General features: G+C 40.5%; 106 protein-coding genes, 1 tRNA gene and 2 pseudogenes. 40 read left to right on the top strand and 69 right to left on the bottom strand.

Annotated elements, in window-relative coordinates:
- Positions 1 to 38: 38 nt before the first annotated feature.
- The 5 genes from OO007_RS16820 to rpoE form a co-directional block, all read right to left on the bottom strand.
- Positions 39 to 1,457, bottom strand: coding sequence for a Do family serine endopeptidase (locus tag OO007_RS16820; RefSeq protein ID WP_325809663.1), 1,419 nt, complete (start codon positions 1,455 to 1,457; stop codon positions 39 to 41).
- Between the two features lie 144 nt (positions 1,458 to 1,601).
- On the bottom strand, positions 1,602 to 2,048 hold the full coding sequence (locus OO007_RS16815) for a SoxR reducing system RseC family protein (protein ID WP_325809662.1): 447 nt from the start codon (positions 2,046 to 2,048) through the stop codon (positions 1,602 to 1,604).
- A 16-nt stretch (positions 2,049 to 2,064) separates the two neighbouring features.
- Positions 2,065 to 3,072: a MucB/RseB C-terminal domain-containing protein gene (locus tag OO007_RS16810; RefSeq protein WP_325809661.1), complete on the bottom strand. Its 1,008-nt coding sequence runs from the start codon at positions 3,070 to 3,072 to the stop codon at positions 2,065 to 2,067.
- Positions 3,073 to 3,110: 38 nt separating this feature from the next.
- A complete protein-coding gene (locus OO007_RS16805) occupies positions 3,111 to 3,803 on the bottom strand; it encodes a sigma-E factor negative regulatory protein (RefSeq protein ID WP_325809660.1) in 693 nt (230 codons plus the stop codon).
- A gap of 128 nt (positions 3,804 to 3,931) precedes the next feature.
- On the bottom strand, positions 3,932 to 4,513 hold the full coding sequence (rpoE, locus tag OO007_RS16800) for an RNA polymerase sigma factor RpoE (protein ID WP_131906507.1): 582 nt from the start codon (positions 4,511 to 4,513) through the stop codon (positions 3,932 to 3,934).
- Between the two features lie 267 nt (positions 4,514 to 4,780).
- On the opposite strand from rpoE, the gene nadB reads away from it, so the two are divergent.
- Positions 4,781 to 6,397, top strand: coding sequence for an L-aspartate oxidase (gene nadB, locus OO007_RS16795; protein ID WP_325809659.1), 1,617 nt, complete (start codon positions 4,781 to 4,783; stop codon positions 6,395 to 6,397).
- Between the two features lie 127 nt (positions 6,398 to 6,524).
- Here the strand turns inward: nadB and rpoS are convergent, their stop codons facing one another.
- Positions 6,525 to 7,559, bottom strand: coding sequence for an RNA polymerase sigma factor RpoS (rpoS, locus tag OO007_RS16790; protein ID WP_325809658.1), 1,035 nt, complete (start codon positions 7,557 to 7,559; stop codon positions 6,525 to 6,527).
- 435 nt (positions 7,560 to 7,994) lie between these two features.
- Between rpoS and OO007_RS16785 the strand changes: the two genes are divergently transcribed.
- On the top strand, positions 7,995 to 8,834 hold the full coding sequence (locus tag OO007_RS16785; RefSeq protein WP_325809657.1) for a peptidoglycan DD-metalloendopeptidase family protein: 840 nt from the start codon (positions 7,995 to 7,997) through the stop codon (positions 8,832 to 8,834).
- 471 nt (positions 8,835 to 9,305) lie between these two features.
- Here OO007_RS16785 and OO007_RS16780 read toward each other — a convergent pair whose 3' ends face one another.
- The 5 genes from OO007_RS16780 to OO007_RS16760 form a co-directional block, all read right to left on the bottom strand.
- On the bottom strand, positions 9,306 to 9,986 hold the full coding sequence (locus OO007_RS16780; protein WP_131906511.1) for a response regulator: 681 nt from the start codon (positions 9,984 to 9,986) through the stop codon (positions 9,306 to 9,308).
- A gap of 119 nt (positions 9,987 to 10,105) precedes the next feature.
- Complete coding sequence (locus OO007_RS16775; RefSeq protein ID WP_325809656.1) at positions 10,106 to 11,833, bottom strand: histidine kinase; 1,728 nt, start codon at positions 11,831 to 11,833, stop codon at positions 10,106 to 10,108.
- Positions 11,834 to 11,844: 11 nt separating this feature from the next.
- Positions 11,845 to 12,156, bottom strand: coding sequence for a HesB/IscA family protein (locus OO007_RS16770; protein WP_131906513.1), 312 nt, complete (start codon positions 12,154 to 12,156; stop codon positions 11,845 to 11,847).
- Positions 12,157 to 12,267: 111 nt separating this feature from the next.
- Complete coding sequence (locus tag OO007_RS16765; protein WP_325809655.1) at positions 12,268 to 13,851, bottom strand: cobyrinate a,c-diamide synthase; 1,584 nt, start codon at positions 13,849 to 13,851, stop codon at positions 12,268 to 12,270.
- A gap of 173 nt (positions 13,852 to 14,024) precedes the next feature.
- The gene (locus OO007_RS16760; protein WP_325809654.1) at positions 14,025 to 14,375 is read right to left on the bottom strand and encodes a HopJ type III effector protein; all 351 of its coding nucleotides are present in this window, start codon (positions 14,373 to 14,375) and stop codon (positions 14,025 to 14,027) included.
- A 105-nt stretch (positions 14,376 to 14,480) separates the two neighbouring features.
- On the opposite strand from OO007_RS16760, the gene OO007_RS16755 reads away from it, so the two are divergent.
- Positions 14,481 to 14,921: a hypothetical protein gene (locus OO007_RS16755; RefSeq protein WP_325809653.1), complete on the top strand. Its 441-nt coding sequence runs from the start codon at positions 14,481 to 14,483 to the stop codon at positions 14,919 to 14,921.
- A gap of 80 nt (positions 14,922 to 15,001) precedes the next feature.
- Here OO007_RS16755 and OO007_RS16750 read toward each other — a convergent pair whose 3' ends face one another.
- Positions 15,002 to 16,198 carry a flavin monoamine oxidase family protein gene (locus OO007_RS16750; protein ID WP_325809652.1) on the bottom strand — a complete coding sequence of 399 codons (1,197 nt, stop codon included), beginning with the start codon at positions 16,196 to 16,198 and terminating at the stop codon, positions 15,002 to 15,004.
- A gap of 150 nt (positions 16,199 to 16,348) precedes the next feature.
- Between OO007_RS16750 and OO007_RS16745 the strand changes: the two genes are divergently transcribed.
- Positions 16,349 to 17,020: a cupin domain-containing protein gene (locus OO007_RS16745; protein ID WP_325809651.1), complete on the top strand. Its 672-nt coding sequence runs from the start codon at positions 16,349 to 16,351 to the stop codon at positions 17,018 to 17,020.
- Positions 17,021 to 17,111: 91 nt separating this feature from the next.
- On the opposite strand, the gene OO007_RS16740 is transcribed toward OO007_RS16745, so the two are convergent.
- From OO007_RS16740 to OO007_RS16720, 5 genes are all read right to left on the bottom strand, one after another.
- On the bottom strand, positions 17,112 to 19,469 hold the full coding sequence (locus OO007_RS16740; RefSeq protein ID WP_325809650.1) for a nitric oxide reductase activation protein NorD: 2,358 nt from the start codon (positions 19,467 to 19,469) through the stop codon (positions 17,112 to 17,114).
- Positions 19,470 to 19,518: 49 nt separating this feature from the next.
- Positions 19,519 to 20,340 carry a CbbQ/NirQ/NorQ/GpvN family protein gene (locus OO007_RS16735; protein ID WP_131906520.1) on the bottom strand — a complete coding sequence of 274 codons (822 nt, stop codon included), beginning with the start codon at positions 20,338 to 20,340 and terminating at the stop codon, positions 19,519 to 19,521.
- A 103-nt stretch (positions 20,341 to 20,443) separates the two neighbouring features.
- Positions 20,444 to 20,755 carry a hypothetical protein gene (locus OO007_RS16730; RefSeq protein ID WP_131906521.1) on the bottom strand — a complete coding sequence of 104 codons (312 nt, stop codon included), beginning with the start codon at positions 20,753 to 20,755 and terminating at the stop codon, positions 20,444 to 20,446.
- 173 nt (positions 20,756 to 20,928) lie between these two features.
- Positions 20,929 to 21,288 (bottom strand): ribulose bisphosphate carboxylase small subunit, encoded by a 360-nt coding sequence (locus OO007_RS16725; protein ID WP_131906522.1) that lies wholly within the window; start codon positions 21,286 to 21,288, stop codon positions 20,929 to 20,931.
- Positions 21,289 to 21,434: 146 nt separating this feature from the next.
- Positions 21,435 to 22,853: a form I ribulose bisphosphate carboxylase large subunit gene (locus OO007_RS16720; protein ID WP_131906523.1), complete on the bottom strand. Its 1,419-nt coding sequence runs from the start codon at positions 22,851 to 22,853 to the stop codon at positions 21,435 to 21,437.
- A 299-nt stretch (positions 22,854 to 23,152) separates the two neighbouring features.
- Between OO007_RS16720 and OO007_RS16715 the strand changes: the two genes are divergently transcribed.
- A complete protein-coding gene (locus tag OO007_RS16715; protein ID WP_243651615.1) occupies positions 23,153 to 24,064 on the top strand; it encodes a LysR family transcriptional regulator in 912 nt (303 codons plus the stop codon).
- A gap of 231 nt (positions 24,065 to 24,295) precedes the next feature.
- Here OO007_RS16715 and OO007_RS16710 read toward each other — a convergent pair whose 3' ends face one another.
- Positions 24,296 to 24,901 (bottom strand): TetR/AcrR family transcriptional regulator, encoded by a 606-nt coding sequence (locus OO007_RS16710; RefSeq protein WP_325809649.1) that lies wholly within the window; start codon positions 24,899 to 24,901, stop codon positions 24,296 to 24,298.
- Between the two features lie 188 nt (positions 24,902 to 25,089).
- Here OO007_RS16710 and OO007_RS16705 point away from each other — a divergent pair, with 188 nt between their 5' ends.
- The 4 genes from OO007_RS16705 (at position 25,090) to OO007_RS16690 (ending at position 29,552) form a co-directional block, all read left to right on the top strand.
- A complete protein-coding gene (locus tag OO007_RS16705) occupies positions 25,090 to 25,659 on the top strand; it encodes a carboxymuconolactone decarboxylase family protein (RefSeq protein ID WP_325809648.1) in 570 nt (189 codons plus the stop codon).
- Between the two features lie 402 nt (positions 25,660 to 26,061).
- A complete protein-coding gene (locus OO007_RS16700; protein WP_325809647.1) occupies positions 26,062 to 27,474 on the top strand; it encodes a ferredoxin reductase family protein in 1,413 nt (470 codons plus the stop codon).
- Between the two features lie 37 nt (positions 27,475 to 27,511).
- Positions 27,512 to 27,727 (top strand): 4Fe-4S dicluster domain-containing protein, encoded by a 216-nt coding sequence (locus OO007_RS16695; protein WP_131906527.1) that lies wholly within the window; start codon positions 27,512 to 27,514, stop codon positions 27,725 to 27,727.
- A gap of 4 nt (positions 27,728 to 27,731) precedes the next feature.
- The gene (locus OO007_RS16690; RefSeq protein WP_325809646.1) at positions 27,732 to 29,552 is read left to right on the top strand and encodes an FAD-binding protein; all 1,821 of its coding nucleotides are present in this window, start codon (positions 27,732 to 27,734) and stop codon (positions 29,550 to 29,552) included.
- Between the two features lie 160 nt (positions 29,553 to 29,712).
- Here OO007_RS16690 and OO007_RS16685 read toward each other — a convergent pair whose 3' ends face one another.
- Complete coding sequence (locus OO007_RS16685) at positions 29,713 to 30,330, bottom strand: TetR/AcrR family transcriptional regulator (protein ID WP_325809645.1); 618 nt, start codon at positions 30,328 to 30,330, stop codon at positions 29,713 to 29,715.
- Between the two features lie 115 nt (positions 30,331 to 30,445).
- On the opposite strand from OO007_RS16685, the gene OO007_RS16680 reads away from it, so the two are divergent.
- Both OO007_RS16680 and OO007_RS16675 read left to right on the top strand, forming a co-directional pair.
- A complete protein-coding gene (locus OO007_RS16680) occupies positions 30,446 to 30,922 on the top strand; it encodes a YybH family protein (RefSeq protein WP_325809644.1) in 477 nt (158 codons plus the stop codon).
- 88 nt (positions 30,923 to 31,010) lie between these two features.
- On the top strand, positions 31,011 to 31,391 hold the full coding sequence (locus OO007_RS16675; RefSeq protein WP_325809643.1) for a hypothetical protein: 381 nt from the start codon (positions 31,011 to 31,013) through the stop codon (positions 31,389 to 31,391).
- A 70-nt stretch (positions 31,392 to 31,461) separates the two neighbouring features.
- Here OO007_RS16675 and OO007_RS16670 read toward each other — a convergent pair whose 3' ends face one another.
- From OO007_RS16670 to OO007_RS16630, 9 genes are all read right to left on the bottom strand, one after another.
- Positions 31,462 to 32,409: an AEC family transporter gene (locus OO007_RS16670; protein WP_131906531.1), complete on the bottom strand. Its 948-nt coding sequence runs from the start codon at positions 32,407 to 32,409 to the stop codon at positions 31,462 to 31,464.
- A gap of 63 nt (positions 32,410 to 32,472) precedes the next feature.
- Positions 32,473 to 35,529, bottom strand: a complete 3,057-nt coding sequence (locus tag OO007_RS16665) for an SMC family ATPase (protein ID WP_325809642.1) — start codon at positions 35,527 to 35,529, stop codon at positions 32,473 to 32,475.
- A 15-nt stretch (positions 35,530 to 35,544) separates the two neighbouring features.
- The gene (locus tag OO007_RS16660; protein WP_325809641.1) at positions 35,545 to 36,732 is read right to left on the bottom strand and encodes an exonuclease SbcCD subunit D; all 1,188 of its coding nucleotides are present in this window, start codon (positions 36,730 to 36,732) and stop codon (positions 35,545 to 35,547) included.
- Between the two features lie 6 nt (positions 36,733 to 36,738).
- Entirely contained in the window at positions 36,739 to 39,090 is a 2,352-nt protein-coding gene (locus OO007_RS16655) for an AAA family ATPase (protein ID WP_325809640.1), read from the bottom strand.
- Positions 39,087 to 39,779 (bottom strand): ABC-three component system middle component 1, encoded by a 693-nt coding sequence (locus OO007_RS16650; RefSeq protein ID WP_325809639.1) that lies wholly within the window; start codon positions 39,777 to 39,779, stop codon positions 39,087 to 39,089. The genes OO007_RS16655 and OO007_RS16650 overlap by 4 nt, the downstream gene beginning before the upstream one ends.
- Positions 39,772 to 41,262 carry an ABC-three component system protein gene (locus tag OO007_RS16645; protein ID WP_325809638.1) on the bottom strand — a complete coding sequence of 497 codons (1,491 nt, stop codon included), beginning with the start codon at positions 41,260 to 41,262 and terminating at the stop codon, positions 39,772 to 39,774. The genes OO007_RS16650 and OO007_RS16645 overlap by 8 nt, the downstream gene beginning before the upstream one ends.
- A gap of 156 nt (positions 41,263 to 41,418) precedes the next feature.
- The gene (locus OO007_RS16640) at positions 41,419 to 41,706 is read right to left on the bottom strand and encodes a type II toxin-antitoxin system RelE/ParE family toxin (RefSeq protein WP_325809637.1); all 288 of its coding nucleotides are present in this window, start codon (positions 41,704 to 41,706) and stop codon (positions 41,419 to 41,421) included.
- Positions 41,697 to 41,966: a CopG family ribbon-helix-helix protein gene (locus OO007_RS16635; RefSeq protein ID WP_325809636.1), complete on the bottom strand. Its 270-nt coding sequence runs from the start codon at positions 41,964 to 41,966 to the stop codon at positions 41,697 to 41,699. Before OO007_RS16635 ends, OO007_RS16640 begins: the two co-directional genes overlap by 10 nt.
- 185 nt (positions 41,967 to 42,151) lie before the next feature.
- A complete protein-coding gene (locus OO007_RS16630; protein ID WP_325809635.1) occupies positions 42,152 to 42,358 on the bottom strand; it encodes a hypothetical protein in 207 nt (68 codons plus the stop codon).
- 252 nt (positions 42,359 to 42,610) lie between these two features.
- Between OO007_RS16630 and OO007_RS16625 the strand changes: the two genes are divergently transcribed.
- The 9 genes from OO007_RS16625 to OO007_RS16585 all read left to right on the top strand — a co-directional run bounded on the left by OO007_RS16625 (position 42,611) and on the right by OO007_RS16585 (position 49,837).
- The gene (locus OO007_RS16625; protein WP_325809634.1) at positions 42,611 to 43,465 is read left to right on the top strand and encodes a hypothetical protein; all 855 of its coding nucleotides are present in this window, start codon (positions 42,611 to 42,613) and stop codon (positions 43,463 to 43,465) included.
- Between the two features lie 152 nt (positions 43,466 to 43,617).
- Positions 43,618 to 44,214: a hypothetical protein gene (locus tag OO007_RS16620; RefSeq protein WP_325809633.1), complete on the top strand. Its 597-nt coding sequence runs from the start codon at positions 43,618 to 43,620 to the stop codon at positions 44,212 to 44,214.
- A 116-nt stretch (positions 44,215 to 44,330) separates the two neighbouring features.
- On the top strand, positions 44,331 to 44,642 hold the full coding sequence (locus tag OO007_RS16615; RefSeq protein WP_325809632.1) for a hypothetical protein: 312 nt from the start codon (positions 44,331 to 44,333) through the stop codon (positions 44,640 to 44,642).
- 97 nt (positions 44,643 to 44,739) lie between these two features.
- Positions 44,740 to 45,837 carry a DUF4116 domain-containing protein gene (locus OO007_RS16610; protein WP_325809631.1) on the top strand — a complete coding sequence of 366 codons (1,098 nt, stop codon included), beginning with the start codon at positions 44,740 to 44,742 and terminating at the stop codon, positions 45,835 to 45,837.
- A gap of 344 nt (positions 45,838 to 46,181) precedes the next feature.
- Positions 46,182 to 47,033, top strand: a complete 852-nt coding sequence (locus tag OO007_RS16605; protein ID WP_325809630.1) for a fumarylacetoacetate hydrolase family protein — start codon at positions 46,182 to 46,184, stop codon at positions 47,031 to 47,033.
- Between the two features lie 566 nt (positions 47,034 to 47,599).
- The gene (locus OO007_RS16600) at positions 47,600 to 48,160 is read left to right on the top strand and encodes a DJ-1/PfpI family protein (protein ID WP_325809629.1); all 561 of its coding nucleotides are present in this window, start codon (positions 47,600 to 47,602) and stop codon (positions 48,158 to 48,160) included.
- Between the two features lie 60 nt (positions 48,161 to 48,220).
- Complete coding sequence (locus OO007_RS16595; protein WP_325809628.1) at positions 48,221 to 48,541, top strand: ribbon-helix-helix domain-containing protein; 321 nt, start codon at positions 48,221 to 48,223, stop codon at positions 48,539 to 48,541.
- A gap of 323 nt (positions 48,542 to 48,864) precedes the next feature.
- Complete coding sequence (locus tag OO007_RS16590; protein WP_325809627.1) at positions 48,865 to 49,149, top strand: hypothetical protein; 285 nt, start codon at positions 48,865 to 48,867, stop codon at positions 49,147 to 49,149.
- A gap of 286 nt (positions 49,150 to 49,435) precedes the next feature.
- Positions 49,436 to 49,837: a hypothetical protein gene (locus OO007_RS16585; RefSeq protein WP_325809626.1), complete on the top strand. Its 402-nt coding sequence runs from the start codon at positions 49,436 to 49,438 to the stop codon at positions 49,835 to 49,837.
- Between the two features lie 96 nt (positions 49,838 to 49,933).
- Here OO007_RS16585 and OO007_RS16580 read toward each other — a convergent pair whose 3' ends face one another.
- From OO007_RS16580 to OO007_RS16570, 3 genes are all read right to left on the bottom strand, one after another.
- Positions 49,934 to 50,998, bottom strand: coding sequence for a hypothetical protein (locus OO007_RS16580; protein ID WP_325809625.1), 1,065 nt, complete (start codon positions 50,996 to 50,998; stop codon positions 49,934 to 49,936).
- 160 nt (positions 50,999 to 51,158) lie between these two features.
- Entirely contained in the window at positions 51,159 to 52,484 is a 1,326-nt protein-coding gene (locus OO007_RS16575) for a type II toxin-antitoxin system HipA family toxin (RefSeq protein WP_325809624.1), read from the bottom strand.
- Entirely contained in the window at positions 52,478 to 52,840 is a 363-nt protein-coding gene (locus tag OO007_RS16570) for a helix-turn-helix domain-containing protein (RefSeq protein WP_325809623.1), read from the bottom strand. The genes OO007_RS16575 and OO007_RS16570 overlap by 7 nt, the downstream gene beginning before the upstream one ends.
- A 505-nt stretch (positions 52,841 to 53,345) precedes the next feature.
- On the opposite strand from OO007_RS16570, the gene OO007_RS16565 reads away from it, so the two are divergent.
- The 4 genes from OO007_RS16565 to OO007_RS16550 all read left to right on the top strand — a co-directional run bounded on the left by OO007_RS16565 (position 53,346) and on the right by OO007_RS16550 (position 55,930).
- The gene (locus OO007_RS16565; protein ID WP_325809622.1) at positions 53,346 to 53,888 is read left to right on the top strand and encodes a DsrE family protein; all 543 of its coding nucleotides are present in this window, start codon (positions 53,346 to 53,348) and stop codon (positions 53,886 to 53,888) included.
- 93 nt (positions 53,889 to 53,981) lie between these two features.
- Complete coding sequence (locus OO007_RS16560) at positions 53,982 to 54,644, top strand: VOC family protein (protein ID WP_325809621.1); 663 nt, start codon at positions 53,982 to 53,984, stop codon at positions 54,642 to 54,644.
- 44 nt (positions 54,645 to 54,688) lie between these two features.
- Positions 54,689 to 55,156, top strand: a complete 468-nt coding sequence (locus OO007_RS16555; protein WP_325809620.1) for an anthrone oxygenase family protein — start codon at positions 54,689 to 54,691, stop codon at positions 55,154 to 55,156.
- A gap of 249 nt (positions 55,157 to 55,405) precedes the next feature.
- Complete coding sequence (locus tag OO007_RS16550; RefSeq protein WP_325809619.1) at positions 55,406 to 55,930, top strand: hypothetical protein; 525 nt, start codon at positions 55,406 to 55,408, stop codon at positions 55,928 to 55,930.
- Between the two features lie 123 nt (positions 55,931 to 56,053).
- Here OO007_RS16550 and OO007_RS16545 read toward each other — a convergent pair whose 3' ends face one another.
- A complete protein-coding gene (locus OO007_RS16545) occupies positions 56,054 to 56,419 on the bottom strand; it encodes a hypothetical protein (protein ID WP_325809618.1) in 366 nt (121 codons plus the stop codon).
- A gap of 154 nt (positions 56,420 to 56,573) precedes the next feature.
- Here OO007_RS16545 and OO007_RS16540 point away from each other — a divergent pair, with 154 nt between their 5' ends.
- The gene (locus OO007_RS16540; RefSeq protein ID WP_325809617.1) at positions 56,574 to 58,559 is read left to right on the top strand and encodes a cyclic nucleotide-binding and patatin-like phospholipase domain-containing protein; all 1,986 of its coding nucleotides are present in this window, start codon (positions 56,574 to 56,576) and stop codon (positions 58,557 to 58,559) included.
- Positions 58,560 to 58,685: 126 nt separating this feature from the next.
- Positions 58,686 to 59,627, top strand: a complete 942-nt coding sequence (locus OO007_RS16535; protein ID WP_325809616.1) for a glutaminase — start codon at positions 58,686 to 58,688, stop codon at positions 59,625 to 59,627.
- Positions 59,628 to 59,655: 28 nt separating this feature from the next.
- On the opposite strand, the gene OO007_RS16530 is transcribed toward OO007_RS16535, so the two are convergent.
- The 10 genes from OO007_RS16530 to OO007_RS16485 all read right to left on the bottom strand — a co-directional run bounded on the left by OO007_RS16530 (position 59,656) and on the right by OO007_RS16485 (position 69,112).
- Complete coding sequence (locus OO007_RS16530; RefSeq protein WP_131906563.1) at positions 59,656 to 60,282, bottom strand: trimeric intracellular cation channel family protein; 627 nt, start codon at positions 60,280 to 60,282, stop codon at positions 59,656 to 59,658.
- Positions 60,283 to 60,310: 28 nt separating this feature from the next.
- Complete coding sequence (locus OO007_RS16525) at positions 60,311 to 61,267, bottom strand: S49 family peptidase (RefSeq protein ID WP_325809615.1); 957 nt, start codon at positions 61,265 to 61,267, stop codon at positions 60,311 to 60,313.
- 494 nt (positions 61,268 to 61,761) lie between these two features.
- The gene (gene ychF, locus OO007_RS16520) at positions 61,762 to 62,853 is read right to left on the bottom strand and encodes a redox-regulated ATPase YchF (protein WP_131906565.1); all 1,092 of its coding nucleotides are present in this window, start codon (positions 62,851 to 62,853) and stop codon (positions 61,762 to 61,764) included.
- A gap of 84 nt (positions 62,854 to 62,937) precedes the next feature.
- Complete coding sequence (gene pth, locus OO007_RS16515) at positions 62,938 to 63,516, bottom strand: aminoacyl-tRNA hydrolase (protein WP_325809614.1); 579 nt, start codon at positions 63,514 to 63,516, stop codon at positions 62,938 to 62,940.
- Positions 63,517 to 63,537: 21 nt separating this feature from the next.
- On the bottom strand, positions 63,538 to 64,200 hold the full coding sequence (locus OO007_RS16510; RefSeq protein WP_131906567.1) for a 50S ribosomal protein L25/general stress protein Ctc: 663 nt from the start codon (positions 64,198 to 64,200) through the stop codon (positions 63,538 to 63,540).
- A gap of 164 nt (positions 64,201 to 64,364) precedes the next feature.
- On the bottom strand, positions 64,365 to 65,336 hold the full coding sequence (locus tag OO007_RS16505; RefSeq protein WP_243651619.1) for a ribose-phosphate pyrophosphokinase: 972 nt from the start codon (positions 65,334 to 65,336) through the stop codon (positions 64,365 to 64,367).
- 86 nt (positions 65,337 to 65,422) lie between these two features.
- Positions 65,423 to 65,497, bottom strand: a tRNA-Gln gene (locus tag OO007_RS16500).
- 26 nt (positions 65,498 to 65,523) lie between these two features.
- A complete protein-coding gene (gene ispE, locus OO007_RS16495) occupies positions 65,524 to 66,417 on the bottom strand; it encodes a 4-(cytidine 5'-diphospho)-2-C-methyl-D-erythritol kinase (RefSeq protein WP_325809613.1) in 894 nt (297 codons plus the stop codon).
- Between the two features lie 9 nt (positions 66,418 to 66,426).
- On the bottom strand, positions 66,427 to 67,083 hold the full coding sequence (lolB, locus tag OO007_RS16490; RefSeq protein ID WP_325809612.1) for a lipoprotein insertase outer membrane protein LolB: 657 nt from the start codon (positions 67,081 to 67,083) through the stop codon (positions 66,427 to 66,429).
- Between the two features lie 85 nt (positions 67,084 to 67,168).
- Positions 67,169 to 69,112, bottom strand: a complete 1,944-nt coding sequence (locus tag OO007_RS16485) for a tetratricopeptide repeat protein (protein WP_325809611.1) — start codon at positions 69,110 to 69,112, stop codon at positions 67,169 to 67,171.
- A gap of 406 nt (positions 69,113 to 69,518) precedes the next feature.
- On the opposite strand from OO007_RS16485, the gene hemA reads away from it, so the two are divergent.
- The 3 genes from hemA to prmC all read left to right on the top strand — a co-directional run bounded on the left by hemA (position 69,519) and on the right by prmC (position 72,819).
- Positions 69,519 to 70,826, top strand: coding sequence for a glutamyl-tRNA reductase (gene hemA / locus OO007_RS16480; RefSeq protein WP_325809610.1), 1,308 nt, complete (start codon positions 69,519 to 69,521; stop codon positions 70,824 to 70,826).
- On the top strand, positions 70,823 to 71,908 hold the full coding sequence (prfA, locus tag OO007_RS16475; protein ID WP_131906572.1) for a peptide chain release factor 1: 1,086 nt from the start codon (positions 70,823 to 70,825) through the stop codon (positions 71,906 to 71,908). Before hemA ends, prfA begins: the two co-directional genes overlap by 4 nt.
- Before the next feature lie 62 nt (positions 71,909 to 71,970).
- Positions 71,971 to 72,819 carry a peptide chain release factor N(5)-glutamine methyltransferase gene (gene prmC, locus OO007_RS16470; protein ID WP_325809609.1) on the top strand — a complete coding sequence of 283 codons (849 nt, stop codon included), beginning with the start codon at positions 71,971 to 71,973 and terminating at the stop codon, positions 72,817 to 72,819.
- Positions 72,820 to 72,896: 77 nt separating this feature from the next.
- Here the strand turns inward: prmC and OO007_RS16465 are convergent, their stop codons facing one another.
- The 11 genes and pseudogenes from OO007_RS16465 to ccoS form a co-directional block, all read right to left on the bottom strand.
- Positions 72,897 to 73,370, bottom strand: a complete 474-nt coding sequence (locus OO007_RS16465; protein ID WP_325809787.1) for a type IV pilin protein — start codon at positions 73,368 to 73,370, stop codon at positions 72,897 to 72,899.
- A 16-nt stretch (positions 73,371 to 73,386) separates the two neighbouring features.
- The gene (locus tag OO007_RS16460; RefSeq protein WP_325809608.1) at positions 73,387 to 76,857 is read right to left on the bottom strand and encodes a pilus assembly protein; all 3,471 of its coding nucleotides are present in this window, start codon (positions 76,855 to 76,857) and stop codon (positions 73,387 to 73,389) included.
- A gap of 59 nt (positions 76,858 to 76,916) precedes the next feature.
- Positions 76,917 to 77,429, bottom strand: a complete 513-nt coding sequence (locus OO007_RS16455) for a pilus assembly PilX family protein (RefSeq protein WP_325809607.1) — start codon at positions 77,427 to 77,429, stop codon at positions 76,917 to 76,919.
- Between the two features lies 1 nt (position 77,430).
- On the bottom strand, positions 77,431 to 78,078 hold the full coding sequence (locus OO007_RS16450) for a PilW family protein (RefSeq protein WP_325809606.1): 648 nt from the start codon (positions 78,076 to 78,078) through the stop codon (positions 77,431 to 77,433).
- Positions 78,079 to 78,180: 102 nt separating this feature from the next.
- Positions 78,181 to 78,261, bottom strand: a pseudogene (locus OO007_RS20285) (prepilin-type N-terminal cleavage/methylation domain-containing protein); the annotation flags it as partial.
- Positions 78,258 to 78,857: a type IV pilus modification protein PilV gene (gene pilV, locus OO007_RS16445; RefSeq protein ID WP_325809605.1), complete on the bottom strand. Its 600-nt coding sequence runs from the start codon at positions 78,855 to 78,857 to the stop codon at positions 78,258 to 78,260. The pseudogene OO007_RS20285 and the gene pilV, both read right to left, overlap by 4 nt.
- A 417-nt stretch (positions 78,858 to 79,274) precedes the next feature.
- Positions 79,275 to 79,988 carry a M48 family metallopeptidase gene (locus OO007_RS16440; RefSeq protein ID WP_325809604.1) on the bottom strand — a complete coding sequence of 238 codons (714 nt, stop codon included), beginning with the start codon at positions 79,986 to 79,988 and terminating at the stop codon, positions 79,275 to 79,277.
- Positions 79,978 to 81,042 (bottom strand): AI-2E family transporter, encoded by a 1,065-nt coding sequence (locus tag OO007_RS16435; RefSeq protein WP_131906579.1) that lies wholly within the window; start codon positions 81,040 to 81,042, stop codon positions 79,978 to 79,980. The genes OO007_RS16440 and OO007_RS16435 overlap by 11 nt, the downstream gene beginning before the upstream one ends.
- A gap of 54 nt (positions 81,043 to 81,096) precedes the next feature.
- Complete coding sequence (locus OO007_RS16430) at positions 81,097 to 81,498, bottom strand: hypothetical protein (protein WP_207907089.1); 402 nt, start codon at positions 81,496 to 81,498, stop codon at positions 81,097 to 81,099.
- Positions 81,499 to 81,629: 131 nt separating this feature from the next.
- Positions 81,630 to 82,529, bottom strand: coding sequence for a LysR family transcriptional regulator (locus tag OO007_RS16425; RefSeq protein WP_131906580.1), 900 nt, complete (start codon positions 82,527 to 82,529; stop codon positions 81,630 to 81,632).
- A 282-nt stretch (positions 82,530 to 82,811) separates the two neighbouring features.
- Positions 82,812 to 83,015 (bottom strand): cbb3-type cytochrome oxidase assembly protein CcoS, encoded by a 204-nt coding sequence (gene ccoS / locus OO007_RS16420; protein ID WP_325809786.1) that lies wholly within the window; start codon positions 83,013 to 83,015, stop codon positions 82,812 to 82,814.
- 403 nt (positions 83,016 to 83,418) lie between these two features.
- Here ccoS and acs point away from each other — a divergent pair, with 403 nt between their 5' ends.
- On the top strand, positions 83,419 to 85,362 hold the full coding sequence (gene acs / locus OO007_RS16415; protein ID WP_131906582.1) for an acetate--CoA ligase: 1,944 nt from the start codon (positions 83,419 to 83,421) through the stop codon (positions 85,360 to 85,362).
- A 219-nt stretch (positions 85,363 to 85,581) separates the two neighbouring features.
- On the opposite strand, the gene OO007_RS16410 is transcribed toward acs, so the two are convergent.
- The 7 genes and pseudogenes from OO007_RS16410 to OO007_RS16380 all read right to left on the bottom strand — a co-directional run bounded on the left by OO007_RS16410 (position 85,582) and on the right by OO007_RS16380 (position 92,436).
- Entirely contained in the window at positions 85,582 to 86,751 is a 1,170-nt protein-coding gene (locus tag OO007_RS16410) for a hypothetical protein (protein WP_325809603.1), read from the bottom strand.
- Positions 86,752 to 86,816: 65 nt separating this feature from the next.
- Positions 86,817 to 87,281, bottom strand: a pseudogene (locus OO007_RS16405) (methyltransferase family protein); the annotation flags it as partial.
- Positions 87,282 to 87,322: 41 nt separating this feature from the next.
- A complete protein-coding gene (locus OO007_RS16400; protein ID WP_325809602.1) occupies positions 87,323 to 87,697 on the bottom strand; it encodes a TfoX/Sxy family protein in 375 nt (124 codons plus the stop codon).
- A 32-nt stretch (positions 87,698 to 87,729) separates the two neighbouring features.
- Positions 87,730 to 88,509, bottom strand: a complete 780-nt coding sequence (locus OO007_RS16395; RefSeq protein ID WP_325809601.1) for an outer membrane lipoprotein-sorting protein — start codon at positions 88,507 to 88,509, stop codon at positions 87,730 to 87,732.
- A gap of 187 nt (positions 88,510 to 88,696) precedes the next feature.
- The gene (locus OO007_RS16390) at positions 88,697 to 91,069 is read right to left on the bottom strand and encodes an efflux RND transporter permease subunit (RefSeq protein WP_325809600.1); all 2,373 of its coding nucleotides are present in this window, start codon (positions 91,067 to 91,069) and stop codon (positions 88,697 to 88,699) included.
- 10 nt (positions 91,070 to 91,079) lie between these two features.
- Positions 91,080 to 91,784, bottom strand: a complete 705-nt coding sequence (locus OO007_RS16385) for a TetR/AcrR family transcriptional regulator (protein WP_325809599.1) — start codon at positions 91,782 to 91,784, stop codon at positions 91,080 to 91,082.
- A 121-nt stretch (positions 91,785 to 91,905) separates the two neighbouring features.
- Positions 91,906 to 92,436 (bottom strand): hypothetical protein, encoded by a 531-nt coding sequence (locus OO007_RS16380; protein ID WP_325809598.1) that lies wholly within the window; start codon positions 92,434 to 92,436, stop codon positions 91,906 to 91,908.
- A gap of 182 nt (positions 92,437 to 92,618) precedes the next feature.
- On the opposite strand from OO007_RS16380, the gene metG reads away from it, so the two are divergent.
- Entirely contained in the window at positions 92,619 to 94,754 is a 2,136-nt protein-coding gene (gene metG, locus OO007_RS16375) for a methionine--tRNA ligase (protein WP_325809597.1), read from the top strand.
- Between the two features lie 128 nt (positions 94,755 to 94,882).
- Here the strand turns inward: metG and OO007_RS16370 are convergent, their stop codons facing one another.
- Both OO007_RS16370 and OO007_RS16365 read right to left on the bottom strand, forming a co-directional pair.
- Positions 94,883 to 95,434: a hemerythrin domain-containing protein gene (locus OO007_RS16370; RefSeq protein ID WP_325809596.1), complete on the bottom strand. Its 552-nt coding sequence runs from the start codon at positions 95,432 to 95,434 to the stop codon at positions 94,883 to 94,885.
- A gap of 125 nt (positions 95,435 to 95,559) precedes the next feature.
- Complete coding sequence (locus OO007_RS16365; protein WP_325809595.1) at positions 95,560 to 96,540, bottom strand: DUF3179 domain-containing protein; 981 nt, start codon at positions 96,538 to 96,540, stop codon at positions 95,560 to 95,562.
- 318 nt (positions 96,541 to 96,858) lie between these two features.
- On the opposite strand from OO007_RS16365, the gene OO007_RS16360 reads away from it, so the two are divergent.
- The 6 genes from OO007_RS16360 to OO007_RS16335 all read left to right on the top strand — a co-directional run bounded on the left by OO007_RS16360 (position 96,859) and on the right by OO007_RS16335 (position 104,848).
- Complete coding sequence (locus tag OO007_RS16360) at positions 96,859 to 98,112, top strand: sarcosine oxidase subunit beta family protein (RefSeq protein WP_131906592.1); 1,254 nt, start codon at positions 96,859 to 96,861, stop codon at positions 98,110 to 98,112.
- Positions 98,112 to 98,450 (top strand): sarcosine oxidase subunit delta, encoded by a 339-nt coding sequence (locus OO007_RS16355; RefSeq protein ID WP_325809594.1) that lies wholly within the window; start codon positions 98,112 to 98,114, stop codon positions 98,448 to 98,450. Before OO007_RS16360 ends, OO007_RS16355 begins: the two co-directional genes overlap by 1 nt.
- Positions 98,447 to 101,482 carry a sarcosine oxidase subunit alpha family protein gene (locus OO007_RS16350; protein WP_325809593.1) on the top strand — a complete coding sequence of 1,012 codons (3,036 nt, stop codon included), beginning with the start codon at positions 98,447 to 98,449 and terminating at the stop codon, positions 101,480 to 101,482. Before OO007_RS16355 ends, OO007_RS16350 begins: the two co-directional genes overlap by 4 nt.
- A 60-nt stretch (positions 101,483 to 101,542) precedes the next feature.
- On the top strand, positions 101,543 to 102,130 hold the full coding sequence (locus OO007_RS16345) for a sarcosine oxidase subunit gamma (protein ID WP_325809592.1): 588 nt from the start codon (positions 101,543 to 101,545) through the stop codon (positions 102,128 to 102,130).
- Between the two features lie 363 nt (positions 102,131 to 102,493).
- Positions 102,494 to 103,714: an aminopeptidase P family protein gene (locus OO007_RS16340; protein WP_325809591.1), complete on the top strand. Its 1,221-nt coding sequence runs from the start codon at positions 102,494 to 102,496 to the stop codon at positions 103,712 to 103,714.
- 102 nt (positions 103,715 to 103,816) lie between these two features.
- Positions 103,817 to 104,848 (top strand): PDZ domain-containing protein, encoded by a 1,032-nt coding sequence (locus OO007_RS16335; protein WP_325809590.1) that lies wholly within the window; start codon positions 103,817 to 103,819, stop codon positions 104,846 to 104,848.
- Between the two features lie 91 nt (positions 104,849 to 104,939).
- Here OO007_RS16335 and msrB read toward each other — a convergent pair whose 3' ends face one another.
- Positions 104,940 to 105,404 carry a peptide-methionine (R)-S-oxide reductase MsrB gene (msrB, locus tag OO007_RS16330; protein ID WP_207907125.1) on the bottom strand — a complete coding sequence of 155 codons (465 nt, stop codon included), beginning with the start codon at positions 105,402 to 105,404 and terminating at the stop codon, positions 104,940 to 104,942.
- A 328-nt stretch (positions 105,405 to 105,732) separates the two neighbouring features.
- Positions 105,733 to 106,644: an AEC family transporter gene (locus OO007_RS16325; protein WP_325809589.1), complete on the bottom strand. Its 912-nt coding sequence runs from the start codon at positions 106,642 to 106,644 to the stop codon at positions 105,733 to 105,735.
- A gap of 565 nt (positions 106,645 to 107,209) precedes the next feature.
- Here OO007_RS16325 and OO007_RS16320 point away from each other — a divergent pair.
- Positions 107,210 to 109,513, top strand: coding sequence for a peptidase U32 family protein (locus OO007_RS16320; RefSeq protein WP_325809588.1), 2,304 nt, complete (start codon positions 107,210 to 107,212; stop codon positions 109,511 to 109,513).
- A gap of 8 nt (positions 109,514 to 109,521) precedes the next feature.
- Positions 109,522 to 110,232: a glutathione S-transferase gene (locus OO007_RS16315; RefSeq protein ID WP_325809587.1), complete on the top strand. Its 711-nt coding sequence runs from the start codon at positions 109,522 to 109,524 to the stop codon at positions 110,230 to 110,232.
- Between the two features lie 364 nt (positions 110,233 to 110,596).
- Here the strand turns inward: OO007_RS16315 and OO007_RS16310 are convergent, their stop codons facing one another.
- The 4 genes from OO007_RS16310 to OO007_RS16295 all read right to left on the bottom strand — a co-directional run bounded on the left by OO007_RS16310 (position 110,597) and on the right by OO007_RS16295 (position 113,365).
- Positions 110,597 to 110,959, bottom strand: coding sequence for a DUF4345 family protein (locus tag OO007_RS16310; RefSeq protein WP_131906601.1), 363 nt, complete (start codon positions 110,957 to 110,959; stop codon positions 110,597 to 110,599).
- 97 nt (positions 110,960 to 111,056) lie between these two features.
- A complete protein-coding gene (locus OO007_RS16305) occupies positions 111,057 to 111,518 on the bottom strand; it encodes a hypothetical protein (protein WP_325809586.1) in 462 nt (153 codons plus the stop codon).
- Between the two features lie 7 nt (positions 111,519 to 111,525).
- Positions 111,526 to 112,341 (bottom strand): SDR family NAD(P)-dependent oxidoreductase, encoded by an 816-nt coding sequence (locus OO007_RS16300; RefSeq protein WP_325809585.1) that lies wholly within the window; start codon positions 112,339 to 112,341, stop codon positions 111,526 to 111,528.
- Positions 112,342 to 112,414: 73 nt separating this feature from the next.
- A complete protein-coding gene (locus OO007_RS16295) occupies positions 112,415 to 113,365 on the bottom strand; it encodes an SDR family oxidoreductase (RefSeq protein WP_325809584.1) in 951 nt (316 codons plus the stop codon).
- Between the two features lie 166 nt (positions 113,366 to 113,531).
- Here OO007_RS16295 and OO007_RS16290 point away from each other — a divergent pair, with 166 nt between their 5' ends.
- The gene (locus OO007_RS16290; RefSeq protein ID WP_131906605.1) at positions 113,532 to 114,416 is read left to right on the top strand and encodes an AraC family transcriptional regulator; all 885 of its coding nucleotides are present in this window, start codon (positions 113,532 to 113,534) and stop codon (positions 114,414 to 114,416) included.
- 63 nt (positions 114,417 to 114,479) lie between these two features.
- Here OO007_RS16290 and OO007_RS16285 read toward each other — a convergent pair whose 3' ends face one another.
- The gene (locus OO007_RS16285; RefSeq protein ID WP_325809583.1) at positions 114,480 to 115,343 is read right to left on the bottom strand and encodes a metallophosphoesterase family protein; all 864 of its coding nucleotides are present in this window, start codon (positions 115,341 to 115,343) and stop codon (positions 114,480 to 114,482) included.

Here is a 115,343-nt window from a genome sequence, read left to right as displayed (position 1 = left end):
GCAATAAGCTTAGTTTAAGTATGTTTTTATTAAACTTTTTATTTCTTATCTATTTTAATCGCCAAAAATCTAGCTGCCCCAGATCTTAGCACCAATAGTGCATAGGTCTTACCCTCTTCAATATTTTCGGTCAGCTCGTGAAAATGCTCAAGATCATCGATATTTTCGCCATTGAACATCAACAAGATATCTCCGCGCTCCACTCCTGCACTTCTAGCTGGGTCTTTAATAACGCGTTTAACCATTACACCATTTTCAACATCAAGTGATTCCTTGGCCGTATCATCCAGATTCGATAACTCCATACCCATAAAGTTATCAATTTTCTTAGGTTTTGCCTCTTTCTTCACAGGAGCTTTGGCTAGATCATCAGAAGGTAATTCTGACAACTGAAGCGTTAACACCTCTGTTTTCCCTCCTCTTCGCACAGTTATCTCAACATCTTTATTTAGCTCTGTTGAGCCAACTATCACGGGCAAAGCAGATGCGTTTTTAATTTTCTTGCCATTAAATTCTAAAACAATATCACCTTGTTTAAGCACACCCATTGCAGGCCCATCTTTGATAACTTCTACGATCAATGCGCCTCTTGGACTACTTAAGCCAAAGGATAAAGCCAATTCACGCGTAACTTCCTGAATGTAAACACCCAACCAGCCTCTTGAAACTTTGCCATTTTCTTTTAATTGTTCGATGACACGTTTAGCAACATCCACAGGAATAGCAAATGAAACACCCATAAAGCCACCGGTTCGACTAAATATTTGCGAATTAATACCTACCACTTTTCCTTTCAGATTAAATAATGGCCCACCGGAATTTCCTGGATTGATTGCCACATCTGTTTGAATAAAAGGAACATAGTTCTCAGATGGAAGACTTCTACCTTTGGCGCTGACAATACCCGCCGTGACACTATGATCAAAACCAAAAGGTGAGCCGATGGCAATAACCCATTCCCCTACTTTTAAATCTTCAGAACTGCCAGTTTCCAGTACCGGCAAATTGTCTGCTTCAATTTTAAGTAAGGCAACATCACTACGTTTGTCACTCCCCACCAATTTGGCAGATAATTCTCTTCGATCATTTAGCTTTACAATAATTTCATCAGCTTCTGCTATCACGTGATAGTTGGTCACGACATAACCATCTTTTGAAACGATAAACCCTGATCCTAGAGAACTTGTGTCGTTGTCATTAGGGAAACCACCACCATCTTTATCGAGAAAACGCTTCATTAGCTCATCGAGCATTTCATTTCTCTCTCCTTCTCCGAAGAGCTCCTGCGGAAACTTTTTTGCCGATTTGGCGGTTTTCTTGGTACTAATATTGACTACAGCAGCACTGTGCTCTTCAACTAATTTAGTAAAATCCGGAAGCTCTGCAGACACAGAGAACGAGAACATTAAAAAACCAATTAAGAATAAAGGTATTGTTTTTTTTATTGATTTTATCATCTGCAAGCCTCTCTGATTATTCCAACCAATCCTGATTAGAAAATACCGCTGTAAGTAGGGGGGTGTATTTAATTTTATATGAAGCCACTATCACAAGTGTAAAAATAGCTATAGTAAAGCTAATGGATTATATATCCAAAGTCATTATGAACTAGAAGGATTTATCAATATTATTTTATTGAGTAATTTTGGTTCAAATTGATGCGCGAGTGCTTTATTAGACAAGAGGCGTTTAACAAGAAATAAACTTAGAACAAAACCAGCGCAACCAAATAAGATGCTATACCCTTCGCTCAAAAAAAGCTTTCCCATTGCAGAGAAGAATAAAAGGCTCACCAAAGGTAATATATATACCAACAAAGTCCCAAGAATGAGTTTTTCAGTCTTCAGTTCAACCATCACTCTATCACCTTTCTCAAGGCTCAATGTGTTCAATACTTTGAGCGATCGACCAGGTGAATTTGAAAAAAATGAAAAGCTGGAGCAACCTGACTGCGATGAACAACTTTTACAGGCTGAGTTATTAGTACTTAGATAAACAAAACCGTTATTAACTTCATCTACTACTGCTTCTTCTTGAGTAAATTGCATTAGACAGTCGTTCCGTTTATTTTTTACGTAAGTTTTTCACTAGGTTTTTCAGGGTGATCTCTGGTACTTCACCTACTGCAGTAATTCTATGCTTGCCCTTTTGTTGAGTAACGACATTTAGCGCCCCAGAATTTATCTCTACGGCTTCCATAGGAGTATTTCCCAAATAAGGCGTTACAAAAACCGAAACCGTGCTTAAACCATCAGATAAGACATAATGCCTGGTATCACCATTGTTATTTTGTTCTTTTAAGTGAGGTGCCTGTTTAATCTCATAGCCCAGTGGTACCGTTTCAATGACCCAGCCATCTTCAAGAGAAGTATGACTCACCTGCCTTAGAACCTGCTTAGAAATAATCTTAGACGGTTTTTTAGTGATTGAATTTTGAATAGGATCTACCGTAGTAATTGAATGATCCAGAATAGCCGTTGTAGTGCCTGTATTTGCATTTAAAGACTGCAGAGCACAATCACCTGCGGCACAGATAGAACTATTCGTTGCAGCCATACTTTCTGGCACTCTAATTTCAATTGTAGTAAACATAAACTGTTCAACAGGCTTATGCGACTTACCCACCAACATGTAATCCAGCAACATACCTGAAACCGTATCAATGCAATATTTTTGCAAATAACGCTGACGGTCTTTAGGTCTTGCCGTAATGATTCGACAAGGAATATTGGCTACGCGGTTTTCTCGTCCCATATCAAAAGAATATACTTTTTCCATCTCAGGTCGTATGCGTGGGATTGAAGATAATGAAAACCCTTTTAGCTCTCTTGATAACTCGCTACCAGCCTCATTCAACCTTACAACGCGTTCCCCTTCAACACCATTCACTACGGAATGATCAATATGCAAAGTAGACAGTGAGTTCCCTTGCAAGTATGCCAAGGTACCTGTGTAGTTTAATTCGTGTAGCGCCTGATTCATTTTATTTAACAAATCAACAGCAGCTTTATCAGCAAATGTCGTAACTGGCAAAAGCATGGGGATAAGCAAAAGATATGTTAATTTCTTCATTTTTATTTTTTTCTTATTTTCCAAATAAAATCTAATCATTATTGGTTATCTGTGTAAGCAATGACTCGAACCGAAGGGACAAATGCAGCAGTTGAAGCATATTGCATGTGAGAATCCACATAGCGTTTCAATAAAGAGCGGGTTTGAGTATCTGCCTGAGCATATTCCTGAGTAGCAGCCATCGGCTCACTGTTAGTGTTTACATTATTAGAAGCTAAGTCAGCAGCTGAAACCTGTTTTGCTGATGACATTTCGTTTTCGGTAAGCTGATCTTTTTGCGCAATCATTGTTTTACTAATCGCATTATTGCTAGCAACTAATGCAGAGGGCTCTGCCATTCTAGATTGCTGGAAATTTTGCAATCCTACGACAGCTACTGCCGCTACGGATGCGACTAAAGCAAAACTTCCTAAAGGCTTTATCCATGACTGTGAACGTGCACTCTGACCAGCGGCTACCTGAGCTATCTGGACATCATGGTATTGCTCTTCTTCTTCAATTTTTGCATGTATACCGGAGAGGAAACTAGAGTCTAAATTTAATATCGGTTTACCCACATCACTAGAGCGCATGGTTTCACCGATTAACGCATAAGTAGATAATTTATCTCGCAATGCATCGTTAGTAGACAACTCATCTAAAACACGTTTTTGCTCAAACAAACCTGCTTCATCATCAAGTAAAGCAGAAAGGTGTTCAGGCATTGAAGTTGGGGGTTTATTAGTTTCCATTGGTCACTTCCATTATATTCATGTTAATAGACAAGAATTTATTCACTTAGTTCGCATACATTATAATTTTTTACAACTTAAACGATGCTGAACTAAAAACCAGTCTATTTTGCTATTACACAAGCATCTTAAATTTTGCCTATTAACGGCTCTAATTCACTTTCTATAGACTCACGCGCTCTAAATATACGCGAACGTACGGTCCCTATTGGGCAATCCATAGCATCAGAAATCTCTTCATAACTTAAACCTTCGAGTTCTCTCAACGTTATTGCAATGCGCAAGTCATCTGGCAATGCTTCTATTGCCTTATTAAGCGTATTCTTAATTTCATCAGTCATCATCTGATTTTCTGGGGTACTGATATCTCTTAGTTTGCCACCACCATCGTATTGTTCAGCTTCTTGCGCATCGATATCATCATCAGGCATACGACGGCTTTTAGAAACTAAATGGTTTTTAGCAGTATTGATGGATATCCTATAAAGCCAGGTATAAAAAGCACTGTCTCCACGAAAGTTCTTTAAACCTTTATAAGCTTTTATGAATGATTCCTGAGATACATCCATGGCTATATGGGGGTCGTGCACATATCGAGTGACAAGATTAATAACCTTCTGCTGATACTTTAAAACTAAAATATCGAAAGCTGCCTTATCCCCTGATTGTACCCTTCGCACCAATTCTAAATCTGTTTGATTCGCGCCCATTAGGGCTCTCTCCTATAAGGCGCTGCTGATAAGATAAGTGGAATCACTCGGTCTATTTTTTGCAAAAATGCCTTCACTTCTAAGTTATTAATTAAACGTATGATAATCTAATACGAACATATAAGGAATATTTGAATCAATCTATCACTTAAGCAATTTTTGATAAACCTAGGCGAAATGATTTTTTATAAATAGTTGTAATAGATGAACGATTTGAGTACTACAATAAAATAATTATCTTAATCACCGTAATTTCAGAGTAAATATATGCATGATGTTTTGATTATAGGCAGCGGGGCTTCTGGCTTAACACTGGCCTTAAGCCTTCCAGAAACAATGAAAGTAGCCGTTTTGAGTAAAGAAGTGCTCACCGAAGGAAGCACCTTATATGCGCAAGGTGGGATATCAGCAGTACTCGACAAGAATGATTCCTTTGAATCTCACATTGAAGATACACTAGATTCCGGCGCCGGCCTTTGTATTGAATCCGTGGTTCGACATGTCGTTGAACAGGGTCCTGAGTCAATCGACTGGCTATTAAAAGCAGGCGTCCCATTTACTCGAGAAGAAAACAAAGCCGATGGCACAGAAGGACTGCATCTAACTCGTGAAGGTGGTCACTCAAATAGACGTGTAGCACACGCTGCAGATGCAAGTGGTCGCGCTATCGAAACCACACTCGTTTCCATGGTCCGCGCCAGAAAGAACATAGAACTGTTTGAGCATCATATTGCTATCGATTTAATTACTACAAGAAAACTGCACCACAAAAGCCGATTAAATCATTCAATCGGTGCTTATGTTTTAGACATCAAGAATGAAAAAGTCATTACTTTCAAGTCTCAATATACTGTGCTTGCAACTGGCGGCGCCAGCAAGGTATATCTCTATACCAGTAATCCTGATGGTGCTAGCGGCGATGGCATTGCCATGGGTTGGCGCGCTGGTTGTCGTGTAGCCAACATGGAATTTATGCAATTTCACCCAACATGCCTATACCATCCGCATGCTAAATCTAATTTAATTACCGAAGCCGTTCGTGGTGAAGGTGGACGATTACTATTGCCGAATGGCTCACGTTTCATGGACAAATTTGACCCAAGAGCAGAGCTTGCGCCAAGAGACATTGTCGCCAGGACCATTGACCATGAAATGAAACGATTAGGTATTGATTCTGTATTTCTTGATATCAGCCATAAATCGACTGATTTCATCATGGATCACTTCCCTAATGTTTATGCCATGTGCCAGAAGTTTGGATATGACATGAGCAAAGAACCTGTACCAGTAGTACCCGCTGCACATTACACTTGTGGTGGTTTAATGGTTGATAAATTTGGTCATACAGATGTTGAAGGATTGTATGCAATTGGCGAAACCACATTTACAGGTTTACACGGCGCAAATCGCATGGCGAGTAATTCACTACTAGAATGCATTGTTTACGGCCAATCCTCAGCAGAAGATATTACTAAAAGACATGCTACAGATATCAACCAATTTGAAGACTTAACTATACCCGACTGGGATGAAAGTCGAGTAACTGACTCTGACGAGCGTGTTGTCATCAATCATAACTGGGATGAGATTAGGCGCTTCATGTGGGATTACGTGGGCATTGTGCGTACCACAAAGCGCTTAAAGCGCGCGCGAAATCGTATAGAAATGTTACTCAGAGAAATCGATGAATATTATTCAAACTTCCGTGTAACAAGCGACCTAGTGGAATTAAGAAATCTTGCAGAAGTCTCGAGACTAATTATTCGGTCTGCCCAGCAAAGAACTGAGAGTCGTGGCTTACATTATAATTTGGACTTCCCTGATTTGGACCCCAAACTCAATCAGGTGAACAGTATTTTGGACCCAATGAAAACAAGCCGATAAAAATCGGCTTGTTTTCATTTTAGAGCATTAATGCTTTGAAAGTTATTGTCACCCCCCTACTTTGAGGGAGTTTTTTTCGCTTCATTCTTTATATACCTAGGTGGCTAGGTATCTCCCAAAAAGTGTATTAAACACTTCCAAGAAGCACATCACCTGAGTAACCCTGGTTCTCAAGAATACGACGTAAGCGTCTGAGTGCTTCCATTTGAATCTGGCGTACACGTTCTCTTGTTAATCCAAGTTCTTCACCAACTTGTGCAAGTGTTGAATTATCATGACCATGTAGACCGAAACGTCTAACAATCACTTCTTGTTGCTTTGGTTCCAGCTGTGTAAGCCAACTTTCAACTGAATTACATACCGCTTCATCATTGATGGATTCAGAAGGCTCTAGTTGAGACTCTTCTGAAACAAAGTCAACTAAAGGGTTATTGCCTTCTTTTCCTATATTGATATCAAGTGAACTCACTCGCTCACCATAATGGAGTAACTTTTGAAGTTTCTCTACTGGCTTACCCAATGCTTCAGCGACTTCTGCAATTGTAGGCTCTTCACCACTTTTTTGAGTGAGTTGCTGGAACTTACGGTAATACTGATTGATTTCTTTATTAATATGGATAGGAAGTCGAATGGTACGAGACTGGTTCATCAGCGCACGTTCAATATTTTGTCGTATCCACCACGTTGCGTAGGTAGAAAATCTGAAACCACGCTCAGGATCAAATTTTTCAACGGCGTGAATTAGACCAAGATTTCCTTCTTCGATAAGATCAGGCAAAGGTAATCCACGATTCATATAACGACGTGAGATTTTCACGACTAATCGCAAATTACATACGATCATTTTTTTACGACCCAATGCGTCACCTTCTTTTGCTAAACGCCCATACTTAACTTCTTCTTCAGGGGTCAACAATGGAGAGAACTCTATTTCTTTCAAATAAAGTTGAATGGCGTCGAGTTCCTTACGTGGAACTTTAGCTGGCTTAGGTTTATCAGCAATTAAATCTTCTTTTGACTTATCAAGACCAGCTTTTTGGGATATTTTCAGTTTCTTTGCCTCAATGAGGTCTGTTACATCACCTTTGATTTCAGAAACATTATTTTTAGTTGTAGAAACACTTTCGAAAAGAACATCAGGGGCCGAATGTCCAGTTTGCATAGATCACACTCCAATCCTTTGGTGAAAATAACAATATACAAACAGTACATTCGCAAAGTTTAAATATTATTAATTTTCTTGGGGTAATAGTATTGCTACCATAAAATTTAAATTATCAAAAAAAGACATAACATCTTATACGGGGGCTGATAATTTAGCTCTTTTTAGCTTCGCTATTTTTTTCAACTTAAGCTTCTAAGCTGCGTAGCATTTGATTGAAGATAACACAATAATTACCATTAATTCTACCCTTTTAGGTATATAAGTTCCCACTATTGAAAACCCAATGGGATATTTTCAGTATTAATTGACTCAACTAAAGCTGAGATTAACCAGGTTTATTTGCCTGTTATATTTATGCAATATGTTTACCTATCATATACCTAAGTCGATTATAATTTCGTCAATTAAACTTAATTCATTTTAGACTCAAATATGAACAACACACTCACTATCATCTGTAGAAGTATCTTTACTCTGTTTCTATTGTCTTTGTTAAGTTCAGCTGCTTATGCCTTCCCTAATAATAGCCTAAGGCCTGGTGGTGTAGCGGTTTTAAGCGTTGCCCCATCACACAATGCAAAGCCATACGTAAGCTACAACAATAAACCCATCGCTTTAGTTAAAGGACAACAGAACTGGCTTGCCATTGTCGGCATATCCTTAGATGCAAAAACCGGACAACATAAAATAGACATCAAAGATTCGTCAGGAAAAACGAGCATACAGAAATTTACAGTTAAGCCTCATAAATATAAAACCCAATACTTAACTATTAAGAATAAGAACAAGGTGAACCCAAATAACAAATCCATGAAAAGGATTGAACGTGAATTTGTTATGAAGAAAAAGCTAAAGTCTACCTTCTCTAACTCATCACCTAAACTAAACTTTATTCGACCTGTAGCAGGAAGAGATAGCGGAAGATACGGACTACGTCGAATTTTAAATAAACAAAAAAGAAACCCACACAGCGGCATGGACATCGCAGCCCCTCAGGGTAGATCTGTAAAAGCTACTGAGTCTGGTACAGTGTTGTGGGTTGGTAACCTCTTCTTCTCTGGCAATGTCATCTATATTGATCACGGGAATGGCGTTTTAAGCCTTTATGCTCATCTTAGTAAAATGAATGTTAGAAAAGGCCAACAAGTAAAACGTGGCGAAATTATTGGTAAGGTAGGAAAAACAGGTCGTGTCACCGGAGCGCATTTACACTGGACTGTTTTCCTGAACGGAAATGCTGTAGATCCCGCATTATTCATAGCTAAACAGTAATTGATTTTATCAAAATCCTCTTTTTACTAATTTTAAGTACTTGATATATCTAATATTTTACAATTTATCTGCTTTTAATTGACAGTTTTTAATCTCATTCAGCTTCGATTCAGCCTCATAAAGGTATTCTATATACAACTTCAGCAGAGAGTCACTTTTCAAAGGGGTTTGTGGTGTGACTTTTGTTGATTGGGGAAACCTAGACTCCTAAAAATAATAAAAAAGGTTTGTATTTAAATACAACCGAATTAAGGAATCCTCCCTCAACTGCTGAACATAGTCACCGTTCCAAAAATCGGCCAAATATTGGGGAGCTGGTTTGCTGGGCTAACACGATGACGGTTATTAGTCTTACGGGGGTATTACTGATAACCAAAAAAAAAGCGAGCTTCGGCTCGCTTTTTTTTATTTAAAATTTATCTTAACGTAATTCTAGCGCTTCTTAAAATGACACCGATTTACGCATAAAACCTATAACACTCTTTTCGGCGGCATTGTAATTGGAGACTTCTTCACACCATGCTCTACCGCCATTACTGCAGCAGTGATTCGAGAACTAATATTGAGTTTTCTTAGAATGGCTTTCACATGCAATTTAACCGTGCCATCAGAGATACCAAGGTTTCTGGCAATAACTTTGTTACTTTGGCCTTCTGCCAGTAACGTCAGTATTTCAAATTCTCTGGGTGTTAACACAGCGAAAGGATCTTCCTTCTCAGACTTTTCCTGATTATCGCCCTGCACTGCACTTGCCAGTACGGGTGCAAGATCAGGCGCAACGACAGTCTTACCTGAAATAATATCCCGAAGCGCTACCACTAAATCATCAGGTTCCATATCTTTTAGTAAGTAACCCTGAGCGCCATTTCTTAAGGCCCCAACCAAATCACTTTCATCACTACTTGTAGTAAGCATCGCGACAGGAAGATCAGGATGTGCAGCTTTAATGACCTTTAACACACTTATGCCGTCCATTTCTGGCATACGCATATCAAGCAATACGATATCTAGTTGCTCATCATCAATTATTTTCACACCTTCTGAGCCATTACCCACATCAGCAACAACATTGATTTTTCTTCGAGTAAGCAAGTCACGCAAGCCAGCACGAAATAAAGTGTGGTCATCTATCAATAATATTCTTTCGTTCATATCTTTTTGTACTCAGTTTGTACTCGGGTGTATTTTATTCAAAGTCTAATTTTTGAAAATAAAATCTCATGCAATAAAGAGATAACGTTTCTTTAACGTTTATCTATTTCAAACTTTCTCTATTTCTTAAAGGTGTTCAAGGTAACGGGGTTCGCATCTACATCAAAATTAAGCTGCAATAAAGTCCCTTCACCGCCATCACTTTCAAATTGTATTTCACCATTTATTCTTTCGGCTCGCTCATTCATTATCGAAAGCCCAAGATGGTCTCCAGTCTCATTATTCTGTTCAGACCACTCATCATTCAAACCTACGCCATCGTCTTCAACTAGCACACTGCAATGTCCTTCTTCAGTGCTGGTCATGAGAATACGTACATTTTTAGCATTGGCATGTTTCTTAATATTGGCTAAAGCTTCCTGCACAATTCTAATCACTTCTACTTCAGTATCTCGAGACAGCGTTTTCAGATTCCAGTTGTGATAGAAGAATGTATCAGCGCCTGTTTCTAATTTGAAACGGCCAACAACTCGTTCCACTGCTCGTACCACGCCTTTACCATCAATCGGTGCTCTAAAGTGCGTAATTAGACTTCTCAGTTCAGCATAGGCTTCATCTATTGTGCTTTCCAAGCCTTCTAATTCATGCCAGATAACTTCTTCATCACCCTGATTTAAAGAGTCATCCATGAGACGTACTTTAAATCTTAATGAAGCCATGGTTTGCGCAAGCGAATCGTGTAACTCATGCGCCATGCGGGTTCTTTCTTCGATAATGGAAAGCATTCTCGCGTCTTCTTCAACACCAGCTTGTTCTATTGCCATACCAAGATGCTGACCGATACTGACCAGAAGTTCATGTTCTCCCTCAAGAAAATCGTGGTCTTTTCTGTGTACAAAAAGATTATAAACACCCAAGGTTTTGCCGCGATATTGCAAAGGTATCGCCAGCATTTCGATATCTTCATCGCTTTCAAAAAAGTTTTGACCAACCGTCAAAGCACACTGAGTTACATTTGTATTTACCATTACACTAGCATCGCTTAATGCCTTACCACATAGGCAATCTGGCGCTGGCAAGGTGTCTTCTAGTGCAATGATTTCATCACTTAAGCCAATGCTGGCAACCAGGCGCATCTGATTTTCTTTATCCAGCAATCTCACCGTTGCAGCTTCAGCTTTAACGACCTTTCTGAGTGTGTGTAAAAACCGCTGCAATAAATCTTCTAAATTATTCGACTTATTGATGGTTGATGAAACATCATATAAAACATCGAGATAATATTTTTTCTGCTCTATGCGTTCTGCCTGGCGCTCAAAACGTTGCTGTTCAAATTTTGCCAGTGATTCGTAATCTTCAGAAATTTTGTTTACGTGCATGCGAAGACCTTCAGAAGGACACCGCGAAGAACGAATTAACATACGAGAGGATAAATCGCCCTGCAACAAGCCATTTGCCCAATCAGTAAGATCGGTGCAGAACAGATTGAATTGACGCCACATCAAATACAATAGGCCAAGCACTCCAACACCTGAAACCACCCATAAAAAAGTCATTAAGGGCGCTACCCATGTTGGTGCTTCATCATGACTAACAGCCCAGAAGTAAGTTGCGCCAATAATCACAAAGAAAATAAACAAAATAGAAAAAACAGTACGAGCAATCAAAGGCAGTTTGATTAATTCCTCTGGGATCTGGTAATTATCCTCTCGTGCTTTTTCCTTCATTTCTTCTCGTCCATTAGAAGTAGAAGCATCCTCAGTAGCAGTCTCGTTTCGACTTTCACTGTCATTGCCTGTGTTATCAACAACTCTAATCGGAATATGAATGGAATTTTGTTGTGCCATAGTAAGCCGTTTTACTCAGTAGGAGGCTTGAAATTAGGATCATTAGGATTCAGAAAAACAATCTCATGCTTGCCACCAATTTCCACATAATCCATTGTCATACCGCCTATAAGTGGCAGGGTGGCAGCATCAACTACGAAACTAATGTCTTTTTCGACAAAGCTTTTATCGCCTGGATGCGTATTATCATCAAACCCCATGTTGTAATGAAAAGAACCATCAGGCTGCACTTTTATCGCTATCCTTAAAGGCAGAACATCAGCGCCCATTTGCTCCAATGAAATCATCACTTGTTTTGCGGCATTGTCTGAAATTTTGATCATAATATGACCCTCCTTTTTCTTAACTTTTACTTTGTTCTTTTTTAGCTACATTGTTTAGCTACATTGTTTAGCTACATTGTTTAGCTACATTGTTTAGCTATATTTGTTTAGCTATATTTTTTCAACTGTCTTAAGACCCTCACCAAGAAGGTCATTAAGAATATCTTGATTATCATCTTGTCTATTAGTGCTCACGTGTTCCTGTACAAAATTAACAAACCGTTTTGCCCATTGAAAATTATCTGTATTTCTTAAATGAGAATAATTGGCGAGTAGGTTTTTATAAATCCACCCATCTTTATCGCCGGTGATCCCCACCCCTCGATGAACATTATAGGCGTATTCGCCATGACTTGAGATATTGACCAAACGTGAATAATGAAACTCGTGTGCTTTAATTAGCGAGTTACTGATACTGTCTTCGTCGCCAGCGCTATCAACTTCTCTAAGATTCGCTAATGCGGAATCGTGATTAATCTTACCCCAGGGCATTTTGGTTGTTTCTTCCAGTTCAACATACCCTCTTCCCTGAGGTTTTCTATGCATAACCGTATCAGCAGAAATCACTCCTACCATATCTGATTTTTTACCGTTCCACTCTAAACTGCGGGTCAAATACATAAGACCACCACACTCTGCATAGGTCGGCATACCAGCTTCGATAGCATCATGGATACTATTTCGCATCGATACATTATCTGACAATTTCTGCATTTGAGTTTCCGGAAAACCACCCCCAATAAACAAACCATCCAGATCATCAGGTAAGCTTTTATCGTGAAGTGTATTAATACTTACTAGTTCTGCTCCGGCTGCCATCAATGCCTTTTTATCGTCGATATAATAAAAACCGAAGGCTTCATCCTCACATATACCGATGCGTACCTTTGCATGCTTAGAGTAATGGCTTTGTCGGTTTTTACTAGCAACATCTTTTTTAGATATGGATGTGACTGGGGTAATTTTCGGAGCAGACTGCGCAATTTCAATGAGCTTATTGAGGTCTACAGAATCGCTCACTATTTGTGCAATGTCGGAAATTTTCTGGTCAGCTTGATGATCTTCGTTGCTTGGCATTAATCCAAGATGTCTTTCATCGAGCGCCATAGCTTTATTTTTTCTGACCATACCGAGAATGGGTATATCAGTATATGTCTCTGTTATTGCTCGCAGTTTTTCTTCGTGGCGTGGACCACCGGTTAAATTGAATATTACGCCGGCGATATTTACGTCTGGATCAAAGAGTCGATATCCTGCCAATAATGGCGCTACGCCGCGCGTGACACCGCGGCTATCAATCACTAAAACAACAGGGCTTTGTGTGAGTTTTGCCACTGCGGCATTGCTATCGCTACCGTCTAGAGCAACACCATCGTACAAGCCTTTATTGCCTTCAATAATACTGATATCTGCATTGCGGCTTTGTAGTGTGAGTGTATCCAGAATTTCTTGTTTTGACTGCGTATTAAAATCTAAATTATAACAACCGACCAAATCGTCTGATTCCATTCGATTTTTGAAAGCGATACTAGATAAACCACTCGCACGCGCCAACCACAGTGGGTCTATATAATCGGGACCTTTCTTGAAAGGTTGGACTTTTAACCCCTGTTTAGAAAGCGCTGCACACAAGCCAATCGATATCGTGGTTTTACCCGATGATTTATGCGCTGCTGATATATAGATTCTAGACATATCAGCATATACTACATTAGTATTCGCTAATATAGAAGCAAATACTTTATATTGAGCCTAAAATCAGAGGGATGACAATATCAGTATCAATCGCATTTTGATCAAGGCACCCCCCTACTTTAAGCGGCTTTTTTATTTTGCTGTTTAAAACAACCCAAGAAATTTATTCAGCGCTACAGGGCTTTTATCTCTAAAGCATTCGACGAAAATTGAATACCATCCCAGCCATTTTGCATAAAATTACGGATATTCTGGTGATTATCAGCATCAGGGTTTTGCAACACATCTTCACGATAAAACGCACCGAAACAGGCTAGCGTCTGTTCTTTTGATAAACCATTTAGTTGAGCAAATGCGAATAATTTACACGACCCCTGATTTTGATCAGCTGCATTTTGCAAATCCCCATTACTAAACGCTGCGGGCGTGAAATCATAGTGTGCTTCAATCAATGACATCAGGTCATTAAACTCAAGTGTTTCCGGGGAAGTTTTTACCTGTTCAATATATTCTGCTATGTCCATCTGCTCATCCTTATATTCATTGATAAATTAGCGCAGTAAGCTAACACAGTTTTTGTTAAAATACAGTGCAATTACATCGGATTTCATCCAACTAAAAGGCTAGCTATGCATACTAAAGAAGTATTCTATCGCGGCAAAAAACTCGGGCATGAAGATCGAATGTTGCCTGCTGTCTCCTATAACGCCATGCGCACTTTGTTAGCATACTCAGACCTTGATAACAGTGAATCATCAGGCGTTTTCCTCCCGATTCGATCGATGCAATATATGGCCGTCATCGACCAACAAGAAATTATTTTTGTCGATGGTTTATGCGCCAAAAAATCCATTGAATTTGCATGGCGTAAATTTAACCCTCAGCAACGTGAAAACTTAATCGATCCTGTTCCTTACCGGATGAGTTATTACGATGAGAAAGCGCTGGAAACCATGAAACGAATCCAATGGGAATTTAATAAAGCACTACAAGTAGAATTGGAAAAGATGAAAGATCAGTACCCAAAAAGTAAAGCGGATGTGATTACTCTCAACACATATAAAACTTAGCTTTATTTCATATCTTTTAATATATCGTCTCTAGATAAAGAACCCCCCCCCCTACTTTGGGACACTTTTTTTGCGCGTTGTTATTTTAGCAAGAGTTTCAATGTGCGTTTGCTGGCTTCTAAGGCTCCTTCTAGTAAGCCATTGTGTCCTAGGTGATGGTTTGCCGATTCGGTCCCTGACCAGATTAAACGCCGACCAAAATTACTTTCCGCATAATCACTCATGGATGATGTCGCATGACCAGCGCTCATTGATTGGTCAATATCATTAGCAGTAAATGCTTCTTGCGCCCAATCTTGCAACACAATATCAACCGGACTCGCCGCTTTGTCTCCAAATAACCGAGTCAACTGATCAATAGCGGCTTGACAGATTTCCTGATGTTTTCCTTTACGGTAACTTCCGGGTATTCCAACAAATCCGAATAAGGCATATCCTGTTTTGCTCTTTTTATCGCACTCTTTATTGTCCTTAGAGCTATTAGCATCTGTCGAGGCATCATGAATTTCACGTAAGGGGCCTAATTGGCTCACTGCGTCGCCCGATAATCCCTGTTCTAACCAAAACGCTGAATCGTATACTGCAATGAATTTTGCATGACCTGCCATCCACGTTGAATAGCTGTTCAACTCAGTCACTCTTGATTCTGATAGCGGAGGAGTAAACTCAATCGCTGACATGGCAATACGCGGCGGTAACGCAAATACGATTTTATTACTGGTGATTTGGTAACTGCTTTCTTCGTTATTTTCTTCACGCGACAGTTTACGATTAGCATTATCAACAAAGGTGGTGACTATCTGATTGTCCAGATATTCCACATGCGTTACTTGAGAATTTAAGCTTATATTCTCATCGTCTATGTGATCTTTCAGCGTCGATATGATTTGACGAATTCCGCCTTTTAATCGATAAGCCCCTTCCATGGAAATACCGTAAAAACCTTTTTGGATAGTACCCTGCTGGTCTTCATAAACGGCCTGACCACTTCCCTGTTGCAGAAAAACAGAATCATTCAAGCCGAGCTCATTTATGAGCTTTTCCATCTGTGTTTGCCCCGGCCAAAACCATGAGGGACCAAGATCATAGGCGGGTTTATCTGCTGCATATTGATTCGAAGACTCTGAATCTAACACAGCGTAATTTTTTGATAATATCCGGCCACCGAGTCGCTCTCTCGCCTCGATCAACCTAAAAGGTATTCCTTCTTTTTGCAGCTGGTAGGCGCTATGTAAGCCGCTAATTCCGCCGCCAACAATCAGTATTTCTGTGTGCATATTATTTTTTTCATCATAATCAGTCTCAACCTTCCTTATATAACGTAAATTTGTAATGCATAGTAGCGCTAACTATCATTGAAACGATTCTTATCCTATATTGGAATCAAAGTAGAGTTGAACTGACACTAGAGCGGAGTCAAAAAAATAATGGATGTAAACGCTGATTTTTCTAAACGTATCATGCTTCACAGTGATGAAATCGACTGGGAAGACTCCCCCATGAAAGGAGTAGTAAGACGCAGACTAGACCGCGTCGATAATGAAGCCGACCGTGTGACGACGATTGTGCGTTATGCACCAGAAAGCAGCTTTTCACCACATGTTCACACTGGCGGTGAAGAGTTTATTGTTTTGGAAGGCATCTTCGAAGATGATTATGGCAACTGGCCAACCGGCTCGTATATTCGTAACCCGCCTACATCAAAACATAAACCAGGCTCTAAAGATGGCTGCATTATCTTTGTGAAGCTGTCTCAATTTCAACCCGATGATCGCACCTTTGTGCATATTGATATGAATAAAATAGGCTCGGTTTCAGATGCTGATAGAGCTGGGGTTAAAGTCACGCCTTTATACAAAGATAGTTACGAAAATGTGCGCGTAGAATACTGGGAAGCAAACACAAACATTGAAGTAGACGCATCTGGTGGAGCAGAACTTTTCGTTTTAGACGGAGGCTTTACAGAAAGTGGTGACGAGCTTCGCAAAGACTCCTGGTTACGCGTTCCGGTGAATACTACCGTTACTGCAAAAACCGGCGATCAAGGCGCGAAGGTCTGGATTAAAACAGGTCATTTAGTGTCACCTGTAAACGGATAAAATTAAGCCAAATTAGATCTTGGAATGAGTTAAAGGCACCCCCCACCTTTGGGGCACTTTTTTAAAGCCTGATTAAACATCATCATTTACATTAAGCGGTTAAGCTCGCAAACAAGGTTGGTAATTGTTCAGGCAATTTATCTACCTTGTCGATTATGGTGTAGTTATTCGCACCGAAGATTCTTTTCACATAATCATCCGCTTGCGGATCTAGCGTCAAACAGTAAGTTAAGACACCTGTCGCATAAAGTTCTTCAACCGCTTTCTTGGTGTCATGGCGTAAATGCTGTGGATCGCGCTCATCGATATCTGCTGGCTCACCATCGGTGATCATCAACACCAGCTTGCGACGTTCTGGCTGCTTTAACAGATGGTTACCTGCATGGCGTAATGCAGCACCCATTCGAGTCGATAAGCCTCCTTTCATTCCAGCCAAACGTGATTTAGCATCATCATCAAAATGCTGATTAAAATCTTTAAAGCGATAATACTGCACATCATGACGCCCATCAGACGCAAAGCCATGAATCGCAAAGGGATCACCAATGCCTTCTATGGCGGTTGCGACTAAGGTCGATGCTTCACGTGTTAGCTGTAAAACGGTCTTTTCAGAACCATTCATGGGCTCATTAGTGGATTCCGATAAATCCAGCAATAGCACCACAGAAAGATCACGGGTTTTTAATACATTACGCATCGTGATTCGCGTATTAGGTTGCTCCCCCATTCGTATTGCAATCATCGCATCAATCGCTGCATTGATATCAACTTCGTCGCCGTCTTCCATATTCCGCTGGCGTTGCACACCTTCTGGTGTCAGCAAGTCGATAATTTGTTTGATACGATGCGCGACCGGTTTATATTCATCAATGATGGCCTGAATATCTTCGACATGACCACGCGGCTGTCGACGTTCATAAACCGTGGCCCAATCAGGACGATGTAGCTGAATTTGATAATCCCATTCCTGATAATGGAAGGGATCTGATACCGGTTCTTTGCCCCAGGCATCATTGAAGCTTGCAGCATCGTCGGTTAAATCATCTTCGTAAAAACGCATCACATCTTTATTGGTCCAGATTTCTTGCGCATCATCACCTGCCAGTTCGCAATCCACCTCATGCGCCATCATCAGTGCGCTCACTTCTCGCCTGACTTGCTGCTGGCTGGCTGGCAAATATTCAAACTCGACATCACTTGTAAATTCTTCAAACTCCCAGACATAGCGATTATCGTCACGATACGGAATATCAATACGTTCGAGTATTCGTAGGCTGGGCACTTCTTTTCGTTGAGAAAACAAATTAAAGATGTCCAGCCCGAGATTCCAGCAAAATGTGTTGTTGTGCTGATTTTCCGAGATCCCTGCGTGGAAACTTTTGGCGAGTGCATTGAGTTCTTCATCATCCGAAGTGACGCTTTCATCCAGCAACATCAAGGAAAAGTGGACTAAAATAGGCATGGTCGGATGTTCTGCCTGTGAATCCTGCTCGTCACTATTAGCAGCTTCTTGCATCATTCGACGCCATAGTTTTTTCAGACCGGGAAAATCATTTACCGCTTTGTATTCGATACGCGCATCTTCAACCAATCCAATAAAGAACATCTGGGCCGGACTCAGTCCTTCAGCTGAAATAGGCTCGGATGAATACATAATATGCGAGGCCATGTGCGCCGCCGTCGCACGATACACTTCCAGACCCGCGATATCACCATAATCATCCAGCGCATCGGGCAAGTACAAAATACGGTGTTCTATATAGGGACGAAAATCAGCAAAATCAGCTCCCGTCGGACGTAAGAAAAAATCCCTACCCCACAAAGCACGGAGATAAAAATTGAGTTTTCTTTGGGTTTTGATAAACAAAATGCCACGTCGTTCTTTTTGCAACATGGCACGACTATCAGCAGACTCAAGATCAAAATAAGCCGTGAGATTATTAAAATCACGACGATACGCCTGCGCCCCAAAATTTGCCCAACGGCGTAAACCACTCAAGGTTAATTTAGAGAGCAATTCATCCATGTGATTCAGCATCGGACGCACACCACGAGAAGCGGTAGAGGCCAATTGATGCACCAGCGTTAAGTAGCCACGAAACAGTTCTGCATCGCCTAGATTGCGCGCAGCACTGGGCATACTGGCAAATAAGAGAGAAACAACTTCAGCCGAAGTCATTGAAGATAATTTTAGTGCAGCCGTTAAACAATCGCCGATTACATCTTCGCCACACTCTTTGGCAACCAGTGGCATTTCCTGAATGTACGAGATAACTACGTCATGCCCACGCCCTAAATTACACAGACTTTTTGCGCCATCCATATAGGTTTGCAAACCGGACGGCGACATTACACGTGAGGCTTCCTGAAAAGTACCCTCTAACACTTCCCTCACTTCTGGGGCGGCATCAATCAGGAATTCTTCGTAGTCTTCGAGTTTTATTGACATATTTTTATCTCATTCACCAATGTAATGTTGGTTACCTGAAGGTAAAGGTCTACCCAAAGAAAGTTTCCACTGCGGCATTCAGTGTATCGCGCATATCAGGATCATCCGTTAACGGTGTTACCATCGTCATACTACAAGCCGCTAGTGGTGACACGCCTTTTGCAATCAACTGACCCGAGTAAACCAGTAAACGCGTTGAAATACCTTCATCCAAACCATGGCCTTTCAGGTTACGTGCACGGTGTGCAATTTGTACTAATTTCTCCGCTGTCTCCACATCGACACCCGATTCTTTCGCCACGATACTGACTTCGATTTTCTCTTTAGGGTAATCAAAGTCCATTCCACCAAAACGTTGTTTGGTCGATTGCTTTAAATCTTTCATTAAACTCTGGTAGCCAGGGTTATAAGAAATAACCAACTGAAAATCAGGATGGGCCTGAATCAACTCGCCTTTTTTATCCAGCGGTAAACTCCGACGATGGTCCGTTAAGGGATGGATAACTACGGTGGTGTCTTGTCTGGCTTCAACGATTTCATCCAGATAACAGATGGCACCGATTCTGGCGGCAGTCGTTAATGGCCCGTCTTGCCATTTTGTGCCATCCTTATCGAGGAGAAAACGTCCCACCAAATCAGAGGCTGTCATGTCTTCATTACAGGCTACGGTAATTAAGGGTTTGCCTAATTTCCATGCCATGTATTCAACAAATCGAGATTTACCGCAGCCTGTTGGGCCTTTAATCATCATCGGCATCCGAACCGCATACGCTGATTCATATAATGCGATCTCTTGATCTACCGGCTCATAGTAAGGCTCATCATTAATGATATATTGATTGGCATCTACGATATTTTCAGTAATGGACATCGTTACTCTCTCTAATTCGTGAGATCTTCTGTGATCTACTGTTAATATATTTGTTAGCTTGGTTTAACAGAAAGGAGAGAATGAGAGTACTCCCAGAATAAAACTAATCTTCATCCTCTGTTTCTACTTCACCACTCCAGCCTGCGGCACGCGCTTCTGCGATTGCTTTATCATGTATCCGCTGATGTTTCTCAAAGAGTTCAGGGGGTAACTGGCTCACTAAACAACCGTATTTGTCCCACTCTTTATTCACTTTATCCAATAAAGAATCAACGCCTGCAAAATTCCAGCCTTCACAGGTTTCGCTTTCTTCAATCAGTCCAAAGACCCATGCATCGCGAATGATTTTGCCAATAGTGGTCATTCCACCATTTACTTCTTTGTCGATACCAACGTATTTATCTGGTCTAGCCATAGTATTCTCATTGTTAGTTTTAAGATCAAAAAACATTTATATAAATACCCGACAGTAAACTCAACTGAATCCTTATTGAATCTTTATTTAAATAATTTCTAAAAATGCCTCTGCCAGAATCTGACTTAACTGTATGTCAGAACTAATCTGACAGAGGCACATTTATCTAAACGCTATACAGATTTACCGCGATGAACAACCATCGCAGCGCCTGCAGACTGGGCGAAATTATCAAAGCCCAGTAAGCGCACATGATTTTCTGGATGCGCTTTATGGCAGGCCTCTATCTCAGCCATAATTGCATCGACATCGGTTTCACCAAACATTGGCAATTTCCACATATACCAGTAATTGCTAATCGCATTCTCTGGCTCCGTATGTTCGATACCCGGGTTCCAGCCTTTATCTACAATATATTGAATTTGTGCACGAGCTGACTCAGCACTTAAAGGTGGCAAATAAGAAAATGTTTCAAATTTTCGGCTTTGTGCAGCATCGCTTAAGCTCGAATTGTAATCTTGTACATCACTCATGTGATTTACTCCAAATAATTAATTTTTAACGTGAAAAAGTTGAATAGTGCGTTCTGGCAAGGCGCGAAAAGGAGAGTGTATAAAATATACATGATCCTTTTCAGCAGCTCTTTATACCAATCTCGCCAGCGCGCTAGATGACATTGTTACTTGTGGGCAACGTCGATTTTGTCGACAGTATCAAATTCGAATTTGATCTCTTTCCAGGTTTCCATCGCAATCTTCAGTTCAGGACTATGTGCCGCTGCTTTGGTAAGAATATCTTTGCCTTCTTTCTCCAGCTCGACGCCCATATTACGTGCTTCAACACAGGCTTCTACCGCTACCCGGTTGGCTGCCGCGCCTGCCGCATTACCCCATGGGTGACCTAATGTGCCGCCACCGAACTGCAAACAGGAATCATCGCCGAAGATGCTAACGAGCGCAGGCATGTGCCATACATGGATACCACCGGAAGCAACGGGGATAACGCCTGGCATTGAGCCCCAATCCTGATCAAAGAAAATACCGCGTGAACGATCTTCTTTGATGAATGAATCGCGCATAATATCGATCCAGCCCAAAGTAGCATCTCGGTCACCCTCCAACTTACCAACAACCGTTCCGGAGTGAAGATGATCACCACCAGACAAACGAAGAACTTTAGTCAGTACGCGGAAGTGGATACCGTGATGCGGATTACGATCAAGTACCGCATGCATCGCACGATGAATATGCAACAACATACCGTTGTTTTGACACCATTGTGCAAGTTGGGTATTCGCTGATAAACCGCCGGTTAAATAGTCATGCATAATGATCGGTGCGCCTATTTCTTTGGCGTATTCTGCACGACGCATCATTTCATCTGATGTGGGAGCGGTAACGTTCAAATAATGACCTTTGCGCTCACCAGTTTCTGCTTCGGCTTTATGGATGGCTTCCATTACAAAGTCAAAACGATGTCTCCAACGCATGAATGGTTGTGAGTTTACGTTCTCATCATCTTTGGTGAAATCCAGACCACCACGAAGGCCTTCGTAACAGGCACGTCCGTAGTTTTTCGCGGATAAACCCAACTTCGGTTTGATCGTACAACCTAATAGTGGACGTCCGTATTTATTCAGAATATCGCGTTCTACCTGAATACCCTGCGGTGGACCATTACACGTCATAACATAAGCGACTGGAAAACGAATATCTTCCAAACGAAGCGCACGAAGTGCTTTAAATCCAAATACATTACCTACCAGAGAAGTCAGTACATTAACGACCGAACCTTCTTCAAACAAATCGATTGGGTAAGCAACAAAACCGTAGAAGCAGGTATCATCTCCCGGTACATCTTCGATCGCATAACAACGACCTTTGTAATAATCAAGATCTGTTAGAAGATCAGTCCAAACCGTTGTCCATGTACCTGTCGAAGATTCTGCGGCTACCGCTGCAGCCACCTCTTCTCTTGGTACACCATCTTGTGGAGTGATTTTAAAACAAGCCAGTATATCGGTGTCTTTTGGAGTGTAATCGGGTGTCCAATACGTTTCTCTGTATTCTTTTACACCGGCATCATATTGCTTAGCCATAGTTGCGTTTCCTATCGTTTGATTAGTCTTTAATTAAAAAAATTATCTTTTTCGTTGTGTCTGTTTTATTCCGTTTTTACGTTGGAATTACTGAAAAACAAATCACATCTAAATGACATTTTCCTTAAGAGCGAGATCATTCTGTAATAATTTATCCATAAACGAAACTAAATATTAAACCCCTCTAATATAAGAATTGCTTATGTTAAAATATCGGCGTAAGATAATCATAGAAGTCGGTATTTTCTAATCCGCTATCTGACTTTTACGCTAAGAAAAAATAAAAGAGGAGAACCGCTATGGCACATATATCAATGCGTCAAATTCATATCTTCGATTCAGTCGCTCGTTATCAGAGTCACACGCAAGCCGCGCAAAAATTGCACATGACGCAACCCGCCGTTTCAATGCAGATGAAACAATTAGAAAAAAATCTGGATATTGAATTATTCGAAAGACACGGCAAAAAACTCAGCCTCAGTGATGCAGGTCAGCAACTGCGTGAATACAGCAAAGAAATCATTCAGGGTTATGAGAACATGATGGACTTTGTAGACAAAATCAAAGGCTGTCATACAGGGCATTTGACGATTACCGTCGCCACCACTGCGAATCATTTCACCACCCGAATTCTTTCTGCATTTTCCAAAAAATACCCGGATGTCACTATCAGTCTGGATGTCACCAACCGTCGACGCATACTCGAACAGCTAGAAAATTACGAACCCGATCTGGTGATCATGGGCGAACCGCCTAAAGGTCATGGGCTTAAATCAGAGCGGTTTATGCCAAACCCACTGGCGATCATTGCATCACCTGAACACGCCTTGAAAGACAAAAAGAACCTTAAATTAAAACAGGTACAGAAGGAAAAGTTTGTTGTCCGAGAAAAAGGATCCGGCACACGCGGTGCAATCGAAAGACACTTTTCTGAAAATGGATTAGTCTGTGAAACGACACTGGAAATGAGCAGTAACGAGGCGATAAAACATGCGGTTTCAGCCGGATTCGGTTTGGGCATAGTGTCGTTACATACCGTAGAACTAGAACTGGCCAATAATCATTTAATAACGCTAGATGTAGAAGGATTTCCGCTACAAAGGCACTGGCACCTGGTGACCCGAGAGGGAAAAGCAATATCCCCTGTTGCGGAGGCTTTTCGAACCTTTGTTTTAGAAGAAGCAGATAAATTTGTGTATTACGATAAATGAGTGAATGAGTTGGTAAGTAAGTAAGTAGATTAGCCCCCCCCCCTACTTATAAGCCCTTTTCTTGTGCTTGATCTAACCTATTCCATCGACATTTCCTTCGGAAATTACGATGGACTTTGTTGGCTCTTGGTGAGCCTAACAAAGTCACCCCCCTACTTTGAGGCCGTTTTTTTTTTACGGCAATTTGTTTTTGCAATTACAACTCTATTGCTTATTCACAGAATAAAAGACTTATTTCACCGGAAGCATATTTAGGGAAAAATTAGCAATCTCCTGCAATTCCTGTTTGCTTTTACCGGTACGCGCGTGAACGGATAAACCATAGATAACAGCCATCAGATAGCCTGTCATTTCTTTCAGGTTGGCTTCTTCTGTAAATTGACCTTCTGCTATTTTCTGTTGTAGAAAATTAGAAATCATTTTCTCATGCATTGCTTGCTTTTTTTCCATTAACGCAGACATATCATCCGGAAAACCCACGCCGCCAGATTCACAATGGCTCTTAACGAAAAAGCATCCACCCGGGTTTTCATCTCCCGCTTGTATTTCGATAATTTTGTAAATATAAGCACGCAATGCATCTTTAACAGGAATCGCTTCACCCTCAGAAAGGGTCTGGCTTAATGGCGATGCATATTCAGATAGGTAGCGCTCCAAGGCTGCTTCAAACAACTTTTCTTTATTGCCAAATGCAGCGTAAAGGCTTGGTTTATTTATGCCTAACTCGGTTGTTAGATCGCTTAGCGATGTTCCTGAATAGCCATTCTTCCAGAACACACGCATGGCTTTATCCAATGCTTCATCTTTATCGAAAGTTCTTTTTCTTCCTGCGCTCATATATTTCTGCGTCCAATAGTTCTTATTCAGTCGTTAACTACGATGTATCAATTCTTTACAGCGTAATAAATTATGCTTGACATAATGTACCGAACGGTAAAGAATGTCAAATATGTACCGAACGGTACAGATATATTTTATAAACAATTTAATTCAATGAATGGACTAAAACGTCCTGGAGAAAAAACATGTCACGCGAAAAACTAGTATCACTTGAAGCAGTAAACCCTGAAACAGCGACAGGACGAGCCAAAGAATTATTCGATGAAGCTAAATCAACAGTCGGTTTTGTCCCTAATATGTACGCCAACATGGCGAACAACACTGCCCTGCTAGATACCTACTTTCATGGTTACGGAAAATTCCGCGAAGGAAGTGGCCTAAGCTCGCAGGAACAGGAAGTCATTTTCCTTGCGATTAGCAGTACCAACAATTGCGAATACTGCATGGGTGCTCACAGTATGATTGCAGACAAAATGTCTGGCGTTCCAGCCGATGTGCTTCAAGCTATCAGAGCAGGAAAAGAAATACCTGACGCTAAATTAGCAGCACTAGATGCCTTTACGCGTGAAATGGTGACATCAAGAGGCAATCCAGACAAAGATGCGATTGCGGCATTCCACGCAGCAGGTTATGAAGATAAAGACATGCTTGCGATTGTATTGGCGATTTCCGTTAAAGTGATCAGCAACTACTCTAATCACCTATTTGCCTCACAACTGGATGATGCATTTGCTGCATACAGCTGGCCTGAGTAAATTATTCATCTTTGTTTTGATCCATTGAAATAGAACAAAGCACTTATACACCCCCCCACTTATGGGCACTTTTTTAAAAAAGTGCCCATAAGTGGGGGGGTGTATTTTTTTGTGTAATATCTTAAAACATCCAATAACAAAGACATCAATGATCGCTAATCTCAGATAAAAACCCTGATGATTGATTCATCGTCTCAAACATCATTTCCCTAAACGCTTTTACCTGTGCCGATACCAGTTTTTCCAAGCCTTTTGATCTACGTCATTAAATGACTAGAAATCAAATTTGTTCTCATAAATTTTCACATTTCATGCACATTTCAGACTTATATTTGGTGTGTGCGGTAATGAGTACCTTGCTTGTTCAATGTATTCATTCTGATAGCAAATTGGATGAAAATCATGACAACTCAATCTTCAGTGTTAGAAAAATTCGGCTTACAGTATCCGTTTAAATTCAGTAAAAAAAGCAAACTGGCACTAGGTTTTTTTTGCCTAATGTTGCTACCATTCCTCGCGACCTTTAGTCTGGATATGGCAGATAAAACAACTTATGCCACTATCCTGACCACGGTAAATGTGCTGGCAATGATGGCATTTTATATGCAGTTCCCCTTAGTCAGCCGCTTAAAGTCATTTAGTCTATTTGCGAATATTGACTGGAATATCACCCACCATAAAAAAATTGGCCTTTGGCTTGGCATTATCTTCCTGCTACATCCTGTGTTGATACTCGCGCCACGATTTATGGTTTCATTTGATGATGGTATGCACAGCCTTGTATCGGTCATCACTGCGCCTCAAATGCTCACGGGGCTTATTGCCTGGGTCGGCATGATCATCTGGATATTGGTCGCAATATTTAAAAACACACTCAATATCAGTTATGAAACTTGGCGCTTTACCCACATGCTGGGGTTAGTGACAATTATGGTTTTGGCCACGCTGCATATTACTTCTGTAGGTAGTCATGGACAGTTTCAGGAAAAATTCAATCTCATCTGGTGGGCATTGTGCGCTAGCTCGGCGACAATGGTTCTGTACAATTATTTCATCAAACCCAGAATACTCCGATCTAAACCCTTCAAATTGATCGATGTTGCACAAGTCAGTAGCACCGACTGGCAGGTAACCATCGAGAAAAAAGACGCATCAGGTTTTGATTTTGAAGCTGGTCAATTCGTTTGGCTCAATACCAGCAAACACAGTGGCGGGGTAAAAGAGCACCCTTTTTCAATCGCATCCTGTCAGGCGGATCTTCCCCGTGTGTCATTTCTTATCCGAAATCTGGGTGATTACACCTCCAAATTAGACACGCTTAAGATTGGTCAAAATGTTTATGTCGATGGTCCTTACGGCAGTATTAATCTGGCGGAATCAAGCAAAGCAAAAGCTATAGTTTTAATCGCAGGTGGTGCCGGCATCGCGCCAATGTTGAGTCTGTTACGTGGCTTGGCAGAGAAAAACGACGTACGCCCTATTCGACTTATCTATGGCAATAATCGACTCGATCAAATGGTGCTCCAGGATGAAATTAAAGCGCTGGAAAAAACCATGCCAAATTTCAAACAACAATTAGTCTGCAATGAAGAGTCTAATCAAGAACATCGAGAGGATATCTATCAGGGAGACATCGACAAAGACTGCATTGAAGGTGTTTTCAACAGCATCAATAACCAAAATAGCATCGAAGCGAAAAAAGACTGTACGGTTTATCTATGTGGCCCCAAAGCGATGATTGCAGGTGTTAACACTAGCCTGAAATCGCTCAACATACCCAAAGCACATATTCATTATGAACAGCTTTCATTCTAAATGACTGTTGATAATTTAAAGGTAAGAGGAATTCATCATGCCAATAAGTGAAATAGCAGGCTGCATAGGCTGTCAAACCTGTGTGCAAACCTGCCCGACTGACGTCATACAGTTCGATTTTGACAAGAAAAAGGCCTACATCGCCTACCCTGAAGACTGCCAGATTTGTCACCTATGCCGTCTTTACTGTCCGGTAGATGCGATTAGTATCACCCCCGAAAAATCCATTCCTGTTGTCGTTTCCTGGAGATAAAATCATGTCGGATCAAATCAAGTCAGATAAAACAAAAATCTCACGACGAACCTTTCTGGGAATAGCAGGTGCGACACTTGGTGCAAGCGCCATCGCAGGAAATATGCCACCGATGCTAGCAGGCGGTCCTCCTCCAATGGGACACCCACCCATGGGGCATCCTCCGCAAAGAAATGAGACGAAGGTTGATGCAGATAGTTTTAAAGAAGAACAATTAGAAGCTGATGTGCTGGTTATTGGAAGCGGTATTGCAGGTCTGTTCGCGGCGGTTAAAGCCCACGATGCTGGCGCAAAAGTAGTAATGGTGTCCAAAGGTCGTTTAGGCAGTTCGGGGCTGACACCCTTCGGTAAAGGCGTGTTTAGTTACGATAAAAAGAATCCTAAAATGCAAGTGGATGAATACCTTGCAAAGGTCGCTGAATCTTCGATTGGTACGAATAACCCGGTGTTTACGCGTCAACTGTTAGAACATTCAGCAGATAGAGTGGCAGAATTAAAAGAATGGGGTTTCTTCGATTCTGCGCTGTGTTTCGAAAGTTTTTCCAAGCCCATGAAAGCACGCAAAATACCCATTATCGAACGCATTATGATGACGCATCTGCATAAAAAACAAGGGCGCGTTGTCGGGGCATCCGGGTTTAGTTTAGATCACAACACCATTTTTAATTTTTCAGCGAAAACCGTGGTTTTATGCACCGGTTCTGGCGGCTTTAAAGCCAACGGTTTTCCTTTATGTGATTTAACCCACGATGGCACCATTATGGCTTACAACATCGGCGCAAAAGTCACCGGTAAAGAATGGAACGATGGCCACCCCGCATCAGCCAAAAACTCTGGTTCGAGTTACGATAATTGGCACGGTCAGATAGAAGAAAAACCGAGCACTACCTCGGAAGATATTCATCATGACCTAGGGGTAGATTTAAATTACACCGCTTACACCAAGGGTGGTCCAGTTAGCATGGGGCCGCCGAGTGATCGTTCAAACTCAGATAACAACTCAGGTGCAGATTTCCCTAGTGGTCCCTATATTCCCGAATCATTCCGTCATGCAGGCGGCCCTCCTCCACAACAAGAAGCAACAGGTCTGAGTGCGCTGTTTGCTAAAAAGAAACGACAAGGTCCACCGAATATGGGGGGCGAATCTGTAGGTGGTTCGACTGCAGGTATGGCGATTCATAAATCAGAAGGATTAGTGCCTATCGATGAAACCGGCTTAAGTACGATACCGGGTTTGTGGGCATCGGGTGATGCATTAGGCTCTTATATGTCGGGTGGTATTTATACGCAAGTGGGTAGCTCTATGGCGGGTTCCGCGGTGCAAGGGGCAATAGCGGGAGAAGCCGCAGCCAAAGCCAGCAAAACGGTTACAGCGATTTCGATACCAAAGGAAAAGTTGACACAAACCAGAGAAGAAATCCTCGCACCCTTAAAACGCGAAAGTGGTTACAGCCCTGCGTGGGTCACGCAAACACTGCAAAGCACCATGATTCCAAATTTTGTTTTATACATTAAAAAAGAACGCATGATGCAAGCCGCGTTAGCCTATATTGAAGAACTCAAGGAACATCACGGCCCAATGATAATGGCATCAGATCGCCACCATTTACGCCTTGCGCATGAAACCATGCACATGATTATTACTGCTGAGATGAAACTGAAAGCATCAATGATGCGCACCGAAAGCCGTTGCAGTCATTATCGTCTGGATTATCCAGAAATCGATACTGAAAACTGGCAGGCATGGATCAATATTCACAAAGATGAAAACGGTGAAATGAAGCTAGAAAAACAGCACTTTGATAAATGGCCGGAATTTGCTTAGAAATTTGCGTGAGTTGTTTTTTAAAGATGTGTGCCTAGATATGCATGTTTGGGAATTTAACCAAAAAAACGCCTGTAAGTAGGGGGGGGCAAATACACCCCTCTACTTACAGGCACTTTTTTAATCTTGCAGTAAAACGATTGTAAATGTGTCGTAATGCTTAGCTAATAAGCATTTTGACTCGATCTTTTATATCCTTCGTCAGTAACTCCTCTGTCCAGCCTGCTCTTCCACGAAACACATACCCTTGTCGCATATCATGCAATAATTTTGCTCGTTCAAGAGATGGGAAATCACTCGGTAACACCCCTTTTTCTTTCTCCAGATCAAATCGAGCAGATAGACGAAAATCAGTTTCTTCAATTGCACTCATCATGCGTTCTTCAACGCCCTCCACTTCGCCGACACTTGTCGCTACACAAGATGCAAGAAAGCATCCTTTAGCGCCACTTTCGTGTTCAGTCGAATAGTGAATAACGGATAATAAAAAACCTTCTATGGCTTTGGCTATATCATCTTCAGATTCGAAAGCGACTATCGGTGCACAACCATCAACATCGGCGTAACGGTCGATAGCTTTCAAGTAGAGTTCACGTTTATCGCCGAAAGCTGCGTATAAACTTGGACCACTGATTCCCATGGCTTTTGTCAGGTCTTTCATCGAAGTGCCGTCATAACCTTTTGCCCAAAAAGTATTCATAGCGGCAAGCAGAGCCTCATCTATATCAAAATTCCTGGGTCTTCCCTTCTTACCTGCAATTATATTTGTATCGTTCAATATATAATTCCTTGACAGTTAATTTATCTTCATTAATTATATATCAAACGTTACATATATAAATAACTTAATCATTATGACACATTTTTTAAACAAATTTAAAAGGATCAATTTCATGCGTAAATCTATTAATCTCTCTTTGTTTCTCGCCTTGATAATAGGAATATCGGTTGCTTCGTTTGCGATGGGAAAACAATCCACTTCAGTTGCCAGCTTAAACGCTTTTAATGATCATTTTAATGCGTCAGTAATTGCCGGAGATGCGGACGCTTTAGTCAACATGTATGACGACAAAGCACTCTGGATCGAACAGGGAAAACCTGTTGCACAGGGTTTGGAAGAACCTCGTAAGCTATTTAACTTTATCACTTCTAACAAAGGACAGGTTAACCACACTATCGACAATTTGTTTGTATCAGAAGATTCCAGTCTTGCAGTCATGATTGGTTCTGTAGAAGCCAAACTAGAAAAAATTGGGATGGACGCTACCGGAACGTATTTATTCGTACTTCGTCCTGATGGAAAAACATGGAAAATTGTTACCGATATGTGGCACCAGCATGCTCCTGCTAAATCAGAATCAGCCCAGTAAATCTTCAGCTACTCAAAAATCAAATCACTTAATTAATCATTAAATTAAACACTAAACAAATAACGACATTAAAAATAGGAACAGATCAATGACACCCAATTCAGCACAAGCACAAACCGTAAAAGAAACACTGGATAATTTAATCCATGCCGCTTCTAGTGCGCATCTCGAAATACTCGAAACCTTGTATCACAATGATATGAAGATTTACATGCTCGCAGGTAGCGACCAATTACACATAATGAATAAACCTGATTTTATCGCTCATCTTAAAGAGTCTATGAAAGATGGAAACACTCCCAGTACCTGGGCTAACTACCATCTGGTAGAGGCTGACGAAACAAATGGACATGTCATTATAAGCCGCAAGGTGAATCTAACAGGTGAAGAAAAGATTATCACACTGAGTATCGATTTCATCTTTGAAGATGGGCGTTGGCAGATTACCAGAGAAGTTATTTATACCTAATTGTTCTTTTAGATATTAAATATTATTCAAACACACCCCCCTACTTATAGGGGGTTTTTTACATGCAGGACTACATCCAGCCCAGACTACGCAGAATCATAATCCCCAAACTCACACTCACTAGCGACCCTAATGAAGTCAGGGCGATAATATTCGCCGCGAGTTTGTAGTTACCACCAATGCCTTTCACCATAATAAAACTGGCTGAAGCGGTGGGCGCAGAACACATCAAAAACAGAATACCTAAATCGATGCCTCTAAACCCGACCAGTATACCGCCGAGGGTAATTGCGAAAGGCACGATAAATAATTTGGAAACGGTCGCGTAGATTGTCTTATTCGGGTTTGATTTCAACTCCTGGAAGTTCAGCGAACCACCTGTACAAATCAATGCCAAAGGCAAAGCGAGGTTGGCAAAGTACTGACCCGTTTTCGCGGCAAAATCTGGCATGGGTATATGTAAGGCGGATACGACTAAGCCTGCTGTAATACCAATGATCAACGGATTTTTAGCAATGCCTTTAATGATTTTACCGACACTTTGATCGACCTGAGAAGAACGGTTGAGCGTGATCACAGATAACACGTTATACAGCCCAGTAATAAACCCTAAGTACAATGAAGCCGCAATCAAACCCGCTTCGCCATAGGCATTTACACAATAAGCCAGACCAATAAAACCCATGTTCGCGCGGAAAGCACCTTGTACGAAAACCCCTCTATCGCTCGCGGGTTCCAGACGTTTTGCCCACAGCCCTAACAGCACAAAGACAACAATCGTTGCTATCGCTGCATAAATAATAAGCGGTAGATTATTCACTTCTTCCAAGGGTGTTTTTTGAATACCAAAAAACAATAATAACGGCAGTGAGATATTAAAAACGACCTTAGAGCTCACATCAATGAACGAGTCGTTGATGAAATTGATACGCTTAAGAAAAATACCGACGAGAAGAACGATAAAGATTGGCGTAGTGACTGTGAGTGAAAAGCCGAGGCTTTCTAAAAGAGTCGTCATAAGAACATTCAAGTAGAATTAAAAACAGATTGTGGAGGACTGATAAAAATAGTCAAACAAATTTTAGTTAACTAATTCAATATAACTCCCTTCCATCCTGCTTTTCACATCTATTCTCACAGGGATTTGTTCTTTCAATTCCGATACATGAGAAATAATGCCCACCATGCGACCCGTATCGCGCAAATCCATTAAGGTGCGAATCGCCAGATCCAGAGAATCAGCATCCAGACTGCCGAAACCTTCATCAATAAATAAGGTATCCAGATGAATCCCGCCCGCATAGGCTTGCACCACATCGGATAAGCCCAATGCAAGCGACAGCGATGCCATGAAACTCTCACCGCCTGACAAGGTTGAAACAGGACGAATTTTACCCGTGTAGCTGTCCTCTACTTCCAGCTCTAATCCCGATGCCTTGTTACCTTTGGCTCGATCTTCCTTGCGCAATAAATTGTAACGGCCTTTACTCATCAGCTTTAATCGATGGCTTGCATCAATCAACACATCATCCAGCAGAACACTCAATACAAAGCGTTGCAGACTGATTTTATTACCGGTATTGCCATTCGCGACATTGGATAAAGTCCCAATGATTTTGTATTCGTCTTCTTCGGCTTGTTGGCTTTTACTGATCTCATTTAAGGTTTTCTGAGCTTGTTCAAAATTGCCCAGCTCTTTATCTTTCTCTTTGCTTTGCTGCTCAATTTGATTTTTTGCATCATCCAGACTTTGTAACTGCGTTGCCAATAAAGTCATATCCGGTTTGACCTTGCCTTTCAGCGCAGCCTGCTGATTCTCAATGATGCCACTCACTTTTTGCAACTCTTGCGTGTATTCTTCGATAGTCTTTTTGATAACGGCTAAGGCAGCTTCATCCAGTCGTGCCTGTTGATACGCCGCTTCATTCTCAAAATCACTTTTTTCCAAAGCAGACTGCCAGGCAGATTGCGCTTTTTCTAATTCTGATTTTAATTTCTGTTGCGCCTGCTGTTGATTTTTTAAGTTAGTCTCCGCTTCGGTTTTCTCATTGCTCGCGGCTGCCTGTAGCTGCTGAGCCTGAGCAATACTGTTGTTAAGCGCTTCGATGTTTTCATTAACGCGCTGAATTTCTGCGTTTAACGATGTCAGGTCGCGGTACTCTTCGGGCAGTGCTTTCTCGGCATTTGCTACCAGCGCTTTGCTTGCTTCCAGTTGTCCGTTCAACTCAGATTTTTGCGCTTGCAACTGATCCTGATTTTTTCTCGCGTTCTCTATCTGGGTTTTTAACTGGTCTATTTTTTCTTTTAGTTCGGTTAATTGTTTTTGCTGATTTTCCTGCAAAGCTAACTGTTGCGTTAATGCCTGATGTTCTTTATTCAGCTCATCCAATGAGATACTGGCGATGTCATTCCATTGCTTTTGTAATTCTGCTAATTGCTCTTTAAAACCATTCAGGCTGGAGCGTAAACTTAAAAACGCCTCTTGAGCCTTTGCATGTTTCTCTCTCGCAACTGTCACAGCGCTTTGCGCTAATTCTCGATCATGATCTGTCGGTAAATCTTCCTCACTGTAAGCAGGTTGCGGATGCTCAAAACTACCACACACAGGACATGCCTGATCGTCTTGTAAATCTTTGGCAAGAATCGCGGCTTGCGCCTGATGCCATTTCAACTCTAAGGACTTTGCCTTTATATCTTCCGCTTCAAGACTGGCCTTTAAACGTTTACCATTTTGAGTAAGCTCTGTTAATTCTTGGGTTAGCGTCACTATTTTGGTTTCTAACGCTTCATAGTTTTGACGTTTTTTGATCTGATCAGACAGCGTTTGTAATCGCAGTTTTAACGTTGCTTCATTGCTAAGCTGTGCTTCAAGTGCAGCTTTTTCTTTGTCTGTCGTTTCCTGATTTTCTAGCAGCTTATTAAGCGCAGCTTGCGCCTCGGTAAACTGCTTTTCTACCGCGACAAAATTGTCCTGTATGGTTTTCAGCTTTACAGATTCTTTGTTTAAAACTTCACCCTTTTCCTGATAGCTTTTTAAATGAATTAATTGTTCTTTTTTCTTATCAAGTTCGATTTGGCGTTGTGGATTTTTTAATAAATCTTCTTCGGCACTTTTCAGTTTCGTTACAGCCGTTTGATGACGCTCTTCAATCGCTGTTAACTGTGTAGATGATTCCTCATAGGCATTTTTGGCTTTTGATAAATCAGAAAATACGGGAGTGATTTTTTCAGCGACAGCGGCAAGCGAAAGCTGTTCTTGCTTTTGTTTGATCTCACTTTCTTGTTGCTTTAATGCTTCGAATCTTTCTTCCTGTTGTTTTAGATTCTGGAAGTCCTTTTCTAAATCTTTGGCTTTCTCGAATGCCTTGACTGATTCTAAGTACGCCGTGTTTTTTACCGCCAGTTCTGCCTTTAAGGTTTTCACTTCAGGCTTGATTTGATTGATGATCAGTTCTAGTGCTTCAAGGTTTTCGACACCTACATTTTGGAACACGCCTTCTTGCTGATCTTTTAAACCCTGGACTTTTTTGGCGACCACACTGGCCTGTGCCCTTAATTTATCTTCAATGCGTTTATACACATGTGTTTCAAAAAGCTGACTGAATATTTTTTCACGGTCTTTAGAATCCGCCATCAACAACTGTCTGAATTGTCCTTGTGGAAGTACCATAACCTGACGGAACTGATCAACCTGTAAGCCGGTTAACTGCTCAATCATCTGAGTCGCATCTGAGACCTTTCGTGCGACTAAATTCTGTGCGATTTTACGATCTTTATCCAAACGGTTTAACTCAGCACTTGCTGCCTGTTTGGTGGTGCCCTCGCCTTTTGCCTTTGCCCTTTCCTGCTCTGGGACACGTTTAATTTGGTATAACTCACCGCCTAATTCAAACACAAATTCAACTTCGGTGAGTAAATCATCGGGCGCAAAGTCACAACGCATTTGCATGGCTTCTCGTTCTTTGCCGGTTGTTTGACCGTAAAGCGCAAAACAGATCGCATCGAGAATCGTGGTTTTACCCGAACCTGTGGTGCCATTAATTAAAAATAACGGGTTCTCACCCAACGCCTCAAAATCAATCACTTCAGTATTGATAAATGGCCCAAAGGCAGTCATGGAAAGTTTTATCGGTTTCATTGGGTAAACTCTTAACTAATCAGCTTCGTTGTTACTGTGGATTTCATCAAGTATCGTCTCTAATACTTTCTCCTGATCTTTATCTAAAGCCTGATCTTGAACCTGATTGTAAAAGTCTTTAAACATCGATAATTCGCCTTTTTTCAGTAAGTCCCGATGCGCTAATTTCTGCTCACCCGATGACATTAAGCCAGGCCGTTCAAGATGCAGAACATTGGGATACACCTGACGCAGCTTACCCATAGGATCAAGAATCGCATGCTTATCGGTTAAACTAATCAGCAGATAATCTTCAGGATGTTTATCCTTTTTTGCCGCTTCGATAATCTCATCAAAAGCGCCTGAAATTGAACGCATATCGTGCAACGCTTTCAACGCAATCTGCTTAATCTCACACTCACCTTTCTCATCCATATCGACCAGGGTAATGGATTTATTATGATGCTCTTCAGAGAATGAGTATTTAAGGATAGAACCAGAATAACGAATGTTCTTTTCAGTGCGATGTTGTTGACTATGCAAATGCCCTAATGCCGTGTAGTTAAAGTTTTTAAAATGTTTAGTTGTAACATGCTCTGCACCACCCACCGACAAAGGCCTTTCGGATTCACAGCCATCACCACCTGCAAGAAAACAATGGCTGATAGCCACCGAACGTTGCTTTTTATGATCAGGGATTTCTTTGATGATCCTTGCCATGCATTGATCGTGCGTTCTTAACTCAGCTGAATCAGTGTTAGCAGTAACATTAGCCGAATCATCACCATCATCTTCAGCAAACACACTGCGCACAGTCGCCGGATCAGCATAAGGAATGGAATAAAACGTCACTTCACCAAACGCATCGTTTAAAACAACCGTTTCAACCTTTTTGCTTGAAGGCCCAGTGATGTATAAATTAGCCTGAGACAATTGGCGAGAACCAAAGCTCAATCGTTCCGGACTATCGTGATTACCCGCAATCATAATCACCGGAATATTAAGCACATTACATAAGTGGTTTAAGGTCTTATCAACAAGGCTAACCGCAGACGCAGGCGGAATCGCACGATCGTAAATATCGCCCGCAATAATCACCACATCAACCGCCTCGGTTTTAGCGATATCAATGATCTGATCTAAAACATAAGCCTGATCGTCAACCAGAGAAACATTGTGAAACTGCCGCCCAATATGCCAGTCTGATGTGTGTAATATCCGCATTTAAAATTAGCCTTTTGGTAACTGATTTGAGAGTTGATACTCCTTCCTGTCAATCAGTTTAATTTGTCTAACGCTACATTGGTATTTTAGGAACTTGTAAATGAAATATCGTGAGACATGATCTTCATGTGTAGAAAGGATAATTTGCCTATCCGAAAACTCATTTCTTAGAAGTTCAACTAATGAAATCATATTTATTTCATCCATAGTTTGAACTGGGTCATCAATAAGCAAAGTACCAAGTCCTTTGGTATATATCTTATTTAACGCTAGATAAAGAGTAATAACTACGGCAGCAATTTGACCCGAACTCATGGTGTTAATGATGTCATGATCACTTTTCCAATTAGAAACAAAGCGAATATTTTTTAGTTCTTCTCCACCTGTTCTATCTTTAATAAATATTCCATTTCCAATATTCGATTGATGAGATTGAAGTACTTTCCCTGAATAAATATAGAATGGGACTTCTATGTCTTTAATAAGCAACTTTTGGTAACGCTTAACTGCTGAATTTAGGCCTTTTCGTAATCTTTTAATCACTTCTATATTGGATTCTAATTTTGATATTTCCAATTTTATAGATTCATAAGCCTTAATATCACTTGAAATGGATTCAAAAAATAGTTGTTGAATATATAGACTTTTTTGTTCTATATCTTGTGAATTCAACATAACTAAATTTTTTGAATTAGCGTCAAAATAAATTTTAAACACATTTTCAAAATTTACATCTTCATTTGACTCATCGTAACCTTCTGGGCTTTGCTTAACTTTTTCAAGAATTCTATCTTTAAGAAGTGAAACAGACTCTTCAATTTCATCTTCTGAATTATTAGCTGGTTTATATGTTAATAACAAATCTGAAAAAATAATTTCTTCTTTATTCAACCACATTTCTAACCTACGAAAACGTTGAGTGAGGTCTTTAGTTTGTTCCAGTTCAATAATATGTTCTGGGGTGGGACCTATAGTGTTAGTTAAATATTCAGTAACATTCGCTAAAAATTTAGGAAATATAGTTTCTAGAAAACTACTCTGTAATATTTCTAAGCGTTTTTCGTCGTCGGTTAGGAGAGATTTTAAGGCTAATTCTTTTTGATCAATCGAATGAATTAACTGAGTATGATCATCAAAATCAGTACCACAAAGAAAGCATTCTTTTTCTTTTTCTTGATTACTTAAATGAATTTTTAAATGATTTCTATAACCAAGTAATTCAAGCACAAGCTTTGAACTGTCTTGATTTCGACTCTTTCCTTCAACTATCTTTTTTAGAGTTTTAAGAAACTCATCTCTATACTCATAATTTACTAAAGTAAAAGCTTCATCTAAGAGAGGTGAATTCAATAAATCATTAAAATTATCTACATTCAGCAGTGATTTTATATTTGTTACTACATTAATTTGCCTAGACTTTTCTTTAAGTTGATCTAACTCATTAATATATTGAGAGTAAGCGACAAATGATCTCAAAATAGATGATTGAGTAGCTCGGTTATGCCTCCCTCGTCTTATGAAATATTCTCGATATTTCAATAAGGTTTCAATGTTGTAAAGCTCAGATAGAAAGATATCTTTCTTTTCAATAGTAAAAGCTTTAATTTTTTCTCGATCCCACTCAAAATGACCTTCTTTCCATTGCAGTAAAGGTTTAAAACTAATATTTGATTCTTTAGTTTCTTCAGAAACATTAATGTTTCCTTTACTCTCAATAGCAAGTTTATCTTTAACCTTATCCTTTAAAGTCTTATCTAATTGTTTGAATACCAGTTCAACTTTATTTACTTTTTGCTGCATTTCAACAGTATCGCCGAAAAGAACTGACAGAGCTTTTGCTCGTTCACTCTCTGTTTTTTGCTTCAGAAAGTGAGCTGTATCTTCCTGCTCCACATAATGAAACAATGTAAAATCACGCTCCAAATTAGGACTATCTATCAATTCATTTAGCTTTTCCTGAGAAATAATTTGTCGGTCATCATTAGAAAGTAAATAAAGATTCCAAAGTTTTTTAAAGTTGCTAATTTTCTTATCGATATTTAAGAAATCATTTTTTAAATGCCTTTCAATAATTATACGATTTTTATTATTACTTAACTCCAACCTTACAAAACAATCTTCTCTGTCTTCATACGCTACTACCACATCTTTTGGGATCTGTTGTTTTTCAGTAGAATTGAAACGTCTTATACCGCCAGTAAGAGCTAGTTCGATAGCATCATATACAGTTGTTTTGCCATGTCCATTTGGGCCATCTAACACTACAAGTAAGTTATCATTAAAATTAACAGTAAACTCTTCTCCAAACAGTTTGAAGTTATTAAAAATAATTTTTTCCAGTCGATACAAATTACTCATAACTCACTCCAAACTGTGGAAATTTTCTCATCAATAATCTCTTCACTTAAATTTTCATCTTCCCTACAAATAAAATCCAGTAATTTTATCGAGGACTCATCTAATTCAGTTTTAACAAATTCCTCTAAATCATTTAGCTGATTTTGTTGAGGTAGATAATGTATAAAAGGTAGTTTGGTTATTACCTTTATGAGCAGAGGATAATAACTATCGTTTCCAAGTGAATGAGTTTTAAATAATTCAAATAGTCCATCGCTCATAAGCAGTTTATTTAAGTATTCATTGCTATATTGGTTATTCAACTCTTGTTCAAATGCTAACAGTTCTTCCTTAGAATAAGTTATGACATTCTTTTTAAAATAATATGGATCCTCTTCAAATTGTAATAACGTTTGTTCAGATATATTACTGTTTTCGCAACAAAGGATCATCGTGCAATTTTTTCTTAAGCTTTCATCCGTAAATTCCAATTCTTCTAATTTATCCATAAACTTCTCAGCATGATCATTAGTCAAATTAGTAATAAGCGTATCGTTGACACTTTTACATTCAAGGATGAAATAATATTCTTGGTTATTATTATCGCTATTAGGTACTACAATTTTAGAATTGACATCTTCAATATTGCTTTCAAACTCATGTACTACAAATTTATTTGACTCACAAAGTTTTTGTAAAATATCAAGCATCGTTTATTTCCTCTATTGCAGTACTTAGTTTTATCAGGCGAATGTCACCATAAATCTGATTAATTTTTTCTCCTTCCTCAGGTGGCTCACCATCATAAGAGTCTCTGACATTTATATCTGTGATTTTGCTATATTCCTCTGAAAAGCTTTCAATTTCATTAGCATGTTTATACCCTGTTACCATGGCGGTCATTTCAAAAAGTGAAGGAATTGCATGGCTATTCTTCATTATTTCGGTAACTAAATATTTGTTAGTTAAGTCTCCAATTGTTGTAGGTAAATATTTTTCTTTCCCATTTTGATAAAAAACTCTTTGTTTTTTATCGTCGTGAATGAAAATTTGCTCGCTTATCTCACTAAAGATCAGAAATAGATATTGTCTTAAGTCATTAATGTTTATATCAATAGCTTTATCCATTGTGTTACTTGTATCCATAGCAATATGTGGATTGAGTTTTAGATAGTGAGACCACAATTCATTTGCTGATGAACGTAACAATATACGCATAACAGGATTCAGGTTAGACTCATTATTTGAATATGACTCTGCAATATCGGCTGGGCACAAATCTTCGTCACTAAGGTAATTTTCAAAAGCATCAATAAACTTCAACTTAAATCTAGATGCCAGATAGGTGTCACTACTATCTCTTATTCTCTGGTCAGTAACAATATCAATGATTTCCACAAAAGGGATCGGGTTTTTATTTAGAACACTAGACTCAGAGTGCTTTAAAATGACATTTTCATCTAACTTTGCTAATAGAGCGCAGAAGATTTTATCTAGCGATTCATCGTCACCATCTAAAGGATTACCATGTACAATATTGAGATTAGTTATTGCATTTTTTACCTTCGCATCAATAACATCAATGCCACAAGCTAAACTACCGTCATAGTCATATTGTTTCACTCTATTGACCACACATTCGTCATCAGTAGATTCATAAGCTTGAGTAAATATTAATTGAGTACTATCTATATCAACTAGACGTTTGTCTTTTTCTTTAGCTTGCTTGAGGATTTTTACCGTCTTTTTATCACCGGTGCTTTTAATAAAAGTTTTGCAAATATCTGATTTATCAGGATCATCATTATGATTATCAATTACTTTTTTTAAAATATCCCTGAGTTTTTGGTCAAAATTTACTTTGGGACGCCATTTTAAATCTTTCCAAGTATGTAAATAACCTATAACTGAAGCGTTATCAGGAGAATCAAGCTGCAAAAGCATAGCAAAAAGAGCATCTTCATATCTATTAAAAGCTGAATCATTAATTGCCTTTACTTGATGAAAGGATATGAATCCATCAGGACCTTTGATATCGAAATCCTCATGATTCTCTAATATAAGTTCATAACCAGAGAACTCGAAATTCATGTCTTCATCGAGTTTTTGATTTATAAAAGTTAACGTATGATAGAGAGCAACTTTACCTTGATAGTTAAAGCCACTCCAAGTAGCTGACGCATCATGCGACATGTAAATTCCTTATTGAATGTTTTTATAAATTATTATTAAACAAACGCGATATTTTACGTTAGTTAGAATTATCACCCCCCCTACTTTGGGGCGTTTTTCTTATGCTGATAAAACCACGATCAATCACTCTGCTTAGTGCTATTAATTAATTGAGTTTTAGTCGTTTAACTGCTTCCATTTTCTTGATTGATGAAAAACTCTCAAGATTGTTATCAGTTCTGATTCTGTCAAATAAACTAGGGTATATGGCGTGCCCGAAACAACATGTTCTCTGGTTTTATGAATTCGACCTGCTTTTGCCAATAACGGGTGTTCAATCAGGATATCGACCGGATGGAGAATTTTGTTAGCCAACCTGCTAGCGGATTCAGGATTCTCTCGTTCAATAAATTCTCGTAATTCAATCAGGTCGTTGATTGCATCTGACTCCCACCTTATTTGCATTGAGGTGTTTTTCCTTCGTCAGTTGTTCCCCAGCTTTTTAGCCAATCACCCACTGCATCATGTCCTGCAAATTCGGCATCGCCTTGTTGCACTTTAGCTAAGGTTGATTCAATCGCCTTAATCTGCCACGACTCATGCTCAACATATTGCTCAATCGCATGCGCCATTAACCAGGCTTTCGATCTATCAGTAATTTTTGCTAATTCATCAAGCCGCTCTAACACTTCTATGGGCAAACGAATTGAAACTGTCTGGGTCATAAATTTACCTTATGTAACACAAAGTTTACATCGTAACACAAAATTTAGAAAGTAGAAAAAATGACATTTGCTAGCACGAAGAAATAGATAGCTTCTAAGTTATTAGATTTGGCTATTTAATATGGGGAAATAAAAAGTCACCCCCCTACTTATAGGCACTTTTTACATTCTAGCGATGTTTCAAACTACCCATTCAAACAAGCCGAGCCACGCAGAAAATTGACGATTAAGGTTTTAGCTGTTTGAGCGACTTTAGGAGTGAGTTCTAAAACCGCGTCGATTTTTGAGTAGTGAGGGAACCGCTTGCGGCTTGTTTGTTGGGCAGCCTTTTGTTTATTTGACTGCGTCTCACCCTGAAGGGCCGTCGTTGCTTCGCGCCGACGTTGTCTCACTATCGTTCGGCTGGTTCTGTTATTTTGGCTGCGCAAAATAAATGAACTCGTAGCATTCAGCTACGAAATTATTAGATATGTCACCCCCCTACTTTCAGGCACTTTTTCAATTGATCTTGAAGATCACAGTTTTTATTTGATCTGCTTGTTATAATTATGGGCATCCTGTTTATTGATGCAGATATTATTTGAACTAAGATTATCTTAAACTATCGAAGCTATTATGAAGTCAAGTTACTGAGAATTAATAACATGAAATCTTTAGCGTTCTTTATCTCTTTTTCAACTATCTCCTTTTCCCTGATTCTTTTTTCCTCCTCAGTGAGTGCTAAAAGTAACGACTTTGTTAAATTATGTGCCAATCAAATACCGCTTCAAACGATTGAAAAGAAGTATCACAAAACACGCATTAATAAGCCGTTGCAAGTCGCAGAAAAACTTTATGGAAAAAGAGATAAGACGTGGCGGGTAGTAGGCGTTGATTATACAGAAGCGGAAAAACCCAGACTTTGGTACCCCTGTAGAAATCAAAAATATGTGGTTGCACGACTAAGTCGTGATGCGTTAAAAGATAAAAATAAATCTTTCGCTCAACTGGCACAACTTGGGTTTTATTTACTCTCGCCCGATAACAGAAAAGCGAGCCACACTATGCTGGAAGAAGGTTTAGCAACCCAGCTAGCCATTGCAACCTTAAAAAGTGTGACAAAAAAATCTGCGAAAAGAATTCCGCCTAAAGCCATTCACAAAGATTCAATGTATGCATATTATCAACTGGGCACCATCAAATCTTTATACCCAGATATGACTCAACGTATTAGAAAATTAAGGGCGCATGGTATTAAGCTATCACAATTAACTCCGGCTAAATTAAAACAGCACTTCCCTAAACTGAACAATGTTCAGTCCATCATATTAACTCGCGATACAAGTTCAGGAAAAAAATATGCGACAACCAATAAAAAACCAATAACGCCGAAACAGGCTAGCAAACCAACCAACAAGAAAACAACTACAAAAAAGAAGCAAACAGCCGCCAAAGCTAAAATGCCCAAGATACATCTTCAGGTAAGTCCTACAGGAAAAATGCATTCCGGGACGTGGTAGAAGTCACCCCCCTACTTTGAGGCGTTTTTTTAGAATACGAATGTATTCTTTATTTCTCAAACCAAATAACAGCAAGGACACTCTGCTTAGTCAGGTGTTATTTTCGTCTGTATAATAAGCTGTTATACAAAAAAATTACTACAGGACAACAAATGAGCGATAGTTCAAAAATCATATGTTTAGAAGGATACATTGAAAATAATAAACAATTAGCTACAGATTTAATTAACGAACTTCAGCGTGAAAAAATCATTGAGGGTGAGTTATCGGACTCTACTCTTGGAGGTCTTGGTTATGCAAAAGGAAGTGAAATTTCTAAAGCAGTACAATTTCCGGAAGAAACTGCTTTTTTAAGTTTAAATGGCGTAAAAGTATCATTAGAACCATCAGTATATTATTCGGGAGAAATTAACCCTGAATTTGTAGTTATATGCCCTAAATGTAATCAAAATTGGTTTAAAGATATTTCGGTTGTTGATTTTTACACTGAGAACTTAACTAAAGAACAACTCCAGTCATATGATGACTTCGTTACCTCTATTTATGTGTATGACGGAAAAGATCAATTCTTAAAATGTAATCACTGTAAAGTAGAAAGTGAAATTAGTAGTTACAACTACCAAGGAATGATTACCTTTTCTAACTTAGCTCTAGAGTTTTACAATTGGGGAGACTTTAAAGATAGTTTTATTTCTCATGTTGAGAAAAACTTAGGACACAAGGTAATAATTTATTCTATGTCCTATTGATTAATAAAATGTATGACAAGTTGCTTCATCGGAAAACCAACTCGCTCGCGCTCGTCGTTTTCCGCTGAGCAAGCGTTATACGAAATAAAAATTTAAAAATACACTCTGGAAGTATTGTGAAAATAATCAGAAGTAAAGAATTTACGGCAGATCGTGCTTGGGGAGCTAAAGATATCTCCAATATGAACGGGATAACTACTCGCCTGCATTGGACAAATGAACCATACAAATGGCACATTAATGATGGTGAGGAAGTTTTTGTTGTTCTCGATGGCGTTGTTCAGATGCTTTATAAAGAAAACAACATAGAGCATTCAATTTTGTTAAATGCTGGTGACATATTTTATGCTTCTGTTGGCACTGAACATGTTGCCCATCCAAAAGGGGAAGCTAGAATTTTAGTTATAGAATCAGAGGGTAGCGTATAACAATTTTCTGCATCGAAAAACTACTCGCTCGCGGTCGCGCATTTCTAACGAGTAAGGCGTTAGCCTGATAAAACTTTACATACTGAGATACTAACTAATGATTTTAGAAAGGATAAAATTGTTTCTTTTTACTAGAACAATAAGAAAAAGACCAACATCGGATGAAGAATGGGAAATATGTAGAAAGGCTTACTCTGAACATTATCCAGATATAGAAATAGATCTTTTAAAGGAGATTGATTCCTCTCTCGGATCCAAGACTTTAATTAACAATGAAATATTTTCTCCTATAGCTTGGTTTTATAATATTCGTGATATGACGAAAAACGAAAAGGTTGATTTGATAGAAGATCATCTATCAAACCTAGTTGAAGAAGACGAAGATGAAAAGCAAATGAATAAGGCTTACGACCTTTTAGTTAAAACAAGAAAAGAAAAAATCTTAAAGTACAAAGACCTAAGTAAGAAAGAGACGTTACTAGGACTCTTAGAGGATGGGATGGACTTAGAGTATGTTGATCCCCATCTAAAAAAAGACCTAGATATTGTGATGACCGCTGTAATGCAAAATGGAATAGCACTGGATGATGCAGATGAAAGCTTAAAGTCTAATAAAGACATTGTAATGGCCGCTGTAAAACAAAATGGAGAGGCTTTGAGTTGTGCTGATGATTCTTTAAAAGATGATAGAGAAATTGTTATAGAAGCTGTAAATAAAAATTGTTCTGCGATGCAGTATGCTAGTGATACTTTAAAAAAAGATAGAGAAATTGCTTTAATTGCTACGTTAATGTTCGCTAAGTCTGGAGAGGCCTGCTACTCATTTAATGAATGCATAGATAAAAAATTTAAAAGTGATAGAGCGTTTGTTCTTGAGGTGGTTAGTATTGATGGAGGAGCTTTATGTTGCGTAGATGAACATTTAAGGAAAGATAAAGAGGTTGTTCTTACTGCTGTAAGAAACAATGGTCATTCTTTCATGGATGCTCATATTAGTTTACAAGCAGATAGAGAGTTTGTTTTAAAAGTTGTTAAAGAAGATGGTTCAGCATTACAGTTTGCTAGTGATGAGTTGAAAAAGGATAAAGAAATTATTTTAATAGCCATTGAAAAATACAGTCACTTTATTTCATATGCGGATGAAAGTATGAAAAATGATGAGGATATTTTACGAGCGATAGAACTAAAAGGCTAACAAATTAATACACTTGAAAATAACTCACTCTCACATTTTTCAATAAAAATAATTTTGATATTCATAAACCAAAAGTTATTTTAAAAAAAGTGAGTTCCTAATTTATTCTAGCTGGCTATTTAACATAGCAAATTAAACAAAAGTCACCCCCCTACTTTGGGTGTTTTTTTAAGAACAATTATCAATTACTTATTGAGATAATTTTGGATGTCTTATTTATTATCTTATTTATTAAGAAAGACGTGGCTTCAGTTAAAGGTTGTCCAGCAAGTCTAAACGTTAAATAATAATCTTAAGAAGTTACAAATTTTAAGAAGACACTAATATAAGCAAGGGAGAATTTTATGGCAGCAATACGCCTCGGGATGATAGCTGGTCGGTCAGTACTCGTTGTAGACGAGCATGCGATCGATATCGAAAAGCGCTCTGGTGGTCAGTTTTCTGCCGACCCGATGAAGATTTACGAGCAGTGGGATACGTTTTCTGATTGGGCTGTTAAGCAAGTGCTTAAGGGGGATGAGTCACCCGTTGCTGATACCAATTTTCAATGCCCTGTTCCCCGACCAAGTGCAGTGTATGCAATTGGGCTGAACTATACGGATCACGCAGAGGAAGCGAAGTTAGATATACCTAAGCAACCCATGGTATTTACTAAATTTCCTAGCTGCATTGCCGGACCTACGGCTGAGATTCCGTTGACGTCTAATCGCGTTGACTGGGAGGCTGAGCTTGTCATCGTCATTGGTCGCGGAGGCAGAAATATTGCCGAAAGTGACGCTCAGAAACATATCGCCGGGTTTACCGCTGGGCAGGATATCTCTGATCGTAGACAGCAGTTTTCTGATCGCCCGCCGCAATTTAGCTTGGGCAAGTCATCTAAAAATTATGGGCCAATTGGTCCTGTTGTGGTGACGGCAGATGCGTTTGATGACCAAGACGCCATTCCATTTAGCTGTGAGCTAGATGGAGAGCAAGTACAATCGGGTAACACTGCGAAACTGATCTTCTCTGTCTCGCAGATAGTTTCCTTTTTATCGAAGTGGACAGAACTAAACCCTGGTGATCTCATTTTTACCGGGACACCCGCTGGCGTTGGCTCTGTGCGTGATCCGCGACGTTATTTAACGGAAGGTGAAACCATCACTACGACTGTTCCTGGTATTGGGACAATGACAAACAAATGCGTTGCTCAGTGAGCGATTAATGCGGTAACACCAACTGACTCTTTCTATTCTAATATTGGTATGTCGTGGCTCCGCTATTGATATGTTGTAGCTCCGCTATTTGTATGATGTAGCTCCGCTATGAAAACAGAACAACGTTATTGATTCCTAAATATATTCAGTAGTCAATTGAACATCGTACATCGACGATGGACTTTAGTGAGCTTATCGTTTTGTTTGTCAAAACGTTTAACTCAATTATTTGACTTGTCATTGTTAGTTCTTGGTGAGCTTTGTTTAATAAATTTATGCTTTGTAGTTTGATTCTTCTCTGGAACTATCTATGTACATCGACGATTCCTTGCGGAATCTACGATGGACTTTCTTGGCTCTTGGTGAGCCTAAGAAAGCCACCCCCCTACTTTGGGGCATTTTTTCTTTACGGATGTTTTTTCGTATGTAGTAACATCATATTACCCGTTTAACCCCTTACTATGGCTTACTCCCTCTTAAGAAAATGCAAAAGCATTTTTTAGCTTCGTGTACACAAACACTGAAGCGATAAAAAAATACAAACCAAAGAACTTGAGGAGATAATGATGGCTAAAGTATTGATGATTACCGGTGACTTTGTTGAAGATTACGAAAACATGGTTCCTTTTCAGGCGCTACAGGCGATGGGACATGAAGTTGATGCCGTTTGCCCTGATAAAAAAGCAGGCGACACTATTGCCACTGCAATCCATGATTTTGAAGGAGATCAAACCTACACTGAAAAACCAGGTCACAATTTTGCATTAAACGCTGATTTTGCTGCGATTGATGTGACGAGCTATGACGCTTTGTACATTCCAGGTGGCAGAGCACCTGAGTATTTAAGACTCAATCCTGAAGTGTTAAATCATATCAAACATTTCTTTGATACAAATAAACCGGTTGCGGCAATTTGTCATGGTGCACAATTGTTAACCGCTGCAGGTGTGTTAGAAAACCGCAAGTGTTCAGCATACCCTGCTTGTCAGCCAGAAGTAGAAAGTGCGGGTGGCGAATACATGAATATTGATATAGATGGTGCGGTTACTGATGGCAATTTGGTGACAAGCCCTGCGTGGCCTGCACACCCAGCCATGCTAAAACAATTTAATGCGCTATTATCATAGGTAGAAAAAAGAATAAGTTCGAGAAATCGAAAAAACTACCTAGATTGAGGAGTGACCACTATGTGTCAATTGTTCATTAATGCCGATAGTAATCTATGGGCGAGTCATACTAAATCGCTACGGATTGACGGCGTTGTAAGTTCCATCCGACTGGAAAACTTTTTTTGGCAAATTCTTGAAGAAATATCCTTTCGAGATGATATGACGTGTAATCAATTAATCACTAAATTATATTTAGAATCCTTAGATGCAGAACATGATATGGGTAACTTTACGTCATTTTTGCGTGTCTGTTGCTCACGCTATTTATCGATGATTGCTGATGGAGATATCCCCAGAGATACAACGACGTTGCAAGACATTCGAGTCTCACATCATTGAACGGCAACTATTGAGCTGACCTCGCAAATAAAGCGCTACTCTATAAAAAGCATGTACAAGGAGGGGGTGACTTTTTAAAACACTCCCTCTGCGGGTCAGCTTTAAACACCAAAGCTGTTGTTTCGATGTGTTCGGCTGGCACTTTTTAAGAGCCATCAATCAAAATCAGTTCTAATAGTAAATTACATTCCAAACGCGTACACATTGTATATCGAAGATTTATTCACCCTAGCGGCGTAATAAATCGGCTTTTATGATACTTTATTTAGCAATCATCAAAATCTCGCCTTAATGGCAGATTAAACAGTAAAGTGAATTCGATAATGAAACTCTGGTATACCTATTTTCTTAAAGTACTTCCAGCTAGCGCTCTTGTGTTAATTAGTCCGTTAGCATTTGCTGCTTCAGCTGCATCAGAGAAAATATCATGGATGACGTTGATGTTTATTGGGATAGCTATTTCTCTCGTAGTAGCGACCATTTTAAGCATTCGCAATAAAAATGCAGAAGGCTTCACGATGAAATTTTTATTTGGTGGTGTCTATTTTTGGGCTCTGGCTTTTATTCAACTAATAATTTTTGCCGCATATACACATTTTAGTAAATAAGTAGCTGTGCCAATCACGCCTTATTAATTTTAAACTACACTACACCTCTAATATTTTAACCCTTTAGCCACCCCCCTACTTACGGGCGTTTTTTTCTGAACTCTTCGAATATTCGTCGCTGTATTTCATTGTTGGTATCGTATGTAAATATCATTCTCTCTTTCAGCCTGATTGCCTTAGTCTAATCGTGGAATATTGTGGCGCTTCACAACTCAAAATAAGCTCAGCCTGAAAATTACCACTATGATGTGGTTTAGGGTATTTAACGTGGGAGATTTGCACAACGATGGTTAAAGTAATTTCGATAGGCGCTGTATCACTGGCTTTGCTGATTGGAGTGGGTTATTTCTTTACAATTGGTTTTGTAAAACCCATGAGTAGTGATCTGTCCATTATTGGCCAGGGTAAACCCGTGCTGGTGTTAGCGTATGAGAATTATTCACCAGACGGTGGAGAGGCGCTGAGTCGGCTACAAAAGGTAAAAGGCGATTATCATTCGCGACTTGATTTTGTGGTGGCAGATTTAGGCACTCCACAAGGCTTCGCATTTGCCGACCGTCATAAGATGTTTAATGGTCAGGCGGTGTTCTTAAAACAAAACGGTGAGCCATTGGAAGTTACATATATACCGACTAATGAACAGGAGTTGCGCAGTCAGCTAGATTCGAAACTTGCGACTGTGGAATAAAGGAATAATAAATCAGGCGATTACCCACCCCCCTACTTTGGGGCGCTTTTCTCAAAGCCTCACGTGAAAATGGCATAACTGACAAACGTCGATAAATCAGGCTATGGGTAATATTTCTTTATCAGTAATCATTACCGCTTTTACTATTTTATTGTCTACACTGGGATCAAAGCGATTCCAGTTTGTATTTGACCACTGCACAGTAAGAGCAATCGAGTGCTTATCTATTTGCTTCCTTATTGGCTTCTCTATTGTCTTCTCTAATGGCTTCCTCATTTGCTTCTCTGAATCTATATCTTGATCTGCTTCGTGTTCCAGATAAGACTTTACTGAGTCACAATAATATCCGTTGCAGGTATCCGAACGCATAAATCTGGGAAGTGAACATCCCTGTTTTGTTTGATTGATACATGAATCTTTAACTGTTTTATTTTTAATTTTAGATAAATACAGTTCGCGAATTTCAGCTGTTGTTAATTCAGGTTTATTTTTCATTAATCGCTTAATAGTCGCAGCTGAAAGGTAGGCATGATCATTCCCCGAGGGACAACAACCTCCTTTACACATTCCACAAAAACCATCCGCTATTGTTCTTAATTCTGGATGTTTAGAAAATCTCTGCTCTACCGTTAACACCCTGTTTTCCAAGCCTTCGTCTTGAGCATTTATAAGGGTGTTACTGTCAATATTGTCTAATGCCTCATTAATAATATTGCTTAGATGTTCGCTGTATTTCGTTATTCTTTCATTGCTTGGGGAGCTTAGTTTTGTCAACCCCGATGGTATTCGAACGAGTTGAACATTGGTTTTTAAATATTGAGGGTTACTGTCTAAGAATGTTTGTAATACTGTTTGATTCTGCTTTTTTTCATGCTTTTTTATCTTTTGAATATACGCTTCTCTGAGAGCAGCTTGTTCGCGAGATGTTTGAAGCCGTTTTTTCTGATTGATTAGATAGCTTTTAAAATGGAGAGGCACCATTTTTGACTTCTGACTCATGATTCTTTTGCACTCAAACGAACCACAAACCAGGTAATCTAATTCTTTTATTTGTAAAAAATCAGCATAAGTAATCAAGCATTCGCAAACGTCACATTTACAAGATGCGGAATATTGCAGCTTAAAAAACTTATTGTTTAAGTTATTACGATGCGTATTCATATAAATTCATGCATTTTTATTTATTTATAATTTAAGCTTAGTCTACATTTCGTTTATTTGGCGCTATAAGAAAAATAGCTCTCGATGCCATTGCTAAAGCAGAAAATTACACCCCCCTACTTTGGGGCACTTTTTTATAGTTAAGCGAAATAAGCAGTTACTAAATACCCATACGCTGATGTTTCTGTATCTCCAAACTTATCTTCTTCGATACACCCGCTTCTTTTGCAAAATCCATCCATTTACCCACAGCGCTTATCACTTCTTCGAGTATTTCATCGGGTCTGGAAAGACTGATCGATTTTCCCGTTTCAATTAACTCTTCCCTTGTGAAGTGATCTCGTTTGCCATTGACGCTCATCTGGTGTTGATTGGTCCATTGACCTGCGGGATTGTGTGAATAGGTCACATCGTATGCGGGTGATAATCGCCATTCGCCTTGCTGGTTCATGAGAAACGATATGTTTTTGGTGTGGTCGTCCTGATTGCGTGAAATGATATTGAATAACATGCGACGATATTGTTGTGTTGCCTCGGCCTTGCTTAGGCGTAGTTTGCGCATGACTTCGAATGCCTGCTCATAACTGGTTGCGCCTGCGCTATTGAAATCATAATGTGCGATGCCGCAGAGGGTTTGCATGTGTTGCTTAACTTGCTGCCCACTTTGATTCTCACGATCAAAACGTTTGGTCATGAAATGCGCGCGGCCATTTTCTTCGAGTAATTTACAGGGCATCATTTCTATACCCGCTTCCTTTGCCATGAGGTAGTAGGCATATTCGATGCGGCCGTAATCTTTGGGTTCGCCCAATTCAAGATCAGTCACGCCATCAAATTTTAGTAGCCAATAATCGTAGCCCTTGGGTACATCAGTTTGACCGGAGATGACATTGCCCTTGTCGTTCATCGCAATGACGGCTTTTGGCCTGGCGCCACCGGCTGATGTGCCGACGCGCAAAATATCGAGAATCGCGTCTTCATTTTCTTTATCGCTGGCCTTGCTCAATTGCACATCCAGTGCTTTGCGTTCCTGCATGACATCTTGTGCCAGTTTAACCAGTTCGGCTATCTCTACCGCGACTGAATCATCATATTTTTCAATCACCGTCGGCGAAAACTCTAACGCACCCATACCGCGTTTACCGCTATAGCAAAGCCTTTCCACCGGGCTGAAACTGGCACTGTCGCGACCATTACGGGCCAACCATGCATCGATAATACTGTTACCAAATTTATCGGGTAACACATCAGCCAGCATGCCGGGCAGCCCCAGGTAGGTTTCTTTATTGAGCGCAGAGAATGCAAACTTGCCATCGCCTCTTCTGGCATCATTCAAACTCATGGTGATCGGTGCAATATCCAACCCTTTTTTGAGGAAGTCCTTATCGTATTCGAAAACTGCATACTCACGATCATCCAACCATGCGACTGCGCCTACAACATCACCCCAGAGTTTCACAAAGGCTGTATCAATCTTTTTTACCATTCTGGCTCACTCTCTTTGTCTTGTTGGGACTTTTTATATTGATTAGTCTTTTTATTAAGACGTTCGCCCGATGCCCGCTGTCGAACAATGCCTTTATTTTTGGCTAACTGCATGGGGCTGATGGTTATTTCAGGAATGAAATTATCGAGCTGATCGAGCGCGTCAAGCTCTCTTAATACCGCGATTAATGAAGAAATCTTACTGCGACCAGACTCAAGCGCCTTAATGGAATTTAGCGATAATGTTGTCGCATCAGCGAGTTCTTGCTGGGTCTTGTTTTTACGCAGACGCAATGCTTTGAGCCGATCACCCAGCTCTTTTTCTATCGCTTTATCTGAAAGAGAATAAAAATCCATAACAACCTTATATTAATCTATTAATAGCTTTAAATAATTTTAGAGCCTTTTATTGGGATATTATAATATCTAAAGTGATTAACTTCAAAGGCTAACGGTTTAATGGTCTTATTTAAGCCCCTTGTAAACAATAAATAATTTAATAGTCTTTTAAAAGGCTATTAAATAATCTTAAATAATAAAGTATGACTTATTTATAAAGCAAAGACACCACCATCCCCTACTTATGAATGATATTTAGGCGGCTACGCCTTCCCTACGGGTAAGCATTAAACAACAATGCTTTTGTCTCACTGTCGCTCGGCTTGTTATTTGAAAACGTAAATAGAACTTATGCAGGGCTGGGTGTTTTTCATTGTAGTGATGTTTTAGACTGCTCAGCTCAAACAACCCTATATATTCTAAAACTAGTATTCTAAAACTAGACTAAGCTCTGATAGGAATACTCTCAAAAGAATATTCCATAAACCCTTTAACCTACTGTGATACACCACGGAGAATACTTATGTCTAAATTGATTGCCATCTTATTGGTCGGACTACTGTCACCGGCTCTGGTTCATGCCGGACCGGATACCCCATCAAAATTTGATCCAACGCCTTACGCACCACAAAAAGCGTTATATGACTTCAATTTTGCCGAACCGAAACCGCGTCAGAGTTTTGGTTATGTGTTAAATCATATCAAGGCGCTTAAGGAATTCAGCGATTTCGACAAATCGCAGATCGTGATCGTTGCCCATGGCAATGAACTACACACCATGGCACGAAAGAATCGCGCTATCTATCCGGAGATGTACGATGCCCTGAAGGAGCTAAACAGCTTGGGCGTGAAGATCCGAATCTGTCGCAACGCGGCACGCTCGCGCGGTTATGGTCCGGAAGATTTCTACGAATTTGCCACAGTAGTTCCTGCGGCTGTAATCGAGATCGCCAAATGGCAGAACGAAGGGTTCAGTTATATGTATCCTGCAGCAGCCAGTACCAATCCTCGCATCACCCGCGAGCAGTTAGTTGAGAAATACCCAGAGCTAGAAATGGCAGATTAAATACCCTCGCTGGTATCCATTTCGGATACCAGCTTTCAGGGTGACAGATAAACGAAAATAAACGTGTTTTTACTCTCACAATAATGAGGAAATATGAATATTCAAATGGATCACCTTGTTATAGGAGCCACTAATCTAAAACAGGGCGTTGATTACGTAAGAGATTTATTGGGTGTTGATATCCCTTATGGTGGTGTTCATGAAAAAATGGGAACACATAACCACCTGATGCAACTCGGCAACAATACGTTTCTTGAAGTCATTGCCATAAACGAAGATGGCGAAGCACCTAATAACCCTAGGTGGTATGGGCTGGATGATCCTTTTTTGCGCCGACAAATTGAAATCGAGCCAGCGTTATTAACCTGGGTGGTCAATACAAAGAACATCGAAGAATTAACAAAACAGGCAACCTTTTCACTGGGGAACGCTAAGTTAATTAGCCGAGGGAGTTTAAACTGGTATTTTGGTCTTCCAGAGGATGGCAGGCTATTAGCTGGTGGAATGCTACCTTATGCTATTGAATGGCAAACAGACGTTCACCCATCGACAAATATGGGTGATTTAGACTGTAAACTTCACAAGCTGGAAATTTACCATCCGTATCCGTCATGGTTGAAAGATGCCTTAACGTCTATTAGTGCTCTGGATCTTGTGGAGATTAAGGCGTTACCAAAAAATAGTACGCCATATCTAGTAGCCCACATTAACACGCCGTCAGGTATTAAAAAGGTGACTAGTCATGGAGCGTTATGATGACGAGGAAAGAAAAGAAAAGAAAAGAAAAGGAAAGATAAATAATGAAAACTAATTTCCAATTCCCACTGTTATTTTTAGCGACCCTATTGGCTGGGCTGCTTGCGGGGTTTTTCTATACCTGGTCTTTTACCATCATGCAAAGCCTTGATCTCATCGATGATAGCAATGCAGCTACGGCGATGATTTCTATCAATGCCAATATTCGCAATGGTTGGTTTGGTGTCATATTTTTTGGTACTCCCCTATCAATTCTGTTTTCGTTAATTTTGATATTGGGTGCAAGAAATAAGAGGCTTTTGCTTTGGGTATCATTAGCGCTTGCGTTTGCCATTTCTACTTTGGTCATTACTTTTAGCAAACATCTACCTCTTAATGATGAGTTGGCAAATAGTTCTAATTGGGCTTCCTATGTTGGTCCGTGGGTTCTGTGGAATCACGCAAGAATGGTGACTAGCTTCTTGGCATTTGCATCTATGCTGTGCGCGCTGGTATCTCTTCTCAAAAAATGATTTGCGGATTCTTAGTCAACCACTCAATCAACCACTTAATCAAAAACTCAAAACAATAGTGATTGGCTATATGACTGCTTTTAATTCGTTGTCGTTTGCTAGTTCATTCAGGGCATCAAAGTAAAGTCCACCCCCCCACTTTAAGGTCATTTTTATAAGAATCAGCGTTGATGCTATTCTGATTTTAAAGATATAGCTTATTACTATCACCTCGTTACAGTGATTCACTCTTAACTACGGACAGTTACCATGATCAAAAAAGTGTTATTTATTATTCTTCACGTGCTGTTATATGGCGGACAGCTTGCCTATGCAGACGTAGAAGTGACTTTTGTAGAAAGTGCGCCTAAAGACAGATTTGAAATTAAGAATACCAGTGAGTGTGTTTTGAAGGATTTGGTACTGAATGTAGACTTATCCAACAGCGCTGGACGATTGATTTTTGATACGAGCGCAACGGGTGCCGGGGTTGAAGTTTTCCAGCCTTTTGAAGTCGTCAAAGGTAAGCTAACACTGATTTCTTCCACTACAGTGAAGGATGGCGACAAGACGCTGTCGCTAAGTATCGAGAGCATTGAGCCTAACAAATCGGCCAGCTTCAGTATCGATGTTGATGATACTTTAGCGCAAAGTGAGCTAGGAAATATTCGTGTATCTGGATCAGAAATATCAAACGGCTTAATTGCCGTTAATTTAAAAAATAAAAAACCATATAAAGCAACGTTTAACAAAAATGGCAAAGCACTGATCAAGCTTCCACCTTGCTCTGCTTGAGTTTTCTCTTATCGGTCTTTATCTTACGTTAGCTTTTTCTAAGGCAAACCTGACGGACATTGTTGGCTTTTGCTGAGCCTATAAGCCCCCCCCCTACTTTAAGGCGTTTTTTTAATCGCCTTATTAAACGGGTCTTCCGATAAATATCGCTGTCCATATCACTAAAGCCCAGATTACCAAAACGATCGTGTAAGTCGTTATTAGCAATGATTTAGAGCCTATTAATTTGAAACGCGCTTTGATGAATAGATAGAGTTTTCCTGCAATGAGAAAACCGAACGCCCAAACCATACCCGCCACGATGATTGCTGGCCATATCCAGTCTCCATGTAATGAGTCTATATCCGGAAATGACAGATTCAAAACGGGTGACACCATGTAATACAACAGCAAGCCTAAAAAACCCATGCTGAATAATGCCAAAAACAGCGTTGCAACAAAGGCTAATAAGGAGAGACGCATTACCTGGGTAGTGGGGAGTAATTTCATAGGCGATGGAGTTCAGTGTGTTTATTGAGTGTATTTCTATAAAGCACTGAGTGTAATTGATTCGGGGGATATATTAATAGTTTTTAAGGCACCCCCCTACTTTGAATGATATTTTTGCAGTTATACCTTTCTTTCAGGTCAATACAAAAAGGGTTTGCATAGAGTAGGCACTTTTTTTTCTATCAGCTATATTTATAGTAGTGATCTAATTATTTACACCATCAACTATATTTCAAAAGAGGCTATCATCAACGACACCTTTCAACAGTGGCGATTATTTCAGGACTTTACTGAGGCTCAGATTCAGAGCGTTATCGATAAAGCCGAAGAACGAATATTCGAAACCGGTGAATATATCTGCAAACAGGACGAGATTGGCGAAAGCCTGTTTATCATTCGTTCTGGACGCATCAATATGCGTGTTACGAAAGCGAATGGCGTTGAAAAAAACCTGAATATACTCAAAGAAGGCGACCATTTCGGTGAGTTAGCGCTGTTATCTGGTGGTGTTAGAACCGCATCTGCGATTGCGCTGAGTAATGCCGTTATTCTGGAAGTCGCCAAAGATGATTTTTTAGCCCTGCTCAATGAGATCCCTGCTTTTTCGATTAACCTGAGTCGTACCATTGGTAGTTGGCTGCAGGGAGAACTTAAGGGAGATAGTGTTCGCAATAAGTTGCACATTATTGGTCTGGTGTATAGCTGTGGCATCACTGCTAATTTTGCGGCACAGGTCATTGAGTTCTTCGCGGACAAAGATAAGAAGATCGCAGTGTTTAGTGATCGGCAGAATTATTGGGAAGGCATTGGTGTACCTGCTGCATCAATCGAAAAAGGGGCTATTGAGAGAACTCAACAATATGTGATTAAAGCCTCAGAGGCTGTCGATCATGTGTTTATTGATATTGGCCATCAAGCAACAGATTTCATTCCGTTGTTATCACAATGTGATCGTATCTGGTGTTTCATCGAACAATCCAAAGGTTCAGAAAGTACCCTGGCAAGTGCGATGCAACTGCTGGATTATCGGAGCAGTATTCTGCTTAAAACCCAATGGGTGTGGGTGCAGGAGAAATCGACAACGCTCGCCCCTGTCATCAGTACTTCGAAAAATACGTCGGAAAACACACCGTATGATGCATTGCGCCTTCAGTACGTTAACTCGGATATTGATATTGGCAGTGACAGTGAAGATGAAGATGAAGATGAAGATGAAGATGAAGATAACCACGAGCAAGACGAAAACCAGAAACAGACATTAGTTAAACGCGATTTAAGCCGCTTATTCCATTTAGCCAATGATATTCAACTGGGTATTGCACTCGGCGGTGGTGGGGCGAGAGCGTTGGCACACATTGGTGTATTAGCCGCATTAGAAGAACATGAAATCTATTTCGACAGAATTTCAGGCACCAGTGGTGGTGCGATTGTCGCGGCTTTCTATGCCGCGGGTTTTGATAGTGAGTACATGTTGCAACTTTTCGATATCGGCATTAAACCACCGAAGTGGGTGAAATATATTCCTCAGGGAAATAAATGGTATTTACTGGCGATGTTTCGATCGGGATTAATCGAAAAACGTTTTCATAAAGTCTTCGGCAAGAACACCCAGTTTGAACAATTGATATTACCCACGCATATCATCACCACCGACTTGATTAGTGGCAATGAGGTTGTGAGAAGTAGTGGCAATGTGGCAGATAGCGTTAGCGAAAGCATCAATCATCCATTGCTAGGACGTCCCATATTACGTGATGGTGAAGCCTTGATTGATGGAGGCATTTTGAACAATGTCCCCAGCTCGGTGTTACGCAATAACAACGTTGATTACATCGTTTCTGTCAGTATTGGCGCCAAACTGCAAAAGTCTTTCGGTAAAAACGATAGCACCACCAATAAAGCTAAAATGAAAAAAGTGGGTCTAATCGGAACCCTGTTTCGCGCACTGGAAGTCGGACAGAATGGTTTAGAAAATCACTATGAAAATGACAGCGACTTTTTAATCCTGCCCGATACTTCTGAGTATCAGTTTGAAGATTTCACTAGAGATGTAGAGCTGGTAAAACTCGGTTATCAATCGACTATTGAGGTTATGCCTGAACTCAAAGCTAGTTATTTAGAATTTATTAAGACGGGTTAACATTCTTCTAAATTTTTGTTCTACTCACTATTTACCCCTATCTTCTCCCAATCCGTTTTAAGACGCTTAAAATCCTTAGTCACACGACTAAATCACGTTATCATTAGCGATTATTTATAGCCTGGTATGACCTTTACAGTGGAAGATTTACAAACAATTCTTGATGAAATCACGTCAGCCGTGACAGCTTTACCTCCCGAGGGCGAAGTCGCTTGTTACATACCGCAACTTGCTGAGGTAGATCCTGATCAGTTTGGCATTGCGGTTGCTCTGGCAGACGGACAGATTTTTCATGCAGGTGATGCGCAAACGCTATTCTCTATCCAGAGTATTTCAAAAGTGTTCACCACCACCATTGCCCTGAGAAAATTTGGCGACAACATCTGGAAACGCGTAGGCCGCGAACCATCTGGCGACCCGTTTAATTCTATCGTGCAACTGGAGATGGAATGCGGCAAACCGCGTAATCCCTTTATCAATGCTGGCGCCATCACAATCGCCGATACCATTATGGAAGGTCGTACCCCCGATGAATTAATGGAAGAAATCCTTCAGTTTATTCGCGAGATTGCGCATGACGAGAGTATCCAGATTGATAAAAAAGTCGCAGAATCGGAATTAAAAACGGGAGATAGAAATGCCTCTTTAGCGCATTTCATGGCTTCTTTTGGTCTTTTTGAGAACGCGGTAGATGATGTGTTGTGGGCCTATTTCAACCATTGCTCGATCACTATGACTTGTGAGCAACTGGCAAAAGCGGCGCTGTTTTTGGTATCGGACGGTTTAGATAAAAGTTGCGGCGTGAATGTGGTATCTGAAAAACGTGCACGACGAATTAATTCACTGATGATGATGTGTGGTCATTATGATGGATCGGGCGAGTTTGCATTCCGCGTCGGACTACCCGGAAAAAGTGGCGTTGGCGGTGGAATCATGGCGGTTGTGCCAGGCAAAGCGTCTATCGCGGTTTGGTCACCTCGATTAGATAAAGTCGGCAATAGCTATTTGGGAACCCTAGCTCTGGAAATGTTAACGCAACGCACTGGTTGGTCTGTTTTTGGACATTGACACCAAAAGAGAGTTTTAGTGTTTTCAGTTACTTAATCTTTCTACCTTGACGTGGTTTATAACGTGGGGTTGTCCAGCCAAACAGCAATGCTGCAGCCCTCAAACCAAATGCTAATAGCACGCCAACAAAAACAGCAACTATTTGTGGCACACCCATTGAGAATAAAAACACAAAACTGGTCGCGCCCAATAAGGCTGCACTGATATAAATTTCATCACTGAGTAGTACTGACTTTTCACCCGATATGACATCACGAAAAATACCACCGAATGTGGCAGTAGAAATCCCCGTTACAATCGCTGCATAAGGCGATATGCCATATTCCAGTCCGATCATTGCACCCATCACACAATACGCTGCCATCCCAATCGCATCTAGCCACAGGAGAAGGCGATAACGAGATTCAACCAAGTGCGCGGTAAAGAAAACAAGTACGGCGATGATGACACAAATACCAATAAACAGCGGTTGCTTAATCCAGAAAACGGGGAGTTTACCAAGCAGTAGATCGCGCAAGGTGCCACCACCCACGCCTGTGATTGCGGCAAAAAAGATAAAGCCAACAATGTCCAGGCGCAAACGTGATGCCGCCAATGCTCCCGTTGCTGCGAATACAGCAACACCGGCATAATCTAAAAGATGTAAATAATTCATAAGTACACCCCCCTACTTACAGCGGGTTTTATTTATATAAAACAGGTGCAGGAGAATTATTCGATTCCAGCAACAGTTTCGTTACCGAAGCACCGATACGTTTACTCAGGCGTTCGAAAATATCTTTTTCAGGGCTGAAATTAACCATGGTTTCTGCACCAATCACATCTCGTGCAACCGAAGCTGGGCTTCCAAAATCATCGATTAACCCAAGTGCTTTAGCGTCTTCACCGGTCCAGAATAAACCGCTGAATATATCCGGGTCATTTTTCAATCTATCACCACGACCTGCTTTAACCGCATCGATAAAGTGCTTATGGGTTGTTGCTAATAAGTCTTTAACGAAGGCTTCATCTTCAGGTTTGCGTGGCGAGAATGGATCAAGAATGGCTTTATTCTCACCAGCCGTTAGTTCACGATTTTCAACACCGATCTTTTTCATCGCTTCTACTACACCAAAGCTTTGCATACGCACGCCAATAGAACCAACTAAACTGGAAGGATTCGCGTAAATTTCATCCGCTGCCGAGATGATAAAATACCCGCCAGAAGCACATAAGTCTGCCGCTACCGCGATTACCTTTTTATCTTTATAAATACCACGTAAGCGTTTGATTTCGTTATAAACATAACTTGATTGAACAGGACTTCCGCCAGGACTATTACAACGCAGAATAATGCCTTTCACTTTTTTGTCTGCAAACGCATCCTGTAACGCTGGGATAATATTATCCGCACTCGCTTCAGCGCCTTGTAAAATCACACCCTGAACATCAACCACTGCGGTGTAAGACGGAGCGGCGCTCATACGTGTGCTTTTAGACATGGCAGAACCTACAACCGCCATTATCAACAAGAACAATAAAATCAAAGTCGCAAATTTGAAGAAGATAGACCAGCGACGGGAACTGCGCTGCTCTTTAATGCCAGCCATCGCGACATCTTTCAAAGCATCAATAGCTTGTTGGTTTTCGTTATTTAACATGATTTTTCAATTATTTAGATCAGGAATGGATATTTAAACACACCCCCCTACTTTTATGTGTTTTTTTTTATTCATTTTAAATGAAAAACACACCCTTCGGGCCATCGTCGCTTCACTCCGACATTGTCTCAATGCGTTTGGCTAGGCACTTTTTTTGCGTATCTTATGAGGGTAAATTTGTTATTTAGATATTACGTTAATCACATACGATCAAAGCAAAAATGCTCAGCTTAATTGAATAAGATGAGCATTTTTTAAAATCTCTAAAAGGATGGGTTTATTCTTCAAATTAGTTTCTAGCTTGCACAAGAGCAAGGCGGAAATTATGAGTTTACAAATGTAAGTGATTAACTTTATGCTATTACTAATTATTATTTACCCCGATTGTGCTTTGATTTTTCCAGAGGCAAGCCGAAAGCAGCGCAGCTTATAAGTATAAGTGAGCACTTTCAACGCTGCTTCTGGGAAAAGTAGAGTGCAATCGGGCTAAATAATCAGACGTTGAATCGAAAATGTACTACATCCCCTTCTTGCATAATGTAGTCTTTACCCTCTAAACGCCATTTACCCGCATCTTTCGCGCCGGCTTCGCCTTTACATTCGATGTAGTCATCGTAGCCAACTACTTCTGCACGGATGAAACCACGTTCGAAATCTGTATGAATTCGACCTGCTCCATTTGGTGCTGTTGCTCCTTGTTTTACTGTCCAGGCGCGTACTTCTTTTACGCCTGCTGTAAAGAAGGTTTGTAGATGCAGTAATTGGTAACCGGCATTGATCACACGATTGAGTCCTGGCTCTTTCAAACCGAGATCATCGAGGAACATGGCTAGTTCTTCATCATCCAATGAAGACATTTCTGCTTCCATCTCGGCACTTACGGCAACTACTTCAGCATTTTCTTTAGCTGCGATTTCTTTAACGGAATCCAGGTAAGGATTATTTTCAAAACCATCTTCTGCCACGTTCGCCACAAACAGAATCGGTTTGATGGTGATCAACTGGTATTCTTTGACGAGTAATTTTTCTTCTGCACTTAGGTCTGCAGATCTTGCTGAATGGCCTTCTGCCAGACGTTCGTGAATTCGCTCGAATACAGCTAGCTGTGCTTTTGCATCTTTATTGCCAGATTTTGCATTCTTGGTAGCACGATGAATGGCTTTTTCGATCACATCCAAATCTGCTAATGCCAATTCGGTATTAATGGTTTCGATATCTGAGACCGGATCTATTTTGCCATCCACATGCACGACATCATCGTTGTCGAAACAACGAACAACCTGCGCGATTGCATCGGTTTCGCGGATATGAGATAAAAACTTATTACCTAAACCTTCACCTGATGCCGCACCTTCTACCAAACCTGCGATATCAACAAACTCCATCGTGGTAGGTAATACTCTTTCAGGTTGTACTATTTCAGCGAGTGCATCCAGACGTGGATCGGGTACTGGTACGATTCCTACGTTTGGCTCGATGGTACAGAAAGGATAGTTTTCAGCAGCGATTCCTGCCTTCGTTAATGCATTAAATAGCGTTGATTTACCAACATTGGGAAGTCCAACGATGCCACATTTAAAACCCATGTTTAATCCTCAAAAGATCCACTTAAAAAGTGTGTATAAGTGGGGGGGTGTATTTTAGTGTTTAATGATTTTAGTTTGTATGACTTAGTCTGTATGCAATACATTCATGGCTTTTTGATCATCACCTTGAACAATCAGATCGATTACTTTTAAAGCACGGTCGATAGCATTTTGTATTGCAATTTCATCATTTTGACTGGGTCTGGAAAGCACATAATCTGCTACTTTCTTACTATCACCGGGATGACCAATCCCAAAACGCAAACGAGCATAGTCTTTGCCAATTTGCGCGTGTAAATCTCTTAAGCCATTATGACCACCGTGGCCACCTGAATACTTGAGACGCACAGTGCCTACTGGTAAATCCAGCTCATCGTAGGCGACTAACACTTGTTTTACATTGATCTTATAGAAAGAAGATATTTGATGTGCGGATAAACCACTACGATTCATAAATGTAGACGGTTTTAACAACCAAACCTGATTGCCATGAATGGTGGCTTTAGCGACTTCTCCAGAAAACTTTGTTTCTGTTTTGAAGCTTGCGCCATACTCATTTGCTAATGCATCAATAAACCAAAACCCGGCATTATGCCGGGTTTTAGAATACTTCTCGCCTGGATTTCCCAGACCTATAATCAATGTGATTGCTTGATCAGGCATATTGAAATTAGCTTAAATTAATTAAGCGTCATCTCCGCCTTCTGCTTCACCATCAACTTCAGTCTCAGGAGCTTCTGGAGCTTCATCCGACACTTCTTCAACAGCTCTTGGTGCATGGATACTAACCACAAGATGGTCATGATCTTCGCCGTGAGATAGTTCTGTAGAAGATACGCCTTCAGGGAACTTGATATCAGATAAGTGTAAAGACTCACCCAATTTAAGCTCAGCAAGATCAACTTCGATGTACTCAGGTAAATCACCAGGTAAACATACAACTTCGATATCAGAAAGGTTACGTGTAAGTACACCACCTTCCATTTTAACGCCATGAGCGTCTTCTTCGTTAACGAAGTGTAATGGAAGAACAACAGTCATCTCAACGTCGTCTCTTACACGCTGTAAATCAACATGTAATACAAATGGTTTTGCTGGGTGACGTTGTAAATCACGTAAGAAAACTTTTTGCTTTTTTCCTTCTAGCGTTAATTCGATAATCGCTGCGTAGAAACTTTCTTCTTGAAGGTTACGCATTAATTGGTTTTCGTTTAACGTTAAAGACCATGCAGGACGCCCTGCACCGTATAGTACCGCTGGAATTTTGTTTACACGACGTAGGCGGCGGCTCGCACCTTTACCTAAGTCTTCACGCATTTCCGCGGCCAACTCATATTTAGTTGCCATTTTTTTCTACTCCAAATTGTGGATTGTTACTTTTATTCTTAAACAAGAAATAAAAATGAGTAAGCAATCCATAAACAAAAAAGCAAAACTCGCGACCAAGTTTTGCAACATTTTGTCAAACCAGCGTTACTTTACAATAACGCTAGTTTGACGAATTTTTATGACTAATCGTCAACTACATGCGCGAACAAATCACTCACTGATTCATCGTAATGAATGCGTGAGATGGTATCTGCAATGATGTCCGCTACAGAAAGCTGGCGGATTTTAGCACAGTTTTGACCTTTTTCACTCAATGGAATTGAATTTGTTATCACAATTTCATCCAATTGAGAGTTATTGAAGTTATCAATAGCAGGGCCAGAGAAAACAGGATGGGTTGCATAAGCGATAACTGCTTTTGCACCATGCTCTTTTAAGGCTTCTGCGGCATGACACAAGGTACCACCGGTATCGACCAAATCGTCAATCAATACACAGGTTTTATCTTTCACATCACCAATGATATGCATCACAGCAGACACATTAGGCTCTGGACGACGTTTGTCGATAATAGCCAATCCGACATCACCACCGAGGCTTTTGGTCATTGCTCGTGCTCTAACTACACCACCCACATCAGGTGATACAACAACAAGATCATCATAGTTTTTCTCTACGATATCTCGAAGTAACACAGCAGAAGCATAGATATTATCAACGGGAAGATCGAAGAAGCCCTGAATTTGGTCTGAGTGTAAATCAACGGTTAAGACACGATCTACACGACTGGTAGATAGCATATCTGCCACTAATTTAGCTGAGATAGGAACACGTCTTGAACGCACACGACGATCTTGTCGCGCATAACCGAAGTATGGTATCACTGCCGTTATACGACCTGCCGAAGCACGATACAATGCATCTACCATGATCAGTAGTTCCATTAGGTTATCGTTGGTAGGTGCACACGTTGGCTGAAGTACGAATACGTCTCGACCACGAACATTTTCTAGAATTTCAACATGGGCTTCACCGTCGCTAAACTGACCGACTGTTGAGTTACCTAGTTTGATATCTAATAGTTCTGAGACTTCTCGAGCAAGATCAAGATTCGCATTACCGGAAAAAATCATTATCCTGTCTGATTCTGACATGAACGATCTCTTTTGAAGTTATGAAGGAATTAACACATTGTCATACTTCTGAAGGAAATGAAATATGACAATGTATCAATAAAATATGGCTGGGGCGGTAGGACTCGAACCTACGCATGCTGAGATCAAAACCCAGAGCCTTACCACTTGGCGACGCCCCAATATTTACTTACATTTACTGCTTTCGTTACGTTTTCTGTAACGCCGCTATTGCATTATGCAATGGCGATTGATTAACCCCTTTAGCTACAAAGCCCTGCCAATTATTCGGCGACTTTGCTAAAGCATCAAGTACCTGATTTGCTTCATCTTCGCTTTTAAACTTTGCAAAGATACAACTACCAGTTCCAGTTAATCGTGCTTCTGAAAAAGAAGTTAGCCATTCTAGCGCATTTGCTATTTTTGGGTACTTCTTTTTAACAACTATTTCAAAAACATTTGACTGTTTGGTGAAAACGCCGTCATTCAGAAAGCGCGCTATTGTGAGGGCATCACAATCTCGTGTCAATCCCTGATCTGCAAAAATTTCTGCCGTTGATACAGAGATATCCGGTTGAATCACTAAAAACCATGATTCTGGCAAATTTATTGGCGTTAATTGTTCGCCAATTCCCTCTCCCCAGGCAGAATGACCGTGGATAAAAACAGGGACATCCGCACCTAATTTTAGCCCTAATTCTGTAAGCTCCTGAATGGTCAACTGACAACCCCAAAGCTCATTCAAACCAAGTAGTACGGTAGCTGCATCGGAACTCCCTCCTCCGATACCACCTCCAATTGGCAATTTTTTATCGAGTGTAATCTCAACCCCAAATTTTGAATTGGTATGTGATTGAAGTAATTTTGCTGCTCTTACACATAAATCTGACTCTAAAGGAATCTGATCTAAAGCATTAAAATTTTTGTTTGATTCGTTGCGAATTATTTTTCCATCCTGACGAATTTCCAATGTAATTTCATCAGAATAATCCAGTAGTTGAAATACTGTCTGCAACAAATGATAACCATCTTCACGTTGCGCCGTGATATGGAGAAATAAATTAAGCTTTGCCGGAGCCGGTAACGTTAACTTTGCAACCATTGAAACGCTTTAAACACCCTGCCATGTTTTTGCAATTAGCTTTATATACAGCTTATCTTTACTGCGCGTAAGAACCACTCTTCGTGGCATCGCCTGTGTACTGTTATTTGTATAATTCGAATAACTTACCTTCCAACCGGCCTGATAAAGCGTTTCTGGGCGACCTAGGTTATCCAGAATCAATTGATCTACCTTGTATTCGGGAGATGTCATTCCTCTTACCCAATACTGCATACCCTTGACGGGAATTCTTACACCCGATTGATTCTGTAATAGGCGTTCTTCATCTGTATCGCGATACGTTCTGCCATTATCGGCGAGTAATGTCACCCCCCCACTTTGGCGGCTTAATTTTGCGACCAGAGCTCCTGTTAACGGGTGTGTGATTTGCATGGTATATTGGTTGGCGTTTTGTTGCGCCCAACTTAGACCGAAAATATAATTTTCGTCACCATAGCGTAATGAGATTTTACTACCCAGACTCCAGTTTTGTCTGCGAGCCAGATAAGCTTGGCGTTGTTCCCATGAAGATTGTTTAACCGTAGGATTTACTACTGATTTAACCTGGGGTGGCTGTGTTCCATATTGCGTACAACCACCAAGTAAAATAACACTGCTGATTAACAGTGCGCGTGGCTTTAACCAAGACACTAACCTTATTGACATTATATTATCCTTTGAAAGATCAAGCCGTTACAAAAACGATGTAACATACTTGAATAGTATCAATTTAGGCCTGCATTGGTATATATCAATTTTGTAAATATTGTTTTGCTTCGTGTAAAACTCTGTTATGAGGGAATTTTTTAGTCATATCTTCATAAATACTCAAAGCTTCTTCCTGCTTATCATTTTCTGCCAGAACACTGATTAAATGACTCGCAACTTCGGGGTCTTTAATCAGTTTAAATGCTTTCCTCAGGTACTTTTCAGCTTTCGCAAAATCCCCATTTTTAAAATGCACAAAACCCAAACTATCCATGATAACGGGATCATGTGGTTTAATTTGATGCGCCTTTTTAATATAATTTTTTGCCTCATCAAGGCGCTGGGTATTAACCGATAACATATATCCCAGAGCATTTAAGGCATCTGCATCGTTCTTGCTAATCGACAATACCTGATTGAAATCATTCTCCGCAGAACGCAATTGCCTCATGCGTTCATGCAACAGACCACGCCTATAATAATACTGTGCATTCAAGGGCGATAAATTGATTGCCTGATTATAAAGCACAAGTGCCCGAGGGTATTTTTTTAGACTAAAGAGATGATCTGCATAAAGTTTTGCCCAATATGCCTTGTCGACCGGATCAGTTGAAGATATTTGTTTTTTCTCAAAGTAACGCTCAATTCCCTTATCACCTTTCAATGCACTTGAAAGTGATATCGATTTCTGATGAGCATTTCTTAAGAACGCCCCACCATTTACTTTTTCATAAAACGTTAATGCTTTCTTTAAGTTCCCTTTTGCCTGAAAAACCTCACCAGCGAAGTAATCAGCATCGAACTCATAACTTTTTATAGCACGTAATTTATCTATATTGGATTCTGCTTTTTTAAGTTGAGCTTGATCAATTTGCAGGGCTATCAATGATTTCAATAGATCATTGTTCTTTGAATGTCTGATAATGAGCTTTTCAAGAATGGGTAATGCTTGTTTTTTTTGTTTTTGCAAAACAAACAAGCGAACCAACTCAAGCCGACTGCTATCACTTACCATAGGATTATCTTTAATCGACATCAGCACATTGATAGCATCTGAATTCCTATTGAGCTTATGTAAGGCTTTCGCCTTCATTGCCATGGCATCAACCAGATTTTGAGAATCAAGTCTTTCAAGGTTTTCTAATTCAAATATTACGGCCTTATAATTTTTAGCCTTTAGGGCTAGATTGGCGGCAATTAGTTTTTGCTGGCGATAGTATTTACTACTTTCATGTTGCTTTATGTAATCAACAAAGACACGATAAGCCTTATCTCTATGGGTTTCTGCTGCTAAAACAGATCCAATAAAGGTCAACCCCTGACTGACTTTCATCTCTCTAATAGTCTGGGTATTCGTTGGCAAGTCTGTTTTATCGATTTCTTTTGATATGCTTTCTTTTGGTATGCTTTTTTCTTGTCGAGTTGATACCACTTCATCTTTTAAAGATGTTTGCTCTACCAATTCGTGAATGGTATGAAACTGGGCAGACGATAATTTTATTTTATTATTTCTAAGGTAAAGTAACGCAAGGTATTGTCGTGCTTCAAGATCATCAGGAGTCAATGCAACCCATCGTTCTGCTACTTTTAATCCTTTGGGTAGCTGCCCTGTTGCCGCGGCGAGAATAGTAACCCGTCTAGCAATTGCAGGATCTTTACTCTCTAAGGCCAGGTGCTGATATTGCTCAACCGCAAGGACTTCATCACCCATTTCTCTGTAAATTTCAGCAGCAAGCGCCTGATAAAGAAATTCAGCTTTGAAGTTGCCTGATTCGGTATTTTCTTGATTTAAAACACGCGCATGAGCAGGTAAAACCAATGAAGAACATATAACAATAACAACAGTAATAAGTTTTAAGGGGTAAAGAGATACTTGCGATTTCGATGATTTACTATGAACAACCCAAGAAGCAAGGCATAAGGCATGCTTGCCTTGTATGCCTTTCTCTAGATAGATTAAGGCCTGTTTTAAAATAGCAAATATCATATATAAAATCCTTCCCTGGATTATTGAGACTGCATAGATCCTATATCAACAAAAAACACTATCGATATATTAACTATAGTGTACATAAGCCAACTGTGCTCAGTTGCATGGTAAAGAATAAAGTCCAGCTATCACCAGCTAACTGGTAGATAACACAAAACAGACTGTATCAATCGTAGGTTATGACATCTACCAGCAGAAACGGGCATAAAAATTATCTCTGCATTTATTCGATTACACCCCAAACAACCGAAAGTGTTCACGCTATAACCTTAAGAATTCGGCTGTACTTCACCTTTTATAAAATAAATAAGACTACTCAGAAATCAAGCTAGATAAATTTATAAAACAAAGCAGTAAACTACTCTGTAATAAACCTCGGAATTCACGCTATAATCGCGCCCCTATGTCTTTACGTGTAATTGGAATCAACCATAAAACAGCGCCCGTCGCGATCCGCGAGAAAGTTGCGTTTTCACCAGATGGATTGACTGAAACACTTTCACAGATCAAAAATGACATAGAGAGCAATCACAAAGAAAACGAAGTAATTATCCTATCTACTTGTAATAGAACAGAAATTTATACTTATTCTAATTACACAGAAGAACAAATCCTGGATTGGCTATCTAAACAGCAAGGCCTGGATAGTCAAAGCTTAAAAGAATATATCTACAACCATGCTAATGATGAAGCTATAAAGCACGTAATGCGTGTTGCCAGTGGATTGGATTCTATGGTGTTAGGTGAACCGCAGATATTTGGCCAATTGAAAGGGGCGCTTAAAACCGCTTCTGAAAAAAAGACCGCAGGCACTACACTGAAACGATTAATGCAACATGCTTTTTCGACAGCTAAAAAAGTACGTACTCAAACGGGCATTGGTACCAATCCGGTATCAGTTGCTTTTGCAGCAGTAAATCTTGCAAAACAAATCTTCAGCAATCTGGATAATAAAACTGCCTTGTTAATTGGTGCCGGTGAAACCATCGAACTGGTTGGTAAGCACCTGAGTAACGCCAATATTGGTAAAGTCATTATTGCCAATCGAAGTGTAGAAAAAGCGACTCAGCTTGCGAATGATTTCAATGGACTCGGCATTACTTTGCAAGATATCGGTGATTACTTACCCGATGCTGATATTGTTATCTCATCAACCGCTGCACCTATGCCAATTATTGGTAAAGGAACGGTTGAGGCTGCATTGAAAAAGCGCAAACATAAACCGATTTTCATGGTGGATATCGCGGTCCCCAGAGATATAGAAGAAGAAGTCGGCGAACTAGATGATATCTATTTATATACGGTTGATGATCTCCAGTCTGTGATTGAAGATAATATGAAGTCTCGACAAGAGGCTGCCACGCAAGGCGAAGAAATGATCGCTGAGGAAGTTGAAAACTTCATGGGCTGGATGCGTGCACAAGATCAAATGAGCCTCATTAAAAGTTATCGTGATAAAATCAATACGATTCAGGATGAGACGCTTGAAAAAGCACTCAAATTACTGCGAAATGGTTCAACTGCAGATGAAGCATTGTCATTTCTGGCGCATACATTGACCAATAAATTGGCTCATGATGCTACAGTGGCGATGAATAAAGCCGCTCATTCAGGGGACCATAAATTACTCGAAGCCTCTAATAAAATACTCAATCTTTCGACAGTTGAGAGTCAAAACCAAATGATTGATAAGGAAAACAATAAACAGTGAAAGCATCCATTTTAAATAAACTCGATACGCTGAGCGATCGACACGAAGAAATTGCTGGATTATTGGCAGAGCCAGAAGTGATGGCTGATCAAAATCATTTTCGTGCACTATCTATGGAATACAGCCAATTAGAACCTTTGGTTGTAGAATATAAAAAATATCTGCAAATAATCGATGACAAAGAAACTGCAGAAGAGATGCTTAATGATCCTGAGCTAAAAGATATGGCAAAGGAAGAGCTTTCTGACATTAAGGATTCTCTTGAAACGTTTGAATTGACCTTGCAGAAATTATTACTGCCGAAAGACCCGCATGACGATAGCAATATTTTTTTGGAAGTTCGTGCTGGCACAGGTGGAGATGAAGCAGCAATCTTTGCAGGCGACCTATTCCGGATGTATTCACGCTACGCTGAACAAAAGCGCTGGCAAGTAGAAATCATGAGTCAAAACCTGGGCGAACATGGTGGCTATAAAGAAATTATCGCCCGTATTGTTGGTGCTGGTGCTTATTCGCGTTTAAAATTTGAATCTGGCGCTCACCGTGTACAACGTGTTCCAGAAACAGAATCTCAAGGTCGTGTACATACCTCTGCTGCTACTGTCGTGGTAATGCCCGAACCGGATGAGGTTGAAGCACAAAACATTAACAAGAATGATATTCGAGTAGACACATTCAGAGCTTCTGGTTCTGGTGGTCAGCACGTTAATAAAACCGATTCCGCAATTCGTATTACACATTTACCGACAGGTATCGTCGTTGAATGTCAGGACCAACGCTCGCAACATAAAAACAAAGCGCAAGCCATGTCTGTATTGCAAGCCAGAATACTGGAAGGTGAACGATCGGTTCAAGATGCAGAACAAGCTGAGCAACGTAAATCTTTAGTAGGAAGTGGTGATCGTTCAGAAAGAATTCGTACCTACAACTTCCCTCAGGGACGCGTATCTGATCACCGAATCAATCTTACTCTGTATAAACTAGATGAGTTCGTATCGGGCGATTTAGACCAGATTATTGATCCATTGATCAATGAATATCAAGCTGAGCAATTATCTGCGTTAAGCGAAGAAAACAGTTAGAACGTAGTTAAAAATAAAGTTATGAGTCACCCCCCCACTTTCAGGCACTTTTTTTGTTGCTTATGACAGCTATTACCATTCAACGTGTTTTATCTAAAGCTAGAAAAGAATTAGAGGGGGTATCTGACTCGGCTGCATTAGATGCGGAGTTATTGCTTGCACACTGTCTCAATAAAAGTAGGACTTATTGCCATACATGGCCCGAGCACGAATTAACCGAGACAGAATTAACCTGCTTTGAAGACGCTATCACACGTCGCAAAGACGATTACCCAGTAGCTTATATATTAGGGAAAAAATCTTTTTGGACATTCGACGTAGAGGTTACGCCAGATGTATTAATCCCCCGCCCTGAAACCGAACTGCTTGTTGAAACAGCTATAGAGAAATTAGTAGATATTAAAAACCCAAGAATATTAGATTTGGGCACAGGTTCCGGAATTATTGCATTAGCAATTGCTTCTGAGCGTCCCGACGCATCAATAATGGCATGCGACTTTTCAGTAAAAGCATTAGCAGTAGCCGAGAGAAATGCCAAGAACCTTAAACTAGATCATCAAATTGAATTTTTACATTCTAATTGGTTCTCAGAAATAGCGCCAGATTTGACATTTGATTTGGTCATATCCAACCCACCATATATAGAACCAAACGACCCTCATCTTGAGCAAACAATAAGACATGAGCCATATTCGGCGTTAGTGGCGAAGGAAAATGGACTTAAAGATATTAAGAATATTATTAAAAACTGTAAACAATATTTAACATCATCCGGGTGGCTGCTGTTGGAACATGGATATGATCAGCATGAAAAGACTCAAGAATATTTAGCAATATCTGAATTTGTCGAAATTGAAAGTAGAAAAGATCTTGCTGGTAATACAAGAATAACTTTAGCAAAGTCTTATTAGTTCTACTCTAAGCACACAAAAAAAAGCGCCTATATATTAAGCGCTTTTTTATTTCATCCAGATTGAAGTGTTAGATATTATTTCCAACACTCTTTTGAACGATCAACACTCCCACCATCAGCCGAAACTCGTTTCAAACCCGTATTGGTAATAGTAAAATTATCACAATGAGAATCATTTTGCTTAGCTTGAGCGTCTGCTGTTAACGTATATGAAGTACACGGTGATGCAGCAGTACCTCCACATGCAGCTGGCAATGCGGTCAACTCAATTGCATAGTTATCCTGCTCTGACATTACAGGAGCAGTCATGCCTAAACCACCAGCGTTCCTTGCCGCTGTAAGACTCGATGCATAACTTAGATTCTGAGCATAGTAACTCTCTTGAATTTGTGCTATCCGTAACAACTCAACTTTTGCATCTGTCCTTTTGCCTTTTCGTACATGCTCCATATAGGAGGGAACAGCGATAGAAGCAATGATCCCAATTATTCCAACCACTATCATCAATTCAATTAAGGTAAAACCTTTATTAATTTTTAAACTATTCATTTTGCACCTATTTTTATTATTCATTATCAATCCAATAAACTCTTTGTAATGCTTTATTTACCGGTGATCCACCAACACCATCAACTGTTATTGCTGGGTTACCTGGCCCACAATACCCCGCACATACTTTAACTGGTGCTCTTTCACAATTACCTGCTTCACAGTTATTCTCATCTATAGCCGGAAAGATAAGTTGAGGCGTACCCAATATCTCACCTGAAGAAGCTTTAGTATTCGAATACTCAGTCCCTGCATTCAGATCAAGGATATATAATCTAGACTCATTAGGCTCAACACAAATTGTGCTTGGAGTAGCCGGATCTATAGCTGTCTTGCCAAATGTTGTAAAAAATATTTTATTTTGATAAGTAATTGCAGACGACAGTACCTTTTCTCCATTAGTACTTGTTAAATCTTTATACCAACCTTTAAACGAATCTAAACTTATATTGAAAGTATCTGTAGATGGAGACAAATCAGCCATTTCAATTTCTGTCGTAGTACTCGCAGGTGGATTAAAAACTTCTTTATCGTATAAAACAAAGAATTTATCCTCAACACTTTCACTTAACGGATTCGTTCTATCTCCAGAACCAATTGCTATGGTTATAATAGGCTTTCCTTTATTTTTGAATACTGCTATTGAAGGCTCTTCAAAGAACTTTCTTTTTACAGTTCCAGCCCCACCTAAATCAGCGAATTTATGAAGTTCAGCTTTAGCTAGATCATAAGGAGTAGAAGGAGAATCAGCCTTACCCGCATCTAGATCAACACGCCAGAAATATCCCCCAGTATCTCCAAAGTAAAGCCTATCAACAGAACCATTATTATCAATATCTAAAACGCTTATATTTGATGGAATTGAATATGACTCTGTAGTAGTGATTGTTTTTGAAAAAGTACTTGGGCCACCAAGAGCATCAACAATATAAACTGCATTTGCCTGATCCAAAACTTCATCTCCAGCACTATCATCAATGTAGCCACCACCAAAAATTAAAACTGGCGCAGGATCACTACTAGCATTCCGCTTTAACATTTTAACGACAGGTTGAGACCAGGAATTACCATCACCAAACTCACTAGTCCACAATAATTTTGGGTCAGTAGGATCTGTTACATTAAGTGCGTAGTAACCTTTTCCACCTCTTCTAAGCCCGAAGAATATATAAGCCTTTTCTCCATCATCAACATCTAAAACACCATTGCCACGAGTAATAGTTGCATTAGTTCTATCGTCAATCCATAAAGTGATAGGAGAATCGACACCATATATATGCCTAGACAGAACAGTATTATAATATTGTGGTTTAATATTTTTAATCAGCTCTCTAGGCATGAATGTGAATGCTTCGGTTCCATCTGCATCATTAATAGCATGTAAAAAACCTTCATTACTACCGACAAATATTACTTTCTCATTACCTGTTGTTTTAGCTATTTCAAGCTGTATAGGTTTACTATGCATGATATCCCCCATATGATTTCTAGGCGTATCATCATTGTTTGTTCCACTTATGTACTTTAAGAATTCATCTTTCTCTGCATTTGTAGTTCCGACCCCAAAATCATCATTAGTCGCAGAAGATAATTTAACTAAACTACCTCCAATATTCGTTTTCATACTAATTGAAAGGCGTTCCGCAGGATCTATTTTATTAGCCGCTCCACCGCTACTTATAGCATCTTTGGGAGTCGCTGTAGTATCAGTCCACATATCTCTAGCAGTACTTAAAATTGAACCATCTTCATCTGTTGCAGAGTTACCCGCCTTATCCATCAACTCACCATTGATAAGCTGGAACTTTTTAAGGTTACCCGGCCATACAGTTCCCCTTTTATCAAACATGGGAACATACACTGAGTTTCCATGAGACAACAAAGTAGATGTATCTACTGAATAAGAAGGAGCAGCAAAAGATCGGGCTTTACCGGCAATAGAATTAATAAGCTGTTTAAAGGCTTCGACCAATGTTGCCTCATCATCCGCGATCAAAAATGACCCACCGCTACTATCTGTAACTCTATTTAAATATTGCGCAGTTGCCGAGGTTTCATCAAGAGCAAGCCCTACTATATGAGTTTGAATGGTCTGAATACCTGGCACATCTATAGAGCCTGCTGTACTTCCACTCGCCTGATCTTCAGTCGCCAAAAACTTGGCTAGTTCAGGACCACAACGACCGTATAGATCTACTCCAGAACCGACAGGTGCTTCACATCCATTAGAATATGTTGTCCCAGATGCATCAATCATACTAGCGATTAAATCTGCACTTGAATTTTCTGTTGGCTCGCCATCAGTTAGAAAAATCACACCATTATTAGAACACTTATCAATAATCGGCGATTTGTAACTTTCGCTACCTTCAACAACTGATTCAGTATATGGATCAGGACATTTCGTACACTTTTCTACAGGATAATCACAAGTATAAGTATCAGAGGCATCACAACGAGTTATCGTTAATGTTTCCTTACATTTAACTCTGGTAACTGCTGAACAAACTGACTGCCCTTCAACATCTGTAGAGCACTCAGTGGACTCATAAGTTGAACAAGAATGCCAACTCGGATTATTAGCCTCACACTCAGCAACTGTACTGATATTAGAGTTACACCATCTATCAGGAACATCAGTTTCAGAACTGCAGTTAGTCCCTAAACCACAAGTCGTTCCATAGGTTGAGCATGTTCTTCCTGTATTGGTAGAACAGTTTATTCCTCCAGTAGAATCAAAACGTGTGCCTACCTCGTAGCTTGTTCCGCAACTTTCTGTTGAACCACACGAACCTTTAGTACAAGAATTTCTAGTTTCAAGTGTACATTCTGGAGTAACAGTCGTCACAACTTCCCTGAATGGATTTCCCGTCCCTGTATATGTCGAAGGATGAGCAGAGCGAATATCTTTAGGTGCATACTTTCCCCAATGTACTCCTTCTCCACGAAAATAGAGTGCAGCCTCGTATAGGGCATCAACCATAGGAGTACTTCCTCCTACTTCCCAAATACCTTCTGCTGGGGAAGATAATAGACTCAGATATTCTCTTGAAGTGTTAGCAGCGGCAGCAGGCATATAACTGTTATCTGGGGATACTCCAGGATGCGTATAACCCTCTCTATTTAGAATCTCTTGTGCATTACCTGTAATAGGACTTACCGGGTATGATATTCCGTGTGCCACCGAAGCACCTAAATTACTTTGAGCACCACCAGAAAAAATGGATAAGCCAAAATTCATACTATCAAATTCGGAGTTGGCAACAATAGCCTGAAATGCTCCACGCAATACATCTACCCTAGCAGGATCAGAAGCAGAAGGAGTGCTGTATTGCTCTTTGCCCCACCCCATACTTCCAGATAAATCCATGACAAATAGAATATTAGCAGAGGTAGGTGTATCTAGAATATCCGTGTCATCTGCTGATACGGATACGCTAATAGATAACACTATCATTGAGATTAAATATTTTACTAAGCGTTTCATTTCTAATACCTATTTATCTTATTTTAATTTTATTAATTTAACGTTTTTAATTTATCAAATTATGGCGCGATGGGAATTGCTAGCCCCTCGGTATGATTATCTCTTGCAGATGTAGCATTAAGACTACTTGCTCCGTTGATTTGAAAAACCTGATAATTAAATCTAGCATCATTTCCAAGCCCATTAGGCGGTAAAGTGTCCGTTACACCTTGATAAGAAACCGTTGCTGACGAATCAAGAGTAACCCCGCTTGTTACTGTTTCAACCGGATTAAAATAACTTGCTGGAACAGTCACATTCCCACGAGTTAAAGCAGCTTCACGAATATTAAATAAATCTGAACCCGAGCGACCTAAGGCTGACTCAGCACCCTGAAAAACCAGCGCTGAATACATACTATTACCGGCTGTTTGAGTATTCATGCCCGTCATACGCGCTGCGCTAACCCCTAAAACCGTAATGATCAGTAATAGAATTAAAGCCATTACAAGGGCAATGCCTTTTTGCTGACGTGGATATTGTCGACGAAAATGTTGTTGACGATGATGCTTTATTGATGACATTTGTTTCATTTTACAAAGTATTCCTCAAACTAACCGTAGTGGTAAAAACAGCACGTAAAAATCTATCATTTGGTGACGTGTACACGCTATCAAGCAATGAATATTCTATAGACTCAGGACTATCTTTTACTTCTCTAGACGAACGAACCAGAATTGCAATCTGTACACTGACAATATTATCGGCAAACGTTCCTACTTGAGTGGCATTGATATATCTATCCACTTCAGGGTCACCATCTATATTGACCCCGTATAAAAGTTGAATATTTTCAATGCCTTCCGCAATATCCACCTTATCAGCAGTTCTTGAACCAGCACACTTCAAAGTACTATCTTCTACAAAAAAGGAGCTATAAATTCTTGCTGCATCTGAGTCTTGATTTATCGCGCTTATACGACACTCAACGGGTAATGGCTCCCCCGCACAATCAGAAAAAATATTATTATCGCCTAAGTAAATGACACCTATGCTATCGCTTGCGCCTGAAGCGCCATCATCCGTATATGTATCAGGAAAATTAGCAATTGATTCGGCAACCACGCTTTGCTTACCACCACTACATGCCGAAGATACAACATCATCAGTAATAAAACTGGAAGGAAAAATAGAGCCAGAAGGAAATGATGTATAACCTGCATGCTCTATTGTCTTGGACATAATTTCCAATGCCACACGACCGTTGTCTTGTAATAAGGAGTATTCATCTCTTTGAATACTCGTCTTTTTACTAGTCAAATATGACGATGTAATACCCACTAATAAGAACAAACCAATAATCATGGCTATTAAAAGCTCAAGTAACGATAGACCTTTTTGCTTGTTTCTACTTAAAAGACTCATGGCAATATCCTCGTATTGATAACTAATGAGTCACTTTCTATATCTTCTCCTTCTTCTTCTTGTCCAAATCGTCTTTCGCTCCATTGAACTTCAATTCGTACATCACCTGTAGCTGAACCATTCGGATAAGTAACAGCAACATCGCCATCAGATAGAACTACAATATCATTTGCAGTAGAAGCCTTAACCCCACCTGTTTTATGAGATGCAGTTGTTGCCTGATAGCCACAAACAACATTATGAAGATCAAATGCAGCTATATTAGCCGCAGAACAATTTGCAGTAGAGCTATTACACCCAGGTGCCGCACCACTACAATCAACAGGATTAGCATTATCTACTAAATAAAATCCACCTATCACTCCTTGTCTATTAGCACGCATTCGTTCTGTCAGTGTATATACAATATTTGCTGCTTGTTGCTTCATATAGGAATGTTGTGTTCCTTTCATGCCCACTATTTGCAGACCAGCTACTCCAAGAATTCCAATCGATAGAATGAGTGCCGCAATCATTACTTCAATCAAACTAAAGCCTGATTGTTTTGATGCATTACTATTAATAATTTGAAAATTTTTGGAAGTCAGTCTTTTCACTATTATTCTCTGTATTATTTTTATATTTATGTTGAAGTAACTAATGATTGGTAAGTAACACTATTCATCGAAGTTATAAAAACTCAGTAATTACGACGATTGAATACTTTCTTATATGACTGTTTTATCTAACAGCAATCACAAACAACAACTCTATTATTTTAACTATTATAACTGTATGTTTCTTAAGCTCAGTTGAACCGAGCTCATCTATTGATCAATAATTCTACATTTTCTTTATCATAATTAATATTATTTTGCCAATCCCAAGACTAGCGGTAGACACTCATTGATAAATGGTAATTTATAAGTCACCCCCCCTACTTATAGGCTGATTTTTAAACACTTTTTACGGTAACTGGGAACCTTATTAGAGTAACAGCCTAATAAGAAAATAGGATATAGCGTGCTTCGCAACTACAAAACCACTTCTTTGCCTAATCGCTTTAACTCTCGCCTGTGTTTTTTATAATTAGGGTCACAATCTTCGACTAAATCCCAGAATCGGGAAGAATGATTCATTTCAAGGGTGTGACAAAGCTCGTGTATCATCACATATCGCACCACATCTACAGGCATAAACAGTAATTTACAGTTGAGATTGATATTTTTTTTACTCGAGCAGCTTCCCCAGCGTGTTTTCTGTGCCCTGATACTCAAACCGTTATAATGAAAACCATGTTCTTCTGCCAATTGTTGGAGCATCAAGGTAAAAATCTTTTTTGATTTTTTTTTACACCATTGATTAATCAGAAAATACAGTTCACTGATATCAGAGATATCACCAGAAATTCTCAAACAATAATCATCGTCCTCTTGCAAACTCATTTGAGTACTTGATTGATTAATGTAATCGATATTCCACTGTTCATTCAAAACACGTAAATTCAATGACGTTGGGATTATCTCTTTTTCAGAAATTGAAAGTTTGCTTAGATTTTTTTCTACCCAGACAGATTTCGATTGAATAAAAGAATGCCCCAAGCTATCAGGGGTTCCTGCGGGCAGGACAAGACTCAACTCACCTGAATTAGATAACTTGATTCTAATATGTTTTGCCCGTTTAGAGCGGACGACTAGATAGGGGTGAGCACCATCAGACAGGGCTAAAGAATATGTATCACTCTTCAAGTTCTTTTTGTGCCCTTGGCCAGGAATTAATAATTGCGTGAACCAACGTAGCCAATGGAATGGCAAAGAAGACGCCCCAAACACCCCACAAACCACCAAATAATAACACCGCAGTGATGATTGCAGCGGGATGCAAATTTACCATTTCTGAAAACAATAAAGGAACCAGTAAATTACCATCCAGAAACTGAATGACCCCATAAGCGATTATCACGTAAACCGTTTCAGTAGAATAGCCCCATTGAAAATAAGCCACAATCGCAACAGGCAAGGTAACAAGAGCTGCACCAACATAAGGAATTAATACGGAAACACCAACAGCAAATGACAATAACATCGCATAGTTCAAGTTAAACACCATGAAGGTGATATACGTAATGACCCATACCACCACGATTTCCGCAAATTTACCTCTTACGTATCCTGCGATTTTACCGTTCATTTCATACCAAACCTGCGATACCAATGTTCTATCAGTAGGTAAGAATGCTTTAAACCAATTGATAATGATTTCTTTATCTTTAAGAAAGAAGAATATCAATAAAGGCACAACCACCAGATAAACCATAAAGGTGAGTAAATCTGACACAGAAGATAAAGAGAAACTAACGACAGCTTGAGAAAAATCAGTAATCTGGGTTCTTATCCCTATCAACAACTCGCTAACTTGCTGTTCAGAAATAATATTCGGATATTTTTCAGGCAACTGCATTAATAATGCCTGCCCTTGGGCAAACATTTTAGGAATTTCCAAAACAAACTGCGTAGCTTGTCTAAACAATAAAGGCGCTAATATAAACAGCACAATTAATAACAATATAATAAACACACTAAAGGTAGACAGTATTGCAACCAGCCTTGGCACCTTGCGTTTTTTTAACATGCTGACAGCGCCATCGAGCAAATAGGCGATGATGATTGAAGCAAGTAAAGGTGTTAATACATCACCAATAAAATATAAAACAGTTGCACCTAAAACAAGCAATAACGCTAATATGGCTACCTGAGGGTCTGTAAAATGCCGGCGATACCAGTCATTAACGAGTTTTAACATAATTTAAGCTTATCTCTTTTGTACTTTATAATTTATTTTTATTTATTGATGAGCTTAATTGTTTGGGCCTTGGTATTCTTTCAAAAATACCGCTTCAAGCTCATCGATAATCTGTTCTGCTTCCTTTCCCTGCAACATATGAGCCGTCATAAGATCGGATATCGGGTGTAAAATATTATCCTTATTTACCATAGGATAAGTCTCACTCAGTCTTTTAATAGCTTTTATGACACTCTCATTTTCAGGGCGTTCAATATCAAGAGGTTCAGTAAGGGATGTTTCCTTACCTTCCTGCTCTAACGATACTTTAGCTTCTTCAGATGCTTGAGTTAGTAAAAATTCTGCAAAAGAAACTAATGTCTGTTGCTTGGAAGCATCAAGCCCTTTAAAAAGCTTGAGCAGCTTTCGCTCAGTTTTACTGCCTTGAATAGGCATTGTTGGTAAGGTTGGCAACATTTACTTCTACTCTACCGCTAAATAACTATTACTAAAGGTATTAAAACAAAATAATAGCACGATAAGCAAAAAAAATCGGACAAAAAAATCGGAGAACAAAGTCTCCGATTTTTAAGCTAACAACAAGGTTACTATTTATTTTCTTTACAATAGCTTCTGGCAAAATCCAGTAGCTCTTCCATGGTTCTTACACGGAATTTTTGACGCTGCCTAACAAAAGAAAACTCTCTGCTTAGAGGCGGGTCTAGTGGAACTGTTACCAACGTACCAAGTTTTAATTCCTTTGCCAAGCTCACACTAGACAATACAGAAATACCCATCCCCGCTTGTATCGCACCTTTTATAGCTTCTGGACTACCTAGCTCTAAACAGGCTTTCAACGCATGCTTGCCAACACCTTGAGCTCTCAGGTGATCAACAATTACTTCTCTAGTGCCTGACCCTTCTTCACGACAGATGAAAGGATATTCAAGCATCTTTTTAACAGAGATAGCTTTTTGTTTAGCCAATTCATGATCTGGAGGTACAACAACCACAAGGTCGTCTTTGCGACAGATTTCCACCAACAAATTTTTATTTGTAACTGGACCTTCAACCACACCTAAATCAATGACATTGTTTTCGACCATCGAAACAATGCCTTCTGTATTAGATACTCTAAGCCTCAGCAACACTTCAGGATTCTTTGCATTAAAGTCTCCCAGTAATGCCGGTAGCATATATTCGGATATGGTTGTTGAAGCCCCAAGTGTCAACGAACCACTAATACTACCCGTTATCTCACGAATAGCATTTTCCATTTCTGAATACTTTTCAAAAATAATTTCTGCATATTCAAACGCGACATGCCCTGCCTCTGTGAGGCTAACCCTGTTATGAGCACGATCGAATAATCTTGTATCAAATTGTTCTTCTAGCTGACGAATTTGAAACGTAACGGCAGGTTGTGTCATGTGTAGTACTTCTGCAGCTTTTGTAAAGCTCAGCAGTCTAGCTACAGCATGAAATACCTGTAATCTCCTATCTGACATAGGTTTTTGTACTCCTAAATTAACTCTTACTCGCAATAATTGAATGCTAAGAAATATTTTTATTATTATCCTTAGCAACTGTATTTATATAACAATCAACTTATATAGTAGGTGAACTCCTTTAAAAATCAAGAAACCCGACCTTTTTAGACCCTGTCTAGAAAATATTTTTATTACAAGATACTTTTTTTGACACTATAAAATTATTATATAACCCTTGTACTTTACTCTGTTACTAAAAATACTAAAGTAACATTCAAAATGATACGGTATCAGAAAAATCTAAACCTGATTTTGCTCTTTATCTATTTGAGAAACCTCAGTTTTTTTTTGCTCCGATGAATTACCAGGAATTCTAGGATCATCATCGTCCATCAGAATCCTATGTGCTGGTCCTTCCATATCATCGTACTGACCACTTTTCACTGTCAGCACAAACGCAAAAACGACAATCAACATGACTAGAACTCCAATCAAAATTGTCATTGATAAAGCACCCATATTTTTTACACCTTCAATTCACCTTAATTCATTTATTTAATATAAAAACATCTTGAATTTTAAATCATTGATCTTTTTATAGTAAACACTTCAAGATATCAATACTAATAGCAAATCACATGCCAACTTTGTATCTTGTTGTTTTTATTAGTAAAATATTTTTTACTCTATTTATACATATATTTAATAGCGACAAATACTGACACTATTAAAGACAACTTTTGCTCAATCATGACAACAGCACTTGCCAAATATAATGTAAGTATTACATTATGCTATTACAACTAATTAATGAGGATGCAAAATATAAGCATTCAATATTATCAAATTGTGAGAAGTCGTATTCGTACGCGAGCATAAACATAACGATAACTAATAGGAGAAGCACATGCCAGACATTGTACACCCCGTATCTGTCGAATTTGCAGCAAATGCAAATATTAATGCAGAGCAATACCAAGCTATGTACAAAGAGTCCATAGACAACCCCGACGGATTCTGGGCAGAACAAGCCAATAAATATGTATCCTGGTTTAAACCCTGGGATACGGTATCAGACTGGAGCTTTGATCAGGAAGATCTTCATATCGAATGGTTTAAAAATGCCAAGTTGAATGTCTCATATAACTGCCTAGACCGTCATTTAGAAAAACGCGGCGATCAGGTTGCAATTATCTGGGAAGGCGATAGCCCAGAAGATGATCGCAAGATTACCTACAAAGAACTTCACGAAGAAGTTTCACGCTTCGCAAACGTACTGAAAGATCGCGGCGTGCAAAAAGGTGATCGTGTATCACTTTACCTACCAATGATTCCAGAAGCTGCAGTGGCAATGCTTGCTTGTACGCGTATCGGTGCTATCCATTCAATCGTCTTCGGTGGCTTTTCACCTGACGCATTAGCAAGTCGTATCAATGACTCTGATTGTAAAGTTGTCATCACTTCAGACCAATCAATGCGTGGCGGACGTAAAATCCCACTGAAAGTGAATGCTGACACAGCTATTGATAACTGCCCTGGCGTGACTACCTGTATCGTTGTTCGTCGTGGTGGTGATGACGTAGCATGGACAGAAGGCCGTGATATCTGGTACGACGAAGCTATTGCAGCTGCAAGCCCAGATTGTCCTCCAGAAGAAATGGACTCAGAAGACCCGCTATTTATCCTCTACACGTCTGGTTCTACAGGAACACCAAAAGGTGTACTTCACTCAACTGGTGGTTACCTGGTTCAAGCCGCAATGACACACGAAGCTGTGTTTGATTATAAAGACGGTGATGTTTACTGGTGTACGGCTGACGTTGGTTGGGTAACAGGACACACTTACATCGTATATGGCCCGCTAGCCAACGGTGCAACAACCTTAATGTTTGAAGGCATACCAACCTACCCTGATATTTCACGTTTCTGGCAAGTTGTTGATAAGCACAAAGTTAACATTTTCTATACTGCTCCAACCGCAATCCGTTCATTAATGGGTGCTGGTAATGGTCCTGTAGAATCAACCTCTCGCGAGACCTTACGCGTACTTGGAACCGTTGGCGAGCCAATCAACCCAGAAGCCTGGGAGTGGTACCACGGTGTTGTCGGTAATGGAAAATGCCCTATCGTTGATACCTGGTGGCAAACAGAAACAGGCTCACACATGATGACTCCATTACCAGGCGCGCACGCATTGAAGCCGGGTTCTGCGACAGCGCCATTCTTTGGTGTTCACCCTGTATTACTGGATGACGAAGGTAACGAGATTGAAGGAAATCCTGCATCAGGTAATCTGGCAATCGATCGCCCATGGCCTGCCATGATTCGCACGGTATTCGGAGACCACAAACGTTTCTACGAAACATACTTCTCAATGTTTAAAGGCTATTACTTTACGGGCGATGGCGCGAAACGTGACGAAGATGGAAACTACTGGATCACAGGACGTGTTGATGACGTATTAAACGTATCTGGTCATCGTCTTGGAACGGCTGAAATCGAAGCGGCTCTTGGCTTACATGAAGTTGTTGCGGAAGCTGCTGTTGTTGGTTACCCACACGATCTTACTGGTCAGGGAATTTACGCTTACGTGACACTTATGGACGGCGAAGAAGGATCAGAAGAGCTTAAAGCAGAACTGGTTAAACTTGTTCGTGGCGAAATCGGACCGATTGCAAAAATCAACATTATTCAATTTGCTCCAGGCTTACCTAAGACACGTTCTGGTAAAATCATGCGTCGTATCTTACGTAAGATAGCGGCAGATGAAGTTGATGGATTGGGCGATACATCTACACTTGCTGATCCATCTGTTGTGGATGACTTGATTGATAATCGCGAAAATCGCTAATAGCCCATTAAACACCTACTAATTAGATAGATGATTATTAGGTATTTATAAGCAAAAAAACCGCCTGTAAGTGGGGAGGTGCCTTTAAAGTCCCCCCCCTACTTTAAGGCGGTTTTTTTATTCATTAAATATTGTTATTTAACGGAATTATTGTGGTTTCAGAATGATACCTATCAAGACCCATTTACGACTATTTCGAAACTTGATGACGTTTAAATCTTAAAAGAACTTTTCTAGCTCTACTTGAATATAATCATCTTTGCTAAAGGTATAAAAAGGATCATTCTCATCCACATCGGTAAAAACCTGTCCTTCTATATTCAGCTTCATACCATTACCAATTCTTCGACTTGCTTCTAATCTCAAACTTTTTGAAGAGTTATCTAAATCGACAAAAGCACCTGCTAACAACTCACTACTGTCTTCATCATTTAACGCCAGACGCGCGCCAAAAAACAGATCGTTCTGAAAAGGAGCGTTGGCTACTTCTCCGCGTGAGTCTCTATGGTATTCAGCCAGCAAACCCAGTTCTGCACCAGATTCTGAGATAGCGGGTAAGGTATATTCAACCCCCCCCACTGCTGCAGAGTAATCATCCCCCTTTCGCTTTCGATGTATCGCTTCTAACTTCCAGATGATAGCTTCCCCTGTGTATTGAAGATCTAAACCAAGCTGGGTAATTAACGGATAATGAGGCACCAGAACTGCTTCCCCATTCTTCTGACCTATACGCAAATCCGGATCACGCGAAGTACCGTCGAAGAGATGCACCCCAAAATCAAATTCGTCTAACGACTCTGACCAATGCACCGCATAATCTATGTGTTTATCTTCAGAAGCTGACTCATAGGTTGCGGCATCTGTATCGACCACCAACGGCGTTCGAAACCGTCCATTAACACCCGAAAACGTCCTCTCTCGAAAATAAGGCAATACAAAGAAATCCACTGAACCCGTATCTGTGAGACGACTCACACGAAACATTGGCTGACCGAGCTTATCCTCGCCATCGATACCCTCAACACCATCGGTCTGATTAATAATATCTACTAGATGCTGCGACTCTGTTACACCCCAGAATTTTTTACTGATACCAAGCTGATATTCCCAGTCTCCCTTACTCACCAGGTAATCTAGCTGACGGATATCACCGTGCGTTCTTTCATCGTCGTTTTCATCCCAACGATAGAAAGGTGTGAAGGTAAACTGCTGGTCTTCATTATCCCACTTGTGTTTAAACTCAGGCAGAAAACTCAATGACACCCCCCCACTTTCGGTCTGTTTTTCATAAGCAGGATCGGTAGTAAACAAACGTCCTTCAACGGCAACATTGCCCGAGAGCTCAGCAGCAGTCACAGTAGAAGTGAACGCCAAAGCTGCGATAGACACAGCCAGTCTCTTTACAGATAGCGACAAATTATCCCCCAAACATTTGTTGAATAGATGTTGATTTTTTAAAGCCATCGTCTAACCCTGTTTTTATAGTCTAAATATTCGTTCGTAAATTTCTGCTCTAGCATGCGTTCTTCCGGCTTTATCTGCATCTCTGTAATAACCCAATAAAACGCAGGTAACATAACAAAAGGAGACAAACTACCTAGCCATATACCGAAACCAAACAAGATAATTAACATACCAAGATACATAGGATTACGGCTATATTGATACAATCCCTTGGTGACAATACCAGAAGTATTTTCGGGTTTCATAGGATTGGGCGTGGTCTTCTTTTTCAAAAACAGCAATAACGACCAGACATCAAAACTCACTGCAATAACAATAATCACCAAACCAATTTTGTTCCAGGGGGTTTGAATAATCTCGGCAACTGGCATGTATTTACTCAGTAACCACATAACAATGGCAATACTGATCGAATAAACGGGTGGTGGGATTTTAAGTTGCAACATGTAAAAGCTTCCGTGCTTTTGGTTAAATTTGTCTTTTCTATTTCAGTATTTTACTGCGATCGGCTCGCTGCTTGTAACGCTTCTTTAGCCCATTCGTGCATCACATCCTGATCTTCAAAACAGCTTTCTGGGGCGGTATAATATTTACGCACTTTAACCGCACCCGTTTTCTTTTCATATTCAAAAGGCGTCATGCCTAGCGTTTCATATTTTGGACGACTTTGATCATCTACCACAAAATACAGAACATCATCGATAATCATTGCAAACTGGATTTCTTCCAACTGCTCCTGATACTCACCCTCTGGGCTCACCCGATAACGAGATCTTAACGATTTACCGCCGAAAAATGCTTTAACGCTGACATCAGGCACATCGCAGAGTAAATCCTGAATATATGCGAGATACTCTGCGGATACTGACATGGACTTTTCTCAACGCCTTATATCGTTTACGTTTAACGCGCTAGAGACTTTTTATTGAAATCACGTTTTGATAAACCGGTTTTAAATTTATAGTTAGTCCACTCTAAAGTCGTACTTTTACCCGTTTGATGGTTCTGCATTGCCATCAACGCTGGTCGCCAATGCTTACCTGCGTATTGTTTAAATCCAGTAGCATTTAAGGTCTTTAACAAAGAATTTTTACGATCATAGTACATCACTTTTACTGGTCGATAAGCCTGAGTATCAATCCACGTCACCTGTTTTGTGTAGCCAGAATATTTATACGCAGGAATACGTTCAATCACATGACACTTCATGCCATTTCCGCACGGCTGTTCTTTGAGGTAGTTGTATGTATATTTCTCAACTTCCTGTGATCCCAAATCTTCAAAGGCAAATTCACTCCCCATAAAAGGACCAGATTTGTTTTTCGAATTAATTCGCTTAACACGCTTAAGTGCAGGAAGGTAAAGCCATTGATCATCAGGTTTTAAACCATGAGAAAAGGTCAACATCGCCGTGCCTTTGACATCAGCCGGCTCATCGAATAAGGATAAAGACTTATCGCCATCACCCTTACCTTCTAAGGTTTTGATACGAATAATTCGACGGCTGGTTTTACCAGCACGGTTTTTCAAGGTCATTACCATATTCGCAGTAAAATCAGAAAAGCCCTGGTCACTGAGGTCTGCCGCTTTAGCAATTCTTAGCCCTTTTTCCGCAGGTGTTTCAGCAAATACACCCAATGATGAAACAGTTAACAATGTCGCTAGTAACAGTTTGATTTTCATTCTCTCTCCAATTATTCATACTATTTGTTAAGTCTTATCTATCCAATTAAGACTCGATAATCACATTGCAGTTCAATCACTGCGATAGTCGGTTCTTCTACTATCGAACCTTTTCTTTATATTCGTGTTCGTTTTGCAACGAATACCTATGACCTTTTCATTTTATGATCTTTTTATACATTTCACATTAAATCTGATTTTCACTAATGACAGCCGAAACAGGTTCTGTCACTTTTTTATCTTTGTTCAACCAGGCATCCAGCTTTATAAGAAGTGGCGGTAACAACAAGAAATCAACAATCAAAGCGATTGCGATAACTATCGCGGTTAGTAGCCCCATGCCTGAATTCAATTTAAAGGAGGATGTTGCTAACACCAAAAAGCCTGCAACCAATGCCACAGAGGTCACCCAAAGAGCCACGCCTACCGTAGAAAAGGCATAACGCACGGCATCTTCAGCACCCAATCCTTTTTCTCGTCTGGCACGTAAATATTTGGATAAAAAGTGAATGGTATCGTCTACCACAATCCCCAACGTCATTGCCGTAACCACAGACAACGCTAAACCAATCTCACCACTAATAAGCGCCCAAATACCAAATGCCATGCCGGCAGGAACAAGATTAGGGATTAAACTCAATAAACCATATCGCCACGACTTCAAGGCAAAAACCAGAATCAACGAAATCAGGACTAAAGCAATAGTTGTTCCACTAATCATACTGATAATATTTTTCATACCAATATGGGCAAACATAATTGTAGGGCTAGCGCCAACTGCTTTCAGATGTGGCATATTCTGCTCCATCCACTGATCAACCCGGGTTTCCATCTCTAGCACTTGTTTTGTCGATATGGTCTTCAACGTCACGGTGATACGCGTACTCTTCTTATCGATATCGATCTGATTGTTCAAATCCAGACCGAAAGGCAACGACATTTCGTATAGCAACAGATATTGCGCAGCCATTTCTCGGGATTCAGGTAGCTTGTAATAGCTCTTATCATCGCCGTGCATATTTTTATTTAAACGGGTGAAAGTATCCGTAACAGTATTTACATGAACCACTTCAGGCTGAGTATTTAACCAATCCGTAAATTTCTTGATATTCACCAACACATCGGGATCGGAGATATCACCGGTGTTTTCTGTATTAATAGAATATTCGATATTATAAATACCGGTTAAATTTTGACTGATAAAATCAGTATCCCGACGAAACTCAATGCGTTCATCAAAGTACTCAACAAACACATCGTTTAATTCATTGATTGGAATAAGCGAAATCAAGACAACTGCGATTAAGCTCATACCTACTAACAGAGATTTTTGCTTCGCAATCACCCATTCCGCAAACGAAGACATGATTTTTAAGGTGTGCGTGTCTTTTTTCTTTTCCCTAATCGGTAAAAGGGTCGCTATTGCTGGCAGAAAGAATATAGAGAAGATAAATGCTGCAATTACCCCCATTGCGGCAACATTCCCCAGGTCGCGAAAAGGTGGCGCATCACTTGTATTAAGAGATAAGAAACCTATAGCAGTGGTGACGGAAGTCAAAAATACCGGCATAAAGTTGACCCTAAGACTTTCAACCATTGCCGTTTTCTTGTCAGACCCCTGACGAATTTCAGATAACCAGGTAGAAAGGATATGCACGCAATCCGCAACCGCCAGCGTCATAATTATGACGGGTGCAGACATCACAGGAGAAGACAGCTCGATTCCCAGCCAACCGGCTAAACCAAACGCCGTAATAACAGAAAACAAAATCACCAGCAAGGTCGCCAAGGTTCCGGAAACACTTCTTAACAATAAAAAAACGGTAATTAATATCAGCAACAACGCCATTGGCAAAAGATGTGACATATCGTAAATAGTTGCCTCACCAAAAGCATTATTCATCATTACGATGCCTGATAAATGAACGCTTAGTTCGGGGTATGTTTTTTCGATATAGCTTTTTAGTTCGCGGACAGAAGTAACCACTTCAGAAACTTGCTTAGTAGGGTCCGCAGCGATTGTTCCACCTTTACCATCGGGAATTTGCTTGGGAAATTCCATGGTAATGTTGAGAGCACTCACATGTGCTTTTTCTGATATCAAACGATGCAGTAATAGTGGCTCATTCAGCGCAATCGCTTTAATACGACTGAGCTCATCTGCATCCAGCTCACTCGCTTCTTCAAACAAATTAGCCACCGACATATCATCTTCTACAGATTCACTGTGTTGATAGTTTGATAGTGAATCGACTCGAATTGAATAAGGTGTTTGCCACGCTTTTTCGGTGACATCTTCTATTGCAGTGAGTGTTTCTGTTTTAAACACAACACCGTCTTTAGGCGCCAATACAATGATGACATTGTCATTTTTGGTATAGGTATTTTGTAATTCTTCGAAGGCTTGTAAACGAGGATCATCTGCCGAGAAGAATATCCGGTAATCGTTATTAAAAAATAGATTCTTAGCGCCAACACCCGCTAATAACATAAATAAAACAGACAGTATTAACAAAGCCCAACGAAATTGAATAACACTCTCAGCATACTTCTTTACCATGCTCTTTTTCCTAAGTTTTTTTAGTTGGCCGTAACGATTCTAATTGATCTATAAGACCCTGACCGCAACTCAGTAAGGCATCTTTACTTTGCAAACTTTTAGCGTATCCCAGACACCCTTCGAGGGAAGCAACAAACAACAATGAGGCTTGTTTGGAATCGACACTACTCTTGAAATTACCTGCCAGCTTTCCTCTTTCGCAAGCCGCTTCGATGGCTTCTTGCCACTCCGAATAGACTTTTGAAATACGCTCTCTAAACCCTTCATCTATCGGTGACATTTCTTGAGCCAGATTATTCATCGGACAACCTAAGCGGATATCCGCATCGGTCATAATCTTAGAGGTATTGGTCAAAATATCCTGAATCGTTCTGATCGGATCATCGGTTTGATTCAATGGTTCGATCCAGTTTTCTTTAATCGACTGAAAAATAAATTCATCAACCACCGCATAGCCAAGATCCATCTTATTTTTGAAATGATGGTATAGAGCGCCCTTGGTGGTGCCGGTATTTTTAAGAATATTATTTAGAGACGCCGCCTGAAAACCACAGTGATAGATTTCATTAAAGGCTGCAAGCAGGATTTTTTCACGAGTAGCTGAGCTTTTACTTAAAGGCTCAGAACCTTCAGCGTCAGCGGAATATGGGCATAAACTTGACCATAATTTCCACCAGCTTTGGGGAGTTTCAATAGTTTTTGAAAGTGATTTCATTAATTCAGCACCATACATACATACCGGTTGGTATGCAAACTTATGGTTTAGTCATTAATAAAAGCAATAAAACCCTCTGTAAGTAGGGGGGTGCTTGAATAATTAAGAATTCCGGTAGCAATCATTCCCAGCCCCCAATTTTTATCAAATTACCATCAAAATAATGTGGCGGAATGGTTAATTGATAACTCAACTGATTCGGAAAAACGGGCAGTCCATTTTCATCAAAAACATTCTTGGAACAGGTATCATTAAACTCACCTTTGGCATAATACAAAGGACAGTTACCCGAATCGCCATGATTTATGAAAACAAAATATTCTGGTTTTATTGATCGAGTCTTGGTTGATAAGGGCTTATGCAAGGTATCTTTTGATGAGTCACTGCCCTCTTCTGATTGGGCTTTTTTAGTAAATTGGCGATAAAGTACCGCGGCTTCTTTTACGCCCCAGCGCACTTTTCTTATTTCACCTTTTCGCATATCGCTGATATCGATAGCAACCGTAGCAATTTGCTTTTCTTTTTTATCTTTCTGATTATTGTCTTGTTGATTGGTAAATAAAGAATTAACGAATACCGCGATTAAAACGAATAAACCAACGAAAAATAATGATTTCAAAATAACGCGAAACAATAAACGACGGTTTTCCATAGAATGCACAAATCAAAAATAAAACATTATAGTGAAAATACGAGATCAAAGAACGATAAACTACTGAAAAAGAAATACCAAATGATCACTAATGATACGTAATCCTTACTAGCGATTAATACGCCAGTCTGTTAATTTACACGGTCTTTACTCCTTACAATTAGTCCTGAAAACTTAGCCTTATGAATCCCGTTGAAAAACCACGCAAAATACTGATTACCTCTGCTCTTCCTTATGCCAATGGACCGATCCATTTAGGCCATATGGTGGAGTATATCCAGACGGATATCTGGGCACGTTTCCAACGACTTCGAGGCAATAGCTGCATCTTTGCTTGGGCTGATGACGCACACGGCACACCGATCATGTTGCGCGCACAACAAGAAGGTATCGAGCCTCAAGAACTGATCGACAAAATGAAACAGGAACATGAGCGTGATTTCAACGATTTCCTGATTTCATACGACAACTTTCACACCACCCATTCTGAAGAAAATAAGTACTTCTCAGAAACCATTTATCTAGCCGCAAAAGCTAAAGGTAATATCGCGACCAAAACCATCAAACAGGCTTACGACCCTGAAGCGAATATGTTTCTACCGGATCGCTTCATCAAAGGCGAATGCCCGAATTGTGGCACACCCGATCAATACGGTGATAACTGCGAGAGTTGTGGCGCAACCTATTCAACCACAGAAGTGGTTAACCCATATTCTGTCGTCACTGGCGCAACTCCTATCGAAAAAGACAGTGAACATTATTTCTTTAAAATCAGCGACTATGCTGATTTTCTTAAAGAATGGGTAAACAGCGGCAGTGTACAAAAAGAAATCGCCAACAAAATGAATGAATGGCTGGAAGACGGCCTGAACGATTGGGACATTTCTCGCGATGCACCTTACTGGGGTTTCAAAATCCCGGGTACTGAAGATAAATACTTTTATGTGTGGCTAGATGCGCCTATTGGCTATATCGCATCATTCAAAAACTACTGTGATCGTGAAGATGTCGATATCGATTTCGATGAGTACTGGAGTGCCGAAAGAAACCAGAACAATGAAACCGAGTTATACCATTTCATTGGTAAAGATATCGCTTACTTTCATACTCTATTCTGGCCCGCAGTTTTAAAATCAGCAGATATGCGTTTACCTACAGCCGTTTTCTGTCACGGTTTCTTAAACGTGAATGGTCAAAAAATGTCTAAATCACGCGGCACCTTTATACAGGCACGCGTATTTCTTGATCACTTACCTGCGGAACCGCTGCGCTACTACTATGCGGCAAAACTAAGCAATACTGTTGACGATATCGACCTGAATTTAAAAGACTTCCAGCTACGTATTAATAGCGATCTGGTTGGTAAAGTCGTGAATATCGCTTCTCGCTGCGCAGGATTCATCAGCAAAAAGTTTGATGGAAAACTGTCTGCTACGCTTGCAGATGAAGCCTTGTATCAGCAATTTATTGATGCCAGCGATTCAATCGCACAAGCCTACGAAGACCGCCGTTACAGTAAGGCAATGCGTGAAATCATGGCTTTAGCTGATCTTGCTAATCAATACGTTGATGAAAAACAGCCATGGGTCTTAGCTAAAGATGAAACACGCCAGCAAGAAGTACAAGATATCTGTTCCTTAGGTATCAATATGTTCCGCGCGATCATTACCTACTTAAAACCTGTATTACCTGAGTTGGCGGCGAAATCAGAAGATTTCCTGAATGCCGGCGAACTAAGCTGGAATGATATAGCCACCCCCCTACTTTCAAGCGAAATTAAGAAATTCAAACCGTTAATGACGCGAATCGAAGAAGATAAAGTAGATGCCATGCTAGAAGCCAATAAACTACTTTTGGCTGAAGCGGCAACGCTACAGGCGAAAACCAATACAAACAACACTGAGAAAGATACGGATACAAAAATGAGTGATGCTAGCGAATCTGCTACTAAGGCTACTAAAGAACAAGACCCAATCAGCCCAACCATCGAATTTGATGATTTCGCAAAGATTGATCTACGTGTGGTTAAGATTCTAAAAGCAGAACATGTGGAAGGTGCTGACAAATTACTTCAGCTGACACTCGATCTGGGCGAAGGTGAAAGCAAAGGTCAGCGCAATGTATTTGCAGGTATTAAATCTGCTTACGAGCCTGCTGAACTTGAAGGCAAATTAACAGTAATGGTTGCGAACCTTGCACCACGCAAAATGCGTTTCGGCATGTCAGAAGGTATGGTTCTGGCTGCAGGCCCTGGCGGCAAAGACATCTTTGTGCTTAACCCAGACGAAGGGGCTTTACCTGGAATGCGCGTTAAATAAGGAGCTAACCGAGTCGAACTGAAATTCTAAAGTATGTTTAATCAATACGCATAAATGTTATGTGCGCTGACCTTTATGCATATTATCAAAAACATACTTTAGATTTTTATAGTCCAATAGGACTTGAGCTAAGCCGCCTGCCCACTGATAGATTGATAAAGCACCTTGAAAGACTCTTCAATCTTATCCGTAAACAATGGATCAGATTCAGTCTCAATAAGCTCTTCGAGTAATTTCCAGTCTTTATCTTCCAAAGTCTTATTAATCAAGGGGAACACAACTGCTTCTTCCAGATTCATGTGCTCTCTTTCCAGATCAATGTATTCCTGAATTTTCTTCACCAACTCTTCACGACTGATAAAACCCAAGCCATTGATAGCTTCATTGAGCAATCGCTTAAACTTAATCGTTACATCAGGCATTTCTTCGTGCTGCTGAATTAGCGTTTTAAACACCTCAGCCTCGTCGCCAGAACGGTATTTGAAAACCTCAAACACCTTGTTTTCTCTGGGGTGATGAATCATATCTGGGTAGTTTTGAATATAAGTACTCGCATCAAACATCAAAGCAAGTGCAGCATCATCGCCTTCAGCAATGCGCTCCAGCTGAAGTTGCATAATATCTAGCACTTTAGCCAGGTTTATATGATCTTTTTGCAGTCCTTTCAATATCGAGTGCATCACCAAACTCCTGTTAGATTGATAGTAGTTAACACTTATACTAATACCAACGAGACTTTAAAAGTTTGACATAGGTTCGATATTGCTTAATTGATAATATTACTTAATTAACATCATTATTAGGGTCATTTAGCGCTTTTTACGAACTTATACACCTCGCCTTTAGGATGAAACGCATACCAGGCAAACCAGAAAGTATTGGTACTGGTGACCACTTCCCCGTTTGCATTTTTGAAAGTCCCGTCTCTGTTTTCAACATCAAACTCAAGCGTTAATTCTTGCCCATCAACGCGATCGATTAGTGAAGTTTGTTGAGTTTCTGCAAAATATTTAGATAACTCCGCAAACGGATACACTTTTTGCTTATCGTTAATCGTAATTCCCAATACTCTCTCTTTCGGGTGATAACGTTTGCTTTTGAAAGCTACCGGAAAATAGACACTGACATCATTATCATAAGTACCATAAGGAGAGCGATTGTAATCACGATCAAAGCCCGTGTCGTTAGAGAGTACTTTGGTGTCCGGGTATTGCTTTTTCCACGATGCCCAACTGGTATGAGCAGATTGAATCACCTTCAGCTTCTTATTCACCAGTTCGCCACTTACGCCTTTTGACAGTATTTGTGACCAGAGTGTTTCTGTCTCTCGATCAAACAACAACACGTCGCTATTATATAACAAGCCAGACACACCAAATTTATGTGCATTACCTTCAAAATCAGCGTCGTAAACAATGCCACTTCCACATAAGGGGCAATAGGTTACCGCTATAGCTTTACCTGAGATCTCATCATTCACAATCTCATGCCAGTTTAATATTTTGATGGGATAAGCGCGTGCTTCTTCATCTCCTTTTTCTCCTACTACAATCCCCAAAACACGATCTGACTCTTTCAGGTAATCCACATCATCAGCGTTTAAAAAAGCAGGTTTATCAATGGAAGGAATCCCGTCACGTGGCGGCCCACCACTTAATATTTTATCCACTAGGATGATACTATTTTCAAGGTCAAAACCATTCTTAACCGGTTTGGCATGTGCGCTAGTCGACAACAAAACAGCCATTAACAGAGCCACAATATACAAGGTTTGTTTAGATCGCATAAATCCTCTAATTACTTTTAATTGGTGTATTTATTAACGCTTACTGTATTCTTAATTTAAGTAAAAACGCATTATTTAACTAGATACGCACAAAACAGTGTATTAGTTGTAAATCTATAAGTAATAACAAAGCCACCCCCCACCTTTCAGGCCTTTTTTTATTCTATGTCGTTATAACGATACTTTAAGGCTCAGAAAAGTAATCGTTAAAATGGCAAAAAGTCAAAATGACAGGCACATGAGTCTGAATAGACTTACACTGTATTAACGATGATTATTTACAACCACGATTAACCATAAAACGCAGAGATAAAGATTATGCAGCATTACTCGGGCTTTGGCCTGTTAAAGCATGCCATGAGTCACCACGAAAACTGGCAACGTGTTTGGCGTAACCCTACCCCAAAAAAATCCTACGATGTGGTTATCGTCGGTGGTGGCGGACATGGTCTGGCAACCGCTTATTATTTAGCCAAAGAATTCGGTATAACCAATGTCGCGGTTATCGAAAAAGGCTATTTAGGTGGTGGTAATACAGCAAGAAACACAACCATCGTGCGTTCCAATTATCTCTGGGATGAATCTGCGTTTTTGTACGAACACGCGATGAAGCTCTGGGAAGGCTTATCACAGGATTTAAACTACAACGTAATGTTTTCACAACGCGGCGTTTTGAACCTGGGTCATACCCTGCAAGATATGCGAGATATTTCTCGACGTGTGAATGCCAATCGCCTGAATGGTATCGACGGTGAAATGCTAGATGCACAACAGGTCAAAGAAATTGTGCCTGATATGGATTGCAGCGCGAATCGTCGTTATCCAGTAATGGGTGCATCATGGCAACCTCGCGGAGGTGTCGCCAGACACGATGCAGTAGCATGGGGTTTCGCTCGTGGTGCAGATGCCCTGGGTGTCGATCTCATTCAACAATGTGCAGTAGAAGGTTTCGAGATAGAAGATGGCACGGTTACGGGCGTTAAAACAACGCAATACGGCACTATCAAAGCAGGCAAAGTTGGTTGTGTGGTTGCTGGCAACTCCGGCGTACTTGCAGACATGGCGGGATTACGCCTGCCGCTTGAATCACATCCCTTGCAGGCATTAGTGTCTGAGCCGATAAAACCCATTTTAGATACCGTTGTAATGTCAAACCACGTGCACGGCTATGTCAGCCAATCCGATAAAGGTGATTTGGTGATTGGTGCGGGTATCGACGGCTATAACGGCTACGGCCAACGTGGTTCCTACCCAACAATAGAACACACTGTGTCTGCGATTTTAGAACTATTTCCTATTTTCAGTCGTGTTCGCATGAATCGACAATGGGGTGGAATTGTTGATACTACGCCTGATGCGTGTCCATTAATCAGTAAAACTGAAATTGAAAATCTCTATTTCAACTGCGGCTGGGGTACTGGCGGCTTTAAAGCCACACCGGGTTCTGGGCATGTTTTCGCAGCATCTCTGGCGAAAGGCGAAATGCACGAACTGGCAAAACCATTCTCTATCGATCGATTCAATACCGGCGCTTTAATCGATGAACACGGCGCAGCGGGGGTAGCACACTAATGTTCCTTATCTACTGTCCATATTGCGAAGAAGAACGCGCAGAAGAAGAATTTCATGCCTCTGGTGAAGCGCATATCGTGCGCCCTACTGATCCCGAGTCATTGACTGATGAAGCATGGGGAGATTACGTTTTCTTCCGTAAAAATCCACGCGGCAATCATCACGAGTTATGGCAGCACACCACGGGTTGCAGAAAATTCTTTTACATGACCCGCGACACCGCGACCTACGAAATCAAAGAAATTTACAAAGTCGGAGAACAACCAAAAGTTGCCACTGCTCCTGCGGTTCCAAATAAATACGATCAATTCAGCCTTGAACAGGCGGTGAAAAAATGAGCCAGCCAAACAGAATTCAGGGAAACAACGCATCAGCACAAAGCCGAGTCGATGTGAGTAAGCCAATTACCTTTAGCTTTAATAATAAATCGTATACAGGCTACGCTGGCGATACCATCGCTTCGGCGCTATTAGCTAATGATGTTGATGTAGTCGGGCGAAGTTTCAAATACGGAAGACCTCGTGGAATCGTTGCAGCCGGTGCCGAAGAACCCAATGCGATCCTGCAATTAGGAAAGACAGAAGCGACCCAGGTTCCCAATATTCGTGCCACTCAACAACTGATTTACGAAGGCCTTGAATGCCATAGCACCAATGGCTGGCCTAGCACTGAACGCGATGTGATGGGTGTCGTCGGTAAACTCTTCGGACGTTTTATGCCACCGGGTTTTTACTACAAAACCTTTATGGCGCCCAGCAAGCTGTGGATGACTTACGAAAAAATGATTCGTAAAGGTGCGGGCTTGGGACGTTCTCCCAAAGCAGTTGATCCCGATACTTATGAAACTATTAATCAACATGCCGATGTATTAGTCGTTGGTGGTGGTCCTGCAGGCATAACTGCTGCATTAAACGCTGCACGCACTGGTGCACGCGTCATACTAGCGGATGAACAAAACGAATTTGGTGGCAATCTATTAAGTCAGACTGATCTACTCGATGGTGCCCCTGCGCAGGATTGGATTGCTAATTCAATCGATGAATTAGCAACGGCAGATAATGTAACCCTACTAATAAATGCCACAGTTAATGGTTATCACGATCATAACTTCCTGACCATTCACGAACGCTGTACTGATCAAAGCTTTGATTTAGCGCCCGAAGGTGAAATTCGTCAAAGAATGCATCGGGTCCGCGCCAAACAAGTGATTCTCGCGACGGGCGCACATGAACGCCCCTTGGTATTTGGTAATAATGATATTCCGGGCTGTATGCTGGCCTCTGCGGTATCAACCTACATCAACCGTTATAACGTCGTACCCGGAAAAAAACTGTTATTGATGACGTCTAATGACAATGCGTACAACACCGCATTTGATTGGCATAACAGTGGTCGTCTCGTCAGAGCAATCATCGATACCCGTCCTGCGGCAGGAAAAGCAGTGGTTAAAAAGGCCACAGATGCGGGTATCGAAATCATTTACTCCAGCGCTATCGTCCAGGCACAAGGTAATACCTGTATTAGTAATGCGATGGTTGCGCCTCTTGATGAAACCGGTGAAAAACTAAGCGGTAGTGTTAAGCAATATGATTGCGACACAATTGCAACCTCTAGCGGCTGGAACCCGGCTGTGCATTTATCCTGTCACACAGGCGGTCGCCCTACCTGGCGTGAGGATATTCAAGGCTTTGTTCCGGATAACTTCAATAAAAACATGATCGCAACGGGTGCGGGTAACGGCTTATATCCACTTGCTGAGATTTTACAAGACGCGGCGTCTGCAGGAGCATTTGCGGCTAATGCCTGCGGCTTTAACGCGACTAAAACAAGTTATGCAAAAGCGGAAGTCGAAGACGTTGCTCCTTCCATGCCGATCTTTCATATTCCGCACTTTAAACCGACCAGTCGTGCGCCTAAGCAGTTTGTTGATTTTCAGCTGGATGTAACTGCTGCTGGTATCGAACTTGCAGTTCAGGAAGGTTTTGAATCCATCGAACATGTAAAGCGTTATACCGCTTTAGGTTTCGGAACCGATCAAGGAAAGCTAAGCAATATCAATGGTATGGCGATTGCAGCTAAAAAATTAGGTAAGACGATTCCGGAAACCGGCACCACTGTTTTCCGCCCGAATTACACACCTGTGACTTTCGGTGCGATCTCTGGCCGTAATGTGAACGAGTTTTTCGACATCGAACGCTATTCTGCCCTGCACACATGGCATGTGGAAAATGGCGCTGAGTTTGAAGATGTCGGCCAATGGAAACGCCCCTGGTACTTCCCGAAAGGTGAGGAGTCCATGCACGAAGCGGTTAATCGCGAGTGTTTAGCGACCAGAAACGGCGTGGGTATTATTGATGCATCAACACTGGGTAAAATAGATATTCAGGGTCCGGATGCACGTGAATTTCTCAACAGGGTTTATACCAATGCCTGGAGTAAGTTGCCTGTTGGTCGTTGTCGCTATGGTTTGATGTGTGGTGAAGACGGCATGGTATTTGATGATGGCGTTACCTCATGTATTTCGGATAACCACTTTATCATGACGACTACATCCGGTGGTGCAGCTCATGTGTTCAACTGGTTAGAAATCTGGCATCAAACCGAATGGCCAGAGCTAGAAGTTTACTTCAATAGTGTCACCGATCAGTGGGCAACGCTTTCTATATCGGGCCCTAAAGCACGACTATTACTGGGCGAGCTCACCGATATTGATCTTAATCCTGATACCTTCAAGTTTATGGATTTACGTGAAGGCGTTGTCGCGGGTGTGCCTGCGCGTGTTTTCCGCATCTCATTTACCGGCGAACAATCCTACGAGATCAACGTGCAAGCCAACTATGCGCTAGCAGTCTGGGAGAAGTTATTCGAGCATGGTGCAAAATACGACATCACGCCTTACGGTACTGAAACCATGCACGTATTACGTGCAGAGAAAGGCTTCATCATCGTGGGTCAGGATACCGATGGATCGATGACACCTTATGATTTGGATATGGGCTGGGCGGTTTCACCCGCGAAAGAATTCAGCTTTTTGGGTAAACGCTCCTTAGCGCGTGAAGATACGGTCAAAGAAAACAGAAAGCAGTTAGTGGGACTAAAAACCACAGACGCCAAAACGGTTGCTCCAGAAGGATCGCAAATTGTCCTGGACCCGAATCAAAAAATCCCAATGACAATGGTCGGACACGTCACTTCCAGTTATTACAGCGCGGTGTTAGAGCGCAGTATTGCAATGGCGGTGATTAAAGGCGGCTTAGATAAAATGGGCGACAAGGTGTATATGCCACAAGTAGATGGAACAACGATAGAAGCTGAAATTTGCAGCCCTGTTTTCTATGATCCAAAGGGAGAACGTCAAAATGTTAAATAATATCCGAGCAAGTAAAATGCTACTTTGTAAAAAAACGCCTCAAAGTACGGGGGTGGCTTTATGATGGAACTCAATCCCAAGGATACAAACATTCAACGTTGTCTATCCATGCATCATGTATCGCAGAAACACCCTGTTGAAAGCGTTCACTACAGCTTGCAGGAAATGGCGCTTGGTCATCTGATGGTCCGTATTCCAGAGACTAATACAGACGCCATCAAGGCGATTAAATCAGTGATTGGTTTAGACTTACCGACACAGCCATTGTCATCGGTTGAAAACAATCACTTTGTGATTAACTGGATCGCACCGGATGAGTTTTTGATTCTTACCGCAGATAAAACAGAGCATGCTTTAGAAGTTAAACTGCGCGAAGAAATGTCAGGACATTTTGCCATTGTAGATGTCACTGGTGGTCAAACAGTATTATCTTTATCTGGCGAACGCGCTGAAAATATCCTAAAGAAATCCAGTACTTACGATGTACATATCAGCAACTTTCCCATTGGAAAAGTAGTCACTACCGTATTTGCCAAATCACAGCTTGTGATGAGACGAACCGGTGCGGATAGTTTTCAGCTAGTGGTCAGAAGAAGTTTCAGTGATTACATCTGGCAATGGATTGTCGATGCAGGTTCACGCGCATAGAATCTAACACATCAAACATTAACAACAAATATCGACAAAGAATATCAACCAAGAATATCAACCACGAACAATAGAATTTAAACAACAACGCTAACGTTGGAAAACAAGCGAAGTCATTACTGTGGTTTGCTTTTGTATTACTTTTTGTATCTACAAGTTTTTTAAAAACAAAGCTAAACCACAGTGATGTTTACTTACTTAGTCATTACTACAACAGCTTATTCAAGCTACAAATGACACCCCCCTACTTATGGGCACTTTTTGTACATTACGTTGTGCTTTGTTTTGCGCTTTTTTGCATAGCGTTTTGCACATGATGTATACATAAAGAACGGGGATTACGTTTAAAGAGGTTCATTACCAATGAATAAAAATGCGACACTAAATATGCCAAGCTACATCAACATCCCGAATGGCGAGGCGGTCAACCCAACATTTAGTAAACAGGAAATGCAGTCACGCGTCGACAAACTACGCGTTCTGATGTCAACACTGAATATCGACAGTTGTTTGATGACATCGATTCACAATATCAACTATTACAGCGATTTCCTCTATTGCTCTTTTGGTCGCAAATATGGGCTTGTTATCAATCACGACACCCAAATTACAGTCACTGCAAACATAGATGGTGGGCAACCTTACCGTCGAACCTTCGGCGAAAACCTCGTTTACACCGATTGGCAGAACGATAATTTTTATAAAGCCAGCGCATCTTTAATCAAAGGAAAACAACGCGTTGGCATCGAATTTGATCAAGTTCCACTAGAGATGCTGGAAAAACTAAAACTGGCGATGCCGGAATCTGAGTTTGTGGATATCAGCGCCGGTGCTATGAAACTTCGTATGATCAAATCAACCGAAGAAATTGCACACATCACCAAAATGACCGCTATTGCAGATATTGGTGGCGCAGCCTGTGTCGAAGCAATTGGTGTGGGTGTGCCAGAGCACGAAGTCGCGTTGCATTCGACTCAGACCATGGTGCGTGAGATCGCCAAGGTATTCCCTGATGGCGAGTTACTGGATACATGGACATGGTTTCAATCGGGCATGAATACCGATGGTGCGCATAACCCAGTTACCTCTAAAAAGATCGAAAGTGGCGATATATTAAGTTTGAACTGTTTCCCAATGGTTGCGGGTTATTATGTCGCGCTGGAACGAACATTGTTTGCAGAATCAGCCTCTGACGAACATCTACGCATGTGGGAAGTAAACTGCAAAGTACACGATGAAGGCAAAAAACTGATCGTACCAGGCGCACGCTGTTGTGATATCGCTTATGCATTGAATGAAATTTATGCAGAACACGATTTACTCCAATACCGTACTTTTGGTTATGGTCACTCGTTTGGAGTGCTGTGTCATTACTATGGTCGTGAAGCTGGCTTAGAACTGCGTGAAGAAGTTGAAACAGTCCTCGAAAAAGACATGGTGGTTTCAATGGAGCCAATGATTATGCTGCCAGAAGGCATGCCAGGTGCGGGCGGTTATCGCGAACACGATATTCTGGTACTTACAGATGATGGCGCGAATAATATTACGGGTTTCCCGTATGGGCCTGAGCACAATATTATCTAGCTTAATTGTTCTTCGTTTTAAAAAACTCCCCCAAAGTGGGGGGGTGATTTTCAGCGAACTGTTTTATACTCATTCTATTGAATTGTGATATGAGTGATGAAAATGAAGAGAGTATTAAACAGTGCACTAAATTTTCGGATTAGAAAAATAATACCGCCCATTTTTTCCGTTGCGGCGATAGCGTTATTGACGGGCACCAGTCAGGCGCAATCTCCTGTTTTCCCACCGGAACAAGTATTCCCTCAAAACCCGATTCCTGCTTATCCGGTTTCACCAAACAACGCTTACAGCAATTCTTATGGTCAGTTGAATCAGCCTAGTCTTCCGGGAAATTACTCAAGTAGTTTTCCAAATAATTTTACTAATAATTTCACGAATAACTTTCAAGGAAATCAGCAAGCTGCGACACAACCTTATCAAATCAATCAAAATCAACTGATTCAGGCGCAGCCTCAAACCCAGACGCAATCACAGCTTCAGAAACCACCACAAAAGCCTGAAAGAGAGTACTCAGGCTTTCTAGGTATTATTTTGGATATTTTACCCGAAGCCGTAATCGCGCAATTACCAGACGGCGTAACACAGGGTGTTCTGATTAAAGGTTTTTCAGACAATGCGCCAGCAGCAAGCAGTGAACTTAAGCCATACGATGTCATGTTTGCCTACGATGATATTAAACTTAACCACCCTGCCCAGTTCATTAAAATCGTTCGAGAAGATAAACCAGAACGTGAGGTAAAAATCAAAGTCGTTCGTAAAGGAGAAATTCTGGAGATTCCGGTTGTGATTGGCTCACAAAAAACACCTGACCCCAGAGAGTTTAACAGCCTTGAAATTAGACAAATCGGTAATAATAAATTTCGCGCGATCGTGAGATTTGTTGGGCCAAACGGAAATAAACAAATACGTTCGTACGAAGGAAGCCGTTCGCAGATTTTTGAGCAAGCTCATTATGCTCAGGATTTACCACAGGCAGAAAGACAGCAATTACTCAATGCAACACGCCCTATTTACAATAATTCAAATAACGGCTTCGGTAACTTCTTTCCCTTTGGTGGCAATAATAACGGCTACAACAATGGTTACAATAATGGCGGTAACTTTATGAATCCACGTCGATATTTTAATTGGTAGAGACAGCAAATATAAAAAAACCACGTCCATATTTACTATGAACGTGGTTTTAAATTATCAATCTATATTTTTCAGCTAAGCACTGAGCATCTTACTTAAATTCAAGCGCCAGTTTCTCGTATCCTGCTTGCTTAAGCTGATCTTTGGGAATGAATCGCAACGACGCTGAATTAATGCAATAGCGTAGGCCATTTGCACCTGGACCATCATCAAAAACGTGTCCTAAATGAGAGTCAGCAAATTTTGAACGAACCTCAACACGTGAATAAAACAGTGATTTATCGGCTTTTTCGACGATATTTGTAGCGACTAAAGGCTTGGTAAAACTCGGCCAGCCAGTCCCTGATTTATATTTATCTTTCGAACTGAACAAAGGTTCGCCAGACACCACATCCACATAGATGCCTTCCTGTTTATTGTTCCAATACTCATTGGAAAATGCTCGCTCTGTCGCATCTCTTCGTGCCACATCGAACTGAATTTTAGTCAGGGTTTTCTTAAGTTCTGCATCACTTGGTCGAACCCAATCAGCCGTTATATTTTTAATTGGAGCCATTTGATGCTGAGCATTCATTGCCGCATCTGCGCTAACGCTGGTAGGTTTATTGGCATACACCGAAAACCCTACCCCTGATAGAAAAAGAGCTAAGCTACCATAAAGAAAAAACGTCTTAAACTTGCCTACTTGCATGTACTTATCCTCTTTCGAATTATCATAATTAGTTGAATTATTTAGATCAGCCATCTTGTATACGTTCAAATTCAAAACAACGGTTTTGCCTTTGATTATTATTTCACATGTATATCAAAGATGGACCTTTCAAACTAATACGGCATATTTAACTCGCCGGATGCATATTAACGTGTTTGAGAAGAAATAATGGCTATATTCCCAGTATCCAGAACAACACAAAAAAAGACAGGCTGGAAAATATCGTCTGAAACGTAATGATACGAGACATCAAACTATGATCGCCCCCCATATTTTTCGCTAAAATATACGACGCTGGCGCAGTGGGTGATGCTGCAAAAATAAGAATAATTATCTGTGTCTGACGATCAAAACCAAACGCGACAGTGATGCCAAAAGCGATAACGGGGTAAATCAATAATTTCAACGCGCTGGCTGTTAAAAGCGGTCGTAATACCGACTTCAAATCTTTAACTATCAGCGCCGCACCAACTGCCATCAAGCCAATCGGCAAGGCAGTAGAACCCATCAAACTAATCGTAATCTGCACCGGAGAAGGTAGATGGAAATTACTCAAATTAAGCCCGATGCCGACAACACAGCCAATAATCAAAGGGTTTTTAATAATTTGCTTTAGCACTGCCATGAAGTTTGCAGGCCCGTGTCTTGTGCCATAACGATGCAATACGATCACCACCAGAAAATTCAATGCAGGAATCAGAATCGCGGTAATGATGACCGCAGTAATCAAGCCCGAATTACCAAAAAGGTTTTCCGCCAGCGACAAACAGATAAAGGTATTGAAACGAGTGGTCCCCTGAAACACCGAACTAAAACTCGGATTTTCAACCTTCAACAAAGGCTTTATCAATAAGGTAATCAAGCCGATGATCGCCATGCCCAAGCACAAGGCAGATATTAGCGGAATCGCATCCGTATCTGAGAGGTCCGCAACCGACATTTTCGACACCAGCATCGCAGGGAATAACACGTAATAAACCAGTTTTTCAGCGTCATTCCAGAATGCTTCGCTCATTAATTGGTAATGACGCATCGTGTAACCCATCACGATTAATAAAAATATGGGAAGAATGGCGTTGATCATGACAAATAAGTGACTGCTAATTGGCTACAAGAGAGGAGAATGTACTTCTGATTATTGAATTTGAATTATCCTATATTCTAGGTCTAAGAAGAAAGCAGAGTTTTGTCTTTTAGTCATTTAAATAGATGTAGAAAAAATCGCCTGAAAAAAAGTGCCCATAAGTGGGGAGGTGGCTTTCTTAGGCTCACCAAGAGCCAAGAAAGCCCATCGAAGATTCCGCAAGGAATCTTCGATGTACAATGGTCGATCAACAACTAATATCCTTAAGACTCAAAAGCTATAATCTAAACCTCACCAGGAGCCAAGAAAGTCCATCGGAGATTCCGCAAGTAATCGCCGATGTACCTTGAGTACTCATCTTCAATCTCAAGAGTTTTTCATTGTTATACTCGGCTACTTATTCACCCTGCTACGAATGTACTATTTGGCATTCATAAGAAACATAGCGATACTTCTCCATTACCGTTAAAATCGCGCGTTAAACCATCCACTGTCCGTATCCAACGAATCATATCGGTCAGCCCAATTAGTAACATAAAAGTTAAAGAAGTTAGTGAGTAGCCACATGAGTAGAAAAATTGAATTATTAGCACCCGGTGGCGATGTTGAAGCCATTAAAGCCGCCGTCATAGCAGGTGCCAATGCGGTCTACTGTGGTCTGGATAAATTCAATGCGCGCAATCGCGCTTCTAACCTTTCTTTTGATGACTTAACCGGTGTTATCCGATTAGCGCACAAATACGATTGTGAAGTGTTCCTGACGATGAACGTGGTGATTCTGGAACAAGAACTGCCTACCCTGATCAAACTATTGAATAAATTAGTCAACTCGGGCATCGATGGCATCATCGTGCAGGACCTTGGCGTATTCAATTTAGTGAAGAAGTATTTTCCGACGCTTGATATTCACGCTTCTACACAGATGACCACACACAACGAAGGGCAGATCAAGTTCCTCGCCAAGATCGGCGCATCACGCCTTAACTTATCGCGCGAGATGAATATCGACGAAGTGAAATCACTCACCGCCCTCGCCCACGAACACAATGTACTTACCGAAGTGTTTGTACATGGTGCCTTGTGCATCGCCTTTTCTGGTCAGTGTTATTCCAGCTCGGTGAGTGTGGGTAACTCGGGTAATCGCGGTAGCTGTAGCCAGGCCTGTCGTGAAGAATATGAAATCACCGAAGCGGGTAATAAATTTCCACTAAATCTTAAAGACAATTCGGCCTATTTTGATCTGCCTCAGCTGGTTGAAGCACAGGTTGATTCATTGAAAATTGAAGGTCGCATCAAAAACGCACACTATGTTTATACCGTGACCGACACCTGGCGCAAGTCGATCGATTCCTTTGTTGAATCAGGTAAGTTACTTGCTGACGATTCGAATTTGCATCGTGTTTTTAATCGCGATTTTACCAACTCGTTTTTACAGGGCAACCTGACGAAGGATATGTTCATCGACAACCCTCGTGATCACAGTATTAAACACGCGGTTGATAATAGTAGCGCTAAAACAGTGATTCAGATTCAGGAAATCAAAGACGACTTATTCGTTAAAAAAGATAAGATTGGCGAAGAACTGGCAGAGAAAACCCAATACCTGAGTATTGCAAAACTCCCATTGCAGATGACTTTTTCTGGTCAACTCGATCAACCATTAACGTTAACCATGACAATTGGCGATTCTGCTATCGATGATTTTGATGGTACGAATGGAGTGACGGCTAACAAAGTCCATACTTTGCAGACCGAATCAAAACTGCGCACAACCAAAGATTTAGCCATCACTCAAAGCGTTATTGAAAAGCGCTTCAAGAACTTTGCTAACGATGGTTATACCGTTGAAGGGTTTGATTGTAGCGATTTAGGCGAAGACTTAAGTATTCCGTTTAAAGAACTGACTTTAATGAAAAATCAGGCCGCTTATTTATTAAACGGTGAAGTTGATATTGTTCCTCATGTGGATATGCCTCGTTTAGAAAATCATCCTAAAACGTCGACTAAACACAGCATGTCGATTCTCATCGCTGACGAAAAAGATGTGCATTTATGTGACCTCACCGATGCAGATGTCTATTTCAAACTCCCTGAAAGCTGGAAAAAAGATAACGACAAATACATCGAAATCTTTGAGCGCAACCCGCAATTGATTCCGTGGTTCCCTGCGGTTTTAATCGGCAAAGATTATGATGAATCTGTGCGCTTACTCGAACGTATCCGCCCTGCTCGCATTGTCAGCAATAATACCGGTATCGCTTTTGTCGCCTACGAAATGGGCATAGAATGGATTGCAGGACCTTTCTTGAACACCACCAATTCCTATGCGCTATTAACACTACAAGAAGAATTGAATTGTGCCGGTGCCTTTATTTCTAACGAGATAAATCGCATTCAAATCAAAAATATCGCACGCCCTGAAAACTTCAAAATGCTCTACAGCATCTATCATCCTATTCTGATGATGACCAGCCGCCAGTGTTTCTTCCAGCAAACCGTTGGCTGCAAAAAACCCAGCATTGAAGATGGCTGCATGCTGAAGTGCAAAAAAGAAACCACAATTACCAGCGTTAGAGGTGTGAAGTACGCGATCGATAAACAACGTGGTGGTTACCCCAGCATTTACAATCACGAGCAATTCCTGAACCCGGAAATTGTTAATGACCTGGGCGATTTATTTGACGAGTTCTTTATCGATCTCACCAATATTGGTGCAGGTTCTAAACAGGAACACGACAAAACAGAATTGATTACGCACTTCGAAAACCTGTTAAATGCAGACAATGATTACGACAAAGAACAGGCGCAATTAGAGTTAAGCCACATGGTTACGCTTTCGACAAACGCCCAATACAGTCAAGGTTTGTAACGCTGTTTATGTCGACTAACACGCCACTGCCATTAGCGATTCTATATTCGTTACAAAACTGCCCTTATGCGATGCGTGCAAGGCTGGCACTGTTATTAGCTGAGCAACAGGTGCAATTACGTGCAATAACGATGAAAGACAAGCCAGAGGATATGTTACACGCCTCACCCAAAGGCACGGTGCCTGTTCTGATCGTCAAAAAACAACGACACAGCAAAGACGATGGATTTGATCCAGAGAATGATCAAGTTGTCGAAGAAAGCCTGGATGTAATGTTGTGGGCACTGAAACGCAACGACCCAGAAAATCTACTCTACTATAATGACCTAGAAGCACTCACAGAAATGCTAAAGGTCATCGAAGAAAACGACAAAGAATTCAAACCCAGTCTGGAAAAATACAAACGAGCTAAACGCTTTCACGGCGACGATCTAGAAACATGCCGCCTGGAATGTGAACCCTTTGTGCAAAAGCTGGAACAACGTTTATCTGAGAATGAATTCTTCATGGGTGCAACCCCCAGCTTATTAGACTTCGCGCTGCTGCCTTTTATTCGACAGTTTTCACGCGTAAATAAAGCGGTATTTGCACAAGACGAATACGCCAATTTGCGCCTATGGTTAAGCAAGCATTTGCAAAGTCGCTTATTTTCCAGAGCCATGTTCAAATATCCTTTGTGGTTGGAAACGGGTGAAGTTTGTGTATTTGGATTGGATTAATCTTTTTTAGTCACCCCCCTACTTTAGGGCACTTTTTATTCTATTTCTTGAAATGACAAAAAGAACTTATGCTTTGCGGAATGAGCTTGTGTTTTTGTCATTTAATAATATAAAGCGAATGTATGTAGAGCAAGGAGCGTTTTAGAACACTGTAAGTTAAAAACTTTTTAGAAATCCAAGGTGTTAACGATTTCATAAATAAAAGTACATAAAATCGGCCTTCACTCTACCTTCACTTAGTATAGATAAATCACCTAAAAACACCTTATCTAAGTCATTATTTTTACAATAAAATTCCCACAACGCCCTACAAGAATACAACCTGTATACACAAAATTTCTTTCTCAACATCCCACCTTATTTATTATGTGCGGACTCTGAAATACCACCATACCAAAGGCACTAAAATAACAATTTCAATGCCTATGTTTAGCCATTGCTTTGCCACTGAACCATCCAGCATTATCCCAATTAACCGAGCTACCAATAAACCAAAAAAAAGTGAAGAGAGGGTAGCTGCTATTGTTGTAATCCATGGTTGTATTTGATGATGAAACAGAAGTAAAAATCCGAAACCGATCAATAAACCCCACCATATTCTTCTTTCAACAGCTTCAAATGTATCACTGGGGATTGGCTTGTTGCTTACAAGCTCTGGGTTTGAGACTAAGACTAAGCCAACAATAATTAATGCAACACCAATAAATCTAAAAATACTAATATCCATAATATACTCCTGACATTGCACCACAGTTGATAATGCAACCCACTCAAATATTGTGTTATACAGTCTAATTCTGACAAGACTGAACTAACTGCTTGTTCTACTTTTCATAATAAGCTTTGTAGGCCTTTCCTAGTCCTATAAAAGCTGATTTCTGCGCTCTGCTAAAAACATATTTCATGAGCCAACCCGTTCCAAAGTATTTCGGATTGAAACCGCCTTTATATTTTGAAAGCAGTCCACCTTTGTGTACTTCAAAGGATAGCTCGCCACCAAAGTCGTTAACAGGCATGCTGCCGTTACGGGTTGTATAACTGAAATATTCTGGCGGACGAAAACCGACAATATCCTCTGTGATATTCATTGAACCTGATATCACAGAACGAACGGCACCTGCTCCTTGAGGAACATCTTTACCAGGCTTGATTATGGATATCTCCCCTGGCAAGATATCCGATTTTGACCAAGCCTCATAATCGAAGAACATATCCCAGAATTTTTGCCGATCAACATCGGGATAGAAATACTCTATTTCGTAATAAACCTTCTTGGTATTGTCCATCTTGTAGTTAGCTTTTGAACGCTTGCTTTGCCAACAACTTTGAATCATATTTTTCATCACCTTCAAAATGAGGAGCATAACGGTCAAAGGCCTTGGTGAGCTCTTCTGCTGTTTCCCAGAAATAATCTTTTGCCCAGGGATGAGATACAATATGGAATTCACGATTTTCAATCTGTGGCCAAATAATTTCTACAAACTCATCGGCAGGCATACCAACTTGTGTTAGCGCTTTGCTGCCTCCCAGCTCTGTTTGAACTATCCCCGGATAAATACAACTCACTTGGATATATTCAGGCATCTCTAGTCTCAATGTTTCGCAGATTGCTCTGGCAGCATACTTTGATGCGGCGTAGCTTCCGACCATAGGGCTGGGAATATATAAGCCCACTTCAGAATTCACGTTCAAGATCAATGCGGGGGAACCTTGCTCAATCAAACGCTTGCCAAATGCCCAAATGCCATTCAGCATTCCAAATATGTTGACGTCTAATACCTGCTGAAAAGCTTCTTTCGATGAATCGATAATTGGCTGCGGAACCCCAGAGACACCGGCATTATTGACAAGAACATCGACTTGTCCGAAATTGTTCCAGACATAATCTGCCAGTGCCTTAACATCATCTAACTCTGACACATCGCAAACCTTGTAATGGGCATCAAGCCCCTTATCTGTCATTTCTTTTACTGCTTGCTGAAGCCTGTCTTCGCGTCTGGCACAAATAATTACCTTTGCGCCTTCATGAGCAAATTTATTCGCTATTGAATTTCCGATACCTGTCGCTCCGCCAGTAACGACAACTACTTTGTTGTTGTAACTCTTCATAACTCTTTCCTATCTATGTATGGTGAATGCACCTATTTATAAATTCTGTTTACTGTTTCTTAACTTTATCTTGTTAAACAGTCCACTCAAACCCGGTCTCCTTTTCCGACCGACTCCATAATTTTTCCATAACGGTTTTGTCATATGCGTAAGGCTCCAAGGTGCCTTTGCCTACTGGGCCAATCATTTCCATACGTCCAGTGGGACCATAAAGCGCCCTCTGCTCCAGACCCTTTTGAGTTGCACACATCACCTCTGGATAAGCCCCTTTCTCAGCTGTTTGAACCATCGGTGACTTGGTCATAAGCCACCAGGCAATCCTCGTGATAATGCCGCCACTTGTACTGATCAAAGATGTTGCGGATGATCCGGGGTGACAAACATAGACTTGGACGTTTTTGTTTGTTGCTTTGACCTTGTCTTGAAGTTCGTAGGCAAACATCATTTGCGCCAACTTACTTTGACTATAAGCAGGATTGGCACTGTATTTTTTGTCCCAATTCATATCATCGAACTGGATTGTCCTCAGTCCTAGCTTGTAGCCAAGGCTAGCGACAACCACGATTCGCCCTTTAGACTCTTCAATACGACCAAAGAGCATTCCACACAGAACAAAATGGCCATAATGATTAGTACCAAGTTGGCTTTCAAACCCATCTACGGTAAGCTTTTGTGTCGGAACTTGTGCAATAGCAGCATTGCAGATCAGTGCATCGATTTGAGGAACCGTATTTAAGACTTCTGCTGCGGCTTCGCGCACACTCGCTAACACTGAAAGATCCATCCGAATGAACGTCACATCAGTGCCTGCACCAAATTCCTGTTTTAATAACTCAATAGCGGCTGTCGATTTATCTGCATTGCGGTTTAACATCACAACCTTTGCACCCTTAGACAATAGAATTCTACTGGCTTCAAAACCTGAACCACTATTAGCGCCCGTAATAATGTAAGTTTTACCTGCGAGAGAATCTAATTCCTCAGGGGTCCATCCCTTTTCTCCAAAATTCTTCGTAGTTTCCATGTAAATACTCCTGTCTAAGACAGTTAAATAATTGATGAGACTAACGTCTCGATTGAGATAACTATAACTCTCATAAATACTCTTAAATAGGCGAAATAATCTCTAAAAATTGCCTATTTGTATCATCATAATTGAAATATGTAATTTCTAGTGATACTTTCCGGTTATGAGTAAACAACAAATAAAACAATTGATTGAAAACAAAATTTTCGAAGACGGTATGGTGGGAACTGGCGTTGAGGGAGTAAAACTCTTCCGAGTGACAGACTCTATTCGATGCGCGCCAGCCGTCTATGAACCGACGGTTATAGCCATCCTTAATGGAGCAAAAGAAGCGATATTAGATGGTCAGCGATATGTATATGACAGCAATCAATACATGTGTTGTAGCATGTCGATGCCGGTTGAAGCAGGTACACCGACAGCCTCACCAGAGAATCCCCTTATAGGTGTTTATATTTCACTTGATACGAAAGTGATGACCGAACTAACGATAGAGATGGAAACTGCCCCCGGCGCTATACGAAAGCCCAACAGTGGCCCGCTCCCACAAGGTTTTGCACTTGCCCAATGGGACGACTCATTCTCAGAAGCATTATTACGCTTACTTCAATTAACAGATACTCCTGAAGATACCTCGGTACTGGGGAATGGGCGATTGCGCGAATTGTATTATGCTGTTTTAAAGGGCGACGCTGGAGATTCCGCAAGGCGCGCCTTTGGCGTGGGTAATGAAATTGCGCGATCCATTGAATATTTATCTACCCGACTAGACGAAGCAGTGACTATTGAAGAGATGGCCTCAAAAGCAGGAATGAGTCGCGCTGTATACCATCGAAAATTCAAACAGGCGACTACCTTGTCGCCCATTCAGTTTGTTAAATCCATGAAGCTAAACAGTGCAGCAATGAAGATAGCAGGCGGAATGAATGTAAACGTTGCGGCAATGGAAGTGGGCTACACCAGCTCTTCTCAATTCAGCCGAGAATTTAAACGTTTGTATGGGGAGTCACCTAAACAATGGAGTCACCTCAAGCAATTGGCATCTTAAAAAAGACGGAAAACTGTTGTAAATTTAAAGTAAGAACACTCCAATCTGTTGGGTGCGAGTGCATCAGATCAGCGTTAAGGCAGTGCCTTGCTGTCGCTTTTCATACTCAGGCAATACATCCATACTTGGCCATAACCCCGTTTTAAGGGCCTGATGATAGCCTTGGGTTAAATGTATTTTCAGCATTTGTTGACGCGCTGATTCAGCATCATATTTTAAGCGATGATGTCTAAAACGAATCTCATCATCAACAGTTTCCAATAGCGAAAACCAAACGGATTGAGTACCGTCATTCGCTGGCATGCCCAATGCGCCTGAGTTGTGCCACTGCTTGTTATCAATTTTTTTTGTGAATGGTAAACCGGAATGACCTGCAATAATGATATCTGTATCATCATTCTCATCACACAGTGAAAACTCATCGATAAAGTCTTTATCTGATTGGGAAGCAAACATAAATCGACTGGTATCAGAAACCGCACCGTGAACGACTCGAACTAATTTATCTTTAACGGTAAACTGTAAATGTTCGGGTAATTGTTTAAACCAATCTCTTTGGTCTTGTGTAGTCGCCGCATCGGCAATTGGATACCAACCTCGGGATAAAATATCGCAAGTCGTGTTTTCATCAAAACCACAACCGCAATCATCCGCTTTCGTGGCGAGTGATTGCTCAACATTCCCTTGAATACAATGAACGCCCCAGTCCCTAATGAGTTCCACCGTTTCGTATGGGTTACCACAGTAGGCAACAATATCGCCAGTGCAGATACATTGATCGGGAAGGAAATTATTTTCAGAAGCCCAGTCTCGTAACGCTTGAGTTGCTTGCAAATTAGAATAACAGCCACCAAAAATTAGCACTGGTGCTTCTACCTTTTGTAGATCCTGGGTACGAGCTTTGTTTGTCTTCTTAAAAGCCATCAT

The organism is Cocleimonas sp. KMM 6892 (assembly GCF_035798195.1).
In the GTDB taxonomy this organism is placed as follows: domain Bacteria; phylum Pseudomonadota; class Gammaproteobacteria; order Thiotrichales; family Thiotrichaceae; genus Cocleimonas; species Cocleimonas flava.
The sequence above is the reverse complement of the archived record's forward strand: the minus strand, read 5'-3'. Positions and strand labels throughout refer to the sequence as shown.

Coding starts and splice junctions, on each gene's coding strand:
- OO007_RS16785 (WP_325809657.1), top strand. CDS start 7,995: ATGAACAACACACTCACTATCATCTGTAGAAGTATCTTTACTCTGTTT.
- OO007_RS16455 (WP_325809607.1), bottom strand. CDS start 77,429: ATGAAACAAATGTCATCAATAAAGCATCATCGTCAACAACATTTTCGT.
- OO007_RS16740 (WP_325809650.1), bottom strand. CDS start 19,469: ATGTCAATAAAACTCGAAGACTACGAAGAATTCCTGATTGATGCCGCC.
- OO007_RS16780 (WP_131906511.1), bottom strand. CDS start 9,986: ATGAACGAAAGAATATTATTGATAGATGACCACACTTTATTTCGTGCT.
- OO007_RS16605 (WP_325809630.1), top strand. CDS start 46,182: ATGGCAGCAATACGCCTCGGGATGATAGCTGGTCGGTCAGTACTCGTT.
- OO007_RS16360 (WP_131906592.1), top strand. CDS start 96,859: ATGCAGCATTACTCGGGCTTTGGCCTGTTAAAGCATGCCATGAGTCAC.
- OO007_RS16560 (WP_325809621.1), top strand. CDS start 53,982: ATGAATATTCAAATGGATCACCTTGTTATAGGAGCCACTAATCTAAAA.
- rpoS (WP_325809658.1), bottom strand. CDS start 7,559: ATGCAAACTGGACATTCGGCCCCTGATGTTCTTTTCGAAAGTGTTTCT.
- OO007_RS16325 (WP_325809589.1), bottom strand. CDS start 106,644: ATGATCAACGCCATTCTTCCCATATTTTTATTAATCGTGATGGGTTAC.
- hemA (WP_325809610.1), top strand. CDS start 69,519: ATGTCTTTACGTGTAATTGGAATCAACCATAAAACAGCGCCCGTCGCG.
- OO007_RS16285 (WP_325809583.1), bottom strand. CDS start 115,343: ATGATGGCTTTTAAGAAGACAAACAAAGCTCGTACCCAGGATCTACAA.
- OO007_RS16290 (WP_131906605.1), top strand. CDS start 113,532: ATGAGTAAACAACAAATAAAACAATTGATTGAAAACAAAATTTTCGAA.
- OO007_RS16535 (WP_325809616.1), top strand. CDS start 58,686: ATGACCTTTACAGTGGAAGATTTACAAACAATTCTTGATGAAATCACG.
- OO007_RS16775 (WP_325809656.1), bottom strand. CDS start 11,833: ATGGCACAACAAAATTCCATTCATATTCCGATTAGAGTTGTTGATAAC.
- OO007_RS16805 (WP_325809660.1), bottom strand. CDS start 3,803: ATGGAAACTAATAAACCCCCAACTTCAATGCCTGAACACCTTTCTGCT.
- OO007_RS16720 (WP_131906523.1), bottom strand. CDS start 22,853: ATGGCTAAGCAATATGATGCCGGTGTAAAAGAATACAGAGAAACGTAT.
- OO007_RS16580 (WP_325809625.1), bottom strand. CDS start 50,998: ATGAATACGCATCGTAATAACTTAAACAATAAGTTTTTTAAGCTGCAA.
- OO007_RS16695 (WP_131906527.1), top strand. CDS start 27,512: ATGCCAATAAGTGAAATAGCAGGCTGCATAGGCTGTCAAACCTGTGTG.
- OO007_RS16725 (WP_131906522.1), bottom strand. CDS start 21,288: ATGAGTGATGTACAAGATTACAATTCGAGCTTAAGCGATGCTGCACAA.
- OO007_RS16635 (WP_325809636.1), bottom strand. CDS start 41,966: ATGACCCAGACAGTTTCAATTCGTTTGCCCATAGAAGTGTTAGAGCGG.
- OO007_RS16400 (WP_325809602.1), bottom strand. CDS start 87,697: ATGTCAGTATCCGCAGAGTATCTCGCATATATTCAGGATTTACTCTGC.
- OO007_RS16750 (WP_325809652.1), bottom strand. CDS start 16,198: ATGCACACAGAAATACTGATTGTTGGCGGCGGAATTAGCGGCTTACAT.
- OO007_RS16550 (WP_325809619.1), top strand. CDS start 55,406: ATGATCAAAAAAGTGTTATTTATTATTCTTCACGTGCTGTTATATGGC.
- OO007_RS16690 (WP_325809646.1), top strand. CDS start 27,732: ATGTCGGATCAAATCAAGTCAGATAAAACAAAAATCTCACGACGAACC.
- OO007_RS16715 (WP_243651615.1), top strand. CDS start 23,153: ATGGCACATATATCAATGCGTCAAATTCATATCTTCGATTCAGTCGCT.
- OO007_RS16595 (WP_325809628.1), top strand. CDS start 48,221: ATGTGTCAATTGTTCATTAATGCCGATAGTAATCTATGGGCGAGTCAT.
- prmC (WP_325809609.1), top strand. CDS start 71,971: ATGACAGCTATTACCATTCAACGTGTTTTATCTAAAGCTAGAAAAGAA.
- OO007_RS16395 (WP_325809601.1), bottom strand. CDS start 88,509: ATGAAAATCAAACTGTTACTAGCGACATTGTTAACTGTTTCATCATTG.
- OO007_RS16600 (WP_325809629.1), top strand. CDS start 47,600: ATGGCTAAAGTATTGATGATTACCGGTGACTTTGTTGAAGATTACGAA.
- OO007_RS16570 (WP_325809623.1), bottom strand. CDS start 52,840: ATGGATTTTTATTCTCTTTCAGATAAAGCGATAGAAAAAGAGCTGGGT.
- OO007_RS16555 (WP_325809620.1), top strand. CDS start 54,689: ATGAAAACTAATTTCCAATTCCCACTGTTATTTTTAGCGACCCTATTG.
- OO007_RS16320 (WP_325809588.1), top strand. CDS start 107,210: ATGAGTAGAAAAATTGAATTATTAGCACCCGGTGGCGATGTTGAAGCC.
- OO007_RS16530 (WP_131906563.1), bottom strand. CDS start 60,282: ATGAATTATTTACATCTTTTAGATTATGCCGGTGTTGCTGTATTCGCA.
- OO007_RS16465 (WP_325809787.1), bottom strand. CDS start 73,370: ATGAATAGTTTAAAAATTAATAAAGGTTTTACCTTAATTGAATTGATG.
- OO007_RS16760 (WP_325809654.1), bottom strand. CDS start 14,375: ATGGACATAGCAGAATATATTGAACAGGTAAAAACTTCCCCGGAAACA.
- OO007_RS16700 (WP_325809647.1), top strand. CDS start 26,062: ATGACAACTCAATCTTCAGTGTTAGAAAAATTCGGCTTACAGTATCCG.
- OO007_RS16565 (WP_325809622.1), top strand. CDS start 53,346: ATGTCTAAATTGATTGCCATCTTATTGGTCGGACTACTGTCACCGGCT.
- OO007_RS16660 (WP_325809641.1), bottom strand. CDS start 36,732: ATGCGGATATTACACACATCAGACTGGCATATTGGGCGGCAGTTTCAC.
- lolB (WP_325809612.1), bottom strand. CDS start 67,083: ATGTCAATAAGGTTAGTGTCTTGGTTAAAGCCACGCGCACTGTTAATC.
- OO007_RS16355 (WP_325809594.1), top strand. CDS start 98,112: ATGTTCCTTATCTACTGTCCATATTGCGAAGAAGAACGCGCAGAAGAA.
- OO007_RS16295 (WP_325809584.1), bottom strand. CDS start 113,365: ATGGAAACTACGAAGAATTTTGGAGAAAAGGGATGGACCCCTGAGGAA.
- OO007_RS16680 (WP_325809644.1), top strand. CDS start 30,446: ATGCGTAAATCTATTAATCTCTCTTTGTTTCTCGCCTTGATAATAGGA.
- OO007_RS16815 (WP_325809662.1), bottom strand. CDS start 2,048: ATGCAATTTACTCAAGAAGAAGCAGTAGTAGATGAAGTTAATAACGGT.
- nadB (WP_325809659.1), top strand. CDS start 4,781: ATGCATGATGTTTTGATTATAGGCAGCGGGGCTTCTGGCTTAACACTG.
- ccoS (WP_325809786.1), bottom strand. CDS start 83,015: ATGACAATTTTGATTGGAGTTCTAGTCATGTTGATTGTCGTTTTTGCG.
- OO007_RS16770 (WP_131906513.1), bottom strand. CDS start 12,156: ATGATCAAAATTTCAGACAATGCCGCAAAACAAGTGATGATTTCATTG.
- OO007_RS16460 (WP_325809608.1), bottom strand. CDS start 76,857: ATGAAACGCTTAGTAAAATATTTAATCTCAATGATAGTGTTATCTATT.
- OO007_RS16735 (WP_131906520.1), bottom strand. CDS start 20,340: ATGTCCATTACTGAAAATATCGTAGATGCCAATCAATATATCATTAAT.
- OO007_RS16305 (WP_325809586.1), bottom strand. CDS start 111,518: ATGGACAATACCAAGAAGGTTTATTACGAAATAGAGTATTTCTATCCC.
- OO007_RS16425 (WP_131906580.1), bottom strand. CDS start 82,529: ATGTCAGATAGGAGATTACAGGTATTTCATGCTGTAGCTAGACTGCTG.
- OO007_RS16625 (WP_325809634.1), top strand. CDS start 42,611: ATGAAATCTTTAGCGTTCTTTATCTCTTTTTCAACTATCTCCTTTTCC.
- OO007_RS16670 (WP_131906531.1), bottom strand. CDS start 32,409: ATGACGACTCTTTTAGAAAGCCTCGGCTTTTCACTCACAGTCACTACG.
- OO007_RS16755 (WP_325809653.1), top strand. CDS start 14,481: ATGCATACTAAAGAAGTATTCTATCGCGGCAAAAAACTCGGGCATGAA.
- OO007_RS16730 (WP_131906521.1), bottom strand. CDS start 20,755: ATGGCTAGACCAGATAAATACGTTGGTATCGACAAAGAAGTAAATGGT.
- OO007_RS16620 (WP_325809633.1), top strand. CDS start 43,618: ATGAGCGATAGTTCAAAAATCATATGTTTAGAAGGATACATTGAAAAT.
- OO007_RS16590 (WP_325809627.1), top strand. CDS start 48,865: ATGAAACTCTGGTATACCTATTTTCTTAAAGTACTTCCAGCTAGCGCT.
- OO007_RS16350 (WP_325809593.1), top strand. CDS start 98,447: ATGAGCCAGCCAAACAGAATTCAGGGAAACAACGCATCAGCACAAAGC.
- OO007_RS16370 (WP_325809596.1), bottom strand. CDS start 95,434: ATGCACTCGATATTGAAAGGACTGCAAAAAGATCATATAAACCTGGCT.
- OO007_RS16545 (WP_325809618.1), bottom strand. CDS start 56,419: ATGAAATTACTCCCCACTACCCAGGTAATGCGTCTCTCCTTATTAGCC.
- pth (WP_325809614.1), bottom strand. CDS start 63,516: ATGCCTGATCAAGCAATCACATTGATTATAGGTCTGGGAAATCCAGGC.
- OO007_RS16575 (WP_325809624.1), bottom strand. CDS start 52,484: ATGGTAAAAAAGATTGATACAGCCTTTGTGAAACTCTGGGGTGATGTT.
- rpoE (WP_131906507.1), bottom strand. CDS start 4,513: ATGGGCGCGAATCAAACAGATTTAGAATTGGTGCGAAGGGTACAATCA.
- OO007_RS16745 (WP_325809651.1), top strand. CDS start 16,349: ATGGATGTAAACGCTGATTTTTCTAAACGTATCATGCTTCACAGTGAT.
- OO007_RS16485 (WP_325809611.1), bottom strand. CDS start 69,112: ATGATATTTGCTATTTTAAAACAGGCCTTAATCTATCTAGAGAAAGGC.
- OO007_RS16655 (WP_325809640.1), bottom strand. CDS start 39,090: ATGAGTAATTTGTATCGACTGGAAAAAATTATTTTTAATAACTTCAAA.
- OO007_RS16340 (WP_325809591.1), top strand. CDS start 102,494: ATGAATAAAAATGCGACACTAAATATGCCAAGCTACATCAACATCCCG.
- OO007_RS16650 (WP_325809639.1), bottom strand. CDS start 39,779: ATGCTTGATATTTTACAAAAACTTTGTGAGTCAAATAAATTTGTAGTA.
- ispE (WP_325809613.1), bottom strand. CDS start 66,417: ATGGTTGCAAAGTTAACGTTACCGGCTCCGGCAAAGCTTAATTTATTT.
- OO007_RS16640 (WP_325809637.1), bottom strand. CDS start 41,706: ATGCAAATAAGGTGGGAGTCAGATGCAATCAACGACCTGATTGAATTA.
- OO007_RS16315 (WP_325809587.1), top strand. CDS start 109,522: ATGTCGACTAACACGCCACTGCCATTAGCGATTCTATATTCGTTACAA.
- OO007_RS16435 (WP_131906579.1), bottom strand. CDS start 81,042: ATGTTAAAACTCGTTAATGACTGGTATCGCCGGCATTTTACAGACCCT.
- msrB (WP_207907125.1), bottom strand. CDS start 105,404: ATGGCTCCAATTAAAAATATAACGGCTGATTGGGTTCGACCAAGTGAT.
- OO007_RS16385 (WP_325809599.1), bottom strand. CDS start 91,784: ATGAAATCACTTTCAAAAACTATTGAAACTCCCCAAAGCTGGTGGAAA.
- OO007_RS16335 (WP_325809590.1), top strand. CDS start 103,817: ATGAAGAGAGTATTAAACAGTGCACTAAATTTTCGGATTAGAAAAATA.
- OO007_RS16525 (WP_325809615.1), bottom strand. CDS start 61,267: ATGTTAAATAACGAAAACCAACAAGCTATTGATGCTTTGAAAGATGTC.
- OO007_RS16300 (WP_325809585.1), bottom strand. CDS start 112,341: ATGAAGAGTTACAACAACAAAGTAGTTGTCGTTACTGGCGGAGCGACA.
- OO007_RS16675 (WP_325809643.1), top strand. CDS start 31,011: ATGACACCCAATTCAGCACAAGCACAAACCGTAAAAGAAACACTGGAT.
- OO007_RS16365 (WP_325809595.1), bottom strand. CDS start 96,540: ATGCGATCTAAACAAACCTTGTATATTGTGGCTCTGTTAATGGCTGTT.
- ychF (WP_131906565.1), bottom strand. CDS start 62,853: ATGGGTTTTAAATGTGGCATCGTTGGACTTCCCAATGTTGGTAAATCA.
- OO007_RS16665 (WP_325809642.1), bottom strand. CDS start 35,529: ATGAAACCGATAAAACTTTCCATGACTGCCTTTGGGCCATTTATCAAT.
- OO007_RS16705 (WP_325809648.1), top strand. CDS start 25,090: ATGTCACGCGAAAAACTAGTATCACTTGAAGCAGTAAACCCTGAAACA.
- OO007_RS16585 (WP_325809626.1), top strand. CDS start 49,436: ATGGTTAAAGTAATTTCGATAGGCGCTGTATCACTGGCTTTGCTGATT.
- acs (WP_131906582.1), top strand. CDS start 83,419: ATGCCAGACATTGTACACCCCGTATCTGTCGAATTTGCAGCAAATGCA.
- OO007_RS16610 (WP_325809631.1), top strand. CDS start 44,740: ATGATTTTAGAAAGGATAAAATTGTTTCTTTTTACTAGAACAATAAGA.
- OO007_RS16645 (WP_325809638.1), bottom strand. CDS start 41,262: ATGTCGCATGATGCGTCAGCTACTTGGAGTGGCTTTAACTATCAAGGT.
- OO007_RS16505 (WP_243651619.1), bottom strand. CDS start 65,336: ATGTCAGAATCAGACAGGATAATGATTTTTTCCGGTAATGCGAATCTT.
- metG (WP_325809597.1), top strand. CDS start 92,619: ATGAATCCCGTTGAAAAACCACGCAAAATACTGATTACCTCTGCTCTT.
- OO007_RS16710 (WP_325809649.1), bottom strand. CDS start 24,901: ATGAGCGCAGGAAGAAAAAGAACTTTCGATAAAGATGAAGCATTGGAT.
- OO007_RS16390 (WP_325809600.1), bottom strand. CDS start 91,069: ATGGTAAAGAAGTATGCTGAGAGTGTTATTCAATTTCGTTGGGCTTTG.
- OO007_RS16450 (WP_325809606.1), bottom strand. CDS start 78,078: ATGTCCAAGACAATAGAGCATGCAGGTTATACATCATTTCCTTCTGGC.
- OO007_RS16380 (WP_325809598.1), bottom strand. CDS start 92,436: ATGGAAAACCGTCGTTTATTGTTTCGCGTTATTTTGAAATCATTATTT.
- OO007_RS16345 (WP_325809592.1), top strand. CDS start 101,543: ATGATGGAACTCAATCCCAAGGATACAAACATTCAACGTTGTCTATCC.
- OO007_RS16820 (WP_325809663.1), bottom strand. CDS start 1,457: ATGATAAAATCAATAAAAAAAACAATACCTTTATTCTTAATTGGTTTT.
- OO007_RS16810 (WP_325809661.1), bottom strand. CDS start 3,072: ATGAAGAAATTAACATATCTTTTGCTTATCCCCATGCTTTTGCCAGTT.
- OO007_RS16430 (WP_207907089.1), bottom strand. CDS start 81,498: ATGTTGCCAACCTTACCAACAATGCCTATTCAAGGCAGTAAAACTGAG.
- OO007_RS16510 (WP_131906567.1), bottom strand. CDS start 64,200: ATGGCAACTAAATATGAGTTGGCCGCGGAAATGCGTGAAGACTTAGGT.
- OO007_RS16310 (WP_131906601.1), bottom strand. CDS start 110,959: ATGGATATTAGTATTTTTAGATTTATTGGTGTTGCATTAATTATTGTT.
- OO007_RS16765 (WP_325809655.1), bottom strand. CDS start 13,851: ATGTCTAGAATCTATATATCAGCAGCGCATAAATCATCGGGTAAAACC.